The sequence below is a fragment of the Psychrobacillus soli genome, assembly GCF_006861775.1.
Classification (GTDB): Bacteria; Bacillota; Bacilli; order Bacillales_A; family Planococcaceae; genus Psychrobacillus; species Psychrobacillus soli.
Genome location: NZ_VDGG01000002.1, coordinates 92,577 through 196,977, shown reverse-complemented (window position 1 = coordinate 196,977; position 104,401 = coordinate 92,577). Strand labels below are relative to the sequence as shown.

Here is a 104,401-nt window from a genome sequence, read left to right as displayed (position 1 = left end):
ACAACTCAGAACGAAAGCAATGGGATTTAAAAAAGATGGCTCCGGAAGCATACCGAAACCATCTCATCGCAGCCTAAACTGCAAACTCTCTTTTTATTAAACTGTCTACTTTAAAGGGCTCAGTTCATTTCTATCGGCTGGAAGCTTTTTGTATAGGAAAGGATGAGGAGGCAAAAATTTTTCTTCCAGAAGTGAGAAACCTTACGTCAATATTTTTTATATCCACTAAGTCCACTTGTCGCTCACCTATTAAGGAAAGCTTATTTGTTAGCACACGTATCCAACCTTCTAAATATTATAAGTGTTTATTGGGAAAACCGCATTTACATTAGTAGCGAAGAGCCTTACCATAAGTGAACGGTAAACAGATTATTGTTTTGAAAGCTAATTTCTAAAAGAAATTGTAGTAGTTATTCGGAGTGTTGAAATGAAGAGGCTTTTTGAATACAATTGGCAGAGAAGTGACGAATGGTTTCACCGTTGTAAACAACTAACGAAAGTTGAAGGAGATTAAATTTATGAAAAGAGTTTATTTAGCCAGCCCATTTTTTAATGAGAAGGAAATTGAATGCTTAGAACAGGTTGAGGCAATTTTGGCCGAAAAAGGTTTGAAAGTATTCTCACCGTTGAGAAATCCAATTGATGAACGTGTTGAAGTTGGTTCACGTCAATGGTCAATTGAAACATTTATGAATGATATAAAACATATTAAGTGGGCGGAAATCGTCGTAGGTATCTATCATGGCAACTATTCGGACAGTGGAACAGCATGGGAACTTGGTTACGCATATGCTACTGACAAGCCTGTTGTTTTAATCCATCTTGGTCCAAACAGTAATTTAATGGTGCATGAAGGTTCACATGCAAATATTACTTTAGAGGAACTAAAAGACTATGATTTTGATCAATTTGCTAGCTCTTTCTATACAGGTAAAATGCTCTAATGGTTCAAATAATAAAGGGGACCACTGCATCTTAATAGCAGTGGTCCCTTTACTTATCGTTATCTTACTGATAATCCAATGGGAATACAAAGCGGTGTTTGATCAACAGGATAACAAAAGGTCTGTATCTTGTGCTAAGGCCATTGCAATCCATGCTCTTTGTCTTTGTCCCCCAGATAATTCATCCAATGTACGATCCGCAAATTCAGTCATTTTTGTTGCAGCTAATGCACGTTCTACAATGGAATGATCTTCCGGTGTTGGTCTAGAAAATAAGCCCTTATGTGGATGTCTCCCATAGTAACATAGCTCTTTAACAGTGATATCTTCTGGTGCATCAAGCCCTTGAGGTAAAATGGCCAATTTTTTAGCGATTTCTTTGTAAGATTGCTGATGAATCGCTTTTCCATCTAAATAGACCATCCCTTCCTGGGGCGTTAATAACCTAGCCAAGGATCGTAAAATAGTTGACTTACCACACCCATTAGAACCGATAATCACACTAATTTTACCTTCCGGAACTTCTAAACTGATATTATTAAGGATTTGAGTTGTCCCATAAGAGAGAGAAAGATGCTCTGCTGATAAAGTTGTCATGACTTTTTCGCCCCTTTCTTATGATTTTTTCGTTCAGAACGTAATAAATATAAAAAATAAGGTGCCCCAATAACTGCTGTAATTATTCCAGCGGGTATTTCCATTGGAGGGAATAATCCTCTTCCTAGACTATCGGCAATTAATAGAAGAAGCGCGCCGAAAATCGCGGAAGTAGGGAGTAATAATTTGTATTTAGATCCTACAACTTTTCTGGCAATATGAGGAGCAATTAAACCAATAAAACCGATAGACCCTACCGTGGCAACACATACGCCAATTATAATTACCGAAACGCCTAGTAAAACATACCTTAGTGGCTTTGATCTTTCACCAAGACCTGTAGCGATATCATCACCAAGACTCAATATATCCAATTTCGAAGTTAAACCAATGAGTATTGGGATAAGAATGAGACATGGAAGCAACAGATATACTTGATCCCATCCTCTAGCCCATAAACTCCCTGCCAACCACAAAAGAGTCATATTCACATTGTCGGGAAACTTGACCATAAAATATTCGATCCCCGCTTGGCATATTGCCCCTAGAGCGATACCGACTAAAGCAATTGTAGTAGGTTGAGCACTTTGTTTATAAACAAATAACATCAAGATTACTGCAACAATCGCAGCTCCAATAAAAGCGGAAAGGGGCAGATAAATAATCGGAGCCGTTGGAAATAGAACCATGACCATTACAGCCGCTAATCCAGCCCCTTTTGTGACTCCAATTACATCGGGAGAGGCTAATGGATTGCGGAGGACACCTTGTAGAATAGCCCCAGCTGTAGCTAGTCCAGCCCCTACGATGATAGCGATTATAATACGTGGAATACGATAATTGTATAGAATAAATGCCTGACTTTGTTGTCCATTTCCAACTAAGTATTGAATGATTTCCGAAGGTGTAATATAAATTGCGCCGAATCCTAAACTTAATATGGATAAAGCTAGCATGGCAATCATTAGTGCAAAAATAATCATTTTCGGATGAAAAGTAAATTTCGACATAAATTTTCTTTTATTCACTGCTTAATATTCCTCCCTTTTCTTGCTAGATAAAGGAAGAATGGCGCTCAAGTAATATGCAATATCGAAGGAGGAATAGCATGAAGCAACTTTATATAAAGCAAAAAGTGTTCAGTCTAAGTGGCAAATTTACCGTAAAGGATCACCAGGAGCAAGATGTTTATTACGTGGAGGGCAGTTTTATGCAAATTCCAAAGACATTCTCCATTATGAACACAACTAGAGAGGAAGTCGCACTCATTACGAAAAAGGTATTCAGTTTTCTACCGAAGTTTTTTGTTGAGGTGAATGGTCGAGAGGAGTTAACAATAAAGAAGGAGTTTTCCTTCTTTAAAGCACGCTATACGATTGATGCGGCAGGTATGGAAGTATATGGCAACTGGTGGGATATGGATTTTCAAGTATTAAAGCATGGTGAAGTTGTCGGTAAAGTAAGCAAGGAGTGGTTCACTTGGGGAGATAGCTACCAAGTTCAAATATTGAATGAAGAGATGGAGACCATCATTATTGCGCTTGTTGTCTCAATTGATTGTGTGAAGGCTGACCAAGCAGCTGCTTCCTCAGCATCGACTATGTAAAATATTCAAAGTAAAAAACATTCCTACTATGTATTATCGGATGGCTTCGAGGGAGAAGGTCATATCTCTGTCCTTCATTCCTTGATTAGTAGAGCATTCATTTTCATTATACTTAGGGGTTTACGACTAGTCATTGACTTGAGTGAAAAAGGAATTTATTTACACTATAAGTATATAAAAGGTTGATGTATATCTCTTCTGGAATTTCCCCCATAATCTCTCCTTGATTCCACGACTTTATCCTACAATATACGACATAGATTGAGTTTGAGATGTTTTAATCTTGAAATAACTATGCTAAACTAATATAAGGATATTGATACAGAAAAGATGTGTTCCTAGGTTGCGTCTTGTCTTACTGCAACGCCAAAGAAGGAGCGTCTACATCCTTTCTGCAAAACTTAGGATATAAGGATATGGTAAAAATGAGTAACGGACAAACAAAAACAGATGTTATCTTAATTGGTGCCGGAGTCATGAGTGCAACTTTGGGGACACTGCTAAAAGAATTAGCACCAGACTGGAAAATTACAGTGCTAGAAAAACTGGATAAACCAGGAGAAGAAAGCTCTAATGAGTGGAATAATGCGGGAACGGGGCATGCTGCACTGTGCGAGCTAAACTACACGACCGAAAAACCAGATGGATCGGTAGATATTAGCAAAGCAATAAAAATCAATGAACAATTTCAACTTTCTAGACAGTTCTGGTCATACCTCGTAGAGAGCGATCTAATTCGCAATCCAGAGGACTTTATTATGCCATTGCCGCATATAAGCTATGTACACGGAGAACAAAACGTTAAATTTTTGAAAAACCGTTTTGAAGCGCTTTCAAATAATCCGTTATTTGAAGGAATGGAGTTTTCTGATGATCCAGAAAAACTGATGGAATGGATTCCACTTATGCTGAAAGACCGAGTTTTGGATAAACCGATAGCAGCAACAAAAATCGACTCTGGAACAGATGTTAACTTTGGTGCTTTATCGCGTATGCTGTTTGACCATTTAAAGAGTCAAAATGTTGATATTAGATATAATCATCAAGTGGATGATATTAAACGTACGAATGACGGTTTATGGGAAGTAAAAGTGAAAAGTGAAGGCGGTAAACTTGAATACCTTAATGCGAAATTTGTCTTTATAGGCGGCGGAGGCGGAAGCTTACCTTTACTGCAAAAAACGGGTATACCTGAAAGTAAACATGTTGGCGGATTCCCGGTAAGTGGATTATTCTTAGTATGCAAAAATCCAGAGGTTGTAGCGCAACATCATGCAAAAGTATATGGTAAGGCTGCAGTTGGTGCTCCACCAATGTCTGTTCCACACCTGGATACACGCTATATAAATAACGAAAAGTCATTATTATTTGGACCGTTTGCTGGCTTCTCACCAAAGTTCTTAAAAACTGGATCAAATATGGATTTAATAGGTTCTGTAAAGCCGAATAATGTGATCACTATGTTAGCAGCAGGTGCAAAAAACATGGCATTAACGAAATATTTAGTTCAACAACTTATGTTATCGAAAGAACAACGTATCGAGGAGTTACGGGAGTTTGTTCCAAATGCCAATAGTGAAGATTGGGATATCGTAGTAGCAGGACAACGTGTACAAGTGATTAAAGATACAGAAGCAGGCGGTAAAGGTACGCTTCAATTTGGTACCGAAGTTGTCACTGCAGCTGATGGTTCAGTTGCTGCATTACTAGGTGCTTCTCCAGGTGCATCTACAGCTGTTCATGTTATGCTTCAAGTAATCAACAAATGCTTCCCACAGCATGTAAAAGAGTGGGAACCGAAAATTAAAGAAATGATTCCTTCTTACGGCGTGTCTTTAGTGGAAAACCCAGAGCTTTTCCGCGAAATTCATGCTTCCACAGCGAATACTCTTGGTTTAAGTGAGGACATACTGAACGAAGTGGATTTTCCCGAGGAAGAAACAAAGAAATTAGAAAAAGTTTAAATTTAAAAAGAATCTTCCACCCAAATTTGGGATGGAAGATTCTTTTTAAAAGTTTCTATTTAAAAATAGGAACTTTCTTTAACACGGCACAAACCGGAAGAGCAATACACATACCTACTACAATTTGAACGAGATTTCCGGGAATAGAAGCTAAAGGAATAACCCAACTACCAAATATAACTCGTTCGCAAATATAATAAACGCCTAGCATAAAAGGAACAGAACAAATTGTTGCTACTAGATTGAAGACATAGCTGTTTCCATTACGACCATTTGACCAGGCAATTTTTCCAACAATGTATCCCTGTAAACCTCGAGCAACAATAGTGAAAGGCGCCCACAATGTCCACCCCATCATTAGATCAAATAACCCCATCCCAACAGCACCAGCAATTGCTCCTTTTTTAGGGCCAAATAAAATGGATGCTATAAAAAGCATGGCTGTTCCGAGATGAACTAAACCACCATTTGCAGTAATAGGCAGTTTAATGTTTAAAAGAACCGTTGCAACAAATACGAGTGCGATTAACATTGCGGTTATGATCATATCAACAGTATTTGTGTTTGAATAACTTTTTACTGGGTTCATAATAATGAGCCTTCTTTCTTTATTTCATTTTTGAATATCTTAGCAAGTAATTGGCTCCTTTAAAAGTGTCAATATTGTATAAAGTTTAGAGGTCAGTTTTCACTGTCTAAAGAAATGAGAAATGCATAAAAAGCACATCAATGGCTCAAGTTGATGTGCTTTCTATTTAGATTTCACTATGCAGAAGGTAAATGATCGTTTCTCATAATAAAACTCATATGCCTCCCACTTCTTTTATCTTGGCGATAAGAGAAGCCATTCGGATTCAAAAATGTACATGTTCGATCAATTGTAATTTGCTTAGATGGAATGCCTACTAGTTCACATTGCTTTTTCACAGTAAGCTGATTGTCAATATGGTACTTATTAGTTTGGTCATTGTAGTATATAAAATCATCCGCATAGCCAAGTTCTTTAAACTTAACATATACATCTGCATCCACTTCGAATTTCTCTTGGCTTAGCGCTGCACCAATTTGGACGTGTAAATCAGTTGGATTACAATGATCCACTTGCTTTAAATGCTCAAAAAGTTTGAAGGATATCTCTTTAACTGTTCCTTGCCAACCGGAATGAATAACACCTATAAGACCACTTACTTCATTGAAAAAAATAACCGGGACACAATCGGCAGTGAAGCTGGATAATAGCAAATTTGGTTCATACGTGTACAAGGCGTCCGTATCTGCAATGGCTGTATCTATCTGGTTTGCTCCGCGCCCTTTGTCCGCATACGTTACCTTGTGGAAATTTGCACTATGTGTTTGATTGGCACAAACGAAGTTTTCTAGTCCACATTGTAAAGAAGTAGCTAAACTTTTTCGATTTTCTAATACATGCTTCACATTTTCACAAGCATGAAGTGCCATATTGTTACTCTCAAGCTTTGTACTATCTTTCATGGTCATCCCTGCTATGAACTTCTCATTATTTACGTAAATGTTTGTTTTCATTTCATCACCCATTTTTTACTATATATTAGTATATAGTAGAAGTATAATGAAACGGTTGTCAAAATACCGTGACATGGTACTATAGAGGCATAATAGGAACTGTGTTTGAATGGAGGAAAAGAAAAATGGCTAACTTACCTAATTGCCCAAAATGTAACTCAGAATATACATATGAAGACGGAATTCTTTTCGTTTGTCCAGAATGTGCCCATGAGTGGACTGCTGGAGGAGCAGAAGAAAGTGAAGATACACAAGTTGTGCGAGATGCAAACGGCAATATATTAAATGACGGAGACTCTGTTACTGTCATTAAAGACCTTAAAGTTAAAGGTAGTTCATCTACTTTAAAAATAGGGACAAAAGTTAAAAGCATTCGTTTAGTCGACGGGGATCATAATATTGATTGTAAAATTGACGGTTTTGGTCCGATGAAGTTAAAATCGGAATTTGTTAAAAAAGCATAAAAATAGCGAAAAGACGAAGCATATAAATGTTTCGTCTTTTTTTTCTTCTCGATTGTTCGATGTTATACTCAAATTATTAAATAAGCCTTTCTAGGAGAGTTTCATGATTTTACGAAATAGTAAGTTTGCCATTATCCTGACTGTCCTGTTAACTGTATTGGCAAGTGAGTTTAAGGTTATTCCTTTTAGCGGGGAACATTTTCGTTTTGGTTTAGGAAGTATAACGTTCTTTTTACTTATCCTTATTCGACCACCTGCTTCAATCCTTTTAACAGGGTCTATTACGGGACTAGCAGTTGTGATTGCACGTATGATAAGGGAGACATTATTATATGGAGAATCCTTCTGGCTAAGTTTTGTTAGTCACGCACCTGCATTTTTGTTTTATTTTTTCTTTGCTTTAGGACTACGAATGATAAATGTAGAAAAGTATAAAGCTACTCCCTTTCTATTAGGGGCATGGGGTGTTGGGTTTGAATTTATCTCAAATAGTGTAGAGCATTCTGTACGAAATTGGTTTATGTATAAGGAGAGTTTAGGTTTTGAGGAATTAGCATTACTATTAGGAGTGGCAGTACTTCGTGGCTATTTTGTAGTAGGCTTGTATAGCTCTATTGCTATTGCCGAGCAAAAGAAACGAATGGAAGAAATGCTTGGAGTCAACTCGGAGTTATATGCGGAAACCCTTTACTTGGAAAAATCGATGGATCATATTGAACAGATTACCGCTTCTAGTCATGATTTGTACCGAAAATTAAAGCAACACGATATGCACGTATTAAGTGTACAAGCATTACATATTGCACAAGAGATTCATGAAGTGAAAAAAGATTCCCAACGAATTTTAGCCGGATTAAAGAATATGACAAAAGGGAAGAAAGATGACCCTATCTATTTGTCTGAAGTACTTCAGCTCGTGATCCATGCAAATGAAAAATATAGTGAGCTGTTAATGAAACATATACACTTTTCCATTTCGACAGAATTCGATTTTGAAACCGATCAACAAATTCCATTACTCGCTTTACTAAACAATATCGTCGCCAATGCCGTAGAAGCCATTTCGGATAAAGGGGAAATACATATAAGTATGTATGAGGAACCTAGTTATACTTTCTTTACGATAAAAGACTCTGGAAAAGGAATTCCAGAAGAAGATATATCGCTTATTTTTGAACCTGGTTATACGACAAAGTATAACGACAAAGGAGTTGCCGCCACTGGGATTGGACTTTCACATGTAAGAGAAATTATCCAAACGCTAACTGGTGAAATCCGAGTGGAAACGATGAACGAAGGAACTGTTTTTCATATCCAACTTCCGACGAACAATATAAGAAAGTGAGTGAACCAACCTGCGTTATTTTATTGTAGATGATGATACAGCAAGCAGAAAAATGTTAAAAAAGATTATAACGGAAGGAGATCTTGGTTTAGTAATTGGTGATGCAGATAGCGGTATCAGTTCGTTATCACCAATCGCTACAATGCACCCAGATGTTGTGTTAATCGACTTTTTAATGCCCGAATTGGATGGCATTGAAACGATAGAACAATTAAGAAAAAAGGGATATGAAGGGCAATTTATTATGATCTCTCAAATTGTTAATAAGGAAATGGTCGGCGAAGCCTATGAAAAAGGGGTAGAATTTTTTATACATAAGCCCATAAATCGAATAGAAGTTCAAAGTATCTTAAGAAAGATAGCGGAGCAATTTAGATTGCAAGATTCTTTACTTGCAATTAAAGAGTCTTTAGCAAATATTACTCCATCTAAACCAATTTATAAAAAACAAAGTGTGAAAGAAATCGTTTATTCTATCTTAAGCGATATGGGGGTTATTGGAGAGGTGGGAAGCGATGATATCATTGCAATGATGGAGTTCTTGTTCGATCAACATGATTCCATGACCCAATTGCCTCCATTAAAAGAATTATACGAAGCCATTTCGACAAAATCAGGAATTCCTTCCGTCAATATTCAAAGGGAAAGTAAAGCAATAGAACAACGCTTACGTCGAACAATACTAATGGCTATGAACAATATAGCTTCTTTAGGTGCGATTGATTACATGAACCCGGAATTTGAACATTATGCACCTCGTTACTTTGATTTTCAAGAAATTAGAAATCAAATGATCCAAATGCAAGAAGGAAGGAAAGACTTCGCCAAAATGAAAGTAAATAATAAAAAGTTTCTACAAGTTCTTTATTTAGAAGTACAAGAAAAATACAACCAGACTCCCAAAAATAGATAGCGTTGTAAAATATTTAGTAAATGTAAAAATCGGTGACGAACTTTATTATGAAATTCACTCTATTTGGTGTATTTGCTTTGATCGGGGTAACGGTCTCTAAATTCGGGTTGGAATCATTAGTCCCACTCGGTAAGTTAATGATATTAGTGTATGCGACGATGATTTTATTCATCATTGTAGTGCTTGGCGGTATTGCGAAGCTGGTTGGTGTGAACATTTTCCACCTTATGAAAGTATTGAAAGACGAGTTGCTTCTTGCATATACGACTTCTAGTTCGGAAACGGTATTGCCTGAAGTGATGGAGAAAATGGAAAAGTTCGGTTCACCAAAAGATATTGTAGCATTTGTTGTTCCGACTGGATATTCCTTTAATCTTGATGGTTTTACATGTTGCATCTATTGAGAAACTAGCTTAAAAATATAAAATTATGAACAAAAACCGGCTATCCATTTGGAGGTCGGTTTTGTTATGTGCTTATAATTGGTTTCTGATTGGGAACGCTTTTGACTCTTGCCATGCATATGAATGCAAAGAGCATGCTACCAGCAGTTGCATTAAATAGAATACCAAAACCAAATAAATCAATTAGTAACCCTAAAGTCGGTGGTGAAATGATAGCTGCTAACGAGGAAACGAAATAATATAAGCCCGTTCTTGTTCCAAAACTATGTTCAGCTCCAAGGGAAACGATGTATGGGTAAGAATTAATATTGATGCATGCCCAAAATACGCCTCCAACTAACAGAAGACTTCGTAACGAAAAGACGGATTCGACCCAATTTAATAAGAAGAAAACAAAAAATAAACCGACTATGCCAAATAAGATTACTTTTTTCTTACCAAACTTTGCTCCCAAAATGCCACTTGGAATAGCTGAAAGAACAAAGCTTAATGAAAAAAAAGCTAAAGAAAATGCAGAGGCACTTTTCGATAAACCAAGTTCGTTTACTCCGTATAATGTAAATAATGCTTCCATTCCTTGTATAGCCATAAACCAAAAAAAGATTGCGGCTAAAAGAAAAATAGTTGGTTTATTTAATTCTGCCTTGTAGTTTATTTTTGGTTTCATTGGTTCGATGAAAGGAATAGTGTCTTCTTTTTCACGGATATTTCTAAAAACGACAACTAACGCTACTATTAAGGTAGCGGATACCGCTAAAAATGGTAACGACTCTTTGATACCAAAAAGGTATGAGCCTATACTAAATGCTAAAATACCACCGCAACCACCCATAAAGTTAATCACACCATTTGCTTTTGTACGTTTTTCTTCTGGTGTAATATCAGGCATTAAGGCAATGGTCGGTGATCGAAAAATAGCCATGGATAAATTCATGCACACCATAAATAGGATTAATGTAAGCAAGCTTGTATGAAAAGGAATAAGGCCATAGAATATAGCAGCAAAGGGAATACCGATGAGTAAATAAGGCATACGGCGTCCAAATCGAGTATTCGTTCGATCACTGCGGTTTCCAATGTAAGGTTGTAAAAAAAGAGCAAAATAATTATCAATTGTCATTAGAAAGCCAATGAGCGCTGTACTCGAAAGGTAATCATTCAGAAAGTATGGGACGAATCCATTGTATAAAGCCCATCCTAAACTAATGCTAAAAAAACCAAACCCTAGTAGCCATATTTTTTTCATTACGCTCCCCCTCGTATAGGCTTTATGGGTAATAGAAGACCCCAATTTAATTAACGGGGCCTTATCTCGCTTCTCTTACAGCACCTTCTTCGTGTTAAAAAACTCTTCAAATAGTACAGCGGACTGGGCAAATTGTAATCCTAATTGCCATTCTCCAGCTCCTTTCAATCGATACTCCACTACTAGTTCTAGTTTTTCAGCACGTGCTCTGGAATCCTCATACCATACGATATGTCTTTGACCGTTTATATCCCAATATTGGTAAAAGGGCTGTTGGTACTCGGTAGAATAAGAGATTGGTACTTGGGCTGCCATTGCATTTTCAACTGCTTCATCTACAGAAACTGCCCTAGCACTTACCGCGTTTCCGTTGTCCATTGTCCAATCGTAGCCATAGCGGGGAACACCAAGAATGATCTTATTTCTGTTCATATGTTGAAGTGCAAACTGAATTGTTTTTCTTACTTCCGTTATCGGAGCTACAGGGCCAGGTGGGCTACTTGCTTCGTGAAAGTCATAAGCCATGAGAAAGACAAAATCTACAGATGCTCCAATTCCGCCATAATCATACCCTCTTAACCAGGGGATATTATCATTCGTCTTAGGTGGAACTGCAACAGATGTATAATATCCTTCAGGACTTAATCTAGCCCTTAATGTATGCAAGAAGCCAGTATATAGATCCCTTAGTTCTTCTGGTACTTGTTCAAAGTCAATATTTACTCCCGCGTAGTTCTTGTTTTTAACTAATTGATATATATTGTTGATAACACGATTTCTAATTTCGGTTGAACCTAATACTTGCTTCGTTAATTCGGGATCAAAGCCGGTAGAACTCAAATTCGTAATAACGACAAGAGGAGCTACTCTATTCTCTCTTGCTGTTTGTATCATTTGCTGATCGTCTAATGTACTTAAGCTTCCATCTTCTAAAACATGATACTCAAAGATGCCTAAAAAGGTATTAATAGGTGCATATCTTTCTATAAGTCTCGTATTTCTATCGGGGGTTGAAGGTGTTATATAACTTAAATTTTCTGCGCTGTACTTCGTTCTTGGAGGCAAATATAACCTCGTTCCTATCATTAATACATCCGAATGCAATCCATTGAAAAGTCGTATTTTTTCAATAGAAACGAAGCTCATTTGAGAAATCGTATACAGTGAATCCCCCGGTTGCACAATGTATATATTTGTCGGAATAAGTAAATCCTGACCTACTACTAAATTGTCGGTTGTTAAATTATTAATAGCGCGTATACTGTCCATTGAAACTTGGTACTTGTTTGCAATGGAAAATAGAGAATCGCCCGCTTTAACTACATAAATAAATATAGAAATCCCTCATCTCCACTTTAGTCATTCTTTTAACCATATGTCATTGCTTTTTTATTCATAACTAATGAATCGATTCCTTTGAAAAGAAAAAACAAGCACCCACTTATAAAAGTGAGCGCTTGTTTTTACTATTTTTTATCTATAAGTGTCGAAATGGGATACATGATTTCTTATGCTTGCACTGCATCTGCTAGCCATTTTGAAACTATTACCAAATAACTTTCCAATTATGATTGACGCTTGCTTTTACTGTCCGTCTTTCACGTATATAGTTGACGATTATTTCTGTCATGTCCATTGGAATATCTTTAATAACGGGCTTATCTTGGAACATGGTAAAATTGCCTCCGCCTCCAGCGCGATAATTGTTCATCACGACATCGTATTCACCATCTAACTGTATAGGAGCATCTTTAACATTTAAAGTGGTAACCCGTTTTCCAACTGGATTACGAATGTCCAATACGTACTCGATGCCTTCCCACATATCGTAGTTATAATGCTGAGGTTTTGGGTATATATAAGCAGGATTTACTTCTAGGGAGCCTTCTTCATTCAAGGTAAAGTATTGAGCACTTTGTTCCAATGCTTCCTTTATATCTTTTCCAGACAACCGAAGAACTTTCAGTGTATTCGGGAACATATAGTTGGCAATGATATCACGCATCGTTACATTTGGTTCGAAACCAGGAGAAGCATTGTTAAACAAAGATGTGTTGGAGATTTCTACTCCAGCAATGTCCATTTGCACATTGTTAATAAATTCAATAGCAGCATGGTCACTTGTTCGAACAATAAGAGGATCGGTGATTAACATATCACCTTTGATCTTGCCGATTGGCTGATCTAGCCACTTTTGTGTTTGTTCTTCTAAATTAGCGGTCATTTTGAGAACTTCTTTATCCGCTTCCACATCATCTACTGCCAATAATTCAGATGTTTTATGCGTAATTTCATTTTCTTCATTTAATGTGAGCACTATTTTACCAATCATTTGTCCATTATTAAATGGTTGAACAATTTCTACGCCATTAATATTACCGGTTAACGAGCGATGTTGGTGTCCAGTCAGTAAAACGTCAATTCCTTCGATCTCTTGGCATATTGCATACCCTTGATTTTCCCCGGTTAATTTTTCGGTTGGTTCTCCAGTTACGATGTCACGCTCAAAACCACCATGATAGGAAACAATAAGTACATCTGGATTTTCTTGTTCTTTTATATGCGCTACCCATTTCTTTGTATCTTGAAGGGCATCATGGAATGCTAGACCAGCAATATTTTGTTCATTTTCCCAGTTTGGAATGTAATGAGTTGTTACGCCTAATATAGCTATTTTTGTGCCTTCTACTTCTTTTATTGTATAAGGTTGACCAAAATAAGGTTGCTTTGATTTTTCACCTACAATATTTGCGGATAGCCAGGGGAAAGTAGATTCCTGCACAGCCTGATTCAGCATGCTCATACCGTAGTTAAATTCATGATTTCCAATGATTGCAGCATCATAGGACAAGTGATTTAAGATACTAATCATCGGATTACTTTTGTCTTTTAAAAATTGGACATAATAATAGGTTAGAGGTGTACCTTGGATGAGATCACCATTATCAATTAGTATTAGTTGCTCATCTAAAGCACGTTCTTGTTTGATTTTTGTAGCAAGTTTACCGAGTCCAATGTCTGCTATTTTGTTATTTCCATAGTTTAGAGGATAGATGCTTCCGTGAATATCGCTTGTTTGTAATATCGTTATTTTTTTCATCCATCATTTCACCACTTTCTGTTGAGAGTTTCATTTATCATAACAAAGTTTTCATAAAAACTTGCTTCGTTTACATAAAATTTACAGTTTAAATATCGGTAGAAATGCATCTTATGCATTGTAAAAAAGAGTAGCCAGATTTTTTCAGATCGGCTACTCATGTCTCTTTTATTTAAATGTATGTATACGGAAGGGGGTGAGGTGTAAATGTTTGGGGAACAACCAATGAAAAACCAATCAAATGATCAGCGTACTATAAACACAGCTTCGCAAAAAGAAGCGTGCATATAGCGTGAAACGAATCAAATGCCTCGTCCAAAAGGCAATATGGAAATCAGTCGATAAAATGAATGGTAGCTGATCGATTGGTTAATAGCTGTTAAAGAGGTAATCAATTTTTACCAATTAAGCAATATAATCTTCCTTAGGAATGTCTGTAGGGATACCTTTACTATAATACTTTCCTTTAGTAGAAATTGCTAAAATAACGGTAAGTATAGCCGCTAAAATCGCTGCGAAAAATGCTGCGGTACTTTGCAAAAATGAACCCATATATCCTAATGCGGCTATTGTTCCTAATCCACTAGAGATAATTAGAGAAACGACTCCAACAGGATTCCATTTATATAAAAACTCGTGTCGAGCTTCATAATAACGAGGTCCGATTTTAAGAAGCTTTTTCACAATCATTGCATCGGTGACTAATATTGCTGCCCAAGCGAGTAAAAAGACTCCTTGGAACGTCATCGCAGTATTTAGATGATCTACAATACCACCGAGCATTAAGACAATCGCACATATTCCTGAGACGACTACCCAAAAGCGTCTACCAGGTGTAAATTTAAAAATATTCTCGAAGAAATTAGAAAGTGATAAAGAACTACTATATATATTTGTAACGTTTATTCGTAGTTGTGTTAACATCGTGAATAATGCGCCGCCAATACCTAACAGTAGAACGATATAAACTCCTGGATTTGGTTCACCTAAACGAACACCAAACCATATACCGAGACCACCCATTACACCAAAACAGAAAATTTGGGGAATAAACCCAATGGCGAAAGATCCTACTTTGATATCTTTTGGCTTAAGAAAACGTGCGTAGTCCGAAGAAAGTAAAGCGGTAAGACCCATTATTCCATGCTGCATTCCGATACAAAGCAATAATGCTTGTCCTCCCATTTGAACGCCTTCTGGCATATATGTCCAAAAAGCTCCGTCATAAACAGAAGGTTTGTAGAATGACATGATAATGGCAGCCACTAAAAAAATACCGAAAATCGGCAGAGACCACTTTTGTAATTTATCGAGCTGTTTGATTCCAAACCAATTTAATGGAATGACGATTGATCCGAAGAAAATGATAAGCGCCCATTCTGGTAGGGCGGGGAAGAAGGTGTGAATTGCGGAAACTAGAATTAGTCCTTCAAATGCACAATACATGATGAAGTTTGTTGCATAAATGAATGAGGTTAACGATGCACCTATGTAACCAAAACCTCCACCCCTAGACAATAAATTGACGTTCATACCGGATTTTGCCGAAAGATAGGCAATGAATGTTCCGAGTATACCAGCAACGATTATCGCGTATATGGAGGATATGATGGCATTGATGGCTCCGAATTGGAGTGCCATAACGCTTCCCATTTGAAAATAAAAAATTGCCGTTGCGATACCAAACGTGATGTTAGTAATACTAAACCAACCCATATTTCTCTGATCTCGTGGCACTCTGTCTAATGAATAATCATCTTTCATTTCTTCTGACACTTTGTGATCTGCGACTTGGACAGATCCCATAATATCAACTCCCTTATTGTAAAAATTACTATTTAATTTGATTTCCATTTTTGTGTATCTATTCGTATCCCAATTCATTCATTCTTTATAATACCAGAAAAAGCAAGGTTTTATCAAATGTCCCGTTTAAAAGGGAGTAGTTTATGGCCATTTTTACGGAGTAGACACAATAAAAAATCCTTGTTAAAAGTAAAATATTGGATTGTTTTCTTTAGGGAGACAGGTTGACACATAGCATCCTATTATTGTAGACTATGAACAATAATTAAATACGACCTCACTTAATAAGTGGGGTAGAGGCGCGATATTTATTAGTCCTTAGTGGAGTTTGAGAAGCAATGATACTAAGGAGAAGGGGATGTCGCCGAAGTTTGTAAATATTTCTCGGTATTACATGCTGGGTCTGTAGTGAACAACTACAGGACTGTCCACTTTAAACGTCCCAGTTTATCGTGGTGTGCTATCTCATTTGGGTAAAGTAGAGGATTTAGGGCAACTATACAAATTGCGACCTGAGTTCATCTCAAGTCTTTTTATAGGTTGTCCTTTTTTATTGTTTTTAAACATAAACTGATTATAAAAGGGGAGAAATACACATGAAAAACAAATTACTATTGTTAACAATGTTCGTATCAATATTTTTACTTTTAGCAGCATGTGGAACGGATAGTACAGAAAAAACTGGATCATCTTCACAAGAAAGTGATAATACATTTACAGTCGGCTTGGAAGCTGGTTATCCACCATTTAACTGGACTCAATTAGATGATTCTAACGGAGGAGTAAAAATTTCCGGAAATGCAGAATACGCTGGTGGATACGATGTAGAAATCGCTAAAAAGATTGCAGAAGGTTTAGGGAAAGAACTAGTAGTTGTAAAAACAGAATGGGATGGATTAGTGCCATCTTTACAATCGGATAAAATAGACGCAATTGTTGCTGGTATGTCACCAACGGAAGAGCGCAAACAATCAATCGATTTCTCCGATAATTATTACACATCGAACTTTGTAATGATTGTCAAAAAAGGTGGACCATATGAAAATGCTACATCTATTCAAGACTTTAGTGGAGCGAAAATCACTGGTCAATTGAATACTTCCCACTATGGTGTAATCGATCAAATCGAAGGTGTCCAAAAACAACCGGCTTCTGATAATTTCTCAGCAATGCGTGTAGCTTTAGAATCAGGTGTGATTGACGGATATGTATCTGAACGTCCGGAAGGAATTAGTGCTTCCGCTGCAAATGAAAACTTTGCAATGGTTGAATTTACAGATGGATTTGTTGCGGATGAAGAAGAAACTGCGGTAGCAGTTGGTCTTAAAAAAGGTAGCGAGTTAACGGAACAGATAAATGAAATATTAGGGAAAATTTCAGAAGAAGAACGCCAAGAAATTATGGATAAAGCAATTCAAAATCAACCAGCTGCTGAATAATGAAGACAATCGAACCGGCTGCTACTTATTGCAGTCGGTTTTAACTTGAATCAGCAAGTATGATTAGCGGAACACTGGCTGTTATCGCCGCATCCATGCGATAACAGCTAATTGACCTGCATCACGCAGACGAAAGCGCAAATTATAAATCTGGACGTAATTGATTACTTAAAGGAGGGAAAGTATGAGTATTGAGTGGATTATAACGATGGTTATTAATAATTGGCCACTGTTTCTTCGCGGGGCAGGTATGACACTCTTAATCTCCATAATTGGTACTATTGTTGGTGCAATTATCGGTTTATTAGCAGGTGTTATTCGTACAATACCAACGCCTGAAAGAAAATTTAAAAGAGTTTTATTAAAAATAGTGAATATCATTCTTTCCGTTTATATAGAGTTTTTCCGTGGAACTCCAATGATCGTACAAGCAATGGTTATATTCTATGGTTCTGCAATGGCTTTTGGAGTAGATATGGACCGAACTGCAGCAGCTATATTTATCGTATCGATTAATACGGGTGCTTATATGGCAGAGATTGTTCGTGGAGGAGTTATTTCTATCGATAAAGGACAATTTGAATCTGCCCAAGCGATTGGTATGAACCATATTCAAACGATGCTCCATGTTGTATTACCACAAGTAGTTCGCAATATTTTACCTGCGACAGGTAACCAATTTATTATTAATATTAAAGATACTTCCGTACTAAATGTAATTGGGGTAACGGAACTATACTTCCAAACAAAAACAGTGGCCGGAATTAGCTTCAAATACTTTGAACCGTTTTTCGTAGCATGTATTTTGTATTTCGTTATGACGTATTCAGTAACATTAATACTACGTTATTTCGAAAGAAAACTAGATGGTCCAGAAAACTACAGTATGATTGGTCAACCAGCACAAGTAACTTTAACGAATACGAAAGAAAGCTAAGACGAAGGAGGAGCAGCAATGGAAAAAGTAATTGATATACAACATTTAAGCAAATCCTTTGGAGCACGCGAAGTACTAAAAGACATCGATTTCTCTGTGAACAAAGGAGAAGTGGTCAGTATAATCGGTTCGTCTGGATCTGGTAAATCCACGCTTCTTCGTTGTATTAATCTTTTAGAAAAACCAAGTGGTGGTCAAATTATTTATAACGGTGAAAATATTTTAGACGACAAACACGATATCCATGCTTACAGAACAAAGCTAGGAATGGTTTTCCAACAGTTTAACTTGTTTAATAATCATAATGTATTAAGTAATTGTGTCGTTGGGCAAGTAAAAGTGTTAAAACGTTCTAAAGAAGAAGCAGAAAAAATAGCGATGAAATATTTAAAAGTCGTTGGTATGGATCAATATGTGAACGCAAATGCAAAACAATTATCTGGTGGACAAAAGCAACGTGTTGCAATCGCTCGCGCACTTTCGATGGAACCAGATGTGATGTTATTTGATGAACCAACATCGGCTTTGGATCCTGAAATGGTAGGGGAAGTTCTAAAAGTGATGAAAGAACTTGCTGAATCAGGTCTTACAATGTTAATCGTTACACATGAAATGGAATTTGCAAAAGAAGTTTCGGATCGTGTTGTATTTATGGACAAAGGGGTTATTGCAGAAGAAGGAAGCCCAGAGCAAATTTTCAACAATCCAACCCAAGATCGTACAAGAGAGTTTTTGAAACGTACGTTAAAATAATGAAGGACATCGGACATCCATTTATGTTGAAACGTAAATGGATGTCTTTTTTAATAAAGAAAATAGCTGATAGTAATAAATTAGCGATTAAAAATAATAGATTTATTTCACGGGATAAGACGATATATTACTATGCATTGTACATAATAGAGAAAGTGCGTCGTATCATCGTTGTCTCAATCCAAGTAAACTTACTATTTTAAGAAGTGGTTGCTTTCACTGGTAATTTGGTTGCTCTCGTGCTGATTTGATTGCTTTTGGAATAGAATTAGTTGCTTTCATTGACAGTTTGGTTTCCCTAAACCATTTATTGGATTCTCACAGTANTATTTATAGGAATAATATGTCTTAAAGCTCGCTGAACTCGCCGGTGTAGTATTTGTTAAACTGGATTGTCGCGTTCAAGGGAATATTGTTTCGTTCAACCATTGAGACATCCCAACGTACGCCTAAGCGGCGGGGATGGCTCATCGCTCCCCCGGCGAAAAGCGTCCGACTGCAGCGAAAATCACAGCGGTCACCTAATAAAGCTTTTTACGACGCATTATCCCTAAACAGTGACTTATACCTTATATCGCCAAGATAGGGGTATCTGCATTCTATAATCTTTTGTTTCCTAAAGCATAAAAAAGCACAAACTGACAAGTTACTTGCATCAGTTTGTGCTTTTGTAGGATTTGAATAAAGATTGATCAAAGTGGTTTCTTTTCTTATCAACGAGTTTGCTGTTTTCATAAAAAAGATTGGATATTTTATTTAATTTTCTCAGCCAACTCTAAAATAATTCCTTCTGGCCCGCGAACGAAGCATAATTTATAAGCGTTTTCGTAGTTTTGTATCTCACCAATAAGTGATGCGCCTTTCTTTGTCAATTTGGTAACAAGGGCTTCAATATCTTCAACAGCAAAAGCAATATGCTGGATACCCAGAGTATTTGCTAAAGGATGCTGGATGCCATTTTCATCTGATGGCGTGTGAAATTTTACTAGTTCTATATTTGCGTCACCGTCTGATGTTCGCAACATTACTAGTTCTATATTTGCATCACGGTCTGGCGTTTGCAACGTTGCAATTTCCTCTTTAACGTCTTGAAGCCCTATTATCTGCTTCATCCGCTCCACCCACTCGCCTTCCACTTTTCCTTCCCCTACCATTTCAAGGCCAAAATCAAGAAAAAATGCTTTCATGGCAGGAAGATCATTGACGATTATACCCACATGATCGATTCTATGGATTTTCATATTTCCAACCTCCTTGTTCCTAATTTTATCACATATGTCTCCTATCCATTTTTGATGTTCTTTTTCTTTTAGACACAAAAACACCCCTTTAGATAATCATATCTAAAGGGGCAAAACGATGCATCTTTTTAATAAACGGTACTACTTTATTTCAAGGCACAGTGCTTTTACCTATTTTTTTATTATAAACCGCATTTTAGTTGTGCATTACAGTTCGTACAAGTGTTACAGCCGCCCATTTCTTCTACAGTTCCTTTTCGGCAAACTGGACAAGTGTTCCCTACTTCCGATCCAATCGTTACATTCGTCGAGCGTAAATCTTGGATTGTGTCGATTAACACGATTGGACGTTTTTCGATTACTTTTTCTTCTTGTTCATGGTCATCTAATGTGTTTTCTTCGGCTTTTAGCGTTAATACTTGCGCATCGCGACTTCCATCCACGTATACAGTACCGCCTTTTGCTCCACCGTTGTATAAACGCTCGTAAACAGCTTCTACTTGTTCCACTGTATAACCACGTGGAGCATTCACTGTTTTGGAAATGGAACTATCAATCCAGCGTTGAATAATACATTGTACATCTGCATGTGCTTCTGGTGGTAATTCCATTGCCGTTACAAACCAGTTCGGCAGATTTTCTTCTTCTGCTGTTTCATTTTTCGTTAAATATTCTTTGACAATGTCTGCTTTTACTTCGATAAATTTCCCTAAACGTCCGCTTCTGTAATACGTAAACGAATAATAAGGTTCTAGACCAGTCGAAACACCAACCATTGTTCCAGTAGAACCAGTAGGAGCAACTGTCAATAAATGCGAATTACGAATGCCGGATTCTAAAATAGTATCTCTAATTTCCTCTGGCATAGTTTGCATAAATCCTGTTTCTGTAAAAGCTTTTCGAAGTCGATTCGTTTCTTCTTCTGTTTCGCCTGTTAAGAACGGGAAACTTCCTCGTTCTTTTGCTAGTTCTGCAGAAGTTTCATATGCTGCAATAGCAATGGTTTTAAATATCTCATCTACTAGAATATTGCCCTCTTCAGAACCGTATTCTTTTTCACAATAAATAAGTAGATCGGCTAATCCCATTACCCCAAGTCCAACACGTCTCTCACCTAGTGCTTGTACTTTATTTTCTTCTAAGAAATATGGTGTTGCGTCAATAACATTATCTTGCATGCGTACACCAACGCGTACTGTTTCTTTTAATGCTTCATAGTTTACTGTTTTTGTTTCTTTATTTGCAAATTGTGCCAAGTTAACAGCTGCTAGGTTACAAACAGAATATGGAGCTAGTGGTTGCTCACCACATGGGTTGGTTGCAACAACTTTTTGCCCATATGCTTTTGCATTTGTTTTTTCATTTGCATTGTCAATGAAGAAAACTCCTGGCTCTGCTGAGTAAGTTGCACAAATATTAATCAGATTCCAAAGTTCTTTCGCTTTTACTGTGCGGTAAGTTCTTACAGCATAACCCATTTTCTCCCACTCACGAACATCGCCAACCGTATGCCAATTTTCGTTGTAGAATGCCATTTCCTCTTCTGTATAAGATTCAGTCGCTGGGAAACGTAGGTTAAAGTCTTCGTCATTTTCTACCGCTTTCATGAAATCATCTGTTAATGTTACTGAAATGTTCGCACCTGTTAAAAATTCAGGATTATGAACCGTGTACGTTCCACCGTCACGAAGTTTCGTTTCTGCATCACGAATAATTTCGTTGCTGAATCCTCCGAGGCCAGGAATTGTTTTATAGTTAATAATACCTTGATACATCGCTTCTTCTTGGAATGTTAAAGGTTTGAATTTAAGCTTGTCCTTCGCTAATTGTTTAATCGTTTCGTCGTTTGTATTTTCGATTAGGAATCGTAAAATACGTGGATTTTGCATTTTCGAAATGATGAATTCCGCAATATCCGGATGCCAATCTGCCAGCATTATCATTTGTGCTCCCATTTTGTTACACCACCAATAGTGGGGTTAGGTCATTTCTGCCTAACTCTTATGCTTTCACATAAGTTCAGACTATATCATCAAAGAAATATAATAATTCTTTGTCTCGTGCCTTATAGAATCATTACTGATATCTATAATTTACTTCTTCCATAGCAATGCGTTAGGAAGTTTCAATAGTCGTTGAACGTTGATCTTTCGTTTCCGAAGACCCTTCGCTGCTGATTGTCCAATCTCTCTTCTTTTCAAACCTTCACGCTCACTATTACTAGTCACGTTGTGGTGAAGAAAGCTCTAAGGATGTTCCAGCAATTCACGAGATTACGTCGCCGATATGTTAACGACGTGATCCACCTTGTTCGACAAGATGAGTCAATTTAGCAATATCATCTAACCAAGAAACAGAACCGGAAGATTTTCCGTTTACCCCGCGCGCTAGTGTGTTACGTGGACGAAGTGTTGAACCGTTTGTCCCAACTCCACCACCGCGGCTCATAATTTCCATTACTTGTTTACGATGATCGCTAATTCCTTCACGCGAATCAGCTACAAAAGGCATTACGTAACAGTTAAAATACGTTACGTCGGTTCCTGTACCTGCTCCGTATAATACTCGTCCAGCAGGGATGAATTTTAAAGAAACTAATTGCTGATAGAACTTCTCGAACCATTCCGCTCTTTTTTCTTCTGTTTTTTCAACCGAAGCAAGTCCAGTAGCATTTCGCTTAGCAATTTGTTCGTAGAATACTTCTAAAGGTTTTTCAATTACGCTAAGAGGGCGGGTTACAACTCCTGATGCAATTTGATTACTATCGTCAATTGCACTTCGGTAATCTTCTTCGATCAATACATCTGCTGTTTTCGCATCAAGATTAATCGACACGATATACCCTAATCCTCGCGCTGGAAATTTCGGGTCATCTTTTACCGTTAATACGACAAAATCTCCTATTTTCAGTGTTTTTTTCTCCGTATCCTTAAAAGAATAGCGGTCAATCATTACTAGTCTAGATACACCTTTATGTGTCAATGTCATGTTGTCCGTAATTGGGTGTACTTGTGGAAATAGTTCAATATCTTTGTTTAATTGCTCAATGTTAATGGTTGCATTTTTATTTTGAGATGCTAATACCATCATATTGCCTCCCTTTTATCCAAAAATAAAACACACCATATAGTGTGCAGTTATTTACACACAATACTATATGTTGTGTCGTTTTGCAAATGAACCGTATTACTTCAAACGTAACCGCCTCAGTAGTCAACAGACTAAATGACTATAAAAAAATAAATTATTTTCTAAAATTCCAATCATCGTTAGCATAACGCGTTGCATCCAATTCTTTCACATATCTTTCTTGTTCTTCCGTCAACGTATATTCAACCAATTCTATTTGCAATGCCTCTTCAAAACCTTTTTTAAATGCTGTCTTGCATTCGTCGATTGTTACAGGATTTTGACTTATTTTGTTGATCGCAACTGCTTTTTTGGACAAACTCCCTTTGACGCGTTCTTTTAATGCTTCGGAAGAAAATTTAAATGTCTGAATTAGTTTATCCTCATCTAAATCTAATAAAATTGCCCCATGCTGTAAAATAACACCTTTTTGTCTCGTTTGTGCGCTTCCAGCCACTTTTTTACCTTCTACTACAAGCTCGTACCAACTTGGTGAATCGAAACATACAGCAGACTTAGGCTTTCTTAAATCTTGCCTTTTTTCTTCTGTATCAGGTACTGAAAAATAAGCATCTAATCCAAGATTTTGAAAACCAATTAACAAGCCTTCACTTATAACTCGGTATGCTTCTGTTACTGTGGCAGGCATATCAGGATAACTTTCTGTTACAATCACACTATATGTAAGTTCATGTTCATGGAGGACGCCTCTTCCGCCGGTAGGTCTTCTAACAAATCCTAGCCCAAGTTGCTTCACTGCGTCCAAATCTATTTCTTTTTCAACTGATTGAAAATAGCCAATCGACAAAGTAGCAGGATTCCACTCATAAAATCGAACAATTGGTGGGATAAGCCCTTCACTATGCCAATCTAACAGCGCTTCATCCAATGCCATATTATAGGACGGACTACAAGGACCTGAATTTATAAAATACCATTTTGTCTTTTCCACTCGAATCTCCCCCTCACAACGATACTCATTTTATCAAATAGATTGAATTGTATCTAGTAATTCTTTTATAATGAATAAGGAAACATAGAAAGGGGAAAGACCGTGACTACTAGTTTATATTTTTTGATCGGTGTAATTGTTGCATTATTAGTCTATGCTATCGTTCAAGCATTGCGACTAAAAAAAGCAGTTACAAATCTTACGCAAGAACAATTCATCTCTGGCTACCGTAAAGCCCAATTAATCGATGTAAGAGAACCAAAGGAATTTGATGCTGGCCATATACTTGGAGCAAGAAATATTCCTTCGTCACAACTTCGACAACGTTATAAAGAAATTCGTGCAGATAAGCCTGCTTATCTATATTGTCAAAGCAGTGCAAGAAGTGCTCGTGCAGCAATGTTTTTAAAGAAAAAAGGATATACAGAGTTAAACCAACTACAAGGCGGCTTCAAAACCTGGACTGGCAAGATTAAAACGAAATAATTTAAACTTGCATGTAACAGTTCTTAATTCTAGACAATTAGAAAGGTTCTTCTTTTAAGAGGGACCTTTTTCTATACCATCCCACTATTGGAGGAGCTAAATGCTAAATCATATTTTATTTGCCCACAATGAAGATTTCAGACAAACACATCCTAATTACGAAGATTTTGCCATCGTATCCAAGCGCATTATTCAATTGTTAAAAGAACGTAAATATGCCGATTGGCAAACCATCGACATAGGTGAATCTATTTTACAATTAGACGGAAACTTATTAGAAATGATGGAGAATGATTTAATTAAGTATGAAATTTTAGCCTCCGTCTTCGAAACAAAAGCCCTAAGTAAAATCTCCAGTAAATCACAATTATCGGTAGAAAGTAAGCTCGAGATTGTAGAAACTTTTGAAAATAATCTAATCTTTTTTCCCGAATATGACGTCGCCATCACATTCTCTTTTAACTACTCCGGAGGGAATACTTGGCCTGAGTACTATTTCTTTTCCATTTCAGCGGAAACAGCACTTATTTTCTTACAAGAGATCAATGAAAAAATGCGCCAGTTACTCATGCAATCTGTTACCTATTTGGTAGATACCGAGCATGGGGTACAACGTAGAAAATACGGTGAGCAGGCAGTAGTGAACCGAGAAGATGTATTATTATCAGAAGGTATTAAACAAGATATTTTCCGCTCCATCGATGAGTTTTTTAAAGAGGATGGTCACTTTTTCAAAGATTATGGTCTTCCATATAAACGCGGAATATTACTATATGGATCACCTGGTAACGGGAAAACAACGTTAGTAAAATCTATTACAGGTTCTACAAAAGCACCAGTTGTCTATTGGCAAATTACCGAATTCACTGGTAGTCATTCTGTACAAGAAGTATTTGGTATTGTCACTAGGTTAGCTCCAGCAATATTAGTTATTGAAGATATCGATTCTATGCCAGAATACACGCGATCCGTCTTTTTAAACACATTAGACGGTGCCCAATCAAGAGAAGGTCTATTTATCATCGGGACGACAAACTACCCTCAAAAAATCGATCCTGCGCTCATTAATCGTGCAGGGAGATTTGATCGAGCGTACGAAATCCCTTCCCCTTCCGAAAATGTGAGAGAAAACTATTTGCGCAAACTCGATATTAAGCATATTTTCACAGACGAACAATTTGCTGACATGGCCAAACGTTCGAAAGGACTATCCATGTCTCAGTTGAACGAACTCTATATGTCCGTGGCCTTAAACTGGCACTACGACGGAGAACTCGCTTACGAGAAACGGATTGAAGAACTGATTAAACAAAATAAACGATCGATGAAAAATGAATGGGAGAAAGACGAATCCTCGATTGGATTTTGACAACCCCATCGAAAAATAAATTTCCGTTTGTCCGAAACTTCTCACTTCTTCATTACGTATCACTATTTACAAAAAAGCAATGACATACGATGTGCCTTTTGAAGAATATTAAAAAAGTGCGGTCCATTTGCGGACCGCACTATCTTTTTATGCTTTTGAATAACGCAACACCGGCTGACGAGCAGCTTTCGTTTCGTCTAAACGATTAATAACTGTTGTATGTGGTGCATTTTGAACGATTTCTGGGTTTTCTTGTACTTCTTTAGCAATTTGGATTAATGCATCACAGAATGCGTCTAAAGTTTCTTTTGACTCTGTTTCTGTTGGCTCGATCATCATACCTTCTTCTACATTTAATGGGAAGTAGATTGTTGGTGGGTGATAGCCGAAGTCAAGCAGACGTTTTGCCATATCTAATGTACGAACGCCAAGTTTCTTTTGACGACGACCACTTAAAACGAATTCATGCTTACAGTGACGGTTATACGGAAGATCGAAATGTTCTTCTAAACGTCTCATCATATAGTTTGCATTTAGCACAGCATACTCCGTAACAGCTTTTAGACCATCTGGACCCATTGAACGAATATACGTATATGCACGCACGTTAATGCCAAAGTTTCCGTAGAATGGTTTTACGCGACCAATCGTTTGCGGACGATTGTAGTCAAATGTATATTTGTCGTCCTCTTTAACAAGTACTGGGCTTGGTAAGAACGGAATAAGGTCAGCTTTTACTCCTACTGGACCTGAACCTGGACCACCACCGCCGTGAGGACCTGTAAATGTTTTATGCAAGTTTAAGTGAACACAGTCAAAGCCCATATCGCCTGGACGTGCTTTCGACATAACTGCGTTTAAGTTAGCCCCATCATAGTACAATTTACCACCAACACCATGGATGATTTCAGCCATTTCTAAAATGCTTTCTTCAAATAACCCTAATGTATTAGGGTTAGTTAGCATTAGAGCTGCTGTATCTGGACCAGCAACGCGACGTAGGTCTTCTAAATCTACTAAACCATTTTCATCTGATTTTACTGTAATTGTTTCAAAGCCCGCTACTGTAGCAGAAGCTGGATTTGTACCGTGAGCAGAGTCAGGAACGATAACTTTGGTACGCTCTATGTCACCATTTGCTTCATGGAATGCACGAATCATCATCAGGGCAGTCCACTCACCGTGCGCACCAGCAGCAGGTTGAAGCGTCACTTCATCCATACCAGTGATTTCGATTAAATGCTCTTGAAGATCGTACATTAACTCCATCGCACCTTGTACAGAGGATTCATCTTGTAATGGATGAATATTTGCAAACCCCGGAAAACGTGCAACCGATTCATTAATTTTTGGATTGTATTTCATCGTACAAGATCCAAGTGGATAGAATCCTGTATCTACACCGTGGTTACGGTTTGATAGAGCAGTATAATGACGCATAATATCTAACTCAGATACTTCAGGTAATTCCGCTTCTACATCACGAAGCATACCTTCTGGTAAAAGTGATGCTACATCTACTTCCGGCACATCTAGTTCTGGTAAGTTATACCCAACGCGGCCTTCTTTTGTTATTTCAAAAATTAGTGGTTGATTATCCTTATGCATAAAGAGCCCCCATTTCTTGCACGAGTGCATCTATTTCTTCTTTCGTACGTTGCTCAGTTACAGCGATTAATACGTGATTTTTAAGATCAGAGTTAACTCGACCTAAGTCAAATCCTCCGATAATTCCTTTTTCAAGAAGTGCTTTATTTGCATCCGCAACAGAACCGTTTACTTTTACAACGATTTCATTGAAATGTGCACCTTGGAAAGGAACTTCAAATCCAGCTTTTTCAAACGCTTGCTTTGCATAATGTGTTTTCGTGATGTTTTGGATTGCTATTTCTTTCACACCTTTTTTACCAAGTGCAGTCATTGCAACGGAAGCTGCCAGTGCATTTAGTGCTTGGTTCGAACAGATGTTAGAAGTAGCTTTGTCACGACGAATATGCTGTTCACGCGCTTGTAATGTTAACACAAATCCACGACGACCATCTTCATCCGTTGTTTCTCCAACTAAACGACCAGGAACTTTACGCATCAATTTAGAAGATACCGCAAAGAAACCACAGTGAGGTCCACCGAATGCTTCCGCAATCCCGAATGGTTGTGCATCCCCAACCGTAATATCTGCTCCAAATTTACCTGGAGGTGTTAATGCCCCAAGTGCAAGTGGGTTTGCAGAAACAACAAATAATGCTTTCTGAGCATGCGTCAGTTGTTCTACTTTTGTTAAATCTTCAATTTGACCGAAGAAGTTTGGATACTGAACTAATACAGCTGCTGTTTCTTCGTCTACTAATTGTTCTAGTTTCGCTAAATCTGTTACCCCATCTTTTGTTGGAACAGTTACAACTTGAACATTTTGTCCTTTTGCATACATTTTAACAACATCAATATATTCAGGATGAACCGCTTCAGAAACAACTAATTTTTTACGACGTGTGTGTCCTGCAGCCAAATTACCCGCTTCAGCAAGTGCAGTACCACCGTCATACATAGAAGAGTTTGCAATATCCATGCCAGTTAGTTCACAAATCATTGTTTGGAATTCAAAAATAGCTTGCAATTCCCCTTGTGAAATTTCAGGTTGATATGGAGTATATGCTGTATAAAATTCAGAACGAGAGATAACATGATCTACAATAATTGGCTTGAAATGATCATACACGCCAGCACCTAGGAAAGACGCATATTTTTTGCTATCTGCATTTTTATCAGCAAGGTTTGCTAATTCTTTTAATAAAGCAGATTCTGCTTTTGCAGCTTTAATATTGTACTCGCCTTTAAAACGTACTTTCTCGGGAATGTCTGCAAACAATTCATCAATAGAAGAAATGCCGATTACGTCTAACATTTCCTTTTGATCTTGCTCAGTCATTGGTAAATAACGATGCTTCATCAATGGACAACCTCTTTCTTCGTATTATTTTTCTCTTTTATAAAATGGAGTAGCGACAGTAACTGCTTTTAACCGTTTGTTTCTTATTTCCACTTCTAACTCTTTACCTATTTCAGCGAATGTTGCGTCAATTAACACTAAGCCAATATTTTTTTTAAGTGTCGGAGATTGAGTTCCTGTAGTGACAAACCCAATTTGTTTTTCACCAGCATACACTGGGTATCCAGTACGTGGAATTCCTTTATCGATCATTTCAATTCCAATACTTTTTCTCGGTACACCGTTTTCTTTTTGACTAGCTAAAACAGTTTTACCATTGAAATCTTGTTCTTTTTTTAGCTTCACAACAAAACCTAAGCCGGCTTCCAGTGGTGAAATATCTTTTGACAGTTCTTGACCGTATAATGGTAAGCAAGCTTCAAAACGTAATGTATCACGAGCTCCAAGCCCACACGGAAGAAGACCATCTTCCTTACCAACTTCTAAAATATGGCTCCACAAATCTCTTACATCATTGCTAGCCGCATATATTTCGAATCCATCTTCCCCTGTATAACCAGTTCGAGAGATTAGAACAGTTTTCCCAGCCACTTCGACATTATTCTCGAAACGGAAGAATCCTATTTCGTCTAGATTTTTGGAAGTTAGCTTTTGTAATATCTCTTGTGCAAGCGGTCCTTGTAATGCAAGTAAACCGTATGCATCTGATTTATTCACTAGTTCTACACCATCTGTTACGAATTGTTTCATCCAGTCAAAATCTTTCTCAATATTGCCTGCATTTACTACTAATAAATAATGATTATCTTCTACTTTATAGACTAATAAATCATCTACGATACCGCCGTCTGTGTAGCACATTGCTGTATATTGCGCTTGTCCATTCACTAATTTGGAAACATCATTTGTCATCGTTTTTTGTAAAAACGCTTCACTTGCTGAACCTGTAACGATGATTTCCCCCATATGAGAAACATCAAATAATCCCGCTTTTGTTCTTACCGCTTCGTGTTCTTCTTTAATACTAGAAAATTGTACAGGTAATTCCCAGCCACCAAAATCAATTGTTTTTCCTCCATATGTTGCGTAATCATCAAATAGAGGTGTTCGCTTCAATTGCTCCGACAAAAAAATCTCCTCCTTAACTATTTCACACATAAAAAAGGACAGAAAAACCCCTTCAAAATTAAGAGGGTTCTCTGTCCTGGCACCTGAAAGTTTACCAATAATGGCTTTCCCCTTTGGTGGCTTTACGTGATATTAAACGAAAGCACTCTCCAGAGATGCGTCCTATACGAGTTCTTTTGCCTGAGAGATTCATAATATTCATTACTTGCTCCTTCGGCGACGCATCTGGTGCGTTCTCTCCCCGTATACTCATCCGCGATATCTGTATAAATGTCTTGCTTTGTCTATATCCTAACATTGAACAATAAAAGACGCAATACTTTTTGAAAAAATACTCAAAACACGAACTATTTTACAATAAATTTTAATTTCATTCGCCTTTTAGGCGATTTACTTGATATCCAGCATATTCTGTCACTTGTCGCAACGGCCGATTTTCAGTAAGTATTGTAATATGTGTCGCTTTCTTATAAACTCTTCTTCTCTTATTGTATAGCTGCTCTAACTCATCTCTTGAACTGTTTTGTACAATAGGTCGATTTTTGTCATGTTTAATACGCATCCAAATATCATTAAATGTTGCGTCTAAATACAAGACTAACCCCGTATTCCGCATAATTCGAATATTCTCCTCATTCATGGCAACCCCACCACCTGTAGAGATAATACATGACTCCTTACGGAAGTTTTGAAGGAAATCTGTTTCTAATTGTCGAAAGTATGCTTCCCCTTCCTGTTCAAATATTTCAGGTATCGTCCTTTTCTGCTTATTTACGATTTCTTTATCCATGTCGTAATATGGCATTTTCAATAAATAGCTCAGCCTTCTTCCGACTGCACTTTTTCCACTTCCCATAAAACCAACCAAATATACTTTGTACATAATTCACCAACTCGCTACATATCTAGATTCTTTTCTTGCAGATTAAATTTTTCTATTCTTTTGATAGTAGCATTAATATTGCTCATTTCCAACGAATCATACGTTCGATATTTCGATTGGTATGCCATGGTTGTTGCAAAAAGCGACAAACAAACGATAAATAATAGTAATATTGCCGCTGGTAGTAATACTCCTTTTTCATTCCGAACGAAATGTAACATAAAAAGTGTGCTCCTTTTCTACACCGTTCAAAAACGTGACAAAAAAGTGTAAAGAGTGACCTTCGACTGTAACAGACATAGAATTTACATGTAGAAGCATCGGCTCATGCCCTAATCTTTTCTTTTGTTTTCTTATTAGGTTTGCATATGATTCAATATCATACTCCTCACCATTTTTTAGGAATCGAATTCCTGGTTGGTCTTTTTGAATGACTAATGAATCAATATCATTTAAATACGTTTCCACGTTTTGGACAAATAGTGCCCACTCTGTATCCGTTGGGTTCGTAATCGTTTCTTCTATCCTATTTGTCCAGCCGATCGTCACTGCAAATACTTGAGAAAAAAGCATTAATACAGATAGCTGTATGATTCCTTCTACTAACGTATACCCTTTCTCGTTGGCGACGCTCAATCTAAAATTGTTATGCAATTCGTTTTCTCCTCTCGCATCCCTTCGTAACGTACACAAATTTGCGGAAGATCTATTTCATACGTGTAAGCAACCTTTTCAATATACATAGATCCAGTCCAACTGTTTTCTGTTATATACTTTTTTGTAGCTTCATTCATAACAATAGAAGCATGATATTTTCGTCTCTTCTCTTCTAGTTGTACATGCATATTATTTAATAATGGAATTAACGTTGTCGCGATGATAAACGTAATGGTTAGCGCTACTATTGTTTCTGGCCATGAAAATCCATTACTATTTCTCATAACTTAACCTACCACTACCAATGTACACTGTAACTGTTTTATACCCTTCTCTCGTATTAAACGTAAATGTACCGAATTGGCTCACAGTTCCGTTTGGATGAAAAGAGACTCTCTTTAAATTACTGTTTATAGAAAGGCGCATATGCTTCGGTAATTCGTATTCGAACAGATGAACATCTGCCCATCCCCCTAGATATTTTTTGCCACTTCCATCAAAATATATATGCGTATATTTAGTTTCGCCAATTGCAATCGACTGCATTCGTTGCATATCTAAATGAAATTGTCTGAAAAAACGCTGTTCTTCTGCTTGCTCTACTTTAGAAGTTGTTACATAAACAATGGAGGATGTAATAACCATTACGATAGACAAGACGAGAATCGTTTCAATTATGGTGAAGCCTTGTTCATTTCTTTTAACATCACCCATCTTCTATTCCGTAGTTTCTTTTACTACAACACTTCCGTCTGTAGCGATTTCTATTTCATCTCCATTTGGACAAGAATCTACTCCTTTTAAAAAGTCACTTTCACTTAACTCGGTTAACGTTGGTACTTTTTTATTTTCTATTTTATATGCTTCCACTTGGCCCTCCACCATCTTGATAAAAGCTTCACACCCTTTTTTATCAATATTCGCGGAGTGTTTCGTTACATTAGGTATGGAAATAAGTATCAAAATAGAGATAATAAGTAGAACGATCATCATTTCTACTAAAGTGAACCCTCGTTGATTCATCCAAATTTTCTTCATAAAATTCTCCTTTATACAATATTTATCATTTCATAAATTGGTAATAAGATAGCTAAATACGCACCGATGATGAAGATAGCTAATATTAAAAACAAGGTCGGCTGTATAATACTTAAATAGCGAGAAAGTTTTGCTTCAATTCGATCCGATAAAAATTCACTATATAACGTTAATTCCCTTCCGAGATACCCACTGTTTTCTCCGTGCACGATAAAATGATGAAAATCTTCCGTAAAATAATCTAAAAGTAAAACGGATTGAGAGAAAGATTCTCCGTGTACAATTTTATTTTTCATTTGTTCAGCCATAAATTGAAGTGCTTTATGCTCTTGTTGGTCTATTAATGCATCGAACGACTGTTGTAGTGGCATACCACTTTCGATTAATCCACCCATTTCTCTTGAGAAAACTCTAGTCAAAAGTAGTCGGTACCAACTATTTAAAACTGGTATATTCCGATAAAAGTTTAGCTGCGTTTCCACTTTTTTCTTATTTATGAAGAACAGAAATACGCTTAAAAGTAGTGCTAATAAAACAATTAATAGTAAAAAAGTATTTGGCATTTGCAATAGTATACTTGTCCATACGATTGTGCTTTCGGATTCAAGCGCCTCCCTCGTACCAAGTAAGGACTCCATATTCGGAAGAAAATATAGCCTGAAAATCGTAAACAACAATAAAATGACGACAAACAAAAAGAGGGGATATATTAACAAATTATTTAATCGTTTTTTTGCTCGTTCATAAATACCCGCATTCACTCCAAGAATCGAGACTGTTTCTTGTAATTGCCCATGAATCATCGCTAAATTAATAGGTAAAAGTAAGCGACTCGGAAAACCAAGCAATTTAAATACTTCTGTCACATTTAAACCGTCTTTTTGGACTTCCGTTACTTGATGAATCACTTTATCCGCATTTTTTACATGAAAAGGTAGCAACATAGTCACAGCTTCATGAAATGTATAACCTTCCTTCAATAAGTCACTCAATCTACTTAAAAATGGGGACTGCATATTAGCTGGGATTGTTTCGCCTTTTCTAGTGAAGTATTTTTTAATTTCTTTGAATAACACCTTCTCTTACTCCTCTCTCAATTTGATAGGAAAGAGTAATGGCATGTGGGATATGAAAATCCTTACCAGTAAAAAGAGAGTTTAATGCCTCTACTAAAAATTCATCTGAAATAATTTCGAAAATAGCAGAAAGCTCCGGTTGCTTCAAATTCGCTACTGTTACTAGCCTTTGCGTGACAATACCAGTAATGGTTTGTTTTAGTTCTTCTGAGGAAACACCTAGATCCATTAAACGATAAAGTGCCCCAACGCCATCTTTTGCATGAATTGTGGACACGACTAAATGGCCCGTTAAGGATGCCTGGATGGCAGCTTTAGCAGTGTCTTCGTCACGAATTTCACCAATCATAATCACGTCTGGAGAATGCCTTAAAATGGCTTTTAACCCCGTTGAATAGGTTACACCTGATCGCTCATTTACTTGGATTTGCAATAAATGCGATTGACTATTTTCGACAGGGTCTTCCAATGAAATAACATGTCGATTTAAGTTTTCCGAACAATATTTTGTGAGCGAATACATAGTCGTTGATTTTCCAGATCCAGTTGGACCAACAAAAAGAATGAGTCCTTGTCGATTGTTCGCAAGCTCCACTATTTTTTCAGAGGCATCTGGAAACAATGACAAAGCATGTATTATTTTTGCATTGTCATGTTGTTGCAAACGAATAACGAGACTTTCTTTTCCGTAAACCGATGGTAATGTTGAAACACGAAATGAGTATTTTTGAGAATTGAATGTTTGTTGAAATGAACCACTTTGTGGCTTTCTTTTTTCGCTGATATCAAGAGAGGATAAAAATTTGAAGAATGATATAATACGTTCACCCAAATGGAGGGTAAGCTTCCCTGCTTCAAACATTTGAGTGTTTTTCTTAAAATAATAAAAATAATTTTCTTCGTTTGGGATCATATGCAAATCAGAAGCACCAAATCTATGCGCTTTTCTTAATAATTGAACACATTTTTGTTCAATTGTATTTTCTACTTGTTGCATGCATCGTTCCTTTCTCCAGATACAAGCTGTGACCGCAAACAACTTGTACAAATTTAGTATACTTCTAATTTCAAAATAAATAAAGTCATTTTATTAAATTTTCTTATAATTCATTATTCACGCTGTATTCCCTAAATTATCCGTTTCATTAGAGATAGTATTAATATTATCGCTAAATGTTTTAGCGTGTCTTCGGAACGCGCTAGACTTAAATGTTAATAAATTATTAGGAATAAAATAGCTAATCAACAGTCGTTATAATTTCTATACAACTTTAATTTGTCATTTTGTTATTCTTAATTATAATTAAAGAGAAGATGGGAAAGGAGAAAATAGTATGCCGGATACTTTAAAGCTTACAAATACACTAGCCGATGAAACTAGATACTCCATTTATCAATTTATAGTGAAAGAAAAGAAACAAGTAAATGTACAAGAAATTGCCAATCATTTTGGCATACATCCAAATGTTGCAAGACTGCATTTAACAAAATTAAACGACTCCAAATTAGTTTCTTCTGAATTAGTAAACAACGGAAAAGGTGGACGCCCCGCTAGAATATATTTTCCTGCAGAAGATCCAATCTATTTAAGTTTTCCTAAACAAGAAAATCATGTATTGTTGCAATGGCTATTAGAGTTAGTCGATTCAATGGGAGAAGTAGCACTAACAAAGGCACAAGAAATTAGTTATCAACATGGACGATCAGTTATAAAATACGTCCCCTCTTCTACACAGACGTTTGAAAGTAAAATGGAAATATTAACAAAAGCAGCAAATGCAATTGGGTACATACCTCAAATTACAGAAAAAGAGGACAAAAAAGTCATTACTTTTTCTATTTATAATTGCCCTTTTAAAGATCAGTTACATAAATATCCAGCACTTGTTTGCGCACTTCACGAATCTTTTTTAAAAGGCCAATTTGACGCACTCTTTCCAACCAATGAATTTGTTCAAACAGAAAGCATGCAAAATCATTGTAGCAATTGCGTATATCAAATAGAAGTTCTATAATGAAACTGTAGATGAATCATAATTGTGACAATCGTATGTAGATTCAATTGTGAAATGCAATTATCAGTTTACAGTTATCAACATTATCATCTATAATGAATAAGAGAATATTTGTGTCGTTGCAAAAGGAGGGACTACAAATGGGCAATATGTATAAAGTGATGGCTTTCTGGACAGGGATTTTCGCAGTTTTCTTTTATTTAGGTGGTATGTCAGAAGCATCTCTAATATTTCTAGCAAATACGGGATTATTCCTTCTTTTAGGGTTTTTAAACCTTTCTGAACGTATGTATATGTATATCTTCGGGGCTTACTTAATGTTCTTCTTCGCAGGTTTTACATACTACACTACTTTTATGCACGTACCAGGCGCTGGACATTAATCGTCCAAAGAAGAAAAGCAGCTCATGTTGAGCTGCTTTTTTCTATTGTTAGAAAAAAACACACGTTTTGACTAATTAAAAGTAACCAGCAAATTGCGTTAACACAATAGGAACTTTATGTATAGGTGCTTTTGGAGTCTTTGAAAGGAACCAGTTCTACATTATGACCGAGACTTCTTTATACGTAGGGATGCGACTTTTTCGCATCCTTACGTATTTTTTCGGTAATCGTGTGGTAGTCGTTCGTCCGTAGATCTCCAAAAGCACGGGTAATCAAAGTGCTAAAGCTTTGGGAAACTAAAGAATAGCCCACTTTCCTAGCTAGATAAAAGCAGCCAAAGATCTAATTTTGGCTGCTCAGTCCTTTTCTATCGTATTTCCACCTTTTCGATTAGAAGGAAATGTCCCTCTTCAATATAGCGTCACCATGTTGCCCGCGCTCACTTTGCAAAAAATAAGCAAGGAACACTTGATCGAAAGTGATAGAGTGCCCGAAATTGCATCTTCGGGCACTTGCACAATGAATAGAGGGGTGGCTATTCTTTTATTTTGAAAAGAAATCGCCCTTTTCTTTTAAACATTGTAGGTGCGTGACGGAGGCCTGCACGATGCAGGTCACACAGTCGTTGCGACACGATGTCGCGTACTTAGACTATGCTCCTTTAATTATTCACTTCAAGATTATCGAAAATAGTTTAGCAGGAACTGACGCAGGCACTTCCTGCTAAACTTAGACCTCGGTAATGATGTAGCGATCATTTCGTCCTAAGCGAACCGAAAACGCACAAATATAAAATGGTATTCTTTCGCTTTTCTTGTTAGAATCCATTTAAAAATGGATTGGACTCCATTTCATCCTCGATTGTTGTCGCTGGCCCATGACCTGGATAAATGATTGTAGACTCCGGTAATGCTAACAGCTTCGTATGAATGGATTTCATCAATTCTGCCTGATTGCCGCTTGGTAAGTCAGTACGCCCAATACTATTTTGAAACAGAGTATCTCCTACTATCGCAAATTCTGCATCTGCAAAATAATAAGTTATGCTCCCTGGGGAATGCCCTGGTGTATGCAATAACTGCATTTCAAAACTACCAATTGCCAAATTCGATTCATTTTCTAAAATATTATCCGCAGCTTTACAAATAATAGATGGAATTTCGGCATACTTTGCAGAACCGTTTTTAGACGGATCAAGCAACCATTTCTTTTCCGCAGTATGAATGTATACAGGTATACGAAAAGCTTCTCGTACATCTTCCACTGCTCCAATATGATCGAAATGAGCATGTGTTAAAAGTATTGCAAGTGGTTTCAAATTTAACCTGCGAACTTCACTTATTAGTTTTTCTCCTTCTCCACCTGGATCAAAGATTAAACACTCTTTTTCCGCATTCGAAATAATATAACAGTTAGTTTGAATAAATCCTAGTGGATAGCTACGTATGTTTAACATTTAAATCACCTCTTTATTAGTTTAAACGATAATCCATCTGTTGTTCAACGTTTCGCCACTTTTTTCACTCGACAAAGTTGGAGAATACAATTACAATAGAAGAGGAATATGCAAAGCGACATTCATTTTCTGATGTCGAAAGGAGTGTCTTTCATGAACTTATTAATGGTTATTTTTGGACTAGTTACAATTTTAGCTGTAATCGGCACTTTCCAAGCTTTCAAAGAAAAGAATGTGCTAGGAGTACTGTTTAACTTTGGTACTTTTGCAGTTTTTGGCTTCTTTACAGTCATGACTGTTTTGAACCAAGGCTATCCACCAAGTTTACACTAAAATGTACAAGAAAAAAGCTGTCATACTATATGTATGGCAGCTTTTTTCTATTCCTTTAACTCCAACCAGGTTTGTTCTTTAAATGGATCTAATTGAATCCAATTTTCTTTTTCATACCCACCAAGGCAAACTGTTCCATTTGGGGAACAATCAATTGGCACAACATCTATTTCCCCAAATTGTTTTGCCCCATTTAACGAAACACTAGAGAGTACACTTTTATCTGTAAACGCATCCACATTCCCCGATTTTTTCGATTGTAGCATTATTAGCTGATTCGGCTGAATGATAGACATATTCGGCACAACCCATTCTGAATAATTACTAACAGCTGGAGAAGACCACTCGTAAACACGATTCGTTCCTTTCTCTTCCAATCGATACTCAAATTGGTTTTGTTTTTCGTTTATCGTCATATAAAACATGCTATCCCCTAAATTTTGTATATCCAATACATGATTCCAAGCCGTTTTTTCTAAAGTCTTCTCTTTTATGGAATAAAGGAAAAGTTCACTACCATCCAGACTACTTTCCGCCCATTTAAACACCATTAACCGATTATCGTCATACCACTTGATAAACGGATTCTCTACTTCGATTGTTTCTAAATTTTGTGTTATTCCATCATAAATAAACGTATCGTATGTCCAATCTTCGTAAAATGTCGTAAATACGATTAGATTTGGATTTTCAGGATGCCAGTTCATATACATTTCAGCAGATTTGAAAAACAAACTTTGTGCGACGTAACCATCCTTATGTAATAAAAGAACTTCTGCAGAGGAGGAATTACTGGATGTATGTAAAAGAATCATTTCTTTGCTCGGATGAATTTCGCCTTGAATAATTGGTGTTGTTGTAGCATATATCTTTTTCCACATTTCCGTGGACAATGTATAGGATTGAACCGTCCACTCTCCATTTTCCATTAATATGAAAAGTATTTCATCATCAGACATCCATCCAATGACACTATGAAAGACGGAACGATCTAACTGTAAAGACGGTATTTGTTTAGAAGGAGCCATTTCAATATCGGTATCGGTTGGATAAGATTGTGGGACTTCTTCGGTAATCGGTGAATCTGGGACTTCTACTTGGATATTCTTTTCTTTACACGCTTGTAGAAAAAACAAGCATAAAATCAGTATCGCAACCTTTTTCAATCGACTCCCCCTTTCTTATTTCAATATACTAAGTTCCTGCTCTTATCATTAGACGCCTTAGTTTGCTATTTGTTTCACCAAAAAAGCACAGACGACCAATGTCTGTGCTTTTTCTTACGGTTTTTTTTGCTCTGCCTGATCTAATAACAGATTTCCTGTTTTTAAATCATAGAATCTCAGTAAATCACCATTAATAATTTGATCCGAGTATCCCAGCTCTTGTGACGCACGGTCTATAAATGGCTGGCAACTTTCGATTTCAATCTGTTCGCCTGTTTCGTTGTCATAACAAGCATTATTTGCAAATACTAATTTATCCGTGACAAATCCACCATCGCGGAAAATAACGAACTCTTCATGTTCATCAGAAAATACATCTGCACCTAATTGCATATCTTTAGCAGTTTCCACACCAAGCAAATGCAAAATAGTTGGTCGGATATCAATTTGACCAGCAGTCTCTGTAATTTCTTCCCCTTTTCCACTATTCGGTATATGAACAAAGAATGGGACACGTTGTAATTTTGCAGATTCATATGGTGTAATTTCTTTCCCTAAATATTGAGACATTGCTTTATTATGGTTTTCAGAAATACCATAATGGTCTCCATACATGACAATAATGGAATTATCATATAAACCTTGTTCTTTTAAATCATCAAATAATGTTTTCAACGCTTCATCCATGTAACGGACAGATTGAAAATATTTATTTAACGTACGAGAATTGGAATCATAAGGTGGTATCAATTGATCCTCTTCATCCAAGTCAAAAGGATAATGGTTCGTTAATGTGATTAAACGTGAATAAAATGGCTGAGGCATTTCTTTCATGAGCGATACGGATTGCTCAAAGAATGGGATATCTTTCATTCCCCAGTTTACCGCATCTCCCTCGTTTACTTCGTAACTATTTACATCATAATATTTTTGAATGGAAAGTGCTTGATACATCATATCACGATTCCAGAAACTTTTATTATTCGGATGCATGACATTCGTATAATAGCCTTGCTCATTTAAACTCTCTGACATAGAGTGAAATTTATTTCCACTATGTGTAAAGAATACGGCTCCCCCACCTAACGGATAAAGGGAATTTTCTACTAAAAATTCAGAGTCAGACGTTTTCCCTAAACCAGTCTGATGGTAGAAATTTGAAAAATAAAATGTATCTTTATCTTGCGTTAATGAATTTAAAAATGGCGTTACTTCATGTCCATTCATATCGTTATTAATCACGAAGTTTTGTAATGATTCCATAGAAATGACGATTAGATTACGACCTTTTGCAAGTCCGAACATTTCTGCGTTTGGTTCCGCTTGGTTCGAACGGACGTAGTTATTTACTTCAACTAGCTCACTTCCATCAGCAAGTGCTCGCTGCGCGTGCGATTTAGATTGAATATACAAATCATATAAATGATAATTATATGAGCCTATATTTTTCACTAACATTTCCCGGTCGAAACTTCTTGTCAACAATTGCGGTCTTTCGATTTCAGATAGCCCTAAGTTCAAAAATAATATAGCTGCCGTTAACACAAAGTATGCTCTTCTAACAGCAGGTTTAATAACAGATGTTATTTCTCCAATTTTCAACCATTTTAATGCAATAATAATAATCGCAACATCCGTGAAATAGAAAATATCGGACCAATAAATGCTTTCTACTGCTGACGTACCCAGGTCTCCAAAATTACTTGTTTGGAACAATACTGGTAGTGTAATGAAATCTGTGAAAAAACGATAAAACACAGCATTTGCATATAACACCGCAGACAGTATAAAACTTATAGTGACGATATATCTATTTTTTATTTTAGGATTTTTGAAAAATAAAGAAATCCCATAAATAAATAATATAAAACTGAGCGGATTAATTAATAGTATTACTTGTTGCATCATATTCTCGATTTTCATATCAAAGCTTGTGTGGTAAACAATATAGGTTTTTATCCATGTGGCCACAATAGCTAGAACAAGAATAGAATGTGTCGGCCAACTTTTCTTTCTCATGCCTACATCCTCCCCTTTTTTACTCTTCATAGTATGAGTAAAAGTAACAGAGTATATCTTAATACTTTCTTCACAATAAATCAACAAAAATGGATAGGTTTGATGATATAATTTTACATGTCTCTTATTCTCATACCACTTAATAGACGGTTGTACATCTGAAAAGTTTCATTTTATTTACAAAAAGAAAAAAACGACAGATTTTCTGTGTGTCTGCCGTTTGTTAATGCTTGTATTTACTTTGTTCTTGCCTTAATAATAGTAAAGCCATTTGAAATTCTTTCGCATCAATCATTTGCATACGATAAAGCTCCCTTATTTCCTCTTCCATCATCTCCAAATCGGCTAACCGATCTTTCGTGTACACATAAATACCAAAACGTTTTATTAATTGCATAACGTCATATACTGAATTCATCTTATACTTCCTTTTCCCGATTCTGTTTACATGGTATTACTTCCTTATTCGTTACGATTTTATCGACAGGGATATCGAACGCATCTGTTACCACTTTGTCAACAACTTGAAAATCGAATGCTAACGACATTGTTTGTGCTGCATAATTTGTCAAAAATCGATCATAGTAGCCACCACCATAGCCAATCCGATAACCTGTTTTACTATACACAATTCCTGGCACAATAAGCAAGTCAATTTCGGTTGGTGCAACTGCTACCGTTAAAAGAGGATTAGGCTCTAGTAGCTGCATGTAAACAGTTTCTAGTTGGTTGTAGCTGTCTATTTTATAAAACGTCATGGAACGGTCTTTAGGGCTGCATTTAGGTACGACAACGGTTTTACCTAATTCCCATAGATGCTGGATGATTCCTTCTGTATTTACTTCAGGATAGGCAGAAATAGTAATTCCAATAACGGAAGCATTGTTCACATTTTCTTCTATTAAAAGACGGTTTTCAATTTCTTTTGAGTAGGTTAAATAGGAGTCATGATTTAAAGAAGCTAATTGGTTTTTCATATCATTTCTTAATATCAATTTCGACAAGTTTTTCCCTCCCAGACAATAGAAAAAAACCAAAACCGCATTTGGTTTTGGTTTAAGTTATTATTTCGTTTCTCTATGAAGAGTTGATTTCTTTTCACGTGAGCAATATTTTTTAAGTTCAAGACGTTCTGGATTGTTACGCTTGTTTTTCTTAGAAATATAGTTGCGCTCTCCGCAATCTGTACAAGCTAATGTAATATTAACGCGCATGGTTGTCCCTCCCACTCTTTGCCAGGATTAAATATAAAACTTGAGCATGATTTATACGACTAATCAATTATAGCATATAATCCAATAAAATCTACAATTAACACAAGAATTTATTCAAAGTTTTTTAGGATATGTTAGTATTAGAAGAAGAACTTATTATATAGAGGTGAATGCAATGGATTTTTCCATTATTATAATGATTATCGGTATATTAATGATCGTCCTTTCCTTTTTCGTTAAGGATTCCAGTAAAAAAGTAGAAGCCGAAGTCGAGGAACTTACTTTCTCCTTGTTTCAAGAGACGAGTGCTTTAAAACGCAGATTAAAAGTAGTAGAAGAAGAATTGTTAATCGAATCAACAAAAATAACAATACCTAAAAAAACGATGAAAAAACCAGTCGTTCATGAAATCATCAAAAGTCAAGTTCTGGAATTACATAAACAGGGATATTCGTTAAAAGAAATTAGTAATCGCTCCTCACTTACTATAGAAGAGGTGCAGTCAGTAATAGGTGGTGGCAATAGATGAATAAAGCTGCAATCCGTTCCCTCGGCATCGGTCTGTTTCTAGCCGGTGCCATTTTTCAAACAACCCAAATGCTTGGAAAAGAAGAGACGAAAACTGATGGAGTTACACAGCAATCATATGATCAAGCTCAGCACGAGTTAAAAAGTGTTAAAGATCAATTAGCCCAACTCCAACTAGACTTAGAAAATGCACAAACAGTACAAACAACTACTGAAATAGAAGAAAAGATAGAAACTGCTGGGAACTCGTCTACTAAAGCTGTAAATATCGTTCTTCATATTCAATCCGGTATGACGTCCAGCGATATTAGTTCTTTTTTGGAGCAAGCAGGAATTATACAAAATAAGCAGGATTTCGAAGATTATTTAGTTGCTCAAGATCTATCTGGCCACATTCAAATTGGACAATATGAACTTAACTCCACAATGACCATGAAACAAATTGCAGAAACAATTACAAAATAACTGCCCATATGAAAGATAGTTGGTGCAATATAGGATAATGTGTCGTAAAAGCGTTATCGGGTGACCGCTGTGATTTTCGCTGCCGGGCCGCCGCTTAGGCGTACGTGTGAAGTCTCATTTTGCTCAACAGAGGAACAAAGGCTAAGAGCGCCACATCGTGTGGCAACGCCTTCGTGACCAACATCCTGTTGGCCTCGGTTGGAGTCGTCGCCTGCAGCGAAAATCAAAGGAATTAATTGCTTACTTATTTAGTATAGACTCGCTAAAAACAAAATCTTATACAATATTTGGACTGCGCGAATCCAATAAATGGATAAAAGCAACACTCCAGTCATTTAAAGCGACTTATTCTATTCCGAAAGCTATCAAATGAGCATGAGAGCAACCAAATTGCTCGTGAAAGCAACCAATTCTTAAAATAGCAAGTTTACTTGGATTGAGATGACAATGACTAAGACGCACTTTCCCTATATCACGCTACATATAAAAAAGAAGCACAAGATGTCCTCGCTTAAACAGGACCTTGTGCTTTTCTTTTAATTATTTAACTCGTAATGCTTCCCTTTTAGCAAATACAATAAACGCTCTGCTAAGTTTGTCGCGTGATCTGCAGATCTTTCTAAATAACGACAAACAAATGATAATTGTGTAACTTGGCTAAGCTGCTCCGGCTTTTTTACTCCAACATTTAGAAGCGTTCGTATTGCATGCCCGTATAACTCATCTACTTCATCGTCTAGTTTCGCGATTTTCTTTGCCTCATCTATATTTTCATGGATAAATGCATCTAATATTTGCTTTAACATAGCGATTGTTTTCACACGCATTTCATCCAACAAATGAATAGGCTCAATATGCTCATCTTTTCCAATACGAATCGTTTCTTTTGCGATATTAACTGCATAATCACCAATACGTTCCATATCGGAAGCTATTTTTACTAGCACCATCAACCTTCTTAAGTCAGTTGCAACGGGTTGTTGTTTAGCAATTAATAAAATGACACGGTCATTAACTTCTTCTTCCATACGATTAATATGGACATCATTATTAATAACAGTTAACGCACCTTCAATATCATTCCCTAATAAATAATCCATTGATTTGTCCAATGTGCTAATAGCAGTATTACTTAATTCTAGTAACAAGTCTTGTACTTTTTGTAATTCTGCATTAAACTTTTCTCTTCCCACCATTTACTATTTACCCCTTTCCTTATCCAAAACGACCTGAAATATAATCTTCTGTACGCTTATCTTCAGGAGTTGAAAAAATAACATCCGTATTATCAAATTCTACTACTTCTCCATTTAAGAAGAAAGCTGTTTTATCTGATATACGCGCTGCCTGTTGCATATTATGCGTAACAATTATTATAGAATAATCTTGCTTCAATTCCTGAATCAGTTCTTCCACTTTTAACGTAGAAATAGGATCTAGTGCAGAAGTAGGTTCATCCATTAAGATGACATCTGGTTCGATTGCCAAACAACGTGCGATACATATACGTTGTTGCTGACCACCAGAAAGACTGTAGGCATTCGTGTGCAGTCGATCCTTTACTTCATCCCAAATAGCTGCTCCGCGTAAACTTTTTTCCACAATTTGATCTAAAATCTTTTTGTTTTTAATACCATGGATTCTTGGTCCATATGCAATATTATCATAAATGGATTTTGGAAAAGGATTTGGCTTTTGGAATACCATCCCGACTTTTGTACGCAACTCTTCCACACCATAATCATTATCGAAAATATTGCGGTCCCGGTATAAAATTTTACCAGATGTCTTCACAGTAGGTACTAATTCTACCATGCGATTTAATGTTTTAATATAAGTAGATTTCCCGCAACCAGAAGGTCCAATAATCGCCGTTACTTCATTTTCCTTAATTTGCAAATTTATATCTTTCAGTGCATGATGATTTCCATACCATAAATTTAACTGTTGTGTATTATACACGATACTTGATGTATCATTTCGTGTATTTGACCCATTTTCTAACGATTGTACCATTATACTTCCCCCTAGTCATGTTAATACCTTTTTGAGAATTTATTACGAATAAATATAGCGATTGAGTTCATGATCAACAAAAAGATCATTAAAACAAGAATTCCAGCAGCAGCTACAAATTGGAAATCGTGCTGCGGACGTTTTGCCCAATCGTAAATTTGCATAGGCAATGCGGTAAATTGGCTTAGTAAGCCAGTCGGAAGAAACTGAATAATAACTGGAATCCCAATTACGATAAGAGGTGCTGTTTCTCCTACCGCTCGTGAAAGTGCCAAAATAGCGCCGGTTAATATCCCTGGAATCGCAGACGGCAATACAATTTTCACAACTGTTTGCCATTTTGTAGCACCCATTCCATAAGAAGCTTCTCTGACATCATTTGGAACAGCACGAATTGCTTCTTGGGATGCAACGATAATGACAGGAAGTATTAACAAACTCATTGTAAATCCTGCAGCTAAAACACTATTTCCCAAAGACAACGCACGAACAAAAATGGTTAAACCAAGTAACCCAAATACAACGGATGGTACTCCAGCAAGATTCGAGATATTCATCCGAATAAAGTCAGTCAACCTGTTTTTCTTCGCATATTCTTCCAAGTAAATAGCAGTTCCAACACCTAAAATGATAGATACAGGTGCAACTACGAACATTAACCAAATAGAACCAATAAGCGCTGCTTTTATCCCTGCTTTGGCAGGGAAACGAGATCCAAAGTTTTGGAAAAACTCGGGCGTTAAATAGCCAATTCCTTGTGTAATGATTCGATAAAACAAAATTGCTAATGCGAGTAACGCGAATAATGTCGCAAAAAAGAAAATCGCTTTAAATATTTTATTTATTGTGAGTCGATTCATCATTCTTTTTACAACTGATTCATGATTTACATATTTCATATTAATATTCCTCCCGATATTTTTTCGAAATAGCGTGAGCAATTAGGTTCATCACCAGTGTAAATAAGAACAATGTGAAACCAACTGAGTAGATAGAATAGTAAATAGTTGTTCCGTAGCCCGCATCACCAGAAGAAACTTGTACAATATAGGCAGTCATCGTTTGAATCGATCCAGTCACATCCCAGTCGAATTTTGGCGTTGACCCTCCGGCAAGAGAAACGATCATCGTTTCACCAATTGCTCGTGAAATAGCAAGCACAACTGAAGCAATAATTCCAGATAATGCTGCAGGCACTACAACTTTAAGAGCTACTTCTAATTTAGTAGACCCCATTGCAAGAGCGCCTTCACGTATCGAATTTGGTACCGATGACATTGCATCTTCAGATAAAGATGCAATCATTGGTAAAATCATTATTCCAACAACAATACCTGGACTTAACGCATTGAATATTTTTAGATCTGGAATAAATTGTTGCAATAATGGCGTTACAAATGTTAAAGCAAAGAAACCATAAACAATTGTAGGAATTCCAGCTAATACTTCTAAAATCGGCTTAATAATTCTTCTTGTAGTCTCAGAAGCATATTCACTTAGGAATATGGCAGAGCCGATACCAAAAGGTACTGCGACAATAACTGCAATAACAGTTACTTTTAAAGTTCCAGCGATTAATGGTAGTATACCAAACGCAGGTTCTTTATTAGCAAATGGATACCATTCGGTACCGAATAAGAATTCAAAAACAGGAATTTCTTTAAAGAAAATAATTGTTTCGACTATCAAAGTTGCTACTATTCCAATTGTCGTTAAAACAGAGATCGAAGCTATTAATAATAAAATATATGGTATCATTTTTTCTATTAGTTGTTTTTGCTTCTTACTACTTGATTTTGCAATTAGCTCTTGCACTGATGGTTGATCAGATACTTGTTTTTGAGCCACGGTGAATCCCCCTTTTACCAAAACGTAAGAAAAGAGTAGCAAATATGCTACTCATTCACTTACACTCTCGGTTTACCTTTTCAAACTTATTTTAAACCTTCTAAAGTAGATAGACCTTCTTCATACTTTTCAGCTGGAAGACTTACATATCCAACTGCTTCAGCCATTTCACCTGCATTTTCAAGTGTATATTTCATGAAGTCATAAAATGCTGGGTTTTCAGAAAGAGCACTGTTTTTTGCATAAACGAATAGCGGGCGTGATAGTGGAGAATATTCTCCAGATTCAATTGTTTCATTGTTAGGTTCTACCCCACCAATTTTAACCGCTTTTAATGTATCTTGGTTAGCTAGGTAGTAAGCATATCCAAAGAATGCAATTGCATTTTTATCAGCTTGTACACCTTGTACTAATACGTTGTCATCTTCAGAAAGGGTTGCAGATTTAGCAAGATCTTCCCCATCAAGAATTACTTCATCAAAGTAGTCATATGTTCCTGAATCTGTACCTGGTGAATAGAAAACTACTTCTTCTGCTGGCCATTCTGGATTAATGTCAGACCATTTTTTAGTAGTTCCATCTTCGATCCATAATTTTTTAAGATCTTCCACTGTCAAATCTTCTACCCAGTCGTTTTCTTGGCTAACTACTACTGTTAAACCATCGTTCGCAAGTTGGAATTCAGTGAAGTCAATACCTGCATCTGCAAGTGCTGCTTTTTCCTCATCTTTAATAGGACGAGATGCGTTTGAGAAATCAGTTTCGCCAGCGATGAATTTTTCAAAACCGCCACCTGTTCCTGATACACCAACTGTTACTTGAACTTTACCTTGAACTCCAGCATATTCTTCTACAAGAGCTTCTGTAATAGGTGCTACTGTACTTGAACCGTCACCAGAAACAGATCCTTCAATTGCTGCTTCTTCTGCTGCAGGTGTTTCCGTTTCTGTTCCAGTTTCACCAGCTGTTTCTTCTGTAGGTGTTTCTTCTGTTGTCTCTGTGTCAGAGTCGTCCCCACAAGCAGCAAGCGCAAGCGCTGAACCAACCATTGTAGTCATTAATAAGTACTTCCAGCTTTTCATCAGGTAAATCCCCCTAAAATTATGTTTTTCTATTCTTTGTTACAAAAACTACTTTAAAGGTTTCATGTTGAGTCGGTATGAATCTAATGTAAAGCTTTTGTAAACTATACGTCGAATAGATTAAAATTATAAAAAACCGGTCAACCTATTCTTTTAATAGGATGTCCGGTTTTTTCGATATTATTCGGCATGTTCTTCATCAATCGAATCATTTGTATATGGGGCTTTAATGAGAGGTGTTGCTGTAGACTCATTTTCTTTTAATGTATTATTTTTTTGTTTTAATTCAAAATATTTGTCGACTAATTCTTTCGTAAGTGGAGTTGTAAAGTTCGTTTTGTAACTAGATTCTAATGATGCCCATGGTACGACAACTGCATATGCGATTTCTGGATTGTCAAATGGGGCAAAACCAACATGCGTTAAATTAACAGTTCGTAAATTTTGCTTTTTTTCAGGATCATAAAAGAACGACTGTGCTGTACCCGTTTTCCCCGCACCGGTATACTTTGCATTAGCAAAAGCGGAACGTGCAGTTCCTTTATTTCCAAAATATACTCGTTGCATTCCTTGACGCACACGTTCTATTTCTGCCCTCGTATTGTCTACTGTATTTAAAATACTAGGACTCATTTCCTTCACCATTTTTCCAAGCTGTACCCCATCAGCAGATGGTTCTCTAATTTCTTTCACAACATGGGGCTGAATTCGATTTCCTCCGTTTGCAATCGTCGCAACGAATTGGGCAAGTTGTAAAGGGGTATACGTGTCATACTGACCAATACTTAAGTCGAGTAATTTCCCCATTTCTAAACCGCCCACAACTCCTGACACTTCACCAGGTAAATCAATGCCAGTTGGAACACCAAGTCCTAATTGTGCATAGCCATTACGCATTTTCTGAAACGCTTCCGGACCAAAATTTATTCCTTGATTCGGCTGATAAGTTCGACCGGCTAAACCATATGCTATTTGGAACATATAAGAGTTAGAAGAACGCTCAATTGCTTCTAAATCATTCATTGCAATTCTGCCCGATCGATTAAACACGGAACTTTTTGGGTTAGAACCTTTTATGCGAATGGGCTGATCTATTAATACGTCACCAGGAGACAACGCATTTTCGCGATACCCAGTAAGTACCGTACCCGGTTTTATGGTAGAGCCTACTTCATATGCTGTTGTAAAAGATGCAAACGCAAAATCTCGAACTGTTTGTTTACCCGTTTTTGAATCTTTTACAATTTGTTTCCCTACTAATGACAGAACATCTCCCGTATATGGATCTAGCATCACTAAAAACGCTCTGTCTAAATATTTGGTGCCCGCATTATTATTTTTCATTTCTAATAATTTTTTTTCTAAGATGGTTTCCATTTCTATCTGTAGTTCACTGTCAATAGTTAAAACTAAATCTTTCCCTGGCTCGCCATCATACACGGTTTGGATGTCAACAACGCGTCCTTTTCCATCTGTTATATTTTTGACTACACTTTTCTGCCCTTGAAGCACTTCCTCATACTGTTGTTCAATATAACTTTTCCCAACACGATCGTTCCGAGAATAGTCTCGTGACAAGAAATAGTCTAAACGATCTTTTGGTATGCCCTCTTTTGGTAATGTTGTCGTTCCTAAAATGGCCAGTGTGGAATTTTTAACTCGTCTCCAGTCAGTTGTCGTATTGACACCTTTTAAATCTCCTAAACGCTCCGATACACGTGCAAATTCCTCTACTGTCACTTCTTCTGAAATTTCGCCAGGTTGAAGTTCCTTTGTAGCGACGTCCCCACCCTTAATAATTTGCGGAGATAAAGCGTACCCAGAAGCCATTTCTCTGTATATCGCAATTACTTCTAACTCTTGTTTCGAAAATGAATTCAATTGTTCTTCTGAAATCTTGCTTCTTATTAAGCGATTAATCGCAGCATTTTTTTCTTTTTTCGATAAGTCTTCCTCTTTATCAATTTCATTTCTTTCTTTGTCCGTTATTAAATCATTTGCTTCTTCTTTATATTTGCGTAACCAAAAATCTTGTAAGTCACTTTTCGTAATAGCTTTTGTATCTTTTTCAATGAGTAAACTTAAATCTTCAGCTATTAAAAACATATCTTCTGCAGTAGTTGTTTGCATTTTTGTATAAGTAATAGCTCTTTGAGGTTTATTGTCTACTAAAATACGTCCTTCACTATCAAAAATTCGCCCTCGAGGTACGCTTGTATTGACAGGAACTTCTTCTGTTCTTTCTATAGCTCTCGTATAGTCTTCTCCTTTTACTATTTGTAAATAGCCTAGACGTAATATTAACATCGTAAAAAGAATGAATATGGAAAAGAAAAGTATGTTCATACGAAAAGTAATATTAGCTCGTTGTTTTGCTTTCACACTTTGTGCACGTTTATTGGGAATTTTACGCATAAGTTCACCTACTTCATTATTAGCTTTCATTGTAACATAAAAAGCACACACTTTTAGACGTAAAAGTGTGTGCTAAGTTTCTTTTTTAGATGAAATTATTTAGCAGCTTCGTAACGTTTAGAAACTTCATCCCAGTTTACTACATTCCAGAAAGATCCGATGTAGTCAGGGCGACGGTTTTGGTAGTTTAAGTAGTAAGCATGCTCCCAAACGTCTAATCCTAATACTGGCGTTTTACCTTCCATGATTGGTGAATCTTGGTTAGCTGTTGAAGAAAGTTCTAATTCTCCGTTAGCAACAGATAGCCAAGCCCAACCTGAGCCAAAACGAGTTGTTGCAGCTTTAGCGAACTCTTCTTTGAAAGCTTCAAAGCTACCAAATTTTGCTTCGATTGCTGAAGCTAGTTCACCTGTTGGATTTCCGCCACCGTTTGGTGAAAGGATTTCCCAGAATAGTGAGTGGTTAGCATGTCCGCCACCATTGTTGCGAACTGCTGTTTTAATATCTTCTGGAAGAGCATCTAAGTTAGCAATTAACTCTTCTACTGATTTGCCTTCTAAGTCTGCTTTACCTGCTACTGCATTGTTTAAGTTCGTTACATATGTGTTATGGTGTTTCGTATGATGAATATTCATCGTTTCTTTATCGATATGTGGTTCTAGTGCGTCGTACGCGTAAGGTAAATGTGGTAATTCGTATGCCATGTTTGTTTCCTCCTAAAGAATATTTTAGAAAATTCTTTCCGTATATTAGCGTATCAAAATAAAAGTAATCCATCAACGAAAAGAACTTAATTTAATCTCATACTTTTGACCGAATTTAGATAAAAAAGATAAAAATACCAAGCATCACAGTCAGAATAACGATTTTCACAACAGAAGATGTTAAAAATCCGATCAATGAACCCACTCCAGATTTCACCGCCTGTTTCAAGCCTTCTCTCGTGACGATTAATTCTGCAAGCACAGCTCCTAGAAATGGTCCGATTAAAATGCCGGCGACCGGAATAACAAACGGTCCGAAAAGTAGCCCGATTGTACTGCCCCATACTCCTGCTTTCGTGCCTCCAAACTTCTTTACCCCAAAAGCATTGGCAGCCATGTCCGCACTAAACAGTAAAACAATAAATAGCGCCTGAATTACCCAAAATAACCAACTTAGCTCCGTAAAAGAGAAAAATAGCCCATATAAAACATACCCAAGCAGTATGAAAACTACCGATGGAATAATTGGATAAAACGTTCCGATATAAGCCACTACAAAACTAGCAACGATTAAAATCCATCCAATAATTTCGATCATATACGTTTGCCTAAGACCGAATCTGCGATATTCATAGAGTGATCCCCTATCCTTTCTAAATTACTTAAAATATCCACGAACATTACTCCTGCATGACCACTACATAATCTTTCATTCAAACGAATAATATGATTTTTTCTAAATTGACGTTCCATTCGATCAATAACTTGTTCTTGTTCCACCACTTCACGTGCTAATTGGTCATTATTTAAATCTAATGCCTCTAATGCTTTTTTTACCGTATTAATAGTCAACTCAAACATCTCTGAAATATCTTCTAAAGCATCTGAGGTTAATTGAAGGCGTTGTTCCCCTTGATAATCAATCAATTCGATAATATTTTCAAAATGATCGCCTATCCGTTCGATATCACGCGCTGTACCTAATAACATAAAATGCCTAGTTGAATCTTGACTTGAAAGCGGTTGGGAAGATATCTTCACTAAATAATTGGTTATTTTCTTATCTAGATGATTAATCGCATCTTCTAATCGATACGCTTCTTCTGCATCATGTTGATGTCCATTTCTTAAATAATCATATGTTTTTTCTAACCCTTGTACACTAAATTCTCCCATACGCAATATTTCTTCTTTTGCTTGTCCAATAGCAATCGACGGGGATTCTTCGATGAAATCTTCCTCTAAATGTTTCGGTTTGTATTTTGAATTGACATCTTCTCCAGGCAAGACTTTTACTAATAAGTAAATCCAAGCACCTATTAAGGGAAACTGAAGAATAACATTCACTACATTAAACGTTCCGTGTGCAAATGCAATTTGCATTTTATCCTCTAATGAAAGCACGTCCGCTACCCACTCCATATACAACGTAAAAGGGGTTAAGAAAATAAGAAATACAATTGCTCCAACTACATTAAACAGAACATGTGCAGCAGCAGTTCTCCTTGCACTTACCGAAGCTCCAATAGAAGCAAGAATCGCTGTAATAGTGGTACCTATATTATCACCAAATAAAATGGGTAATGCACCATGTAAAGAAATTAACCCCTCCGAATAAAACCCTTGCAAAAATGCTACGGATGCACTTGAACTTTGGATAAGCATTGTCATAACTGTACCAGCAATAACACCTAATAGCGGATCTTCACTCATCTTTAAAGTGAAACCCGTAAAAGAAGATAAATGCTGAAGCGGGCTCATCCCACTTGTCATTAATTCCAATCCTAAAAATAGACCACCAAAACCGAAGATGATCTCCCCAATATTTTGCATAGACTTCTTTTTAAATAAGAAAATTAAAAAAGCTCCGATTGCCATGATAGGAAGTGCATACTCGCCAATATCAAAACCAATGACAAAAGCTTTCACCGTTGTCCCTATATTAGCACCCATAATGACACCTATAGATTGTCTTAGTGTCATAAAACCTGCGCTAACTAGTCCTATTATAATTACAATCGTACCGCTACTTGATTGGATTAACAAAGTAAAAAGTATACCTACAGCAACCCCCGATAGTGGATTGGTGATATACCGGTCCAATAAATCTCGTAATTTATTTCCAGCGGTTTTTTGTAAACCGTCACCCATAAACTTAATGGCGAATAAGAATATCCCTAATCCACCAAAAAACTCAAAGAGCATCTCTTGCCAATTCAGCTCCATGTCGTAATTCAACTCCTGTTTCGACAAATTTCGCATGTTTTAGATTGCATTATGTATAAAGTATAAAGGAAATGTAAAGCTAAAGTATACATATTAATAATTTCTTTACAATTGCCACACCTTTCTTTTGTCTCCTTCTATTGAAAGATGCTAAAATTAGTAGGAAAGGGTGACGTTTGTGAATTTATATCAAATTTTCAAAGCTAGTTTACATAGTCCGAAAAAAATCGCGGCGTTTCGACTTATTCCGATAGGAAAAGTAATGCAATACATATTTAGCTATATTTTCATGATGAGCCTTATTTCATTCGTTTTTTTTACGAGTGGAATATCCGATCAGCAAACAACTATGGAAGGATTACTGGAATACTTTTCTAAAATCCAGTGGCTACTCTACCCCTTTGCATTTGTATTTTTATTTGTGCTTAATACAGTATTAATCTTTGTACAAATAAGTATATTCGCGTACATCGGGAGCGGTATTCTCTATTTAAGAAAACGAAGAGGAGAATATCGACATATTTGGCGAACAACTCTTTTTGCCAGTACAGTTCCGATGCTACTTTCCATTTTAGCAACATTGCTTCAGTGGACAAGTAGCTATGTGCAAATAGTAGTTTATATAATCACGTTTGTGTATATAGTCCTCGCTACTAAATACTATCCGATTAAAAGATAGGCATAACCCCCTTTTGTCATGCATACAGTAGGACAAGGGGGTTTTTTTATGAAAATATTCGTTGCAACTATCTTACTCTTAATCTCGTTCTATATAGTGAAAGTAGATCTATTCGAAGGTACAATCCCACTTGCTTATTATCCTGTAGAGTCATCAAAAGAAGAATGTGTAGAAACACTCGATTATATATCAATCGAAATCGTTGGAGGAGATACGATTTACTCTTTATTTTCACTGTATCCAACGCAAGAGCCCATTTCTTTTACAGAGAGATTAAATGATTTTTATACATTGAATCCACATCTGATCAATCAAAGTTTTATCGCAGGTGAGCATGTACTTTTGCCAGTGTATACAACACCTGCACAATGTAAAAATTAGAAAAAGAGGTTTCTTCCTTGTCAATACCTTCTAAAGACTGATAAAATGATCGTAGTGATGGCATAAAGCCTCGAGAAGGAGAGAATTACATGAGTGAAATAATTCATCGTTCGAAAACTCGTCCAGTTCGAGTTGGAGACTTAACAATAGGTGGCAGTGACGAACTATTTATCCAAAGTATGACGACGACTAAAACACATGATGTGGAAGCGACCGTTGCAGAAATTTTGCGATTAGAAGAAGCTGGTTGTCAAATCGTTCGTGTTGCTTGTCCAGATGAACGCGCTGCAAATTCGATCGGAGCAATTAAAAAACGAATTAATATACCGCTAGTAGTGGATATCCATTTTGACTATAAACTTGCGCTGATTGCAATTGAGCAAGGTGCAGATAAAATTCGTATTAACCCGGGTAATATCGGGCGTAAAGAGAAAGTGGAAGCAGTTGTGAATGCAGCAAAAGCAAAAGGGATTCCAATTCGTATTGGAGTAAATGCCGGTTCTTTAGAGAAGAAAATTCTAGAAAAATATGGTTACCCAACTGCAGATGGTATGGTAGAAAGTGCTCTACATCATATTAAAATTTTAGAAGACTTAGATTTTCACGATATTATCGTATCGATGAAAGCATCGGACGTAAATTTAGCAGTAGAAGCATATAGAAAAGCATCTCAAGCATTTGACTACCCGTTACATCTAGGTATTACAGAGTCAGGTACACTTTTCGCTGGATCTATTAAAAGTGCTGCAGGTTTAGGTACATTACTATCTATGGGAATTGGTAATACGCTACGTGTATCTTTAAGCGCAGATCCTGTGGAAGAAATCAAAGTAGCTCGTGAGTTATTAAAAGTATTTGGCTTATCATCTAATGCAGCAACTTTAATCTCTTGCCCTACTTGCGGACGTATTGAAATCGATTTGATTTCTATTGCAAATGAAGTAGAAGAATACATCTCTCATATTAAAGCACCTATCAAAGTTGCAGTATTAGGCTGTGCAGTTAACGGCCCTGGTGAAGCACGTGAAGCAGATATCGGGATTGCGGGAGCGCGCGGAGAAGGTCTATTATTCCGTAAAGGAAAAACAGTACGTAAAGTACCAGAAGAAACAATGGTTGAAGAACTAAAAATTGAAATCGATAAAATTGCAGCAGAATATTTTGCACAGCAAGAACTAGAAAAACAAAAAGCGTAAGGAGTCGGGAATATGACGAATATTCGATTCGGAATCGATATAGACGGGACTGTAACATGCCCTACTTCTTTGCTTCCACATATTAATGAAGCATTTAAATGTGATCTACAATTAAGTGATATTAAAGAATATGATTTAACAAAAGCATTTCCAGTTACTGAATTAGAGTTTTATGAGTGGTTTAAAAAATCAGAAGCAACTATTTATGCAACCTCCCCTATTCAACAAGATGCTCATGCAGTATTGTCTGCGTGGAAAGAAAAATATGAGCTGTTTTTCATCTCTGCCCGCGGGGAAAATGTAATGGATGTTACGCTGAACTGGTTTAAAGAGCAAGAGTTGCTTTACGATCATATCGAATTAATCGGTACACATAAAAAAATCGAAACCGCTCGAAAATATGGAGTGCACGTCTTCTTTGAAGACAAACATGATAATGCGGTTGAAATACATGAAGAATTAGACATTCCCGTATTATTGTTTAACACACCGTACAATCAACAACCTGCTCCAACCGGAGTCATTCGTGTGAATAATTGGATCGAAGCAAACAACTGGATTGAAAAGGAATTTGCATTGCCAAAATAAGTCCTTTTAAAATTAAGACAAATGATAAAAGAACAATAAAACCTCGCCAAATCAATGTTTGGCGAGGTTTTTTTAATGACATTCCGGACAGTTTCCGTAAATCTCAAACTTATGATTTTCAATTTGATACCCTGGAATTGCATTTTGAAGTGTTTCCATCGGGCAATAATGAATCTCTTTAATATTCCCACAGGACATGCATATAAAATGATGATGATGGTGATCTGCTTCGCATTGCATTCTAAAATGTTTTTCTCCAGTAAGCTCTGTTTCTTCTAAAATACCTAAATCCACAAATGTACTTAAGTTTCGATAAATCGTATCATAACTCATCCCTGGATGTTCTGCCATCATCACATCTAAAATATCCCTTGCTGTAATATATTTCTCCGTTTGTGAAAAAATTTCTAAAATTTGTTCTCGTTTATCCGTTTTTTTAAAGCCTTCTTTTTTTAGAATTTCCCATGCTTTTTCAATATTCACTGCGAAAGAACTCCCTTCTTCGTCCATTTTTTCGATAAAATTGTAAGAAGTAAGATAATAATTGATGTCACGACGATAGTACCGCCAGGCGCTAAATCTAAATAAAATGCGCTTACTAAGCCTATAATGACCGCCAATTCTCCAAATGTAATCGAGAAAAAGATCGCTTGTTTAAAACTTTTAGAAATACGCATCGCCGCAGCAACCGGCAAAGTCATTAAGGACGAAACGAGTAATATTCCAACTATGCGCATAGATCCCGCAATTACTAATGCCGTCACGACCATAAATAACACATGTATCCATTTTGCCGGAAGACCAGATGCCTTCGCATACTCTTCATCAAAAGACAGTACAAATAATTCTTTAAAAAATATACACAAAAATAAAATAACAATGACAGCAATGATCACTACAATCCATAAATCTTGGCGACTAACAGCAGATACAGAGCCAAATAAATAACTAAATAAATCCGAGCTAAATCCTTCAGCAAGAGAGATAAAAATAGCTCCAAAACCAAGACCAGCTGACATAATAATAGGAATAGCAAGTTCTTCATAATGTTTATATAATCTGCGAAGACGCTCGATAAACAAAGAACCTGTCACCGATGCTGCAATTCCTAAATACAGAGGATTTAATAGGGCTAGCGCACCAATTGACTGACTTATATACAAGCTTCCTGCGATACCTGCTAGCGTGACATGACTTAACGCATCTGCAATAAGAGAAAGCCTCCGCACAACGATGAATACCCCAAGAAGGGGTGCAATTACACCGATGATTAAACCAGACGCAAACGCATTTTGAAGAAACTCATAGCGAAGTATCGATTCTATCATACTTGCACCTCATTTCGATGTTCCACTTTTCGTACTGCATGTCCGTACCATGCTTCTAACTGCTCATCACTCATCGTATCCATGTCATTTTTAAATCCATGAAAATGAATCGTCCGATTCAGACATGCTACATGACTAATACTTTTCGATACAGCATCCACATCATGCGTTACTAAAACAATTGTAATCTTATGTTCCCGATTTAAGTGCGTTAACATAAGATAAAATGAACGAACATTTTTGCTATCCACACCAACCGTCGGCTCATCGAGTATTAATACCTTTGGATTACTTATTAATGCTCTGGCAATAAATACACGCTGTTGTTGGCCACCAGATAAATCTCCAATGTTATGATTTGCGAAGTTTTCCATTCCTACTGATTTTAGAGCTTGCCTTACTTCTTTTTGCACATTTTTCGGATATCGATGAAATAAACCGATTTTTTTCACTAGGCCACTTCGTACAACTTCTTCTACGGTTGCAGGAAAACCTGTATTGAAAGCATTCGATTTTTGGGAAACATAGCCGATTCTTTCTTTTTCTTTGAATTGATTGACGGGTTTACCAAAAAGGAGCACATCCCCTTTTGTCGGCTTCAGTAACCCAAGTATTATTTTTAATAATGTTGACTTTCCAGATCCATTTGGTCCAATGATTGCTAAAAAGTCTCCTTCTTCAATTGTTAAATTTATATCTGTTAACGCTTTTGTTTGTTCATATTGGTACGATATATTGTCTAATTTTATTAATGGTGTAGCCATGTTTAATTTCCTCTATTCTAATTCATAATCGTTACGATTTACAATACTCAAGTATAGAGGAAAACTTGTCCTATGTAAATAAAGAATACTTGAAAGGGTGTTTAGATGGATATTGCGAAGTTTATTCTACAATTACAAAGCTGTTCTAGAAAAGAATTTAAAACTATTTTACAAGGATTTGATATTCAATTATCCGACCAAGAAATAAAAGGAGTTCATCCTCTTCTCCAAGAAATATCATTGTCTTGGCTTGTGCTTGGGGTTCCTCTTCCTATCCAACAAAAGCTTATCACATTGCTCGGGGAAAAACGTGCCACAGCTCTGTATAAAGAAATAATCGAAAAAGCACCCTCTTCTTTTCGCTAGAAGAGGGCACTAAATTTATTAACGTAATGCATCAATTGCTTCAGGATTAAATGATTTGGAACGAAGCATATCGATTTCTATTTTGTAAGGAGCTTGTTTTGTTTTTGCATCTATTCCAACAAAAGGCGTTTCTAAAATTTTTGGAATTTCCGTCAATTGTGGATGATGCACGACATGCAATAATGCTTCAAAACCAATTTCTCCAAACCCAATATTTTCATGTCGGTCTTTTGCTGCTCCACGTACATTTTTACTATCATTGATATGGAGTACTTTTAAACGATCAAGTCCAATAGTTTTGTCAAACTCATTTAACACACCATCAAAGTCATTTACGACATCATATCCAGCGTCGTGTATATGACATGTGTCTAGACAAATGGATAGACGATGGTTATTTACAACGCCATCAATAATTTGGGCAAGCTCTTCAAATGTACGACCACATTCCGAACCTTTACCTGCCATCGTCTCTAGTGCAATTTGTACTGGGAAGTCTTGGGATAATACTTCGTTTAATCCTTCCACAATCCTAGCAATTCCTGCCTCTGCTCCAGCGCCAACATGAGCACCAGGATGTAATACAATTTGAGTCGCCCCAATAGCAGCAGTTCGTTCTACTTCTTTTTGAAGAAAATCGACGCCAAGTGCGAATGTCTCTGGTTTTGTTGTATTCCCTAAATTGATAATATACGGAGCATGTACAACAATATTGGATATTCCGTTTTCTTTCATATGTTGCAATCCGGCTTCAATATTCAATTCTTCTATTGGTTTTCTACGAGTATTTTGAGGTGCTCCTGTATAAATCATAAATGTATTTGCACCATAAGAAGCTGCTTCTTTGCTAGATGCAAGAAGCATTTCTTTTCCACTCATCGAAACATGTGAACCTAATAGCATTGGTATATCCCCCTTATTTCTTACGGTTTTTAATGCGACGTTCTCTTTTCTTCACTTTATCCATTTCCCATTTCATATTGCGTTTATAACCAGGTTTTACTTTTTTCGGTTTACGCACTAGCGCTTTTGCTTTTGCATCTATTTCATTTTCCATTTTCGGACGATTTTTACGGGCATGTCTTTCTTTTAACTCAGACCATTCGCCATTAATCACATCTTTATGTTCGAATGTAACTCCCATCTTTTCGATACGATTTAACGCATCTTCATCCGAAGGCTCATATAGGGTGATGGCTGAACCAGTAAGTCCTGCACGTGCCGTTCTTCCTACACGGTGTATGAAAAACTCTAAATCATCCGGAATTTCATAGTTAATCACATGGCTTACACCCGGAATATCAATCCCTCGTGCTGCCAGATCGGTTGCGACGATATATTGGAATTCTAGATCATGAATTTGCTTCATGACACGTATACGTTCACGAGGAGCAATATCTCCGTGCACTACGCCGACTTTCATCCCATTTTCTTGTAAGAAATACGCTACTTCGTTTGCATTTTGCTTTGTATTGGCAAAAATAATCGCTAAATATGGATTGATCCCTTCCATAACCTCAAGTAAGCGTTTTTTCCGTGATTTACTACGCACTGGCACGACAGTAAAATCAATGCCTTCTGCAACCGGTCGTTTGTCTCCGATTTTAATATGAACGGGTGCATCCATATATTTTTTCAAGAAAGGTTGTAGTTTCTCCGGAATCGTTGCAGAGAATACATACATTTCCAGTTGCTCTGGCATACGAGATGCGAACTGATCGATTTCATTGATAAATCCTAAGTCGAATGCTAAGTCTGCTTCATCGACTACTAAAATTTTCGAAGTATGCACGAGTAATGCTTGTTCTACGGTTAAATCACGAAGTCTTCCTGGTGTACCTACGACAATTTGCGGCTGTGTTTTTAACTTTTCGATGGAACGTACTTTGTCTGTACCACCTATAAATAATTTCGTTTGAATCTCCGTACCTTCTACTAGCTTGTTCAACTCTTTATAAATTTGGGTTGCAAGCTCTCTTGTTGGTGATGTAATAATTGCTTGTACTTCTTGTTTACTAGCATCTATTTTTTCAACAATTGGGATCAAAAAACTATGTGTTTTTCCTGTTCCAGTATGTGCTTGACCAATCGCGCTTTTCCCTTTTAACACCAAAGGAATGATTTCTTTTTGAATTGGCGTTGGTTCTTGGAAGCCTAATTTATCAATTGCATTTTGTAAAAAAGGCTGAAAATTATAATCTGTATATTTGGACATTTTAGTCCCTCCCTCACATTTCTTTATTGTACCACGATTGTACATAAAACGTATAATTTGCATAGAATAGATTAGTCTTTATTTGTTCGAAAGGAGATGAAAAAATGCGCTATGAATCTTTTTATCCGTTTTCACAAGCCGGAAACACCGGTGGGGGCTTTTTAAACTTTACAGGGGCACCTAACATTCCACCTTCTCCGCCTGCTGGAGGATTTTTTGGTGGTGGTGCAGGAAACTTTTCCGCTCCTACCGCACCTACTAGCCAAGGCGGGGGATTTCTGAGTAACATTGGGAATTTAGCCTCCAATATGGGCCCAAATAGTCCAACAGGTAACTTTTTAGGCAATATTGGAAATATGGCTGGTAGGATGCAATCAAGTAATCCCTTCGGAGGGATGGCCCAAGGAGCAACTCAAGCTGCTCAGGCAGCACAAGGGCCAAGTAAAGCAATGTCCTATTTACAGACGGCAGACAAATTTTTAAATACTGCTCAACAGCTTACTCCAATGGTAAGGCAATATGCACCAATGATTCAAAATGTACCTGCACTATTAAAGTTATACCGTGGGTTTCAAAACGTTCCTAATGCAGCCGCAGCGGCAGCTACTACAAATACAGCGTCTGCTGCTTCTGCTGTAGCAAGGACTGCCTCTTCTGTTACAAACGGGGCTTCCCTTCCACGTATTTTCCAACCACCTTTCTAGAATTTAAGTAGTTGGTTTACTAGTGAAAAAACTTAAACTTTTGTATTCATCCTAGGGCTCCGTTATAATAGGTGTATGTTCGAACCTGAAGGGAGTTTCTGATATGATTGTACAAAAAATTTCGCCTAGAGGATATTGTTATGGTGTAGTCGATGCAATGATCATTGCTCGAAATGCTGCACTGGACACTTCTCTTCCTCGGCCAATATATATTTTAGGAATGATCGTCCATAACAAACATGTAACAGATGCTTTTGAGCAAGATGGGATAATTACGTTAGACGGTGAAAACCGTTTAGATATTCTTTCCAAAGTGGACGAAGGTACTGTAATATTTACGGCACACGGGGTATCTCCCGAAGTAAAAGAACTTGCTCGTAAAAAAGGATTAGTTTCTATTGATGCAACTTGTCCAGATGTTACGGTGACACATGATTTGATAAGAGAAAAAACAGCTGAAGGCTTTGACATCATTTATATTGGAAAAAAAGGTCACCCAGAGCCAGAAGGTGCGATTGGCGTTGCCCCAGACAAAGTACATCTTGTTCAAACGCTAGAAGATGTTGAAAACTTAACGCTGGAAACAGATAAATTACTCGTAACGAATCAAACAACGATGTCTCAATGGGACGTAGTACATTTAATGGAAAAGCTAACCGAAAAGTATCCGCATATTGATGTGCATAAAGAAATTTGCCTTGCTACGCAAGTGCGACAAGAAGCAGTTGCGGAACAAGCTGGTGAAGCGGAACTCCTTATCGTTGTTGGAGATCCGATGAGTAATAATTCTAATAGATTGACACAAGTTTCAGAGGAAATTGCTGGAACTCCCTCTTATCGCATTGGAGACGTTTCGGACCTTAAGCTAGAATGGTTAGAAAATATAAACCATGTGGCGGTTACCGCTGGAGCATCTACTCCAACCCCAATTGTGAAAGAAGTTATTCAGTTTTTAGAAAAGTACGACCCAAATGATCCTACAACACATGATACAACGAAAAAAGTAATGCCGGAAAAAATATTACCAAAAATTAAAGTACCAAAACCTGTAGATCGAATTGAACCATATCCAGTTAATAAATAAGTAAAAGAAGCTGCTTCCCTTGCCAGAAGCAGCTTCTTTTTATATTAGTTGAAATGGTTCTGTTGACAGTTTGGATGGGATAAATGTACAAGCAAGTTTTTTATCATGACATGCTGTGTTCATATAGTTTGCTACACCTGTCTTCATAATCTGCTCAATATGATGACCAGGATCAATTATTGCCAGACCAATTGCTTCGGCATCTTGCGCCACATGGAAGTACATATCTCCTGTTATCAATACATCCGCACCTGCTCTTTTTGCTGTTTGAATGTATTTATTTCCGTCTCCACCTAGTACTGCAACCTTTTGGACAGATTTATCCAACTCTCCTACTACACGAACAAATGGAACATGTAATTGGTGTTTCACTGTTTGTGCATATTCAGAAAGCACAATCGGATTTGGCAGTGTTCCTACTCTTCCAAGCCCTTTTTCGTTCACTTCAATGTCCAGAAAGTATAAATCATACGCTGGCTCTTCATACGGATGTGTCGTAAGCAGAGCTTTTAAAACACGATTTTTTATCGAAACTGGAAATACTACTTCAATTTTATCTTCTTCTACAATAGCAAGCTCATTTGCTTTACCAATATAAGGATCAGCACTTTCAGACGGTTTAAATCGTCCTTCTCCTTGTGAAGTGAAGCTACAATTAGCATAATCACCAATTTGACCGGCTCCTGCATCCCCTAGTGCCATTCTTACTTGTTCGGTCGATTCTTTTGGCGTGAATACTGCTAATTTCATTAACTTTTCAGCAGTTGTTTGCTCTAATATTTTCACATTTTCTAGTTGCAATGCAGTTGCAAGTAAATCATTTACTCCGCCAGTCGCTATATCGAGATTTGTATGAGCTGCATATACCGCAATATCATGTTTGATTAATTGTTCGATCAGTTTTCCTTGTGGCAAATCTGTCCGCATATTTTTCATTCCGCGAAATATAGGGGGATGATGCGCAATGATTAACTGACAGCCCTGCTCTATCGCTTCTTGTACAACTTTTGGGTTTACATCAAGTGTGACAAGTACTTTAGAAATCGTCTTATTCAAAGTGCCTACCTGGAGTCCAATCGAATCACCTACGACAGCTAGAGATTTTGGTGCCCATTGTTCAAAAAGAGAGATGATCTGTTGACCATTTGTTTCCTTCATTTTTATAACGACTCCTTCACTAAAGCAATTTTTCTTTCAAGCTCTTCTTTCTTCTGTTGTACTTCAGGGGACTCAGATGTTTTACTTAGTTGGTCCATGATTCGTAGCCATTCGCTTAGTTCATTTGACCATTTTTTATGGAATATAGCTGATTTTTCTTTTGTCAAAAATGGGCCAACAAGTAGTTCTTGTTCAGTTAGTTGCATTTGACCTTTTTGAAGTACAATAATTTCGTAAATTTTGTCATGCTCTTCCAGTATTGTTTCGTTCACGATTTTCCAATTTTCTTTTTGCGCCCAGTCCCGGATAGCTTTGGCATGCACATTCGGTTGTAATATTAAATTTTCTACTGTTTTAAGCTTTTCTTTCCCAGCTTCTAATATGGAAGCAATAAGTGGACCTCCCATACCTGCAATGGTTATGGTTTGCACTTTGTCAGTTGGCTGAATAACTTCTAGTCCATTTCCAAAACGTACATCTATTTGTTTTTCTAGCCCTTCACTTCTCACTTGCTTTTGCGCCGACTCAAAAGGACCTTTTACCACTTCTCCTGCAATTCCTTGTGTAATAATACCTGTATGTACTAAATAACAAGGCAAATAAGCATGATCACTTCCAATATCCGCCAAAATCGTATTTTTTTCAACAAAGGAAGCGACCGTTTTCAATCTTTCCGATAAATTTTTTGCATTCATTAGTAAACACCTCTTCCAGATTTCATTATAACAAAAAGTAAAAAAGACCTCGATTCTTTTACAGAATCGAAGGTCTTTTTGAAAATGATACTATTCTAAAGATTTAACCCACGCAGCCATAGCATCAATGTTTTCAGCTGGTACTAAGCCACCTGGCATTGCACCTTTACCATTCGCTAACACGTCTTTGATTTCATCTTCTGAAAGAGGCGTTCCTACTAGTGACGGGAAAGCACCTTGTCCTTCATAGCTATTACCATGACATCCGATACATTTACCTTGTGCAAGTGCTTCCGGATCGAACTCGCCAGCCGATGCGGTTTCACCGCCTTCAGTAGCTTCTTCGTTTTGAGCCATCTCTTCTTTGTTGCTTACGCCTTCCATTGATAAGAAGAAAATTAAACCAATTCCAAATGCCATAATTAGTATAAATGGAATAATTGGATTCTTATTCATAATTTACCCTCCCTCTTGATACATACTTTTCTAAATAGAATTAGTCAACACTAATATTGTACTGCATTCTACCGAAAACGAAAAGTCTTAAAGAGGAAGTTTTATTTCTTTGTGACATTTTAGACATAATTTCGACTTAGCAACCAATATGTCTTGCGATTACCATGCGCTGCACTTCAGATGTTCCTTCTCCAATTTCAAGCAATTTTGCATCTCTCATGAATCGTTCTACTTCATATTCTTTCATGTAGCCATATCCACCATGAATTTGAATCGCTTGATCTGCCACTTCCATCGCAATTTCAGACGCATACAGTTTGCACATAGCAGCTTCTTTTCCAAATGCCCGTCCTTGGTCTTTCAGCCATGCCGCTTTATATACCATTGTTCGAGCTAATTCGATTTTCATCGCCATATCTGCTAACTTAAATTGCGTTACTTGGAATTCAGAAAGGGTTTTTCCAAATTGTTTACGTTCTTTTGAATAACGTAATGCACGATCAAATGCACCCTGTGCAATTCCAACTGCCATCGCTCCTATACCAATTCGCCCGCCATCAAGCGTCACTAAAAATTGTCTAAATCCATTGCCACGTTTCCCAAGCAAGTTTTCTTGCGGTACTCGAACATTTTCAAGTACTAATTCCGTTGTATTAGAGGCATTTAACCCCATTTTTTCGTAATTGTCGATGACCGTAAACCCTTCCGCATCTGTTGGTACGATAATCGCTGATATTTCTTTTTTACCATCCTTAACATCCGTTATTGCCGTTAAAGCTAGATGTTTGGCATAGCTAGCATTTGTAATAAATGACTTATTACCATTAATAACAAAGTCGCTGCCATCTTCTTTTGCAGACGTTTGCGTGCCGCCTGCATCCGATCCAGCATTCGGTTCTGTTAACCCAAATGCTCCGAATGATTCTCCTGTACAAATTGGTGCTAAATACTTTTGTTTTTGTTCTTCCGTTCCAAACAAGTTTAGAGGAGCTCCTCCAAGTGAAATATGTGCAGAGTAAGTAATTCCGGTTGAAGCACATGCGCGACTCAGTTCCTCTGTCACAATAGCGAAACTTACTGTATCTGCTCCTGCTCCGCCATACTCTTCTTCAAACGGCAAACCCATCATCCCCATGTCGGCTAGCTGTTTAAAGATTTCTTTTGGAAACTCTTTCGTTTTGTCCCGCTCAATCGCACCTGGTGCAACTACTTCATCCGCAAATTCATGAATTGTTTTACGGATCATTGCTTGTTCTTGTGTCAAATCAAAGTTCATTTCTTCCATCCCCTTTGTAAATATAAAAACGCTTACTATTTCATTATACTGAAAATAAAAATATTTTGGAGATTTATATAAAAAAAGTAGGCTATGTTGAAAAGTTCTCAACCGTATTAAGAAAAGCGAAAGCGCCATTTAGGGTCAAAACTTATTTCTATCGTTTCCGTGGGGCTTTGGACAGACTTTTAGCTATATTATTACCGTTTGTTTTTTTAGTGGCTGGTCGTGATTGACGTCACGACCAGCCACTCTTTTCTCGGTAATCTTATTGCGCTTGTCTGTCCGTAGCCCTCCTCAAACAGTACGATTAAGGTTAAGATCTTTTAGGATAATTAGTGAAAAAACACTTTCCAACTTATAAAGGAAGCACCCGAAGATGCAATTTCGGGTGCCCAAGTAGCTCCTCTATGCAAGAGATGCTAACTATTCTTTGTCGTATACTCTTTTACCAGCAGAAGAAAATTAGCAGAAATGCTCTTCTTCAAGATTCTTACTAGTTAACAGGTCTATCCCTCTACCTTGCCTTATGTAAAACATTCCCTATCACTCACAGTACAAGTGACAATACACACTTAAAATGTATAAATCTTATTCTCTTTTAGATGTCCTTTCTTTTATGAGTGATTGGAAATCAACAGTATTATTTAACACAAAAAATTAATAGATTAGAGTCAAGATAAATAATAAAAAACGCCAACATTCGAGTCTGTTGACGTTTGAACAATTATAAATAAAATTTAAATAAGTAAACTAAAATAAGTACTAATCCAACAATGCCTGAAACACTAAAATATACAAGTTTCAAAAGCAATCCTGAAAACAACCATAGTAAGCAATTCCCGATCATTAATCCAATTAAAACGAAAGGATAATCAATAAAATAAACGTCCCATACTTTAAATGATATTCCTAAAAGTAATAGGGCTGAAAAAACAAATAATAAGGGTGTCATCACCGATTTTGTTTTTGCCAGTTTAATAGCTATGTATAAAAATGCGAATATCGCCATTCCGGTAACAATAATGGGAATAAATGCGGCAGTTGTTATTAGTACTAGTGATGCTATTAATAGGACTGTAATAAATCCGAGTATCACGTAAAAAAAAGTATTGTTCTTTTTTTCTTTCGCCAATATTGCTTGGGAATAATTCTCTTTCCTCTCATCCCCTACCTCTTCTCCCTGTGCGTAAAGCGCGGTTAGAAAGTCACAATAATGTTCTGGAAGAAGTTTGTTTTTCTTCCAAAACGCAATTTCGTTAATAATAATTTGCTTACGCTGCACTGACATTGCTCGTCCTCATTTCATCTGACAGTTAACCATAAGTATAAAACAGAAAAAGACACCCTACAAGGATGTCTCTTCTGAAAATTATTCTAAGAAATCTTTTAGACGTTTACTGCGAGAAGGATGACGAAGTTTACGCAGTGCTTTCGCTTCGATTTGACGAATACGTTCTCGTGTTACACCAAATACTTTGCCTACTTCCTCAAGCGTTCTCGTACGACCATCATCTAAGCCGAATCGAAGGCGTAGTACATTTTCTTCACGATCTGTTAATGTATCTAACACATCTTCTAATTGTTCTTTTAATAGTTCATACGCAGCATGATCTGAAGGGGATTGAGCATCCGCATCTTCGATAAAATCGCCTAAGTGCGAATCGTCTTCTTCTCCAATAGGCGTTTCTAAAGAAACTGGCTCTTGTGCAATTTTTAGAATTTCGCGTACTTTTTCTGGAGGTAAGTCCATTTCTTCTCCAATTTCTTCTGGAGAAGGCTCGCGACCTAAGTCTTGCAGTAATTGTCTTTGTACACGAATTAATTTATTGATCGTTTCAACCATATGCACTGGAATACGGATAGTACGAGCTTGGTCTGCAATGGCACGAGTAATCGCTTGTCGAATCCACCAAGTAGCATACGTACTAAATTTGAACCCTTTACGGTGATCAAACTTTTCTACTGCTTTAATAAGTCCCATATTTCCTTCTTGGATTAAATCTAAGAACAGCATTCCACGACCTACATAACGCTTTGCAATACTTACTACTAGACGAAGGTTTGCTTCTGCTAGACGTTTTCTAGCTTCTTCATCCCCTTGTTCGATTCTTTCCGCAAGTGCAATTTCTTCAGATGCTTTAAGTAGATCCACACGTCCGATTTCTTTTAAATACATACGAACCGGATCATTAATTTTTACGCCAGGTGGCACACTTAAATCATTTAAGTCGAAAGTTTCTTCTTTCCCTTTCATCAAACGATCTAAATCTTCTTCATCGCCATCTTTTCGGCTAAGTTCAATTTCTTTACCTTCTAAATGATCGATAAATTCTTCTATCTGATCCGATTCCAATTCAAAATGAGCTAGTTTTTCCGCAATATCATGATACGTTAACTCACCATTTTTTTTACCTAATTCGATTAATTGTTTTTTTGCTTCTTCTAATGATAATTCAATATCCGTTTCTTTTGTACGTTCAGACTTGTCCGCCATAAGAAATCCTCCTTTTGCTACCGGATGTTTATTCAAAAGTTGCTAACGACTTTTTTAACTGAATAGCTTCTTGAGCAAGTTGCAAAGCTTTTGTCATATCCGCCATTTTTTCAGCCTCTTTTGCTTCATGTAATTTCCGCTCAATTTGTTGCTCTATCCGGTATTTTCGAATATGGCGCAAGCAGTCCATGACTTCCTCTGTTTCATGCTCTGGATCACGTTCTGAGAGCGCAGCTTCCATAACTATATTTCTAAGTTGTGCATCATTAAGTACTTCTAAAAATCGCTGATAATCTCCATCTGGATACTGTTCATAAAATCCAGTTAAGCGCACATAAACTGCTTCGTATGCATCTCTTATAAAACATGGATCTCCAGCATTATTTCGTGCAATATCAATTATTTGTGCATTGTGCAACATATGAGAAAGTAACATTCGTTCTGCTCTTTCATCTGCCGAAATAGTCCTCTTCTTTTTAGTCATTTCCTGATTAGTTGGTTGAGGAATAGATGGTTCACTTTTAACTTGTTTAGCTTTTTTTCCTTGAAGTTTTCGTAAATGTTGATAGATTGCATCTTCCGAAACGTTTGTTTCTTGTGAAAGTTGTCGAATGTACAAATCGCGCTCTACAGAAGAATTTCTCTCACTCAGTATTTCCAATATTTCTTGAATATACTGTAAAGTATCATTTTCATTATTAAAATTCTTATCACGCTTCGAGACAATCATCATAAAGGATAAATAAGAATGAGGCTTTTCCATAATTTTCGTTCGAAAAGCTTCTTCCCCGTAGTTCTTAATATAATCATCTGGATCCATTGCATCCGGTATAATTGCTATTTCTGTTTGAATGTTTTGAGCTTGCAATGCAATTGCTGCTCTTTTAGCTGCTTCCATACCAGCTTTATCCCCGTCATAACATAATGTGACGTTTGAAGTCAATCTATTCAGTTTTGTAATATGTTGAGACGTCAAAGCCGTCCCCATAGTTGCAATGCCATTGGAAATTCCTGCAGTAGATGCTGCAATCACATCCAGAAAACCTTCAAAGACAACCACGTTTCGTTGTTTACGAATTTCTAGGCGAGCTTTATCTAAATTATAAAGTACTTGGCTTTTCTGGAATATAGGTGATTCAGGGCTATTTAAATATTTTGCTTCATTTTCACTTTTTTCAAGTATTCTTCCTGAGAAAGCAATGACATGTCCTGTTTCATCCAAAACAGGGAACATAATTCTTCCCCTAAAACGGTCGAAATACTTTAATTCATTTTCTTTTCGGATAATAAGCCCAGTTTTCTCTATTTCTTGCAAATCCATACCTTTTCGTGCTAATAATGTTGTTAAAGCGTCCCAATTAGGTAATGACCAGCCGATTTTGTACTTTTCGATAATTTCAGTAGAAAACCCTCTTTCCTCTAAGTAATGTAATGCATTTTCTCCTTCCTCCGTATGAAGTAATAAATGATGAAAATAATCGCTCGCAAATTCATGCGCTTTTTTCATAATGGATACTTCTTTTGAGACAGGTGCTTTAACTTCTGAATGATCGGAGGAACTTTCTTCAATCGAAATTCCAATTCGGCTTCCAAGTTTACTTACTGCATCTTGGAAAGAAAGATTTTCGATATCCATTAAAAATGTAATTACATTTCCACCAGCACCACACCCGAAACAATGAAAAATCTGTTTCTCTTGCGTTACTGAAAAAGATGGTGTTTGTTCTCCATGAAATGGGCATAAACCAAAATAATTTCTACCTCGTTTCGTAAGTTGAACATATTCGCTAACAACATCGACAATATCTGTGTTATTCCTAACTTGTTCGATAACTTCTTCTTCTATACGATTTGTCATTATTTCACCATCTTTACTTGCTACTGTTATTAATTCGAGATAAACAAGAAAAATCCTGCAAGAATCGACAAAATAATTCATAAAAAAAGTTTCATATAGTTATAATTCTTTTTTCCACAAATAACTATTATAAAACATTTTATATTATTAATCTATACTTTATTCTATTCGCAAGATAAAAAAACCTTTTCACAAATGTGAATCGGTTCATTTTTTTTTGAAATTATTTTTGTTGAATGTGATTTATAACTAAATTGGCCGTTTCTTCTACTGCCCGATTGGTTACATCGATCACAGTACATCCGATTTTTTTTACCACTTTTTCAAAATGGGTAATCTCTTCGTTTATCCTCTCTATTCTAGCATAACTAGCGTCATCATTTAAACCAATTGCTATCAATCTTTCTTTGCGGATAGAATTTAGTTTTTCTGGTGTGATTACTAAGCCAAAACATTTTGCAGGATCTACTAGGAAAAGTTCTTCCGGTGGTTCTACTTCCGGTACTAATGGCACGTTTGCCACTTTATATCTTTTATGTGCTAAGTATTGAGACAATGGCGTTTTAGAAGTTCTGGAAACGCCTATTAATACGATGTCTGCTTGTAATAGACCTCTAGGATCTCTTCCATCATCATATTTTACCGCAAATTCAATTGCTTCAATCTTCTTAAAATAATCTTCATCTAACTTACGAACTAATCCAGGTTCTTCAAATGGCTTTTCGTCTAAATTACTCTCTAGTAAATTAATAACGGGACCAATTAAGTCTACTGAATCTAGTTCGTACGCTTTACAATATTCCAATAATGCATCTCGCATATTCGTTTGCACGAGCGTATATAAAATAATTGCATTTTGTTCTTTTGCAAGTTCCGTTATCTCTTTAATATGATCCAACGAATCTATATGGGTAAATCTCTTTAACTTCGTATGTTGTAGACCAGGTCTAAACTGACTTACCGCCGCTTTTGCCACTAGTTCTCCCGTTTCACCGATTGAATCTGAGACAATAAACAGGTTTAACATTTTCATTGTGTCACTCCTTATAAGTCATGGTCATCGGCTAAAGACAAGAAAGCACGTGTAATATTTGTTTTCGTAATTCTTCCAACTACCTCTAAACCATCTTTTCTTTTTTTCACAACTGGTAATGAGTCAATTTGACGACTCATTAGTTTATTTGCCACTTCAATAATTGTATCTTCTTTCGTACAATACGTAATATTTGGCATCCTCGTCATAATCATATGTACTGGGAGTTTATTTAAATCCTGATTTCCAATACTTGTACGTAAAAAATCTTTTCTCGAAAGCACACCAGATAATAAAGATTGTTTATCCACTACAAATAAAGATCCTACGTCTTCTAAAAACATATGACAAATCGCATCATATACTGTCATGCTTTCTTCAACAACAACGGGAATGGATTGAAAGTCTTTTACGATCATCTGGGCGATATTATCTGAAATTGCTTGGCTTGTTTTTTTGCCAGAATAAAAATAACCAACGCGCGGTCTGGCGTCTAAAAAGCCAGCCATTGTTAAAATAGCAAGATCTGGTCGCAGGGTAGATCTAGTTAACTTTAGTCGTTCTGCAATTTGTTCACCAGTTATAGGGCCATTTCCTTTTACAATGTCCAAAATTTCGTTTTGCCGTTTGTTGAGTTCGATTGGAATCACCGCCTCAAATTGTTATGCTTATACTAAATTATTATATACTACTTACTCCTTTATTGCGAAGTAAACAAGCTCATGTTACAATAGCAACAAATAATAAAGCGTTGAAGAGCATTATAAGTACTGTAATCTAGCGAGTGGTGATAGTGAAAGTCCACAAAACAGGAAACGGCAGCTCGGAGCTTATGCTTTCAAAGAGGATTGTATTGTACAATCAATCGGGGTGGAACCGCGGGTGTAAAACTCGTCCCCGGGCTAATTTAGCCCGGAGACGAGTTTTTTCTTTTTGAAAGCAATAATCAATCACGACTCGACGTGATTGCGCCCAGATTTGAATTGAGCTTGCTCAATTAACTCCCTTCAAAATCTGTGGCATCCGCCGGAGGCTTTGGGCCAACAGGATGTTGGTCACTCAGGCGTTGCCGCACGACGCGGCGATTTTAGCCAGAGTTCTTCGACATTCAATGGGCTTGAACCCCATTGAATTGAAGAAATTATTGCATTATCCAGCACTTATAGAAGCAAGGGACTTCTGCTGAATTAAGTTAAAAATGGAGGGTTTGTTATGGAATTTTCAATGGAAACAGTCGTAAGCTTAGCAAAACAAAGAGGATTTGTATTCCCTGGCTCTGAAATTTATGGCGGACTTGCGAACACTTGGGACTACGGTCCACTTGGTGTGGAATTGAAAAATAATATTAAAAAAGCATGGTGGAAAAAATTTGTTCAAGAATCTCCGTACAACGTAGGATTGGACGCAGCCATTTTAATGAATCCAAAAACATGGGTAGCATCTGGACATATCGGTAATTTTAATGATCCGATGATCGACTGTAAAAAATGTAAATCTCGTCATCGTGTAGACAAAATTATCGAAGATGCACTTGATAAAAAAGGTATTGAAATGGTTATTGATGGACTTTCATTTGAAAAAATGGAAGAAATCATGAAAGAACATAATGTAGTCTGCCCTTCTTGTGGAGCGTTTGACTATACAGATATTCGTCAATTTAACTTAATGTTTAAAACGTTCCAAGGGGTAACAGAATCCTCTACTAATGAAATTTTCTTACGTCCTGAAACAGCACAAGGTATCTTCGTTAACTACAAGAATGTACAGCGTTCTATGCGTAAAAAAATGCCATTTGGTATTGCACAAGTAGGGAAAAGCTTCCGTAACGAAATTACTCCTGGTAACTTTACATTCCGTACGAGAGAATTCGAACAAATGGAATTAGAATTTTTCTGTAAACCAGGCGAAGATATGGAATGGTTTGAATTCTGGCGCAACTATTGTAAGGATTGGTTATTAAACTTAGGCGTTGCAGAAGATAGCATTCGTTTACGCGACCACTCAGAAGATGAGCTGTCCCACTATTCTAATGCAACGACAGATATCGAATATAAATTCCCATTTGGTTGGGGAGAGCTATGGGGTATCGCTGACCGTACAGACTTTGACTTAAAACAACATATGGAGCATTCTGGTGAAGATTTTAATTATATTGATCCAATTACGAATGAGCGCTATGTACCTTATTGTATCGAGCCATCTCTTGGAGCAGACCGCGTTACGCTAGCATTCCTTTGTGAGGCATACGACGAAGAGCAGCTAGAAGGTGACGATAAACGTACTGTATTACGTTTCCACCCTGCTTTAGCTCCTGTGAAAGCAGCAATTTTACCATTATCGAAAAAATTATCAGAAGGCGCAACAGCGTTATTCTCCGATTTAAGTAAACATTTCATGGTTGACTATGACGAATCTCAATCGATCGGAAAACGTTACCGTCGTCAAGACGAAATCGGAACACCATTCTGTATCACATACGATTTCGATTCCGAAACAGATGGTCAAGTAACGGTTCGCCACCGTGATTCGATGGAACAAACAAGAATGCCGATTGCGGAAGTAAAAGCTTATATTGAAGAACAACTACAATTTTAATATTTTTTTAAAACCCAGGTTAGCGCGTCTAACCTGGGTTTTTATGTGGAGTTCGGTTTGAGAGGAACGGTTTTTCCGGGATAGCCCATCGTTTTTTTACTTATCTAACTTGCACATAATAGCAAAAACGCCAACGCCTATCTCTAACCGATATGGTATGTGGGAAAAATGAATAGAATGTCCCACATAATAGGGATACTGCGTGGTAAGGAAGTGACCGCTAGGATTTTCGCTGTAGTCGAACGCTTTCCGCCGGGTGAGCGATGAGCCATCCCCGCCGCTTAGGCGTCGTAGGGATGTCTCATTTGCTCACTCATCCGGCAGGAGTCGTCGACCATAGCTGTATACTTTAGAAATACTCCATAAAAAATAACGAAAAATTGTTTCTAGTTCACTCTTTTTTTTCACCAAACTGATTCATCTTCTTTTTTATTGGGTACAGAAGAAGTATGAACTAAAAATGACCGCATTAAATACACCATTTTATTCTGTTTTTTAAAATTTGGGGTTGTTGTCGATTTTCATTAGCTAAATAGAGTCCAGTGGTTCGCTTTAGTAGTTTTCATTTGGTTTGCTTCTATAATTGGGATGAAGTCCTTCCAAATGCTTCGCCACGTTTGTAAACTCTTACCACTAGCTTTTGAAAGTCGACTTATATTTTTGCTTAATAATCGAATGGTCAAGTCTTCACTCAATTGTTTCTTGGACTTCATCCAAATCATTTTTCTCAAGGTGGCCATTCCTAACACGCTTAGTAAAAGAACAATACATTGCGTGTAAAAATGACAAAGCCACCGTTCTGGTTTTACCTGTTTAATTTGGTGTACTTTCAAATGTGATTTCCACGTTTTAAACAATAATTCAATTTGCCAACGTAAGCTGTATAAATGTCCGATCTCTTTTGCTGAAACGGACGCCGGTAAATTTGTTAAATAAACCGTTACACCAGCTAACTCTAGTACATGCTCTTTTGGTGTCTGTCTCGCTTTTTTCTGGTGTTTACGGGCCATTCTTTTTTTATGTTCCGCTTCTTGTTTTTCTGTATGACGATAAATAACACAACGCATAGCCATTTTTTTATGGTGCCCAATATACATAATCGGCCATTCTTTCGAACAACCTCTTTCCAAATCTTGTATTTCCTCTCTCATATGCACCTGAATATAGCGATGTTTTTCTACATATCTCCCATCTGGATGCCGAGGTGGATTTGCGACTTCTAAAAAGAACTGTGTATCTAAACGTGCACGTGAAAGGAAGTATGCATCACGACGTTCGATTTCTTCAAACAAATCTAAATGATAGTAACCAAGATCCTGTACACATAAATCTTTCGGCTCCAGATGGGCCAGTCGTTCGAATCCTGCGTGGATATCTGCCGCTTTTCCATCCTCTGAAGTCAACCATAAAAACTGCCCACTTAAATAATCGAACTCGACTTGAATCTTAACCCCAGCGCCGCTCGTCCCTTTAAATATCAATTCGTAAGTTATCGGTAATTTAAATGCGGTTCCATCTAAGATACGGAAACGCTTGAAAGGGAACTTTTTATTGATTGGCATTTTCGCCAGTATTTCACGAAATTGAAGTTGAAAAAGTTCGCCCCAAACTGCTTGTAAAAAGTCGATACAATGATTATTGAATCGCTTGTTTAAACCGGCTTTTGTCATAGGAATATGATGTAATTGAAGATCTAGACAAAGCTCTTGTAACGTATCAGAAATCATTTTTTGGTGATTCCGGAAAAGAAAAGGAAGAAAATTGCTGACTTTTATTTGACGCTCGCGTTGAATGAAGCCTGTTTCTCGAGCAAGCTCATTCATTTTTGATGAACTTAATAACTCAAAACATTTTTTCAAATGAAGTAAACCGTAATTTGTCATGATGAACCTCCTTTAAGTTGTTTTAACTCTGTTTACCAACTTAAAGGCTTTTTCAATCTAGTAATCAACTAGAAATTTGTTAAGTATACAGCTATGGCCGGCGACTCCTGCCGGATGAGTGGGCAAAATGAGACATTCAAACGTACGCCTAAGCGACGGGAATGGCTCATCGCTCACCCGGCGGAAAGCGTCCGCTCAGCAGTGGAAATCCTAGCGGACACTAGTTGACGCACTACCGCGCAGTATCCCTATTATGCGCGTCATTCCATTCCGTTCGCATGTGAAAAATCGGGCCAGAGACAGGCGCATTAACGCTGTTGTTCTATATCTCTATCACTTTATTATTCCACTTTATAAATTTGCAATCATGCTGTAGAAATAGTTGCAAAAACGATGAGAATTGTTGGTGGGCGGAGTTTTACGAAAGGAAATAAGTTAGAACGTTTATTTAGAGATGTGCAATGTGCAGCTTTTAATCCTCCACAAGATGATTTGATTATTGAGCAATTAGCAACTTTTTTATTGTCAAACGGTGTCAAAGAAGAGATAAATGTATAACTTTATTTAGAACATTTGAGTAGTTTCTTCATTTGGAGGAGCTGCTCCATTTTTTCTCTTTTTGAATAGCAATAAAAAAAGCTAACAGATTGAATTATAAAGTATACTTTCGTATACTATAATAAAAGGAAGTGGATAACATGATACATACAAATTGGGATACAAAACCAACGCTTAAAACTGTAACATGTGTACATACAGACGCTAAGAAATTCTTAGTAAGTAATGTACTAACAGTTGGAAAAACATACGAAGTAAAAAATGAAACAGAAGAGTTTCTATTTGTTGTTGACAATTCTGGAAAAGTCGGCGGCTTCTACAAAGAATATTTTCAATAAAAAAATCCGATGAATACTCATCGGATTTTTTTCATAAGGAGACTACAATATGAATGAGTTATTAACGAAAGAACAACATATACGAATAAACAGAGTACATAATGAGGAAGATAGTCGCCTTATAGGATCAGGCGGTTATTTATCGCCGAATAATGATTTGTTCCATGACGTTCTGATCGCCGTTTCATTGAAAAAGCCTGTTTTACTCAAAGGGCCAACCGGGGCAGGTAAAACGAAACTGGCAGAAACCGTATCACACTATTTTATGCAACCAGTCCAAAGCATCAATTGCTCCGTCGATTTAGATGCAGAGGCATTACTCGGATTTAAAACGATTGTTTTAAAAGATGGGACGAATGCGATAGAGTTTGTGGAAGGTCCCGTCATTGAAGCGATGAAAAAAGGACATATTTTATATATAGATGAGATTAATATGGCAAAAGCAGAGACATTACCTATTTTACATAGTGTGCTCGATTATAGAAGAATGCTGACGAATCCTTTTACGGGAGAAGTTATTCAAGCACACCCTGATTTTTCCGTCATCGCTGCAATTAATGAAGGATATATAGGTACTACTCCAATGAATGAAGCATTAAAAAACCGTTTTGTCTCTTTTTCTGTCCCATATATTTCTGGGCAACTGCTTGAAAACTTATGGAATGAACTTTTCCCAACGGCGGAGAGACATTTAGTAGCGGCAATATTGCATTTAGCGGAAGATTTAATGGGACAAGTAAAACAAGGACTGCTTTCAGAAGAGGCAGCATCTATACGAAGCTTACTAGATGCTACAGAATTAGCTCAATATATGGAGCCTATGCGTGCGATAAACTACGCAATTGCAGAGAAGTTAGAGGATGAACAAGAAAGAGAACTCGTATTAGAATTAGCCTCTTCTTGGATAAAGTGAGGGATGTAGATGGGCTCTGTTAATCGGTTTATCCAGTTTAATAATGAAACATTAGATGCTCGAAAGTTAATGCACTATGAAAATGTTGCAAAAGCGCTAACAAATAATCATAAGATTCTTGTGAACGAAAGAAAGCTAATCGAATATCATCCGGCGGATCAAACGATCTCATTAAGCGTATTTTGGAGGCACCGTGAAGAAGCAATTATGCATGCTGGCCGGTTATCGGATATTTATTTATTAGCAGAAGGGTTTTGGAAATTATTTGATGTGAGCGCTTGGAAAGCGTTTTCTCTAGAAAAAGAAAAGGATTTTCCAAAGTTGCTCAACCAGCTTTTATTTTGCATAGAAGAATTCCGCTTAATCGAAATGATTCAGAAAAATAGAGTTGGTACTACTAAACACTTTAGGGCAAGAGTTCAAACATATTTAGCTTTTCATAAACAGCAATTACTAGTGAATAGTCAAAAAGGTTTTTTAGCGGATGCATTTCTTAGCTATGTATACATCGGTATGTATGAAGGTACGATGCATGCAAATGGACCGGAAACTTTTCAGTTAGCAAATCAAATCATTCAAAATGTCTATGAAAGTAAAAATACACAAGACTCTATTGACATAGTATATCAACTCTACTATTTATTGAAAGAATATATAAAAGAAGATGCATTACATGAATATTATGCGATTCTTTCGGAGTCTAATTTACCAACAGAAGATTTTCATTATCATCAAGGTGTAAAAGATTCTGAGATGGGCGAGGAAGGACAGAAAGAAACAATTGAAGAAATATTCCGCACTTGGCATCGAGAAAATGAACAAGAAGATGGAGTGCATTTACAATACGAACTAGAGCATGGAAGAGACGGTAAGGCAGATCAACAGCTTGCTTCGGGGGAAGGCGAGGAAGGTCATGATATTACGGAAATTGGCCAAGGGGCTTCAGTAGGTAATAGTAGAGAGGGCCTTGCAACAGAAAGAGATGATGAAAAATCTAGTGCAAAGAAAAAAGCAGGAAAAGCATTTGGAAAAGAACATGCACAAGTAGTGTACGAGGAAAAAAGAATGGACGGATCTCTATCCAGTCTACATAAACTACATCTACAAGTTTTTCGTCAAGATCAAGCACCTTATGTAAAAGCATTCGTGCAAGAGATAAAAAAACGAATGGAACAAAAAAAGATAGATAAGCGACTTAATTTGTCAAAAGGTAGGCTTGGCTCAAAGTTAACTGCACTTTGGACGGAAGAACGACCTAAACCTTTTTATAAAAAAAACGCACCAAGTACACAGTTAAATGCTGTTTTTGGCTTACTGGTTGATGGATCTGCTTCGATGCAGGATAAACTAGAGGAAACTAAAAAAGCAGTTTTGTTGTTTCACGATGTGCTTAGACAGCTTCATATTTCTCATGAGATTGTATTACATTACGAGGATGCATTTGAAGCGTCTGAAACAATGCAGCCAAACACATTTGAGTGGATTCATAAATTAGAAGATGGCGGAAGAGATAGTGGGTTGAACATTTTATCGATGGAAGCCCATGAAGATAATCGGGATGGATTTGCAGTAAGATGGATGGGGAAAAGGTTAGAGAGTAGGCCAGAAACACATAAATTTTTACTCGTTTTTTCCGATGGAGAACCTTCAGCATTTGGCTATGCGCAAAATGGAATTATGGATACCGCAGAAGCCGTTGTAGAGCTTGAGCGAAAGCATATATCTGTACTTCATTTATTTTTGAATGATACAGAAGCAACAGAAGAGCAATTAGATTTGTTCCGATTAATATTCGGAAAGAAAACCGCAGCTGCCGCATCGCTTGAAAAGTTTTCAGACGAGACATTACGCTTGCTTCGTAAAATGCTTCATCATGTTGTGAAAAGTACTTGAAAAAACCGTTCTTCGTTAAGAAGGACGGTTTTTGGATTGGTCGGCTATTAGTAAGAGGCGTTGTTTCAATTCCTCTTCCATGCGTCCAATTTCAATTTCAGCTGCTTTTCGTTTTATTCGGCCATCTGCTTGAATGCGCATCGTTTCTTCGATTGTCTGCAGTAAGTTTTCTTGCGTTTTCTTTAATGTTTCAATTTCAACGATACCACGTTCATTTTCTTTTGCTGTTTCAATACTATTCACTTTTAGCATTTCTGAATTTTTCAGTAATAAATCATTTGTTGTTTTCGTCACTTGCTTTTGTGCTTCTACCGCTTTTTGCTGGCGATTAAGTGTTAATGCAATCGCAATTTGGTTTTTCCAAAGTGGGATAGACGTCATGATGGAAGATTGGATTTTTTCTGCTAGCGTTTGGTTTGTTTGTTGAATCATGCGTATTTGCGGCGCACTTTGAATCGTAATTTGGCGAGACAATTGTAAATCGTACATGCGTTTTTCTAAACGGTCGACAAATTGTGCCATATCATTTACTTCTTGATAAGCCATTTGATCATTCGATTCTTCTGCTTTTCGTCGCATCTCAGGGATGGTGACATTTAGAATTTCTTCTTTTTTTACTTCCGCTGCAGCAATATATACATTTAACGCTTGGAAATACGTTTTGTTTTGATCGTATAATTTATCTAACATATGCACGTCTTCCACTAAACCGCGTTTAGAATGTTCCAGTTGTATGCCGATGCGATCAATTTGCGTACTTAATTTTTGGTATTTTGTCATCATTTCTTGTACAGAACGATTGACTCGATTAAATAATCGTTTGATACCTGATTTTTTTTGTGTTGTCAGTTCTTCCGGATTAATATCAGACAGCTTGTTCATCAGATCACCTAAAATATCACCAACGGGACCGATGTCTTTTTTCTGTACATGATCTAACATCTGATGGGAGAAACGAGATAATTCGGTCTGTGCGTTTGCTCCATATGTCAAAATAGCTTCGTAATTACCAGCAGGTATTTGGTTCGCCAGTTGTCTAGCTTTTTGTTGTTCTGCTTCAGTTAACCGATCAATTAGTTTTGTAGGTGCTGGCTCGTCCGCTGTAGTCACTGCTTGCTGCTTTGTCGTATTTAGTTCAAATGGACTTGCCAATAATTCATCCATTAATAAATCATCACTCATATTGACTTGTTTTTCGCTCATTGTCTGATTCTCCTTCTAAATATAGAGGTTGTTCTTTTTTACGTACGGATAGTTTAGCGAAATCTAGTTCCATTTTGAGATGCTCAATATCAGAAGCTAGTACATCTTTTAGATCGTCCTCCATAATGGAATTCATCGATTCTAATGTTTCACGTGTATCTGCTAAAGCTATTTTTAAATCTTGATTTTTCATCGGTTGTGACACTAAAAGCGTATATTTGGACGTGAGCTCTACAGCAGAATCTAAGTGTGCGTAGAAAAACTTTTCTACTTGATAAAACTTACGTGGATTCTCTTTCACTAAAGAAATAATCCGTTTTGCCAATCTATTCATGTCAAATAATTGTTTGAATGAACTAAAGGATCGTACTTTTAAATAGTGGCTATTCAGCGTTCGAATTTTTGCTTTCGCTTCTTTTAATTGCTTTTGTATATGGAAATATTCAGAGTGAGTAAGTTGGTGTTTTTTCATAATTCTACGATGTTGCATCTTTTTTATACTAAAATTCGACACTAAGTATACGACAATTGCAAGTGCGGAACTTATGAAGTATCCGATGTCGAATGGGAAAAAGAAAACAAACCAGGATATGAACATAATGGGTATATTGATAATATGCCGAATAACCGTATTCATTACTTCAGTCATAATAGGTTACCTCCTTTTATCTACAGTATAATATACGAATGGGAAGGAAGAAGGTTTCATGTTTCGGTAGATTTAGACGACATCGGTTTCCATTTTTGTATATCCTTTTAGATGCTCGAATATTTGGATTGCGAAGGCATTTTCTTTTGACAAAGGAGATACCCCTTTTTGAATAAATTCAATAAATTCATCTAAACGATTTACATCGCCTTCTATATCGATAATAATTTCAAGCTGCTCATTTTGTATACAATACCCTTTTAAACTAAGAGATTGTGCTTTTTGTTTTACTAGAAATCGAAAGCCAACTCCATCTACATCCCCATGCATATGAATATGCGCCCGCTTTTTCAACTTATCTTCTCCTTTATTATTACATAAATTGTGTTAACTATAACTTAACTTATATTACACATATTTTCAATTCATTGACCGTGTAAAAGTCATATGAGTAGACATTTTTTGTCGAGGCAGTACAATATTAGTTAACAATAAATGTTAGAGGCGATGAACATGTTTGAAGTTATTTATATGAAAGCAGATTACGAACCTTGGTGGGCTTTTGAAGGTTGGGAAGAACATATTGTGAAAAAAATGACTTTTGAGCAAGAGGAAGAAGCAATAAATTATTTAAATCAGACATTGGATGAATTTCGAGTCAAGTTCCCAAATGAACAAGCGAAGGGGGATAAGTACTGGGCTTTTTGGTCAATGAAAGAACAATGCTATTGTGAATCATGTGAAGATGAATTACAAATTTATCATGGTCTCATTTGGAACACTCCAAAGTAAACGATTTAGAATTATAAAAAAACTTGTTGACTATATTTATCCAACTGGTATACTTTAGTTAACAATTTAAAGTGAGAAACAGTATTTGTAATTCACATATCCTATGTAGTGATCGATGTGATGTCGGTACTTCATGGAATATGTGAATTTTTGTTTTTCGCATATTGATTAATTTTTTTGGGGGTAATAACATGAAACAAGGCACAGTAAAATGGTTTAACGCGGAAAAAGGATTTGGCTTTATCGAAGTAGAAGGAGAAAACGATGTATTCGTACACTTCTCTGCTATTCAAGGTGAAGGTTTCAAATCACTTGAAGAAGGACAAAAAGTAGAATTTGAAGTTGTAGAAGGTAACCGCGGACCGCAAGCTGCAAACGTAGTTAAACTTTAATAGTTAAAAAGAAGCCCTCTACAATGGAGGAGCCACTGAAAAAGTCCAGATAATTTAACTAAGCGAGGTATTCGACGATTCAATCGTCGAATACCTCGCTTTTTTCATTTATAATAGAATTATTAAATGCAGGTGGTGTTCCAGATGATTTCAAACCAAGAAACGCTCAACTTAAGTCCTTTCATAGCGATTTACGATATCGTCGTCCCAAAAGATAATATGCTCCGTCAGATTAATGAGCTAGTCGATGTTACATTTATATAAGAAGAATTGAAAACAAAATACTGTTTAGCCAATGGACGTAATGCGATTCCTCCGATTCGTATGTTTAAGTATTTATTGTTAAAGGCCATTTTTGATGTTTCAGATATAGATATTGTGGAACGTTCAAAATACGATATGTCCTTTAAATATTTCTTAGATATCGCACCGGAAGACCCAGTTATCGATCCAAGTTCACTTACAAAATTCCGCAGGCTTCGTCTTAAAGACGTAAGCTTATTAGACCTGCTTATTGGGAAAACAGTTGAAATCGCACTTGAAAAGAAAATTATCAAAAGTACAACTATTATTGTAGATGCCACCCATACAAAAGCACGTTATAATCAAAAATCACCGAAAGAATTTTTACAAGAGAAATCCAAAAACGTTCGAAAAACTGTTTATCAATTTGATGAATCAATGAAAGAAAAATTCCCACCGAAAACCACTTCTAACGAAGTAAAAGATGAAGTAGCTTACTGTGAAGAAGTAATCGCAGTCATCGAAAGCGAACCAAAAATCGCCCATATTCCCGCTGTAAAAGAAAAATTAAATGTTTTAAAAGAGGTAGTGGAAGATTACCATGAACAGCTTCACTATTCGGCAGATGATGATGCACGTGTTGGCCATAAAACTGCGGATTCTTCTTTCTTCGGATACAAAACACATATCGCGATGAGCGACGAACGAATCATTACCGCTGCAATTGTGACAACAGGAGAAAAAAGCGATGGGAAATATCTTCAAGAATTGATTGAAAAAAGTACACAGACAGGTATGGAAATTGATACGGTAATTGGGGACGCAGCTTACTCTGAAAAGGCAAATATTGAATACACGAAAGAAAACGAAATGGCGCTCGTCGCAAAGTTGAACCCAATTCTTACGCAAGGCCCACGAAAAGAAGAAGATAAATTTGAGTTTAATAAAGATGCAGGTATGTTTGTTTGTAAAGCAGGTCACCTCGCTACCAGAAAAGCACGCACTGGTAGGAAAGGAACGAACAAAAATCAAAGCCAGACGTATTATTTTGATATCGAAAAGTGCAAAGTCTGCCCGATGCGAGAGGGATGTTATAAAGAAGGCGCAAAAAGTAAAACGTACTCTGTGACGATTAAGTCGGCTGAACACACCGTACAAGAGGTGTTTCAACAGACAACTAAATTTAAAGAAATCGCTAAATCACGCTATAAAATTGAAGCGAAGAATAGCGAATTGAAGCATGGACACGGGTATGATATAGCATCATCTGCGGGTCTATTTGGCATGGAAATACAAGGTGCCACAGAGATGTTTGCGGTCAATCTCAAGCGAATACTCACATTGTTAAGAGAAAAATAATAGAAAAGATCAAAGAAACAGGCAACTTCTTGTTCAAAATCGAACAAGAAGTTGCCTGTTTTTGTTTGAAAAAACGATATGAATTTAAAAACGTAAGTTTTTCAGTGCCCTCGCAATGGAGGAGCTTCTTTTTTTAAAAGATCAGAAAGTATAAACTTTTTTCTTCAGTGTCTAGGCAAACATAGGTGCTTGCACTTTTCTTATGAAACCTCTTCAATTGTAGAAGTAACGATAAATGGTTCTTCGCCTTCTTCCACTATAAATTCGCGTTTAATCTCGCCGAAGTTTTTGGCGAAATATTTTCTTGATATGGACCCTTGATCTATTTTTTCTAACACAATGACATCTTGAAAGGATTGAAGGGTTGTATCTAGTTTTGTTGACGTTGAAGTGATTTTCCAACCATTAAAATCTGTACCAACTACAAATGGTGATTGTAAATATACTTCTATTTCATCCATCGACTCAAGTTCTGTTAAAGTATGATTTTTGATTTCATACGCTTCCCCATTTTGAGCAATTAAGCTAATTTTATCTGGTTGAATAGAGTATATCCTTTCTACAACTGTACCACCATTGTCTTCATAAGTTGCCACATAATCATCATACAAATGCTTTGTTGTTAAGGTGTAAGTTGCGAATTCATTTCCTTCGCCTTTAAAGCGTGCGATCGAGTTATTTGGCATAAAGAAATTGGATAAGTTCACGTTTTCTTCCGCTAGTGTCGATGTATTTTCAGTAGGTGAACTAGGTGTTGTTGTTGTTGTTGTTTCATTCACGTTCTGTTCTTCCGCACCACATGCGATAAGGAACAGTGTTGGGATAAAAATGAGTAGATACTTTTTCACATGGTTACCTCCTCATATATTCGTTATAAATTAGACGGCTGCAGTCGTATTATGTTTCAATTCGTCAAATTTTTGGTATAGTGAAAATAAGGAAGGGGAGATGAACATGGATATTGAATTAAAAAAAGAATTACCTCCTTATGAGGAACAGCGAGATTTTTACGAGAAACTACGATCTAAAATAACAACGTATGTAGATTCGAAAACAGGAAAAAAGGGGAAGGTCACTCCGTATTTGTTATTTGCACCTGATTTGTTCCATTTGTTAGTAAAATCATTATTAGATAATCGAATTGATTCGAAAAGTAAAACAATTATAGGAAGTGGAATACTTTATTTTATTACGCCTATAGACGTATTGCCGGAAGGATTAATTGGACCTGGTGGATTTATTGATGATATTATAGTTGCCACTTTTGTAGTAAATATACTATTGAATAGGTTTTCTCAGGACATAATTGAAGAACATTGGACAGGCGATGAAAAATTATTACATGCCTTGAAGAAAATTGCGGAAACGAGTGATTCCCTACTAGGAAAACTACCGGCTAGTTCACTGCTTGGTCGATTTATTAAAAAGAAGAAAAAAGCGTGAGACCCATTTGTCTCACGCTTTTAATATTATGAAAGTTTTTGTGATTCTTTCCACTCAAGGAATTCATCATAAGTTAATTGTTTATCTAAAATAGAACCGTCTTCACGGATTTCAATCACACGATTAGCGATTGTTTGAATGAACTGATGGTCATGTGATGTAAAGATCATGGCACCTTTAAATGCAGTCAATCCATTATTTAGTGCTTGGATAGATTCCAAATCTAAATGGTTCGTAGGGTCATCTAGTAAAAGTACGTTTGACTCTGAAAGCATCATTTTAGAAAGCATACAACGAACTTTTTCTCCACCTGAAAGTACAGATGGTTTTTTCTTCACTTCTTCACCAGAGAATAGCATACGACCTAGGAATCCACGTAGGAATGTTTCACTTTCATCATCTGGCGAATATTGACGTAACCAGTCTACAAGTGAAGTCTCAGTTCCTTGGAAATATTTTGCATTATCAAGAGGGAAGTATGCACGGGTAGTAGTAACACCCCAGCGGATGGAACCTTCTTGCGCTTCTTCTTCCTCTGCTAACACACGAAGTAATGCAGATTTTGCTAATTCATCTCCAAGAAGAATAATTTTATCTTCTTTATTTAATGTGAAGTTCATTTTAGAGAATAGTTTTTCTCCCTCAAATGTATAGCCTAAATCTTGTACTTGTAAAACGTCATTTCCGATTTCACGTTTCATCGAGAAATTAACATAAGGGTATTTACGAGATGATGGTCTAATATCATCTAACTCAATTTTATCTAACATTTTCTTACGAGAAGTTGCTTGTTTAGATTTAGAAGCATTTGCACTAAATCTAGCGATAAAGGCTTGAAGCTCTTTAATCTTTTCTTCTTTTTTACTGTTTTGATCAGATGCTAACTTCAATGCAAGTTGACTAGACTCATACCAGAAATCATAGTTACCGACATATACTTGAATTTTACTAAAGTCTAAGTCCGCAATATGCGTACATACTTTGTTTAAGAAGTGACGGTCATGGGAAACAACAATTACGGTGTTTTCAAAATTGATTAGGAAATCTTCTAACCATTGAATTGCTTTAATGTCTAAATGGTTGGTAGGCTCATCTAGTAACAGGACATCTGGTTTTCCGAAAAGGGCTTGTGATAGTAACACTTTTACTTTTTCAGAACCAGTTAACTCAGACATTTTCTTTTGGTGCATACTATCAGGAATACCCAATCCTTGTAAAAGGATCGCTGCTTCTGACTCTGCTTCCCAACCGTTTAAGTCTGCGAATTCACCTTCTAGTTCAGCTGCGCGCATTCCATCTTCATCTGAAAAGTCTTCTTTCATGTAAATAGCATTTTTTTCATTCATTACTTCATACAAACGTTTATGCCCCATAACAACTGTCTCTAAAACTGTATACTCTTCATACTCGAAGTGATTTTGTTTTAGAATTGCTAAACGTTCATCTGGATTCATAATGACATTACCTTCTTGTGCCTCTATTTCCCCAGATAAAATCTTGATAAATGTTGACTTTCCTGCTCCATTTGCACCGATTAAACCGTAACAGTTACCTGGTGTAAACTTTATATTTACGTCTTCAAATAATTTTCGATCACCGAAACGAAGACTTACATTACTTACTGCAATCATGCTAGTACCTCCTAAAATTCACAATGCTCTTATTATAGCACGATTAGGGCCAACTAGGTATTTTGAAAGCAAAATAAATACTCGATATTTAGAATAAAAATATTCCGAATAATTAGTTATTTCGTGGAGTTTTAGAGGATTTTATAGTAAAATTGAAATAAAAAAGGATGTCGAGGTGAGTCAATTGAATCATTATTTTCAAGAAGCTTTTCAACAATCAATAAAGACCGGTCCAATTATTTTTATGCATTGGTTTTGGGATGAAAACATGAATCCAATTGACTTTGTTTCGCCAAATGTAGAAGCAGTTTTCGGTTACTCCGTAGAGGAATTGACTTCAGGAAAGACAAGATTAATAGATGTTTTTGTAGAGGAGCATCAAGCCATTTTTATTTCTAATGTGAAAACACATATTGAAAATAAGGATACTTTTTGGTATGAATCCTATGAAATCCATTCAAAAGATAAACAAATAAAATATATTCGAACATATAGTTATATTCAAGAAGAAGACATACTATCCAATATGCGCTCTGTGTACACATATGTGATTGATGAAACGGCATTGTTCCAACAGCTAAATGAAAAAGAACTTTTAGCTACACGCTATCAAGTTGCGATCGAAAATGCGGAAGAAGGCGTATGGGAATGGGATACTGAACTGAATCATGTGTTTTATTCCGATGATTGGAAGAAGATGCTCGGCTATGAATCGAATGAAATCTCGAATACATTTAAAGAATGGGAACAACTTATGCATGAAGACGATTTACAGAACGCAAAAACAACTTTAGAGCAATATATTGCTGGACAATTAGAAAAATATGAGTCGGAGTTTCGAATGCTTCATAAAGATGGTACGTATCGGTGGATTTTGTCACGAGGAAAAATCATTTTCATCCAAGACAAGCATCTAAAGAAAGTAATGATTGGGACGCATGTTGATATTACCGAGCAAAAAAATACAGCAGCACTGCTATTAAAAAGGAATGAGGAGTTAGAAGTTCTGCTGAAACAAATAAAAGAACTTTCTATTACCGATCCGTTAACTTCTTTATATAATAGACGGAAAATTTTAGAAGAACTAGAAGAGGCACAGCAAACAGTAAAATATACAAAGGAATCCTATTCTATTGCGATTATTGATCTGGATTTTTTCAAACGAATTAATGATACGTATGGGCATTCCGTTGGGGATGAAACATTAAAAATGTTTGCAGCATTTATACAAATAAACGTGCGTGGGCAAGATATTGTTGGAAGATGGGGTGGGGAAGAATTTTTTATTATTTTTCCTGAAACGACAGATGTACAAGCTTATGATGTCTTGGAGCGCTTGCAGAAAAACTTTGCCAAAAACCCAATGCTCATAAAGAACCATTCGATTACGATAACATTCTCAGCTGGTATTGCGGGGAGTGGGGTGGACACTTCCGTGGATGAAATGATAAAGCAAGCAGATCGAGCGTTGTATGAGGCAAAAGAATTGGGGAGAAATTTGATTGTAAAATATGCGAAAAAACAGAGCTAGCAATAGTATACTAGCTCTGTTCTTTACTTCCAGTGTGATTGAATGAATTCGTCTCGACCTGATTGTGCTCTGTCTTCTTTATAGTGATCTGGGCTTTTTTTATAAAAATCTTGATGATAATCCTCTGCTTCGTAGAAGGTTTTTGCTTCTCTAATTTCTGTTACGATTGGTTTAGAAAACTTGCCACTTGCTGCTAGTTGTTCTTTCGATTGTTCTGCAGTCTTTCGTTGTTCTTCCGAATGTACAAATATTGCCGATTGGTAGCTTTCTCCGCGATCTTGGAACTGGCCTCCTGCGTCTGTTGGATCAATCTGTTGCCAAAATATTTGGAGTAGCTCATTGTACGGGAAAATAGAAGGGTCGTATTGAATTTCGACTACTTCTAAATGCCCGGATGTACCTTTTTTTACGTCCTCATATGTCGGATTTTCTACATGCCCTCCCATATAGCCCGAAGTTACTTTATGTATGCCATCCCATGAATCAAATGGCTTGACCATGCACCAAAAACAGCCACCCGCGAATGTCGCTTTTTCCATCATTATCATTCCTCCCATTATTGCAACATGAATTTTACCATGAGAAGCTAAAATGTACAAAATTCCGAAACTTAAACGTTGAAAATACGTTATTATATAACATATAAAGGAGCGATTTCATAATGGAAGAAGAACGACAAATACCAACAAGACGTAAGCGGAAAAAACGACTTCGAATAGGACGAGTCCTTACATTATTTCTTGTTTTAGTAATACTATTAGGTGGAATTTACTCGGTTACTCAATATTCTGTCGGATATAAGTCGGCTAATAAAGAAGTGGATTTAACGATTGATTTTGAAGGAGATAAAATACAAGCAGGGGAACGGGAAAATATTTTAGTTCTTGGGGTTGACTCAAGAGGACAAAAACAAGCGCGGTCGGATACGATGATGCTCGTTTCGTGGGATAAGCAAGATAATGACGTGAAAGTCATTTCATTTATGCGGGATATATATGCAGATATTCCCGATTATCAATCCTATAAACTAAACACAGCATATTATCTTGGAGGAGTTCAGTTATTAAAAAATACGATTCAACAAATGTTTGATCTTCCTATTCATCATTATGCGCTAATTGATTTTAGTAGCTTTGAATCGCTTGTAGACATTCTTGCACCGAATGGTGTGCCAGTGAATGTAGAAAAAGATATGTCAGAGAAGATTGGGGTTTCACTCGTCCAAGGACAGCAAAATTTAACAGGTAAAGAACTGCTTGGTTATGCGAGGTTTCGCTCGGATGCTGAAGGTGATTTTGGACGTGTTGCGAGACAACAAATAGTCATGGAAGCATTAAAAAACGAACTACTATCAATAGGGAATTTATCTAATACACCGAAGTTTTTAGGGGCTGCAGAAGGGTATATCGAAACAGATTATTCTAGAGCGGATAAAGCAAAACGTATTGTAGATGCGCTCATTAGCGGAAAACTCGAGATGGAAAAATTAACAATACCTGTAGAAGGAACTTACTCCTTTACTAGTTTTAAACATGCAGGTTCAGTCATTGTAATTAATAAGGAAAAAAATAAACAAGCTATTGATGACTTTTTGAAAAAATAATAATGCTTTAACATTATTCCGCAAAAGTCTCCCGCTTCTATGAGTAGTGAGATGAATGCAAAACATCATACAATTTAGTGTTCTCACAACCTTGGCTGAATATCAAGGAACTTTGGCTAAGGTCGCCGCGTCCTGCGGCAACGCCTAAGTGACCATCATCCTGATGGCCCAAAGCTTCCGGCGGATGTCACAGATTTTTTAGAGGAATTTATCGAGCAAGCTCAGGCCTGCGTGATGCAGGTCAGTTAGTCTTTGTCGCAAGGACGCGACGTTCTTAGACACTAACTTCCTTACTCGATCTGGACGCAAATACGCCGAGGTGTATTTGATTATTTGCCAATCTTCTCATTTGTCCGTAAAATAAACTATATAAGAAAGGGTGTTTGATAAAAGTGGAGCCTGAAAAACCTTCTTTTTTTTCTACAAGATACATAAAATTTTTAGGAGGACGTAATACGTTCTTCACATTTATCGTAATATTATTGATCGGACTAATTATTATGGTATACGGCAAAGTGTCGTTTATCTTTAGTCCATTAACTATATTTCTAGGAAATGTCGTTTTACCTGTTATTCTAGCGGTCATAGCATTTTATTTATTGCGCCCCATATTGCGCTTGATCGAAAAGATAAAAATTCCGAGAGTATGGGGTATTTTAATCATTTTCCTAGCATTAATCGGATTAATTACCTTACTCGTATTTTTAGTTGTTCCATTTTTAAAATCACAGTCTACTAGGTTAGTCGAGGAATTACCTGTTTACCTGATTCAGTTACTGAACTCTTTAGACGGTTTTTTAAGAACCTCGTTTGTTTCAGACTATTATTTACAAATTGAACAAGATGCGATGGAAATGTTGAGAAGCGTTCCTACGGAAGTGGGGAAATTATTTCAAAGTACAATTGCAAGTGTAGCAACTGGCATTACATCTGTTGTCGGAGCGGTAACGAGCTTTGTTCTATCTATCATAATGGTACCATTTATTCTATTTTATTTACTAAAAGATGGAGAAAAGCTTCCGAGATTTGTGATTGGAGTTTTCCCACCACGCATGCGGGATGATTTTCAATCTGTCTTCAAAAGTATTGATAACCAGATCAGTGCTTATATTCAAGGACAAATTTTAGTGTCCATGTGTATTGGGTTTATGATATTTATCGGTTTTACAATCATTGGAATGGATTATGCGTTACTTCTCGGTGTTATTGCTATGGTGACAAGTGTCGTACCTTATTTAGGTCCTGTTATTGCAATAACTCCGGCCGTAATTATTGCACTTGTATCGTCCGATCCATTTATGCTAGTAAAACTTGCGATCGTATGGACTATTGTTCAGTTTGTAGAAGGAAAATTTATTTCTCCACAAATTATGGGGAAATCCCTTCATGTGCATCCAATTACGATTATTTTCGTATTAATTACTTCTGGAGCGTTATTTGGAGTTCCAGGTGTTGTGTTAGGGATTCCAGGGTATGCAATACTGAAAGTAATTGTTTCGCATTTATACACTATATTTAAAAAACGGTATAATAGATTTGAACCGAATTTGGAAAATCAATATGAGCATACAAATAACAAGGTGGATTGAGAGTAATGGCAAAGAAGTTTAAATCTTCAATAGAAGTACAATCGATTAAAATTGAGACAGTCGTAGATCACCCTTTTATTGAGCATGGTATTAATCTTTCTGGTACCATTTATATTGATGGTGTACACGACGATGAATCGATAGAAAATATTAAACTAGAGGTTTTTAAAGTAAGAAACGAGCTTGTTTCCGAAATTATCTCTAAACATTCAATTGAATTAGTTGGATCTGTCGCTTCGAAAGATATGCAAATGATTCCGTTTGAAATCATGCCAGATGAAAGATGGATTCCAGACGAAGCGGAGGAATTCTCCAAATTAATTTTACGAACGACCGTTTTATTTGAGCAAGGCAAAGAATTCAGCGATGAAGATGAAATTTACTTTGATATAGAAGAATAAGGAAAAGTAAGCCCCAGTCAATGTACTGGGGTTTTTTCTTGTTCTTGGAGGGCGGACGCTTTCCGCCGGGTGAGCGATGAATCATCGTCGATGCTGTGCGTTCGCTTGCGAGGGTTCATCTGTCTCACAGAGGAACAAAGGCTAAGAGCGCCCCATCGTGTGGCAACGCCTTCGTGACCAACATCCTGTTGGCCTCGGGTCGAGTCGCCGTCCTTCCGCTACAATTAATGGGGATTTCTTGCTAATTTGGCGTCTGTTGTTATAAATGATGTACATTGCTCAGTTCCCCTCCGCACTATTTAGTACACCTAATTAGAAAATGCTGTCTCTAAATAAATGGATTATTTACTTTGATAAAGTTCGATTGATTCAACCATTTATTGGAATATAGCGTCGTGTTCATCGTCGTCTCACTCCAAGTAAACTTGTTATTTTAAGAATTGATTGCTCTCATCAGCAATTTGGTTGCTTTCCAAATAGAATTGATTGCTTTCAATGACCAATCTGTTGCTTTTAACCATTTTTTGGATGAACTCACATGAAAAATTGTATAATATTTGGTTTTAGCGAGTCAGTACAGATAAGCAAGCAATTTCTCCTTTAATTTTGCTGCAGGTGGCTCATCGCTCATCCCGCTAAAAAGCGTCCGCTTGCAGTAAAAATACCAGTGGTCACTTCTTTACAATGGTCGTTTATTCATTTTTGTATAAAGCTGTTAAATTAGTGCATTCTAACGAAAAAGTAGGAGGAAAATAAATGAACAAAAGAATTTCCATAGTGTTACTCGTTTCAATGCTTATGCTATCTGCGTGTGGTTCCAATCGCGATTCAAACGATCCTGCAAATCCTGAAACGCAAATGGATAGCCGTGAAAAAAATATTCCGAACACCGGAAATGAAGAGGTCAACAAAGAAAATGATCTTGGTATACCGGACACTGGTGACGATATGAATGATCCAACTTTTGAAAAACCAACTGAATAATCCATTGAATTATTAGAAAAATCGTGATAATATTAAATTAACTATATCGAACGGAGGTGAAGAAAGAATGAAAAACGCTGTGAATGCACATAGATTTATATTGGAATTTTTATCCACATCTTGTGCGATTACTCATGAAATTGCTGAAAACGGGATTAGTCTGTCCATTTTTAGCAAATTAAATGAATTTCACAGCTGATAAAGTCATTCTTTCTGAACCATGTACACATGGAAAAGACTGCTTTTCAGGCAGTCTTTTTTTGTGCAGAAAAATGCTTCCAGCTGAATTGAATCTAATTGAAAAGGAAGCGAATTATATGATATGTACAATACAAGAAATTAGTAAAATGCTCGGAGGAAATACAATTTTTGAAAATCTTTCTCTTTCTATTAAAACGGGAGATAGACTTGGTATTGTTGGGCGAAACGGGACCGGAAAGACAACCTTATTCAAGTTGATTGCTCGAATTGAAGATATGGACAAAGGAAGTATCCATTTTAAAAAAGGAACGAAGATTGGTTATTTGGCGCAAATACCTATCTATTCTGAAGAAATCACGGGTTATGATGTGTTAAATAGTGCTTTTCAGACATTAAACGAATTGCAAAAGAAAATGAAAGAACTTGAGGAGAAGTTGTCTACCTCAAATCCAGAAGATATGGAAAAAATACTACAAACTTATGGAGACGTTCAAGAAGAGTTTACAAACCTAGGTGGTTATGTAATGGAATCTGAACTAGATAAAGTGATTCAAGGACTTCAGTTATCTAATTTTGTTTCGCAATCTTTTTCAAGTTTAAGTGGTGGAGAACAGACGAAGATCATGCTAGGTAAACTTTTACTGACGAAGCCTGATTTATTGTTACTCGATGAACCGACGAATCATTTAGATTTATTTGCAGTCGAATGGCTAGAGGAATATTTAGTCACTTATGCTGGCACAGTTGTTATCATTTCGCATGACCGTTACTTTTTAGACCAAGTCGTAACAAAAGTGGCAGATTTAGAGGAAGGCGAACTAACACTTTATCACGGGAATTATTCTTCCTTTATCGTTGAAAAAGAAGAGAGATTGATGCGTGAGTTTCAGGAATATGAGGAACAACAAAAAAAGATAAAGAAAATGAGAGAAGCGATTAAACGGTTAAAAATATGGGCAAATGAAGCGGTTCCTCCTAACGCCGGTTTACATCGTCAAGCAAGAAATATGGAGCGAGCGCTGGAACGGATGGAAAAAGTAAGAAAACCGCTAGTTGATCCGAAAAAAATGAACCTGTCTTTTGAAGCTGCTCCGAGGAGCGGAAAAGAAGTGGTCGTGATGGAAGAAGTATGCAAATCATTCGACGCAAAATTGCTACTTCAAGATGCGAATTTACATGTTTATTGGAAGGACCGTATAGCAATTGTCGGACGGAATGGCACTGGAAAATCCACGATACTAAACTTACTTCGTGGAGAAATTCCGGTGGATAAAGGGGCTGCACGGCTTGGTAGTAATGTCCGAGTAGGATTTTTATCGCAGCATTTTCATATAGCAGATCCGAAAGCTCGACTGATCGATGTGTTTCGAAGTGAAGTAAATGTCTTCGAAGGGGATGCGCGTCACATATTAGCAAAATTTATGTTCTACGGACCCGATGTGTTTAAACGAGTAAGTGATTTAAGCGGGGGAGAACGCATGCGTCTGCGCCTTGCTCAGTTAATGCATCAGGATATAAACTTATTGATGCTAGATGAACCGACCAACCATCTTGATATAGATTCTAGAGAAGTATTGGAAGATGCAATGGAAGACTTCCAAGGAACGATACTGGCTGTCTCTCACGATCGATACTTTTTAAATAAATTATTCCCTAGAACCGCGTGGCTAGATCAAGGAGAGCTAACCACGTTTGAAGGTCCATATGAGTGGGCTCGTGCAAAATGGGAGGAGTTACAAGCGACCAATCCACCTACTAAAATAATGGAAATAAAGGAAACAGCAAAACTAACTCAAACAAAGATAAAACAAGACCAACCAGTTGAAGAGCAAATTGCTGCATTAGAATTAGAAATCGAAAAAATAGTTAGTCAAATAGAGTTGGAAAACGATTGGGAGAATTATGAGCGATTATTAGAAACTAAAAAGCAACAAGAGCAGCAATTAGAGAAATTATTGGAGAAATGGATGGAGAATGACGATTGAAACGTATTGCAATTGATATGGATGAAGTAATTTCGGCTTTTAGTTTAAAATGTCTGCAGCTATTTAATGCAGAATACAATTCAAACTATACGGTAGATCATCTTCATGGAAAACTATTAGCGGAGTTAGATCATCGTTTTAACGATAAAGTGAATGTTTATTTAGCAGAGGAATCTTTTTTTCAGGGTCTTGATGTTATTGAAGGAAGTCAAGATGCATTACGACGACTAAATGAGCAATATGAAATTTTCATAGTTACTGCGGCTATGGAATTTCCTGCGTCGCTCGCACCTAAGTATCAATGGTTAAAAAAACACTTTCCTTTCTTGAATGAAAAACATTTCGTTTTTTGTGGAGATAAAAGTATCATTCGAGCAGATTACTTAATTGATGATACGCCTTTAAATTTAGAAAACTTTGAAGGTGAAGGTTTATTATTTTCTGCACCACATAATATGAATAATACTTCCTATGTCCGATTAAATAACTGGAAAGAAGTAGAACAATATTTTAAAGACTAAAGGTACTGAAGGACACTCGGAGAAATTTTATTTCAAATGACGATTTGAACAAATTGTAAAGCCCTTTTGAATAGAGCATCCTCTATTCGAAAGGGTTTTGTTTGTGTTGTTAAATTTGTTAAACTATTGCAATTCAATTATCCTCATGCTAATCTATAATAAACATACAGAATAACTAGGGATTAAATTAAATTTCTTGTACATAAAAGAAAATGAGGAGAGATTTTATGACTGAACTAGTGAATGCAACGGCTAAAAAAGCTCCATATGTCATTCATCCAAAGACACAAATTGGGCATGTTGTTCTAAAAGTGAGGGACTTAAAGAGACAAGTAGCTTTTTATGAAGATGTTGTAGGCTTACAAGTAATTGAACAAGACGAAACAAAAGCATCGTTAGCAGGAAAAGGAAGCGATAAGGCGATATTAATTCTAGAAAAGATAGCAGATCAGCTCCAGCCATCNTAAAAAGACACTAGATAGTCCAGAAGAACAAGAAACTCGATTTACTCATTTTGAACGGTTTATTCCAATTGCTCGCTTAGATAGTGCAAGTGATCATGGCTATAGTGAGGCATTTTATTTATATGATATTGAAGGAAATGGCATTGAAATTTATGCTGATCGCCTAAAAGAAGATTGGGTGAAATACCCGGGAGGAAGTAATCCGTTAAATTTAAAAGAACTAGCTAATTTAGCTGATTTCGATACAGATGGAAGAATACCTGCTACAACAACAATTGGCCATGTGCATTTGCGTGTTGCAAATGTGGAAGAATCTTTAAAGTTTTATGTGGAAATCGTAGGATTTGAAAAACAAACCGTGTTAGATTCTGTATTTTTTGTTTCAGCGGGTGGATATCATCATCATGTAGCGGGGAACGTTTGGGCGGGGGAAAACAATCCTCATCCTCCGGTAAATGCAACTGGTTTAAAAGAATACACAATCTTACTTTCAACTAAAGAAGCATTGGAAGAATTGAAACACCAGTTTCAACAACATAATTACGAAGTACATGTGCAAGAAAAAGGCTTTTCTACTAAAGACCCAAGTGGGAATGGAATCGTTTTTGAAATACAAAAATAATATTAGCCTAAATGAAAATCTTCCTAGTTTTGGGAGGTTTTTTTTGATACTTGACGAAAGTAAAAAATTTATACTTATGGATAAATTTTTCAACTAACAACTAAATTTCTCACTCATCCCAATTGAAATTAATCACTTTTTTGTGGGAAAAATATCCTTTTCCAACTAACGACACGATTATTCCAACTAAATGAAACAAAATTCCAACTAAACCAGTCATTTTTCCAACTAAGCCCTTCAAAATTCCAACTAAGCCCTTCAAAATTCCAACTAAGCCCTTCAAAATTCCAACTAAACAAATCTTCCAAGAAAAATACACAAAAAAGGACTAAAACCAAGACAGTTTTAGTCCCTTTTCACATGCACAGGTGCTAGTTCTTTGGAAATAGTGACCTGACTATTGAAACTGGTCGTTTTTTGTGTAGGAAAATTACCCGTTTAAAAATTCTGAAGCATAAGCGTAACAACAGCATCTATTAGGACGGTTTCTCACGTTCAATCTTTTATTGGATTTTATTCACAGAAAATATTTTCTTAGATTGAATCTAGTACAGTGACACCGATTAACTAGCAATTATCGAAGATTGCGAGGAAATGGCGATTACTCCAGCTGGGTGATGGTTCATCGCTTATTCGGCGGAAATCCTAGTGGTAACTTCTTTTTGACGCATTATTCCTAATCTGTAAGTCATCCCATGCATCGTTTCCCTTTGCTATATTGTGGCACATGCTAAATCTGAATAGAGTCACCGTTGAATGTAGAAAAAATATGAATAAAGACCTTGCTAGTAGAATATCTATTTAGAATGATCTTTTTATTAAAAATTTCAAATGTTGCATAAATGTTTTGCTCATGATAGTATTTACTAGATTATATAAATAAACCAATTTAATATTCTTATCAAGAGAAGCAGAGGGACATGGCCCTGTGAAGCTTCAGCAACCTCTGACATTGTCAGAAAGGTGCTAACTCCTACAAGATTTTTGATCTTGAGAGATAAGAACTGAGAGCTATCAATACACCCTCTTTTCTTATCCATGAGAAAAGAGGGTTTTTATGTTACATAGAAAGGAAGAGGAAGAAGATGCCGATTAATGTACCAAAACAGTTGCCAGCAACGGAATTATTAAAAAAAGAAAAAATATTCGTGATGGATGAAGAACGTGCTACTGGTCAAGATATCCGTCCTATGAATATCATTATTTTAAACCTAATGCCTGAAAAAGAGAAAACAGAGCTACAACTATTAAGACTATTAGGTAATACACCACTACAAGTAAATGTTACTTTTATGAATACAGCGTCACATGAATCTAAAAATGTGAGTAAAACGCATTTAGATACGTTTTACACAACGTTCGAAGAGATCAAACACCGTAAATACGATGGAATGATTATTACTGGAGCTCCAATTGAGCATCTGCCGTTTGAGGATGTGAATTATTGGGATGAAATGACGAAAATTATGGATTGGACAAAAACGAATGTCACGTCTGTTTTACATATTTGTTGGGGAGCACAAGCTGCTTTATACCATCATTATGGAATCGGTAAATACGAACTACCACAGAAATGCTTCGGAGTGTTTACTCATCGTTTATCCGATTTGACGGTTAATCTCGTACGTGGATTTAACGATGTTTTTAACGCTCCTGTATCTCGTTATACATCCGTTTCTTATGGAGAAATTAAAAACGATTCAAGACTAAATATACTTTCCTTATCTGACGATGCCGGCGTTTTTCTTGTCATTTCCAAAGATGAAAAACATATTATGGTTACTGGCCATTTAGAATATGATGCAACCACTTTAGCTGATGAATATAACCGTGATCTGGATAAAGGAATTGATATCGAAGTACCGGTAAATTATTTCCCTAATGATGACCCGTCTGAAGAACCATTAAATACGTGGCGTTCCCATACGCACTTATTATTTTCCAACTGGCTAAACTATTATGTATACCAAGAAACACCTTACGAATGGGAATAAACAAAAGCACAGAGCTACTGTTCGCTCTGTGCTAGTTTTTATTGAAAGATCCGATCAATTTCTGCAATTTCATCAGGTGAAAGCGGTACATCTAACGTTTTAAGATTATCTAATACTTGCTCCGGTTTTTTTGCTCCAGGAATGATTACGTCGATTGCTTCCTGTGCTAAATACCATGCAAGTACAATATTAGAAATTCCAACGTTTCTTTCGCCTGCTATTTGTCGTAGTTGCTCAACTTTTTCCAGGTTTCGAACAAATGCTTCCCCTTGGAATAATGGATTTTTAGAACGCCCATCTTCAAATGTACTATTTTTATCAAATTTTCCCGTTAATAAGCCAGATGCGAGTGGAAAATAAGGAATAAAGGAGATTTTATGTTCCAGCGTATATGGCATGAAATCATCTTCAGCATTTCGGTTTAGTAAGTTGTAACCGGATTGAAGAACATCAATATACCCATCTTGGTTACCTTCTTTTAATTGATCTAGTGTAAAGTTCGATACACCAATGGCACGTATTTTTCCTTCTTCTTTTAATCGGTGAAGTGCACCAATTGCTTCTTCTTTTGGTGTGCTTTCATCCGGGTAATGTATATAGAATAAATCAATATAGTCCGTCTGAAGCAGTCTCAAACTATTTTCCACTGTATCTCTTAAAAACTTAGGAGAGTTGTCTACTAAAACTTGTCCATCTACTAATTTATGCGCACCTTTTGAAGCCAAGACAATTTCTTGACGGTTCTTACTTTCTTTTAATACTTCTCCAATTAACTCTTCCGATCTCCCTTGACCATAAATGAAGGCAGTATCCAAAAAGTCAATTCCATTATTAATTGCTGTGCGAACGATTTCTTTTCCAGTCTCATCATTTAAATTAGGGAAAAGATTATGTCCTCCTACTGCATTTGTACCTAATCCCACTGGATTTACGAATAATCCTGTTTTACCGATTTCTACTTTAGCTACCATACTAGTAAACACAACTCCTTTTTCTGAATAGTTACACGATAATCATATCAATATTAAAACATATGCTCAAAGCAATGTGTCCTAATTTAACAGATTAAAGGAATTTTTCTTCTCTATGACGAATAATATTATGTATGAACACTAAAAGATTAGGAGCTAATATCTTGATTACAAATTTATATTTCGTTAGACATGCACATTCTATCTATTCACCAGACGAGCTTAACAGACCACTGTCAGAACGTGGGATGGAAGACGCAAAGTTAACTACTAATCTCTTGAAAGTGTTGCAAATCGATCAAGTCATTTCAAGTCCATATAAAAGAGCCGTTCAAACTGTCGAAGGAATCGCAGAATTGATCGGAAAAGAAATAGAATTGATAGATGATTTCCGGGAACGTACGCTTTCAGAACATCCAGTAGCGGACTTTAACGAAGCTATTTCTAAAGTATGGGCAGATTTCGATTTTTCTTTGGAAGGCGGAGAGTCTAATAATATTGCCCAAAAAAGAGGAGTAGAGGCAACCCTCCAAGTTTTGGATAAGTACGAAGGTCAAAACATCGTTATTGGCACGCACGGCAACATACAAGTGTTAATTATGAATTATTTTGATCCGCAATACGATGTTCACTTCTGGGAGCAGCTTGCAATGCCAGACATCTATAAACTTACTTTTAACGAAAAGAATCTAGTGCAAGTTAGAAGAATAAATATACATGAAGTGAAAGTATCGAACATTGGCTATACAATATATAAATCAGCTGATTAAACTTGTATAGACCATTAAAGAGAAGGGTTGAATGTTATTAAAGGTGCAAATGAAGCAAAATGAGCGGAGGGTACTTATCCATGAATGAGACTACACAACTGCTGAAGCGAAAAATTAGGAATAAAACGATACTTGCTTTTTTTAGTTTACTTGCTATTAGTATTTTTATAACGCCTTCCGTTTTTAGTAAAGAAAAAGAAAATACCCCTTCCCAATTCCAAGCGAAGGTAGAAAAAAATTATGAAGCTAACTTTCATTCCGAATGGAAAAAGTCTTTGGATGGTTCACAACAAGCGACCATCGAAGGAAAAGGAGAATCGGCATTAGAAGAAGGCGAAGCGGTTATAGTCATCGAAAACATCAAATCGAAAAAAACAACTATTTATAAGTTGAAAAATAACGAATTAAGTCAATATACCCCTAAATATATAGAATGGATTGATGAAAATCGCTTGTTCGTCATCATTGGGTATGCTTATGGTACGGTTACGACAGGTGGGAAACTGTACGAGCTAAATATAAAGGACAACTCCGTTACCCCGGTTATCGAAGATTTGCTAGAAAACGAAGAAATCATGGCAGTTAAAGTCAATAAAAATGATACATTCACCTATAAAAAACATGTGTATGACAGTGATAACTATGATTACAGCGAAAGTCACGTAGAAGAAATAAGTATTCCACTTCCTAAAAGTAAAGGTGCAATGGTACGAAACAAGTAATCCATCTTTGAGTTAGCGCTCAGATGGCTTGCTTTTTCAAAAATCAATGGCATACACATGAGGTTCTTTAAAAAGAGGAGAAACGGGGAGAGATAAGATGAAACTTGCATGCTTGCACGCACATCATTCAAATATTGACTATATAGAAAGTACCTTAGCGCACTATAAAATCGAATTAATGCATTTTGTTGATCCAGGTCTCATGAACAGAGTAACACATGATGAGAGCTTCCAACCGTTAGATGCGAGGAAGAAAGTAAAAGAACAAATAGAATGGATAGCAAAGTGCAATGTCGATGCTATCCTCATAACTTGTACAAACTATATTGCGCTATTAAACGAGGAAGATCTTTCTTTCCCTATTCCAATTATTAAAATAGACGAACCTTTTTTTGAAGAAATTTGCCAAATAGCCGAACCACAAGTAATCCTTTTTACAAATCCAGCTACAGTAAAAGGTACAATGAACCGACTAAATGCTTATGCGGAAGCCAAACAAAAAACTTTAAATATGGAAGTTATTGTGATTGATAGTACATTTGAATTGTTGATGCAGGGGCTAAATGATGAATACAACCAATTAATCTCTAGCTACATACGTAAAATCATGCATGATGGAAAAAAAGTAATCTCCGTCGCACAATTATCGATGGTGAACGCTGCTAAGCAGATTGAGCGCGAGACTTCTAAAATGATTATCAATCCATTGGATACATTGAGCTCTTTTATTAAATATCCGTTATATGTCGTAAAAAAGTAATCCATTTAGGGAGGAAAGACCTAATGGATTACTTTTTTTATAGAAATTATCTATTAAAGAACATACTGCTTTCCTGGTCAATGTCGACAATAACACCTGTTTTTGCATTTACGTCCACTTGATATACTCTACCTTCCGCTGTCGAAATGAATACTTCATACACTAATAGTCCATTTTCCATTTCCAAATCCACATGGATAACTTGCCCTGGCACTTGTTTTCGAGCATTTTGCATTGCTTGTTCAATTGTAATTCGCTGTCCATTCATAGGGTTTACCAATGAAAAAAATCCTCCTCTTCTATCCTATATCATTCTACTGTATGTAGGCGAACGAACATCGGTTACCTTGTAGAATCGAATTAAAAACAGGAATATTTCCATTTCTAAGCAGATAATTTTTGAAATGAAGGGACATCGTATAAAATAAAAATGTTGTTTGATGTTTCATCCTGATCAAATGAAGCATCATATTTTATACTAAAATTTTTGTCAATTAGACCCCAGGAGGAAACACACATGAAAGTAGTAGCAATCGTCGGAAGTATTCGTAAGGATTCATACAATTTAAAATTAGCACAGCATGTACAAAAGCGTTATGCGGGTCAATTTGATCTTGAAATATTAAGCTTACGTGATTTACCAATGTATGATCAAGATATCGAACTAGAAGCACCACAAACTGTCCTTGATTTCAAAGCTAAAGTAAAAGAAGCGGATGCGGTACTTTGGGTAACACCAGAATACAATTCAACGATTCCGGGTGTGCTAGGTAACGCTATTGACTGGATGAGCCGTGTGGATAAAGTGATGAACGGTAAACCATCGATCATCATGGGTGCTTCCATGGGCGTTTTAGGTACTGCAAAAGCACAAATGCACTTACGCGATATTTTATTTGCAAGTGGCTTAAACTCACCATTGTTACCAATGAACGAAGTATACGTTGGCGCTGCACATACGAAATTTGATACAGATGGTAATATGACAGACGAAGCTACAATAAAATTTTTAGATGTAGTGATCGAAAATTTCCAAGCATGGATGAAGCAATACGTATAATGAACATGCTCCCTTATACAACAAGTGTATAAGGGAGTTTTTTTATGCCAACTTTATCTGGTGACCGCTGAGCCATCCCCGCCGCTTGCAGCGAAAATGAAGGATAATTACTTACTTATTCAGTATCGACTTGCTAACAACAAAATCTTATACAGTTTTTCGACTGTGTAAATCCAATAAATGGCTTAGAGCAACAAACCAATCATTGAAAGCAAC

At 36.7% G+C, this 104,401-nt stretch carries 102 protein-coding genes, 6 pseudogenes and 3 riboswitches; of the genes and pseudogenes, 47 read left to right on the top strand and 61 right to left on the bottom strand.

Features of this window, described 5'->3' with window-relative positions; genetic code table 11:
• The first annotated feature begins 518 nt into the window (after positions 1-518).
• Positions 519-944, top strand: coding sequence for a nucleoside 2-deoxyribosyltransferase (locus tag FG383_RS01935; protein WP_142605153.1), 426 nt, complete (start codon positions 519-521; stop codon positions 942-944).
• Between the two features lie 111 nt (positions 945-1,055).
• On the opposite strand, the pseudogene FG383_RS01930 reads toward FG383_RS01935, so the two are convergent.
• Positions 1,056-1,541: pseudogene (locus FG383_RS01930) on the bottom strand (ABC transporter ATP-binding protein); the annotation flags it as partial.
• Positions 1,538-2,551, bottom strand: coding sequence for a FecCD family ABC transporter permease (locus FG383_RS01925; protein WP_142605166.1), 1,014 nt, complete (start codon positions 2,549-2,551; stop codon positions 1,538-1,540). The pseudogene FG383_RS01930 and the gene FG383_RS01925, both read right to left, overlap by 4 nt.
• 98 nt (positions 2,552-2,649) lie before the next feature.
• On the opposite strand from FG383_RS01925, the gene FG383_RS01920 reads away from it, so the two are divergent.
• On the top strand, positions 2,650-3,147 hold the full coding sequence (locus FG383_RS01920) for an LURP-one-related/scramblase family protein (RefSeq protein ID WP_142605151.1): 498 nt from the start codon (positions 2,650-2,652) through the stop codon (positions 3,145-3,147).
• A gap of 425 nt (positions 3,148-3,572) precedes the next feature.
• Positions 3,573-5,111, top strand: coding sequence for a malate:quinone oxidoreductase (locus FG383_RS01915; RefSeq protein WP_142605150.1), 1,539 nt, complete (start codon positions 3,573-3,575; stop codon positions 5,109-5,111).
• A 55-nt stretch (positions 5,112-5,166) separates the two neighbouring features.
• On the opposite strand, the gene FG383_RS01910 is transcribed toward FG383_RS01915, so the two are convergent.
• Positions 5,167-5,700, bottom strand: coding sequence for an ECF transporter S component (locus FG383_RS01910; RefSeq protein ID WP_142605149.1), 534 nt, complete (start codon positions 5,698-5,700; stop codon positions 5,167-5,169).
• A gap of 176 nt (positions 5,701-5,876) precedes the next feature.
• Positions 5,877-6,653, bottom strand: a complete 777-nt coding sequence (pgeF, locus tag FG383_RS01905) for a peptidoglycan editing factor PgeF (protein ID WP_142605148.1) — start codon at positions 6,651-6,653, stop codon at positions 5,877-5,879.
• A gap of 125 nt (positions 6,654-6,778) precedes the next feature.
• Between pgeF and FG383_RS01900 the strand changes: the two genes are divergently transcribed.
• The 4 genes and pseudogenes from FG383_RS01900 to FG383_RS01885 form a co-directional block, all read left to right on the top strand.
• Entirely contained in the window at positions 6,779-7,117 is a 339-nt protein-coding gene (locus FG383_RS01900; protein ID WP_142605147.1) for a zinc ribbon domain-containing protein YjdM, read from the top strand.
• Positions 7,118-7,220: 103 nt separating this feature from the next.
• Positions 7,221-8,462 (top strand): ATP-binding protein, encoded by a 1,242-nt coding sequence (locus FG383_RS01895; protein ID WP_142605146.1) that lies wholly within the window; start codon positions 7,221-7,223, stop codon positions 8,460-8,462.
• Positions 8,463-8,472: 10 nt separating this feature from the next.
• Positions 8,473-9,375: a response regulator gene (locus tag FG383_RS01890; protein ID WP_142605145.1), complete on the top strand. Its 903-nt coding sequence runs from the start codon at positions 8,473-8,475 to the stop codon at positions 9,373-9,375.
• A 32-nt stretch (positions 9,376-9,407) separates the two neighbouring features.
• Positions 9,408-9,764: pseudogene (locus FG383_RS01885) on the top strand (cation:dicarboxylate symporter family transporter); the annotation flags it as partial.
• 79 nt (positions 9,765-9,843) lie between these two features.
• Here the strand turns inward: FG383_RS01885 and FG383_RS01880 are convergent.
• The 4 genes from FG383_RS01880 to FG383_RS01865 all read right to left on the bottom strand — a co-directional run bounded on the left by FG383_RS01880 (position 9,844) and on the right by FG383_RS01865 (position 15,931).
• Positions 9,844-11,025, bottom strand: a complete 1,182-nt coding sequence (locus FG383_RS01880; protein ID WP_142605144.1) for an SLC45 family MFS transporter — start codon at positions 11,023-11,025, stop codon at positions 9,844-9,846.
• Positions 11,026-11,100: 75 nt separating this feature from the next.
• Positions 11,101-12,294, bottom strand: coding sequence for a glycoside hydrolase family 18 protein (locus tag FG383_RS01875; RefSeq protein WP_246096806.1), 1,194 nt, complete (start codon positions 12,292-12,294; stop codon positions 11,101-11,103).
• Positions 12,295-12,571: 277 nt separating this feature from the next.
• Complete coding sequence (locus FG383_RS01870; RefSeq protein WP_142605142.1) at positions 12,572-14,125, bottom strand: bifunctional metallophosphatase/5'-nucleotidase; 1,554 nt, start codon at positions 14,123-14,125, stop codon at positions 12,572-12,574.
• 405 nt (positions 14,126-14,530) lie between these two features.
• Positions 14,531-15,931, bottom strand: a complete 1,401-nt coding sequence (locus FG383_RS01865; RefSeq protein ID WP_142605141.1) for a purine-cytosine permease family protein — start codon at positions 15,929-15,931, stop codon at positions 14,531-14,533.
• Positions 15,932-16,217: 286 nt separating this feature from the next.
• Positions 16,218-16,402, top strand: a riboswitch (Lysine riboswitch).
• Positions 16,403-16,527: 125 nt separating this feature from the next.
• Here FG383_RS01865 and FG383_RS01860 point away from each other — a divergent pair.
• The 3 genes from FG383_RS01860 to FG383_RS01850 all read left to right on the top strand — a co-directional run bounded on the left by FG383_RS01860 (position 16,528) and on the right by FG383_RS01850 (position 19,060).
• Complete coding sequence (locus FG383_RS01860) at positions 16,528-17,370, top strand: transporter substrate-binding domain-containing protein (protein ID WP_142605140.1); 843 nt, start codon at positions 16,528-16,530, stop codon at positions 17,368-17,370.
• A 184-nt stretch (positions 17,371-17,554) separates the two neighbouring features.
• Entirely contained in the window at positions 17,555-18,307 is a 753-nt protein-coding gene (locus FG383_RS01855) for an amino acid ABC transporter permease (protein ID WP_142605139.1), read from the top strand.
• Positions 18,308-18,325: 18 nt separating this feature from the next.
• Positions 18,326-19,060 carry an amino acid ABC transporter ATP-binding protein gene (locus tag FG383_RS01850; RefSeq protein WP_142605138.1) on the top strand — a complete coding sequence of 245 codons (735 nt, stop codon included), beginning with the start codon at positions 18,326-18,328 and terminating at the stop codon, positions 19,058-19,060.
• Positions 19,061-19,812: 752 nt separating this feature from the next.
• On the opposite strand, the gene FG383_RS01845 is transcribed toward FG383_RS01850, so the two are convergent.
• The 4 genes and pseudogenes from FG383_RS01845 to FG383_RS01830 all read right to left on the bottom strand — a co-directional run bounded on the left by FG383_RS01845 (position 19,813) and on the right by FG383_RS01830 (position 24,382).
• On the bottom strand, positions 19,813-20,301 hold the full coding sequence (locus FG383_RS01845; protein ID WP_142605137.1) for a VOC family protein: 489 nt from the start codon (positions 20,299-20,301) through the stop codon (positions 19,813-19,815).
• 182 nt (positions 20,302-20,483) lie between these two features.
• Positions 20,484-22,253: pseudogene (locus FG383_RS01840) on the bottom strand (vitamin B12-dependent ribonucleotide reductase); the annotation flags it as partial.
• 340 nt (positions 22,254-22,593) lie between these two features.
• A pseudogene (locus tag FG383_RS01835) lies at positions 22,594-23,388 on the bottom strand (ribonucleotide reductase N-terminal alpha domain-containing protein); the annotation flags it as partial.
• 157 nt (positions 23,389-23,545) lie between these two features.
• On the bottom strand, positions 23,546-24,382 hold the full coding sequence (locus FG383_RS01830; protein ID WP_142605134.1) for a lipoate--protein ligase family protein: 837 nt from the start codon (positions 24,380-24,382) through the stop codon (positions 23,546-23,548).
• Positions 24,383-24,505: 123 nt separating this feature from the next.
• Between FG383_RS01830 and FG383_RS01825 the strand changes: the two genes are divergently transcribed.
• Together FG383_RS01825 and FG383_RS01820 are read left to right on the top strand one after the other, a co-directional pair.
• Positions 24,506-24,868 carry a rhodanese-like domain-containing protein gene (locus FG383_RS01825; protein WP_185907818.1) on the top strand — a complete coding sequence of 121 codons (363 nt, stop codon included), beginning with the start codon at positions 24,506-24,508 and terminating at the stop codon, positions 24,866-24,868.
• Positions 24,869-24,968: 100 nt separating this feature from the next.
• On the top strand, positions 24,969-26,237 hold the full coding sequence (locus tag FG383_RS01820; protein ID WP_142605132.1) for an ATP-binding protein: 1,269 nt from the start codon (positions 24,969-24,971) through the stop codon (positions 26,235-26,237).
• 147 nt (positions 26,238-26,384) lie between these two features.
• On the opposite strand, the gene gcvPB is transcribed toward FG383_RS01820, so the two are convergent.
• From gcvPB to comGA, 11 genes are all read right to left on the bottom strand, one after another.
• A complete protein-coding gene (gene gcvPB, locus FG383_RS01815; RefSeq protein WP_142605131.1) occupies positions 26,385-27,845 on the bottom strand; it encodes an aminomethyl-transferring glycine dehydrogenase subunit GcvPB in 1,461 nt (486 codons plus the stop codon).
• Positions 27,838-29,184, bottom strand: coding sequence for an aminomethyl-transferring glycine dehydrogenase subunit GcvPA (gene gcvPA, locus FG383_RS01810; protein WP_142605165.1), 1,347 nt, complete (start codon positions 29,182-29,184; stop codon positions 27,838-27,840). Before gcvPA ends, gcvPB begins: the two co-directional genes overlap by 8 nt.
• Before the next feature lie 24 nt (positions 29,185-29,208).
• The gene (gene gcvT, locus FG383_RS01805) at positions 29,209-30,342 is read right to left on the bottom strand and encodes a glycine cleavage system aminomethyltransferase GcvT (protein WP_142605130.1); all 1,134 of its coding nucleotides are present in this window, start codon (positions 30,340-30,342) and stop codon (positions 29,209-29,211) included.
• 128 nt (positions 30,343-30,470) lie between these two features.
• Positions 30,471-30,565, bottom strand: a riboswitch (glycine riboswitch).
• Between the two features lie 117 nt (positions 30,566-30,682).
• The gene (locus FG383_RS01800; protein WP_142605129.1) at positions 30,683-31,195 is read right to left on the bottom strand and encodes a shikimate kinase; all 513 of its coding nucleotides are present in this window, start codon (positions 31,193-31,195) and stop codon (positions 30,683-30,685) included.
• A 14-nt stretch (positions 31,196-31,209) separates the two neighbouring features.
• On the bottom strand, positions 31,210-31,416 hold the full coding sequence (locus FG383_RS01795) for a hypothetical protein (RefSeq protein WP_142605128.1): 207 nt from the start codon (positions 31,414-31,416) through the stop codon (positions 31,210-31,212).
• On the bottom strand, positions 31,394-31,849 hold the full coding sequence (comGF, locus tag FG383_RS01790; RefSeq protein WP_142605127.1) for a competence type IV pilus minor pilin ComGF: 456 nt from the start codon (positions 31,847-31,849) through the stop codon (positions 31,394-31,396). Before comGF ends, FG383_RS01795 begins: the two co-directional genes overlap by 23 nt.
• Positions 31,828-32,136 carry a hypothetical protein gene (locus FG383_RS01785; protein WP_142605126.1) on the bottom strand — a complete coding sequence of 103 codons (309 nt, stop codon included), beginning with the start codon at positions 32,134-32,136 and terminating at the stop codon, positions 31,828-31,830. The genes comGF and FG383_RS01785 overlap by 22 nt, the downstream gene beginning before the upstream one ends.
• Positions 32,126-32,566, bottom strand: coding sequence for a competence type IV pilus minor pilin ComGD (gene comGD, locus FG383_RS01780; protein ID WP_142605125.1), 441 nt, complete (start codon positions 32,564-32,566; stop codon positions 32,126-32,128). The genes FG383_RS01785 and comGD overlap by 11 nt, the downstream gene beginning before the upstream one ends.
• A 3-nt stretch (positions 32,567-32,569) precedes the next feature.
• The gene (comGC, locus tag FG383_RS01775) at positions 32,570-32,890 is read right to left on the bottom strand and encodes a competence type IV pilus major pilin ComGC (protein WP_142605124.1); all 321 of its coding nucleotides are present in this window, start codon (positions 32,888-32,890) and stop codon (positions 32,570-32,572) included.
• Between the two features lie 11 nt (positions 32,891-32,901).
• Positions 32,902-33,966 (bottom strand): competence type IV pilus assembly protein ComGB, encoded by a 1,065-nt coding sequence (gene comGB / locus FG383_RS01770; protein WP_142605123.1) that lies wholly within the window; start codon positions 33,964-33,966, stop codon positions 32,902-32,904.
• The gene (comGA, locus tag FG383_RS01765; RefSeq protein ID WP_142605122.1) at positions 33,947-34,963 is read right to left on the bottom strand and encodes a competence type IV pilus ATPase ComGA; all 1,017 of its coding nucleotides are present in this window, start codon (positions 34,961-34,963) and stop codon (positions 33,947-33,949) included. The genes comGB and comGA overlap by 20 nt, the downstream gene beginning before the upstream one ends.
• Positions 34,964-35,300: 337 nt before the next feature.
• Here comGA and FG383_RS01760 point away from each other — a divergent pair, with 337 nt between their 5' ends.
• Both FG383_RS01760 and FG383_RS01755 read left to right on the top strand, forming a co-directional pair.
• Positions 35,301-35,981 carry a helix-turn-helix transcriptional regulator gene (locus FG383_RS01760; RefSeq protein ID WP_142605121.1) on the top strand — a complete coding sequence of 227 codons (681 nt, stop codon included), beginning with the start codon at positions 35,301-35,303 and terminating at the stop codon, positions 35,979-35,981.
• Between the two features lie 140 nt (positions 35,982-36,121).
• Positions 36,122-36,364 carry a DUF2626 family protein gene (locus FG383_RS01755; RefSeq protein ID WP_142605120.1) on the top strand — a complete coding sequence of 81 codons (243 nt, stop codon included), beginning with the start codon at positions 36,122-36,124 and terminating at the stop codon, positions 36,362-36,364.
• Positions 36,365-37,182: 818 nt separating this feature from the next.
• Here the strand turns inward: FG383_RS01755 and FG383_RS01750 are convergent.
• Complete coding sequence (locus FG383_RS01750) at positions 37,183-37,821, bottom strand: MBL fold metallo-hydrolase (protein ID WP_142605119.1); 639 nt, start codon at positions 37,819-37,821, stop codon at positions 37,183-37,185.
• A gap of 153 nt (positions 37,822-37,974) precedes the next feature.
• On the opposite strand from FG383_RS01750, the gene FG383_RS01745 reads away from it, so the two are divergent.
• Entirely contained in the window at positions 37,975-38,154 is a 180-nt protein-coding gene (locus FG383_RS01745) for a DUF2759 domain-containing protein (RefSeq protein WP_142605118.1), read from the top strand.
• Between the two features lie 47 nt (positions 38,155-38,201).
• Here the strand turns inward: FG383_RS01745 and FG383_RS01740 are convergent, their stop codons facing one another.
• The 5 genes from FG383_RS01740 to rpmG form a co-directional block, all read right to left on the bottom strand.
• Positions 38,202-39,320: a YqgU-like beta propeller domain-containing protein gene (locus FG383_RS01740; protein WP_142605117.1), complete on the bottom strand. Its 1,119-nt coding sequence runs from the start codon at positions 39,318-39,320 to the stop codon at positions 38,202-38,204.
• A 114-nt stretch (positions 39,321-39,434) separates the two neighbouring features.
• Positions 39,435-41,339: an LTA synthase family protein gene (locus FG383_RS01735; RefSeq protein ID WP_142605116.1), complete on the bottom strand. Its 1,905-nt coding sequence runs from the start codon at positions 41,337-41,339 to the stop codon at positions 39,435-39,437.
• 223 nt (positions 41,340-41,562) lie between these two features.
• Positions 41,563-41,757, bottom strand: a complete 195-nt coding sequence (locus FG383_RS01730; RefSeq protein ID WP_142605115.1) for a YqgQ family protein — start codon at positions 41,755-41,757, stop codon at positions 41,563-41,565.
• A gap of 1 nt (position 41,758) precedes the next feature.
• Complete coding sequence (locus tag FG383_RS01725; RefSeq protein ID WP_142605114.1) at positions 41,759-42,343, bottom strand: 5-formyltetrahydrofolate cyclo-ligase; 585 nt, start codon at positions 42,341-42,343, stop codon at positions 41,759-41,761.
• Positions 42,344-42,403: 60 nt separating this feature from the next.
• The gene (rpmG, locus tag FG383_RS01720; protein WP_093265860.1) at positions 42,404-42,553 is read right to left on the bottom strand and encodes a 50S ribosomal protein L33; all 150 of its coding nucleotides are present in this window, start codon (positions 42,551-42,553) and stop codon (positions 42,404-42,406) included.
• A gap of 175 nt (positions 42,554-42,728) precedes the next feature.
• On the opposite strand from rpmG, the gene FG383_RS01715 reads away from it, so the two are divergent.
• Positions 42,729-43,082, top strand: coding sequence for a hypothetical protein (locus tag FG383_RS01715; protein WP_142605113.1), 354 nt, complete (start codon positions 42,729-42,731; stop codon positions 43,080-43,082).
• Positions 43,079-43,546, top strand: a complete 468-nt coding sequence (locus FG383_RS21210; protein WP_246096805.1) for a hypothetical protein — start codon at positions 43,079-43,081, stop codon at positions 43,544-43,546. Before FG383_RS01715 ends, FG383_RS21210 begins: the two co-directional genes overlap by 4 nt.
• A gap of 536 nt (positions 43,547-44,082) precedes the next feature.
• Here FG383_RS21210 and phoU read toward each other — a convergent pair.
• From phoU to FG383_RS01665, 9 genes are all read right to left on the bottom strand, one after another.
• Entirely contained in the window at positions 44,083-44,742 is a 660-nt protein-coding gene (gene phoU, locus FG383_RS01705) for a phosphate signaling complex protein PhoU (RefSeq protein ID WP_142605112.1), read from the bottom strand.
• 19 nt (positions 44,743-44,761) lie between these two features.
• The gene (gene pstB, locus FG383_RS01700) at positions 44,762-45,562 is read right to left on the bottom strand and encodes a phosphate ABC transporter ATP-binding protein PstB (protein ID WP_142605111.1); all 801 of its coding nucleotides are present in this window, start codon (positions 45,560-45,562) and stop codon (positions 44,762-44,764) included.
• A gap of 20 nt (positions 45,563-45,582) precedes the next feature.
• Entirely contained in the window at positions 45,583-46,461 is an 879-nt protein-coding gene (pstA, locus tag FG383_RS01695; protein ID WP_142605110.1) for a phosphate ABC transporter permease PstA, read from the bottom strand.
• A 1-nt stretch (position 46,462) separates the two neighbouring features.
• Complete coding sequence (gene pstC / locus FG383_RS01690) at positions 46,463-47,410, bottom strand: phosphate ABC transporter permease subunit PstC (RefSeq protein ID WP_246096802.1); 948 nt, start codon at positions 47,408-47,410, stop codon at positions 46,463-46,465.
• An 86-nt stretch (positions 47,411-47,496) separates the two neighbouring features.
• Positions 47,497-48,492 carry a PstS family phosphate ABC transporter substrate-binding protein gene (locus tag FG383_RS01685; protein WP_142605109.1) on the bottom strand — a complete coding sequence of 332 codons (996 nt, stop codon included), beginning with the start codon at positions 48,490-48,492 and terminating at the stop codon, positions 47,497-47,499.
• A 180-nt stretch (positions 48,493-48,672) separates the two neighbouring features.
• Positions 48,673-50,907 (bottom strand): peptidoglycan D,D-transpeptidase FtsI family protein, encoded by a 2,235-nt coding sequence (locus FG383_RS01680; protein WP_142605108.1) that lies wholly within the window; start codon positions 50,905-50,907, stop codon positions 48,673-48,675.
• Positions 50,908-51,002: 95 nt separating this feature from the next.
• The gene (locus tag FG383_RS01675; protein ID WP_142605107.1) at positions 51,003-51,611 is read right to left on the bottom strand and encodes a superoxide dismutase; all 609 of its coding nucleotides are present in this window, start codon (positions 51,609-51,611) and stop codon (positions 51,003-51,005) included.
• Positions 51,612-51,726: 115 nt separating this feature from the next.
• Positions 51,727-52,206, bottom strand: a complete 480-nt coding sequence (locus FG383_RS01670) for a DUF456 domain-containing protein (RefSeq protein WP_142605162.1) — start codon at positions 52,204-52,206, stop codon at positions 51,727-51,729.
• On the bottom strand, positions 52,206-53,837 hold the full coding sequence (locus FG383_RS01665) for a Na/Pi cotransporter family protein (RefSeq protein ID WP_142605106.1): 1,632 nt from the start codon (positions 53,835-53,837) through the stop codon (positions 52,206-52,208). Before FG383_RS01665 ends, FG383_RS01670 begins: the two co-directional genes overlap by 1 nt.
• A 178-nt stretch (positions 53,838-54,015) precedes the next feature.
• Between FG383_RS01665 and FG383_RS01660 the strand changes: the two genes are divergently transcribed.
• The 4 genes from FG383_RS01660 to FG383_RS01645 all read left to right on the top strand — a co-directional run bounded on the left by FG383_RS01660 (position 54,016) and on the right by FG383_RS01645 (position 56,681).
• Positions 54,016-54,516 carry a DUF1189 family protein gene (locus tag FG383_RS01660; protein ID WP_142605105.1) on the top strand — a complete coding sequence of 167 codons (501 nt, stop codon included), beginning with the start codon at positions 54,016-54,018 and terminating at the stop codon, positions 54,514-54,516.
• Positions 54,517-54,564: 48 nt separating this feature from the next.
• Positions 54,565-54,897 (top strand): hypothetical protein, encoded by a 333-nt coding sequence (locus tag FG383_RS01655; RefSeq protein ID WP_142605104.1) that lies wholly within the window; start codon positions 54,565-54,567, stop codon positions 54,895-54,897.
• Between the two features lie 98 nt (positions 54,898-54,995).
• Positions 54,996-56,093, top strand: a complete 1,098-nt coding sequence (gene ispG / locus FG383_RS01650; protein ID WP_185907816.1) for a flavodoxin-dependent (E)-4-hydroxy-3-methylbut-2-enyl-diphosphate synthase — start codon at positions 54,996-54,998, stop codon at positions 56,091-56,093.
• Between the two features lie 12 nt (positions 56,094-56,105).
• Positions 56,106-56,681: a hypothetical protein gene (locus FG383_RS01645; protein WP_142605102.1), complete on the top strand. Its 576-nt coding sequence runs from the start codon at positions 56,106-56,108 to the stop codon at positions 56,679-56,681.
• 72 nt (positions 56,682-56,753) lie between these two features.
• Here the strand turns inward: FG383_RS01645 and FG383_RS01640 are convergent, their stop codons facing one another.
• From FG383_RS01640 to FG383_RS01630, 3 genes are read right to left on the bottom strand one after another with little or no spacing between them, the layout of a single operon-like run.
• Positions 56,754-57,164 carry a Fur family transcriptional regulator gene (locus FG383_RS01640; protein ID WP_142605101.1) on the bottom strand — a complete coding sequence of 137 codons (411 nt, stop codon included), beginning with the start codon at positions 57,162-57,164 and terminating at the stop codon, positions 56,754-56,756.
• Complete coding sequence (locus FG383_RS01635; protein ID WP_142605100.1) at positions 57,161-58,009, bottom strand: metal ABC transporter permease; 849 nt, start codon at positions 58,007-58,009, stop codon at positions 57,161-57,163. Before FG383_RS01635 ends, FG383_RS01640 begins: the two co-directional genes overlap by 4 nt.
• Complete coding sequence (locus FG383_RS01630; RefSeq protein WP_142605099.1) at positions 58,006-58,773, bottom strand: metal ABC transporter ATP-binding protein; 768 nt, start codon at positions 58,771-58,773, stop codon at positions 58,006-58,008. The genes FG383_RS01635 and FG383_RS01630 overlap by 4 nt, the downstream gene beginning before the upstream one ends.
• Before the next feature lie 105 nt (positions 58,774-58,878).
• Between FG383_RS01630 and FG383_RS01625 the strand changes: the two genes are divergently transcribed.
• A complete protein-coding gene (locus FG383_RS01625; protein WP_142605098.1) occupies positions 58,879-59,139 on the top strand; it encodes a hypothetical protein in 261 nt (86 codons plus the stop codon).
• 18 nt (positions 59,140-59,157) lie between these two features.
• On the opposite strand, the gene FG383_RS01620 is transcribed toward FG383_RS01625, so the two are convergent.
• Both FG383_RS01620 and FG383_RS01615 read right to left on the bottom strand, forming a co-directional pair.
• A complete protein-coding gene (locus FG383_RS01620) occupies positions 59,158-60,042 on the bottom strand; it encodes a deoxyribonuclease IV (RefSeq protein WP_142605097.1) in 885 nt (294 codons plus the stop codon).
• Positions 60,043-60,055: 13 nt separating this feature from the next.
• Positions 60,056-61,354, bottom strand: coding sequence for a DEAD/DEAH box helicase (locus FG383_RS01615; protein ID WP_142605096.1), 1,299 nt, complete (start codon positions 61,352-61,354; stop codon positions 60,056-60,058).
• A 104-nt stretch (positions 61,355-61,458) separates the two neighbouring features.
• Between FG383_RS01615 and vrrA the strand changes: the two genes are divergently transcribed.
• On the top strand, positions 61,459-62,058 hold the full coding sequence (gene vrrA / locus FG383_RS01610) for a VrrA/YqfQ family protein (RefSeq protein WP_142605095.1): 600 nt from the start codon (positions 61,459-61,461) through the stop codon (positions 62,056-62,058).
• Between the two features lie 103 nt (positions 62,059-62,161).
• Positions 62,162-63,142, top strand: a complete 981-nt coding sequence (locus FG383_RS01605; RefSeq protein ID WP_142605094.1) for a 4-hydroxy-3-methylbut-2-enyl diphosphate reductase — start codon at positions 62,162-62,164, stop codon at positions 63,140-63,142.
• Between the two features lie 39 nt (positions 63,143-63,181).
• Here the strand turns inward: FG383_RS01605 and FG383_RS01600 are convergent, their stop codons facing one another.
• From FG383_RS01600 to ccpN, 9 genes are all read right to left on the bottom strand, one after another.
• Positions 63,182-64,300 carry a Nif3-like dinuclear metal center hexameric protein gene (locus FG383_RS01600; protein WP_142605093.1) on the bottom strand — a complete coding sequence of 373 codons (1,119 nt, stop codon included), beginning with the start codon at positions 64,298-64,300 and terminating at the stop codon, positions 63,182-63,184.
• A 2-nt stretch (positions 64,301-64,302) separates the two neighbouring features.
• The gene (locus FG383_RS01595; protein ID WP_142605092.1) at positions 64,303-64,995 is read right to left on the bottom strand and encodes a tRNA (adenine(22)-N(1))-methyltransferase; all 693 of its coding nucleotides are present in this window, start codon (positions 64,993-64,995) and stop codon (positions 64,303-64,305) included.
• A 90-nt stretch (positions 64,996-65,085) separates the two neighbouring features.
• Positions 65,086-65,451: a cytochrome c550 gene (gene cccA, locus FG383_RS01590; RefSeq protein WP_142605091.1), complete on the bottom strand. Its 366-nt coding sequence runs from the start codon at positions 65,449-65,451 to the stop codon at positions 65,086-65,088.
• A gap of 136 nt (positions 65,452-65,587) precedes the next feature.
• Positions 65,588-66,727 (bottom strand): acyl-CoA dehydrogenase family protein, encoded by a 1,140-nt coding sequence (locus FG383_RS01585; protein WP_142605090.1) that lies wholly within the window; start codon positions 66,725-66,727, stop codon positions 65,588-65,590.
• A 727-nt stretch (positions 66,728-67,454) separates the two neighbouring features.
• On the bottom strand, positions 67,455-68,018 hold the full coding sequence (locus FG383_RS01580; protein ID WP_142605089.1) for a hypothetical protein: 564 nt from the start codon (positions 68,016-68,018) through the stop codon (positions 67,455-67,457).
• An 81-nt stretch (positions 68,019-68,099) separates the two neighbouring features.
• Entirely contained in the window at positions 68,100-69,224 is a 1,125-nt protein-coding gene (gene rpoD / locus FG383_RS01575) for an RNA polymerase sigma factor RpoD (protein WP_142538295.1), read from the bottom strand.
• Between the two features lie 28 nt (positions 69,225-69,252).
• Complete coding sequence (dnaG, locus tag FG383_RS01570; protein ID WP_142605088.1) at positions 69,253-71,082, bottom strand: DNA primase; 1,830 nt, start codon at positions 71,080-71,082, stop codon at positions 69,253-69,255.
• Between the two features lie 223 nt (positions 71,083-71,305).
• A complete protein-coding gene (locus FG383_RS01565; RefSeq protein WP_142605087.1) occupies positions 71,306-72,115 on the bottom strand; it encodes a pyruvate, water dikinase regulatory protein in 810 nt (269 codons plus the stop codon).
• A gap of 11 nt (positions 72,116-72,126) precedes the next feature.
• Positions 72,127-72,765: a transcriptional regulator CcpN gene (gene ccpN / locus FG383_RS01560; protein WP_185907814.1), complete on the bottom strand. Its 639-nt coding sequence runs from the start codon at positions 72,763-72,765 to the stop codon at positions 72,127-72,129.
• Between the two features lie 562 nt (positions 72,766-73,327).
• Here ccpN and FG383_RS01555 point away from each other — a divergent pair.
• Positions 73,328-74,710 carry a glycine--tRNA ligase gene (locus FG383_RS01555; RefSeq protein ID WP_142605085.1) on the top strand — a complete coding sequence of 461 codons (1,383 nt, stop codon included), beginning with the start codon at positions 73,328-73,330 and terminating at the stop codon, positions 74,708-74,710.
• Positions 74,711-75,234: 524 nt separating this feature from the next.
• Here the strand turns inward: FG383_RS01555 and FG383_RS01550 are convergent.
• Positions 75,235-76,593 carry an IS4 family transposase gene (locus tag FG383_RS01550; protein ID WP_142605084.1) on the bottom strand — a complete coding sequence of 453 codons (1,359 nt, stop codon included), beginning with the start codon at positions 76,591-76,593 and terminating at the stop codon, positions 75,235-75,237.
• A gap of 357 nt (positions 76,594-76,950) precedes the next feature.
• On the opposite strand from FG383_RS01550, the gene FG383_RS01545 reads away from it, so the two are divergent.
• The 4 genes from FG383_RS01545 to FG383_RS01530 all read left to right on the top strand — a co-directional run bounded on the left by FG383_RS01545 (position 76,951) and on the right by FG383_RS01530 (position 80,295).
• Complete coding sequence (locus FG383_RS01545) at positions 76,951-77,151, top strand: acyl-CoA dehydrogenase family protein (protein WP_281285233.1); 201 nt, start codon at positions 76,951-76,953, stop codon at positions 77,149-77,151.
• Between the two features lie 140 nt (positions 77,152-77,291).
• The gene (locus FG383_RS01540) at positions 77,292-77,489 is read left to right on the top strand and encodes a DUF6501 family protein (RefSeq protein WP_142605082.1); all 198 of its coding nucleotides are present in this window, start codon (positions 77,292-77,294) and stop codon (positions 77,487-77,489) included.
• Positions 77,490-77,538: 49 nt separating this feature from the next.
• Entirely contained in the window at positions 77,539-78,402 is an 864-nt protein-coding gene (locus FG383_RS01535; RefSeq protein ID WP_142605081.1) for an ATP-binding protein, read from the top strand.
• A 9-nt stretch (positions 78,403-78,411) separates the two neighbouring features.
• Positions 78,412-80,295 (top strand): vWA domain-containing protein, encoded by a 1,884-nt coding sequence (locus tag FG383_RS01530; protein ID WP_142605080.1) that lies wholly within the window; start codon positions 78,412-78,414, stop codon positions 80,293-80,295.
• A gap of 15 nt (positions 80,296-80,310) precedes the next feature.
• Here the strand turns inward: FG383_RS01530 and FG383_RS01525 are convergent, their stop codons facing one another.
• The 3 genes from FG383_RS01525 to FG383_RS01515 all read right to left on the bottom strand — a co-directional run bounded on the left by FG383_RS01525 (position 80,311) and on the right by FG383_RS01515 (position 82,501).
• Complete coding sequence (locus tag FG383_RS01525; RefSeq protein WP_142605079.1) at positions 80,311-81,498, bottom strand: toxic anion resistance protein; 1,188 nt, start codon at positions 81,496-81,498, stop codon at positions 80,311-80,313.
• Positions 81,470-82,147 carry a 5-bromo-4-chloroindolyl phosphate hydrolysis family protein gene (locus FG383_RS01520; RefSeq protein WP_142605078.1) on the bottom strand — a complete coding sequence of 226 codons (678 nt, stop codon included), beginning with the start codon at positions 82,145-82,147 and terminating at the stop codon, positions 81,470-81,472. Before FG383_RS01520 ends, FG383_RS01525 begins: the two co-directional genes overlap by 29 nt.
• Positions 82,148-82,219: 72 nt before the next feature.
• Complete coding sequence (locus FG383_RS01515) at positions 82,220-82,501, bottom strand: acylphosphatase (protein ID WP_142605077.1); 282 nt, start codon at positions 82,499-82,501, stop codon at positions 82,220-82,222.
• A gap of 159 nt (positions 82,502-82,660) precedes the next feature.
• On the opposite strand from FG383_RS01515, the gene FG383_RS01510 reads away from it, so the two are divergent.
• From FG383_RS01510 to FG383_RS01500, 3 genes and pseudogenes are all read left to right on the top strand, one after another.
• Positions 82,661-82,939 carry a DUF1033 family protein gene (locus FG383_RS01510; RefSeq protein ID WP_142605076.1) on the top strand — a complete coding sequence of 93 codons (279 nt, stop codon included), beginning with the start codon at positions 82,661-82,663 and terminating at the stop codon, positions 82,937-82,939.
• 191 nt (positions 82,940-83,130) lie between these two features.
• The gene (locus tag FG383_RS01505; protein WP_142605075.1) at positions 83,131-83,331 is read left to right on the top strand and encodes a cold-shock protein; all 201 of its coding nucleotides are present in this window, start codon (positions 83,131-83,133) and stop codon (positions 83,329-83,331) included.
• 144 nt (positions 83,332-83,475) lie between these two features.
• Positions 83,476-84,933, top strand: a pseudogene (locus tag FG383_RS01500) (IS1182 family transposase).
• A gap of 200 nt (positions 84,934-85,133) precedes the next feature.
• Here the strand turns inward: FG383_RS01500 and FG383_RS01495 are convergent.
• Positions 85,134-85,781: a hypothetical protein gene (locus FG383_RS01495; protein WP_142605074.1), complete on the bottom strand. Its 648-nt coding sequence runs from the start codon at positions 85,779-85,781 to the stop codon at positions 85,134-85,136.
• A 106-nt stretch (positions 85,782-85,887) separates the two neighbouring features.
• Here FG383_RS01495 and FG383_RS01490 point away from each other — a divergent pair, with 106 nt between their 5' ends.
• Positions 85,888-86,376 carry a YkvA family protein gene (locus tag FG383_RS01490; RefSeq protein ID WP_142605073.1) on the top strand — a complete coding sequence of 163 codons (489 nt, stop codon included), beginning with the start codon at positions 85,888-85,890 and terminating at the stop codon, positions 86,374-86,376.
• Between the two features lie 26 nt (positions 86,377-86,402).
• On the opposite strand, the gene FG383_RS01485 is transcribed toward FG383_RS01490, so the two are convergent.
• A complete protein-coding gene (locus FG383_RS01485; RefSeq protein ID WP_142605072.1) occupies positions 86,403-88,007 on the bottom strand; it encodes an ABC-F family ATP-binding cassette domain-containing protein in 1,605 nt (534 codons plus the stop codon).
• A gap of 175 nt (positions 88,008-88,182) precedes the next feature.
• Between FG383_RS01485 and FG383_RS01480 the strand changes: the two genes are divergently transcribed.
• The gene (locus FG383_RS01480) at positions 88,183-89,538 is read left to right on the top strand and encodes a sensor domain-containing diguanylate cyclase (protein ID WP_142605071.1); all 1,356 of its coding nucleotides are present in this window, start codon (positions 88,183-88,185) and stop codon (positions 89,536-89,538) included.
• 23 nt (positions 89,539-89,561) lie between these two features.
• Here FG383_RS01480 and msrA read toward each other — a convergent pair whose 3' ends face one another.
• Positions 89,562-90,077 carry a peptide-methionine (S)-S-oxide reductase MsrA gene (msrA, locus tag FG383_RS01475; RefSeq protein ID WP_142605161.1) on the bottom strand — a complete coding sequence of 172 codons (516 nt, stop codon included), beginning with the start codon at positions 90,075-90,077 and terminating at the stop codon, positions 89,562-89,564.
• Positions 90,078-90,199: 122 nt separating this feature from the next.
• Here msrA and FG383_RS01470 point away from each other — a divergent pair, with 122 nt between their 5' ends.
• From FG383_RS01470 to metA, 9 genes and pseudogenes are all read left to right on the top strand, one after another.
• Positions 90,200-91,141: an LCP family protein gene (locus FG383_RS01470; protein ID WP_142605070.1), complete on the top strand. Its 942-nt coding sequence runs from the start codon at positions 90,200-90,202 to the stop codon at positions 91,139-91,141.
• A 392-nt stretch (positions 91,142-91,533) separates the two neighbouring features.
• Positions 91,534-92,730: an AI-2E family transporter gene (locus FG383_RS01465; protein ID WP_142605069.1), complete on the top strand. Its 1,197-nt coding sequence runs from the start codon at positions 91,534-91,536 to the stop codon at positions 92,728-92,730.
• 5 nt (positions 92,731-92,735) lie between these two features.
• Positions 92,736-93,131, top strand: a complete 396-nt coding sequence (locus FG383_RS01460) for a sporulation protein (RefSeq protein WP_142605068.1) — start codon at positions 92,736-92,738, stop codon at positions 93,129-93,131.
• Positions 93,132-93,887: 756 nt separating this feature from the next.
• Complete coding sequence (locus tag FG383_RS01455) at positions 93,888-94,115, top strand: hypothetical protein (RefSeq protein WP_142605067.1); 228 nt, start codon at positions 93,888-93,890, stop codon at positions 94,113-94,115.
• A gap of 67 nt (positions 94,116-94,182) precedes the next feature.
• Positions 94,183-94,314 carry an RAxF-45 family protein gene (locus FG383_RS21575; RefSeq protein ID WP_425467610.1) on the top strand — a complete coding sequence of 44 codons (132 nt, stop codon included), beginning with the start codon at positions 94,183-94,185 and terminating at the stop codon, positions 94,312-94,314.
• Between the two features lie 118 nt (positions 94,315-94,432).
• Positions 94,433-96,301 (top strand): ribosomal protection-like ABC-F family protein, encoded by a 1,869-nt coding sequence (gene abc-f / locus FG383_RS01450; protein ID WP_142605066.1) that lies wholly within the window; start codon positions 94,433-94,435, stop codon positions 96,299-96,301.
• A complete protein-coding gene (locus FG383_RS01445) occupies positions 96,298-96,822 on the top strand; it encodes a 5' nucleotidase, NT5C type (protein WP_142605065.1) in 525 nt (174 codons plus the stop codon). Before abc-f ends, FG383_RS01445 begins: the two co-directional genes overlap by 4 nt.
• Positions 96,823-97,049: 227 nt before the next feature.
• Positions 97,050-97,908, top strand: a pseudogene (locus FG383_RS01440) (VOC family protein).
• An 895-nt stretch (positions 97,909-98,803) separates the two neighbouring features.
• Positions 98,804-98,912: riboswitch (SAM riboswitch) on the top strand.
• Positions 98,913-98,993: 81 nt separating this feature from the next.
• Positions 98,994-99,902 (top strand): homoserine O-acetyltransferase MetA, encoded by a 909-nt coding sequence (metA, locus tag FG383_RS01435; protein ID WP_142605064.1) that lies wholly within the window; start codon positions 98,994-98,996, stop codon positions 99,900-99,902.
• A 38-nt stretch (positions 99,903-99,940) separates the two neighbouring features.
• Here metA and FG383_RS01430 read toward each other — a convergent pair whose 3' ends face one another.
• Complete coding sequence (locus tag FG383_RS01430; protein WP_142605063.1) at positions 99,941-100,873, bottom strand: aldo/keto reductase; 933 nt, start codon at positions 100,871-100,873, stop codon at positions 99,941-99,943.
• Between the two features lie 167 nt (positions 100,874-101,040).
• On the opposite strand from FG383_RS01430, the gene FG383_RS01425 reads away from it, so the two are divergent.
• The 3 genes from FG383_RS01425 (at position 101,041) to FG383_RS01415 (ending at position 103,125) form a co-directional block, all read left to right on the top strand.
• Positions 101,041-101,643 (top strand): histidine phosphatase family protein, encoded by a 603-nt coding sequence (locus tag FG383_RS01425; RefSeq protein ID WP_142605160.1) that lies wholly within the window; start codon positions 101,041-101,043, stop codon positions 101,641-101,643.
• Between the two features lie 80 nt (positions 101,644-101,723).
• Complete coding sequence (locus tag FG383_RS01420) at positions 101,724-102,365, top strand: DUF4652 domain-containing protein (RefSeq protein WP_185907812.1); 642 nt, start codon at positions 101,724-101,726, stop codon at positions 102,363-102,365.
• 97 nt (positions 102,366-102,462) lie between these two features.
• Positions 102,463-103,125 carry an uS7 family ribosomal protein gene (locus FG383_RS01415; RefSeq protein WP_142605061.1) on the top strand — a complete coding sequence of 221 codons (663 nt, stop codon included), beginning with the start codon at positions 102,463-102,465 and terminating at the stop codon, positions 103,123-103,125.
• Positions 103,126-103,171: 46 nt separating this feature from the next.
• Here FG383_RS01415 and FG383_RS01410 read toward each other — a convergent pair whose 3' ends face one another.
• Positions 103,172-103,405 carry a PepSY domain-containing protein gene (locus tag FG383_RS01410; protein ID WP_246096800.1) on the bottom strand — a complete coding sequence of 78 codons (234 nt, stop codon included), beginning with the start codon at positions 103,403-103,405 and terminating at the stop codon, positions 103,172-103,174.
• A 237-nt stretch (positions 103,406-103,642) separates the two neighbouring features.
• On the opposite strand from FG383_RS01410, the gene FG383_RS01405 reads away from it, so the two are divergent.
• On the top strand, positions 103,643-104,185 hold the full coding sequence (locus FG383_RS01405) for an NADPH-dependent FMN reductase (protein WP_142605060.1): 543 nt from the start codon (positions 103,643-103,645) through the stop codon (positions 104,183-104,185).
• Positions 104,186-104,401: the final 216 nt, after the last annotated feature.

Excerpts from the sequence above, each read along its gene's own strand:
- FG383_RS01935 (WP_142605153.1), top strand. The coding sequence starts at position 519 with ATGAAAAGAGTTTATTTAGCCAGCCCATTTTTTAATGAGAAGGAAATT.
- FG383_RS01925 (WP_142605166.1), bottom strand. The coding sequence starts at position 2,551 with ATGTCGAAATTTACTTTTCATCCGAAAATGATTATTTTTGCACTAATG.
- FG383_RS01920 (WP_142605151.1), top strand. The coding sequence starts at position 2,650 with ATGAAGCAACTTTATATAAAGCAAAAAGTGTTCAGTCTAAGTGGCAAA.
- FG383_RS01915 (WP_142605150.1), top strand. The coding sequence starts at position 3,573 with ATGAGTAACGGACAAACAAAAACAGATGTTATCTTAATTGGTGCCGGA.
- FG383_RS01910 (WP_142605149.1), bottom strand. The coding sequence starts at position 5,700 with ATGAACCCAGTAAAAAGTTATTCAAACACAAATACTGTTGATATGATC.
- pgeF (WP_142605148.1), bottom strand. The coding sequence starts at position 6,653 with ATGAAAACAAACATTTACGTAAATAATGAGAAGTTCATAGCAGGGATG.
- FG383_RS01900 (WP_142605147.1), top strand. The coding sequence starts at position 6,779 with ATGGCTAACTTACCTAATTGCCCAAAATGTAACTCAGAATATACATAT.
- FG383_RS01895 (WP_142605146.1), top strand. The coding sequence starts at position 7,221 with ATGATTTTACGAAATAGTAAGTTTGCCATTATCCTGACTGTCCTGTTA.
- FG383_RS01880 (WP_142605144.1), bottom strand. The coding sequence starts at position 11,025 with ATGAAAAAAATATGGCTACTAGGGTTTGGTTTTTTTAGCATTAGTTTA.
- FG383_RS01875 (WP_246096806.1), bottom strand. The coding sequence starts at position 12,294 with ATGGACAGTATACGCGCTATTAATAATTTAACAACCGACAATTTAGTA.
- FG383_RS01870 (WP_142605142.1), bottom strand. The coding sequence starts at position 14,125 with ATGAAAAAAATAACGATATTACAAACAAGCGATATTCACGGAAGCATC.
- FG383_RS01865 (WP_142605141.1), bottom strand. The coding sequence starts at position 15,931 with ATGGGATCTGTCCAAGTCGCAGATCACAAAGTGTCAGAAGAAATGAAA.
- FG383_RS01860 (WP_142605140.1), top strand. The coding sequence starts at position 16,528 with ATGAAAAACAAATTACTATTGTTAACAATGTTCGTATCAATATTTTTA.
- FG383_RS01855 (WP_142605139.1), top strand. The coding sequence starts at position 17,555 with ATGAGTATTGAGTGGATTATAACGATGGTTATTAATAATTGGCCACTG.
- FG383_RS01850 (WP_142605138.1), top strand. The coding sequence starts at position 18,326 with ATGGAAAAAGTAATTGATATACAACATTTAAGCAAATCCTTTGGAGCA.
- FG383_RS01845 (WP_142605137.1), bottom strand. The coding sequence starts at position 20,301 with ATGAAAATCCATAGAATCGATCATGTGGGTATAATCGTCAATGATCTT.
- FG383_RS01820 (WP_142605132.1), top strand. The coding sequence starts at position 24,969 with ATGCTAAATCATATTTTATTTGCCCACAATGAAGATTTCAGACAAACA.
- gcvPB (WP_142605131.1), bottom strand. The coding sequence starts at position 27,845 with ATGCATAAGGATAATCAACCACTAATTTTTGAAATAACAAAAGAAGGC.
- gcvPA (WP_142605165.1), bottom strand. The coding sequence starts at position 29,184 with ATGAAGCATCGTTATTTACCAATGACTGAGCAAGATCAAAAGGAAATG.
- gcvT (WP_142605130.1), bottom strand. The coding sequence starts at position 30,342 with ATGTGTGAAATAGTTAAGGAGGAGATTTTTTTGTCGGAGCAATTGAAG.
- FG383_RS01800 (WP_142605129.1), bottom strand. The coding sequence starts at position 31,195 with ATGTACAAAGTATATTTGGTTGGTTTTATGGGAAGTGGAAAAAGTGCA.
- FG383_RS01795 (WP_142605128.1), bottom strand. The coding sequence starts at position 31,416 with ATGTTACATTTCGTTCGGAATGAAAAAGGAGTATTACTACCAGCGGCA.
- FG383_RS01785 (WP_142605126.1), bottom strand. The coding sequence starts at position 32,136 with ATGAGAAATAGTAATGGATTTTCATGGCCAGAAACAATAGTAGCGCTA.
- comGD (WP_142605125.1), bottom strand. The coding sequence starts at position 32,566 with ATGGGTGATGTTAAAAGAAATGAACAAGGCTTCACCATAATTGAAACG.
- comGC (WP_142605124.1), bottom strand. The coding sequence starts at position 32,890 with ATGAAGAAAATTTGGATGAATCAACGAGGGTTCACTTTAGTAGAAATG.
- comGA (WP_142605122.1), bottom strand. The coding sequence starts at position 34,963 with ATGCAACAAGTAGAAAATACAATTGAACAAAAATGTGTTCAATTATTA.
- FG383_RS01760 (WP_142605121.1), top strand. The coding sequence starts at position 35,301 with ATGCCGGATACTTTAAAGCTTACAAATACACTAGCCGATGAAACTAGA.
- FG383_RS01755 (WP_142605120.1), top strand. The coding sequence starts at position 36,122 with ATGGGCAATATGTATAAAGTGATGGCTTTCTGGACAGGGATTTTCGCA.
- FG383_RS01750 (WP_142605119.1), bottom strand. The coding sequence starts at position 37,821 with ATGTTAAACATACGTAGCTATCCACTAGGATTTATTCAAACTAACTGT.
- FG383_RS01745 (WP_142605118.1), top strand. The coding sequence starts at position 37,975 with ATGAACTTATTAATGGTTATTTTTGGACTAGTTACAATTTTAGCTGTA.
- FG383_RS01735 (WP_142605116.1), bottom strand. The coding sequence starts at position 41,339 with ATGAGAAAGAAAAGTTGGCCGACACATTCTATTCTTGTTCTAGCTATT.
- FG383_RS01730 (WP_142605115.1), bottom strand. The coding sequence starts at position 41,757 with ATGAATTCAGTATATGACGTTATGCAATTAATAAAACGTTTTGGTATT.
- rpmG (WP_093265860.1), bottom strand. The coding sequence starts at position 42,553 with ATGCGCGTTAATATTACATTAGCTTGTACAGATTGCGGAGAGCGCAAC.
- FG383_RS01715 (WP_142605113.1), top strand. The coding sequence starts at position 42,729 with ATGGATTTTTCCATTATTATAATGATTATCGGTATATTAATGATCGTC.
- FG383_RS21210 (WP_246096805.1), top strand. The coding sequence starts at position 43,079 with ATGAATAAAGCTGCAATCCGTTCCCTCGGCATCGGTCTGTTTCTAGCC.
- phoU (WP_142605112.1), bottom strand. The coding sequence starts at position 44,742 with ATGGTGGGAAGAGAAAAGTTTAATGCAGAATTACAAAAAGTACAAGAC.
- pstB (WP_142605111.1), bottom strand. The coding sequence starts at position 45,562 with ATGGTACAATCGTTAGAAAATGGGTCAAATACACGAAATGATACATCA.
- pstA (WP_142605110.1), bottom strand. The coding sequence starts at position 46,461 with ATGAAATATGTAAATCATGAATCAGTTGTAAAAAGAATGATGAATCGA.
- FG383_RS01685 (WP_142605109.1), bottom strand. The coding sequence starts at position 48,492 with ATGAAAAGCTGGAAGTACTTATTAATGACTACAATGGTTGGTTCAGCG.
- FG383_RS01680 (WP_142605108.1), bottom strand. The coding sequence starts at position 50,907 with ATGCGTAAAATTCCCAATAAACGTGCACAAAGTGTGAAAGCAAAACAA.
- FG383_RS01675 (WP_142605107.1), bottom strand. The coding sequence starts at position 51,611 with ATGGCATACGAATTACCACATTTACCTTACGCGTACGACGCACTAGAA.
- FG383_RS01665 (WP_142605106.1), bottom strand. The coding sequence starts at position 53,837 with ATGGAGCTGAATTGGCAAGAGATGCTCTTTGAGTTTTTTGGTGGATTA.
- FG383_RS01655 (WP_142605104.1), top strand. The coding sequence starts at position 54,565 with ATGAAAATATTCGTTGCAACTATCTTACTCTTAATCTCGTTCTATATA.
- FG383_RS01645 (WP_142605102.1), top strand. The coding sequence starts at position 56,106 with ATGACGAATATTCGATTCGGAATCGATATAGACGGGACTGTAACATGC.
- FG383_RS01635 (WP_142605100.1), bottom strand. The coding sequence starts at position 58,009 with ATGATAGAATCGATACTTCGCTATGAGTTTCTTCAAAATGCGTTTGCG.
- FG383_RS01630 (WP_142605099.1), bottom strand. The coding sequence starts at position 58,773 with ATGGCTACACCATTAATAAAATTAGACAATATATCGTACCAATATGAA.
- FG383_RS01625 (WP_142605098.1), top strand. The coding sequence starts at position 58,879 with ATGGATATTGCGAAGTTTATTCTACAATTACAAAGCTGTTCTAGAAAA.
- FG383_RS01620 (WP_142605097.1), bottom strand. The coding sequence starts at position 60,042 with ATGCTATTAGGTTCACATGTTTCGATGAGTGGAAAAGAAATGCTTCTT.
- FG383_RS01615 (WP_142605096.1), bottom strand. The coding sequence starts at position 61,354 with ATGTCCAAATATACAGATTATAATTTTCAGCCTTTTTTACAAAATGCA.
- vrrA (WP_142605095.1), top strand. The coding sequence starts at position 61,459 with ATGCGCTATGAATCTTTTTATCCGTTTTCACAAGCCGGAAACACCGGT.
- FG383_RS01605 (WP_142605094.1), top strand. The coding sequence starts at position 62,162 with ATGATTGTACAAAAAATTTCGCCTAGAGGATATTGTTATGGTGTAGTC.
- FG383_RS01600 (WP_142605093.1), bottom strand. The coding sequence starts at position 64,300 with ATGAAGGAAACAAATGGTCAACAGATCATCTCTCTTTTTGAACAATGG.
- FG383_RS01595 (WP_142605092.1), bottom strand. The coding sequence starts at position 64,995 with ATGAATGCAAAAAATTTATCGGAAAGATTGAAAACGGTCGCTTCCTTT.
- cccA (WP_142605091.1), bottom strand. The coding sequence starts at position 65,451 with ATGAATAAGAATCCAATTATTCCATTTATACTAATTATGGCATTTGGA.
- FG383_RS01585 (WP_142605090.1), bottom strand. The coding sequence starts at position 66,727 with ATGAACTTTGATTTGACACAAGAACAAGCAATGATCCGTAAAACAATT.
- FG383_RS01580 (WP_142605089.1), bottom strand. The coding sequence starts at position 68,018 with ATGTCAGTGCAGCGTAAGCAAATTATTATTAACGAAATTGCGTTTTGG.
- rpoD (WP_142538295.1), bottom strand. The coding sequence starts at position 69,224 with ATGGCGGACAAGTCTGAACGTACAAAAGAAACGGATATTGAATTATCA.
- dnaG (WP_142605088.1), bottom strand. The coding sequence starts at position 71,082 with ATGACAAATCGTATAGAAGAAGAAGTTATCGAACAAGTTAGGAATAAC.
- FG383_RS01565 (WP_142605087.1), bottom strand. The coding sequence starts at position 72,115 with ATGAAAATGTTAAACCTGTTTATTGTCTCAGATTCAATCGGTGAAACG.
- FG383_RS01555 (WP_142605085.1), top strand. The coding sequence starts at position 73,328 with ATGGAATTTTCAATGGAAACAGTCGTAAGCTTAGCAAAACAAAGAGGA.
- FG383_RS01550 (WP_142605084.1), bottom strand. The coding sequence starts at position 76,593 with ATGACAAATTACGGTTTACTTCATTTGAAAAAATGTTTTGAGTTATTA.
- FG383_RS01540 (WP_142605082.1), top strand. The coding sequence starts at position 77,292 with ATGATACATACAAATTGGGATACAAAACCAACGCTTAAAACTGTAACA.
- FG383_RS01535 (WP_142605081.1), top strand. The coding sequence starts at position 77,539 with ATGAATGAGTTATTAACGAAAGAACAACATATACGAATAAACAGAGTA.
- FG383_RS01530 (WP_142605080.1), top strand. The coding sequence starts at position 78,412 with ATGGGCTCTGTTAATCGGTTTATCCAGTTTAATAATGAAACATTAGAT.
- FG383_RS01525 (WP_142605079.1), bottom strand. The coding sequence starts at position 81,498 with ATGAGCGAAAAACAAGTCAATATGAGTGATGATTTATTAATGGATGAA.
- FG383_RS01520 (WP_142605078.1), bottom strand. The coding sequence starts at position 82,147 with ATGACTGAAGTAATGAATACGGTTATTCGGCATATTATCAATATACCC.
- FG383_RS01510 (WP_142605076.1), top strand. The coding sequence starts at position 82,661 with ATGTTTGAAGTTATTTATATGAAAGCAGATTACGAACCTTGGTGGGCT.
- FG383_RS01505 (WP_142605075.1), top strand. The coding sequence starts at position 83,131 with ATGAAACAAGGCACAGTAAAATGGTTTAACGCGGAAAAAGGATTTGGC.
- FG383_RS01490 (WP_142605073.1), top strand. The coding sequence starts at position 85,888 with ATGGATATTGAATTAAAAAAAGAATTACCTCCTTATGAGGAACAGCGA.
- FG383_RS01485 (WP_142605072.1), bottom strand. The coding sequence starts at position 88,007 with ATGATTGCAGTAAGTAATGTAAGTCTTCGTTTCGGTGATCGAAAATTA.
- msrA (WP_142605161.1), bottom strand. The coding sequence starts at position 90,077 with ATGGAAAAAGCGACATTCGCGGGTGGCTGTTTTTGGTGCATGGTCAAG.
- FG383_RS01470 (WP_142605070.1), top strand. The coding sequence starts at position 90,200 with ATGGAAGAAGAACGACAAATACCAACAAGACGTAAGCGGAAAAAACGA.
- FG383_RS01460 (WP_142605068.1), top strand. The coding sequence starts at position 92,736 with ATGGCAAAGAAGTTTAAATCTTCAATAGAAGTACAATCGATTAAAATT.
- FG383_RS01455 (WP_142605067.1), top strand. The coding sequence starts at position 93,888 with ATGAACAAAAGAATTTCCATAGTGTTACTCGTTTCAATGCTTATGCTA.
- FG383_RS21575 (WP_425467610.1), top strand. The coding sequence starts at position 94,183 with ATGAAAAACGCTGTGAATGCACATAGATTTATATTGGAATTTTTATCC.
- abc-f (WP_142605066.1), top strand. The coding sequence starts at position 94,433 with ATGATATGTACAATACAAGAAATTAGTAAAATGCTCGGAGGAAATACA.
- metA (WP_142605064.1), top strand. The coding sequence starts at position 98,994 with ATGCCGATTAATGTACCAAAACAGTTGCCAGCAACGGAATTATTAAAA.
- FG383_RS01430 (WP_142605063.1), bottom strand. The coding sequence starts at position 100,873 with ATGGTAGCTAAAGTAGAAATCGGTAAAACAGGATTATTCGTAAATCCA.
- FG383_RS01420 (WP_185907812.1), top strand. The coding sequence starts at position 101,724 with ATGAATGAGACTACACAACTGCTGAAGCGAAAAATTAGGAATAAAACG.
- FG383_RS01415 (WP_142605061.1), top strand. The coding sequence starts at position 102,463 with ATGAAACTTGCATGCTTGCACGCACATCATTCAAATATTGACTATATA.
- FG383_RS01405 (WP_142605060.1), top strand. The coding sequence starts at position 103,643 with ATGAAAGTAGTAGCAATCGTCGGAAGTATTCGTAAGGATTCATACAAT.